Origin of the sequence: Streptomyces sp. NPDC048278 (assembly GCF_040652195.1) — a bacterium.
In the GTDB taxonomy this organism is placed as follows: Bacteria; Actinomycetota; Actinomycetes; order Streptomycetales; family Streptomycetaceae; genus Streptomyces.
The window spans coordinates 1-113,596 of sequence record NZ_JBEZLP010000014.1; the positions used below are offsets into that span (position 1 = coordinate 1).

Consider the following 113,596-nt stretch of genomic DNA (forward strand, 5'->3'; position numbering starts at 1 on the left):
CCACGCCTTCCGGGCCCATGAAACCGATGTGACGCGTCACCAGCCGAGGCTTCTCGTGGCCGACACCCTCGACGATCCAGCCGTCGACCGGTGGAAACGGGGCCCCACGCGCGCGTGCGGTCAGCGGTCGTCAGCCGCTCACGGTCTCCAGCGCCGGGGTCGGCTCGCCTTCGGCCACGAGCCGCGCGGCCCGCCGCCGGCCGGGGATCGCCAGGGCGGCGATCCCGGCGACGGCCACCACAGCCGAGCCGGTGAACAGGGCGGGCTTCAGTCCGTCCACGAAGCTCTGGGCGCTCTCGTAGCCGCCCTGGGCGGAGAAGATGGACGACATGACCGCGACGCCGAGCGCGCCGCCGACCTCGCGCAGCGCGTTGTTGGCACCGGAGGCGATGCCCTGTTCCCTCGGGCGTACGGCGGACATCACCAGGTTGGCGGCCGGGGCGAAGTACAGGGCCATGCCGATGCCGCTGACGATCAGGCCGGGCAGCTGGACGGCGTAGGAGGCGTCGGCGGTGACGACGTAGGCCAGGTAGCCGAGCCCGGCGGCCTGCAGGAAGAGGCCGGCCGCGACGACCGGACGGCCGCCTATGCGGTCGGACAGGATGCCCGCGATCGGCGCGACGATCATCGGCATGCCGGTCCAGGGCAGCATCCTGAGGCCCGCCTCGGTGGGCGAGTAGCCGAGGACGCCCTGCATGTACTGGCTGAGCAGGAAGATCGACCCGAACATCCCGAGGAACATCAGCAGGCTGGCCGCGTTGATCCCGGAGAACGCGCGGGAGCGGAAGAGCCGCATCGGCAGCATGGGGTTCTTGGCGCGGCTGCCGTGCAGGACGAAGCCGATGAGCAGGGCGGCACCGGCGAACAGCCCGGTGAGCACGAGCGGGCTGGTCCAGCCGTCGGCGGGGCCGCGTACCAGGCCGTAGACGATCCCGAAGAGTCCGCCGCTGGCGAGCAGGGTGCCGGGGAGGTCGAGCGGGGCGCCCGTGCCGTGCGACTCGGCGAGGCGGAGGCGGGCCAGCGGCAGCAGGGCGAGGCCGAGCGGCACGTTCAGCCAGAAGATCCAGTGCCAGGACACGTGTTCGGTGAGGCTGCCGCCGATGAGCGGCCCGGAGGCGACCGCGAGCCCGTTGACGGCGCCCCAGATGCCGTACGCCATCCCGCGCCTGGCCTCGGGCACGGCGGCCGTCAGCAGCGTGAGGGTGAGCGGCATCATGACGGCCGCGCCGACGCCCTGCACCGCGCGGGCGGCGATCAGGGAGTCGATGCCGGGCGCCATGGCCGCGGCGGCCGAGGCGCCGGTGAAGACGGTGAGTCCGACGAGGAAGAGCCTGCGCCGGCCGAAGCGGTCGCCCAGGGCGGCGCCGAACATCAGCAGGACGGCGAAGGTGAGCGTGTAGGCGCTCACGGTCCATTCGAGGTCGTCCAGGGCTCCGCCGAGATCCTTGCGGATGGACGGCAGGGCGGTGGTGACGACGAGGTTGTCCAGGGCCGCCATGAATCCGGCGACGCTGGTGATGACGAGCGCCCATCCGGCGCCCCCGCGACGTGCGGTCTCTTGTGACATCGCTCCCCCAGAGCGTGCTCTGTGCCGATCGTCGATCGGACACTGATTAGTTATTGATCACTAATTTTCTGGCCCGTGAAAAAGGGCCCGGACCCGGGACGGCGGACCGCCCCGTCACCCGTCGCTGCACTTGTCCAGCCGCCCCGAGGTACCGGCGTCCGGGTACATCCCCTGCCAGACCCGGTGCTCGGGCGGAAACCCCATGGCCGCATAGGTGTTGATGAGCATGCCTTTGGCCAGGAAGGTCGTCGTGCGGTCGACGTCCGCTCCCGAGATCAGGTGGACGGTGTCCCACAGCCGCTCCCAGCCGGCCCGCACGAGCTCGCCGAACTCGTGCTCGCCCTCCGCCTCGGCCGCAGCGACGGCGATGTACGTCTGCATCTGCATCTGGAGCCGCTCCGGCCGCTCCTGGATCAGCTGCACATACGCGTCACCCATGGCATGCAGGGCCTCTTCGTCCCGCAACCCCTCGGCCGCCTTCTCGAAGAGTTCGCACATCTCGTCGATGCAGCGCAGCGAGGCGACGGCGAAGATCGCCTTCTTGCCCGGGAAGAGCCGGAAGAGATACGGCTGCGAGACCCCGACCCGCTTGGCGATCGCCTCGGTGGAGGTGCCGTAGTAGCCCCTCTGCGCGAACTCCGCGATCGCCGCGCGGATGACGCTCTCGCGCCGCTCCTCTGCGCTCATCCTGACCATGCGAGAAAGTTAGTACTCAATCACTAACTAAGTCAAGGGGGGCCCGGCCGCCGCGTTCCAGGAGCCGCATGCGCGAGCGGGAGGGGCGGGGCCGGCACCGCGCGAGCAAGGCGGCCCCGTACAGGTACACGTAAGGGGCACCCCACCATGGAGGGCGCCCCTTACCGAGTCGACGGGCTCAGCCCAGCCGCACGACCGCCCGTGACATGCCGAGCACCTTCTGCCCGGCGCTCGTCGCCGTCAGGTCGACGCGCACGGTGTTGTCGTCGAGCTTGGCGGCGACCTTGCCGCTGACCTCGATCAGGGCACCCTGGTCGTCGTTCGGGACGACGACCGGCTTGGTGAAGCGGACGCCGTAGTCCACGACCGCACCCGGGTCGCCGGTCCAGTCGGTGACCACACGGATCGCCTCGGCCATGGTGAACATGCCGTGCGCGATGACGTCCGGCAGGCCCACCTCCCTGGCGAACTTCTCGTTCCAGTGGATCGGGTTGAAGTCCCCGGAGGCGCCCGCGTACCGCACCAGCGTGGCGCGGGTCACGGGGAAGGTCTGCGCCGGCAGTTCTGTGCCGACCTCGACGTCCTCGTACGCGATCTTCGACGTCATCGGATCCTCACGCCCCGCCTTCTTCTTCGTCCGCCGCGCGGGACACCAGCTTGGTCAGGGCGCTCACCACGAGCTCGCCGGCCTCGTCGTGGACGTCGCCGCGGATGTCGATGATGTCGTTGCCCGCGAGGGACTTGACGGCCTCGATGGTGGAGGTGACGCTCAGTCGGTCGCCGGCGCGCACCGGGCGCCGGTAGGCGAACTTCTGGTCGCCGTGCACCACCCGGCTGTAGTCCAGGCCGAGCTGCGGGTCCTCGACGACCTGGCCGGCCGCGCGGAAGGTGATCGAGAAGACAAAGGTCGGCGGGGCGATCACATCGGAGTAGCCGAACGCCTTGGCGGCTTCCGGGTCCGTGTACACCGGGTTGGTGTCACCCACCGCCTCGGCGAACTCGCGGATCTTCTCCCGGCCCACCTCGTAGGGCTCGGTGGGTGGGTAGGTCCGTCCCACGAAGGACTGGTCGAGCGCCATTGGCCCGGCACCTCCTGATGTCTGCTGTGCTGCCCCACAAAGTAGCGGGAAAGGCATCGGCCGAAACGCCGTGAGGCCGCCCCCGAGTCGGGGACGGCCTCACGGACGAGCCTGTTTGTTATCGCGTTTCGCGGTGCGCGGTGTGCGCGTTGCAACGCGGGCAGTGCTTCTTCATCTCAAGACGGTCCGGGTTGTTACGCCGGTTCTTCTTGGTGATGTAGTTCCGCTCCTTGCACTCCACGCAGGCCAGCGTGATCTTCGGGCGGACGTCGGTGGCAGCCACGTGAGTGCTCCTAAGACGAACGGATGGACTTGATACAACGCAAGAAAGAGTAGCCGATCGAGGGACCGACCCTGCAATCGGCTACTGTCAGTAGCGGTGACCGGACTTGAACCGGTGACACAGCGATTATGAGCCGCTTGCTCTACCGACTGAGCTACACCGCTTTGATGAGATCGGCCCCCGTCTTGCGACGGGAACCTCTCACACCAGAGCCCCAATACGGAATCGAACCGTAGACCTTCTCCTTACCATGGAGACGCTCTGCCGACTGAGCTATTGGGGCGAGCGATGAAGACATTACACGCTCGGCCGCCGTTCGCCCAAATCCGTTTCCCGCCGCCCTTCCCGGCCCCTTCCGCACGGCTCACGACGGCCTCCCGGGCCCCTTCCGGCACTCCCCACGCGCGCGTACCGAGCCGTTCCCCGCAGGTCCGACGGCTCCGGTACGACTATTGCGCTCCTCCCCGCCCCGCGCGGCTCGCCACCCTAGGCTCGACTCACTCTGCGTGATCTTGAGTCCCATGTCTGGACCGACCCTCATGGAGCGCGATGCCCGACAGCCAGCCGCAGCCGCCCTCGTCGTCGTCCGATCCGCAGGGTTCCCCGGGCCGGCCCGACCCCGCCGCACTCCTGCTGTGCGGGGCACGGCTCACCGACGGCCGGACCGTGGACGTACGGCTGGGCTGCGGACGCATCGAGGCGGTGGGTACGGCAGGCAGTCTGGCGCCGGGCCCCACGCGCACGGGCGGCACGCGCGTGGACCTGACCGGCTACCTCCTGCTCCCCGCCCCGGCCGAACCGCACGCCCACGGCGACACCGCGCTCTCCGCCGAACACGACGGCCCCGTCTCCTACGAACCCGAGGACGTCCAGCGCCGCGCCACCGAGGCGGCCCTGCTGCAACTGGGACACGGTGCGACGGCGGTACGCGCGCACGTGCGCGTGGGCGACGTCCAGGGGCTGGGCGCCCTTGCCGCCGTCCTCCAGGCGCGCCGCTCGCTGCGCGGGCTCGCGGAGCTCACGGCGGTCGCGATGCCGCGCGTGCTCACCGGGATCGCCGGCGCCGACGGGCTCGCCATACTGCGGGACGCCGCGAAGATGGGCGCCTCCGTCGTCGGCGGCTGCCCCGACCTCGACCCCGACCCCACGGGCTACGCGGAGGCGGTCCTGGAGGTGGCCTCCGAACACGGCTGCCCGGTCGACCTGCACACGGACGCCACCGACCCGGCGCGGCTGGCCAGGCTCGCGGCGATGGCCGCCGGCATGCGCCCCGGCGTGATCCTCGGACCGTGCGCCGGGCTCGCGCGCCAGCCCGCCGAGGTGGCCGCACGGGTCGCGGACCAGCTCGCCGCGGCCGGCGTCACCGTGGTGTGCCTGCCCCAGGGCGGCTGCGGTTCCGTCGAGCGCCGCGGCACGGCTCCGGTACGGCTGCTGCGCGCGGCCGGCGTCCGGATCGCCGCCGGCAGCGGCGCCCTGCGCGACCTGTCGAACCCCGTCGGCCGCGGCGACCCCCTGGAGGCCGCCTACCTCCTGGCCTCCCGGCACGGCCTGCGCCCCGAGGACGCCTACGACACCGTGAGCGGCGCCGCCCGCGCCGCCCTCGGACTTCCCGAGGTCCGCGTCGAGGCCGGCTTTCCCGCCGAACTCCTCGCGGTACGCGGCGACCACCTGGCCGGCGCGCTCTCCCTCGCCTACAGCCGGATCGTGGTGCACCGGGGGCGCGTGGTGGCACGCACGAGCGCGGTCCGCGAGTACTGCAACTCGGCGGTGGCGGCGGAACTGGGCCTGCCCCGGCAGGGGCGTGGGGAGTTGTCCTGAGGGGCGCGGGAACGCGGGCGCCGACGCGGGCGCCGACGCGCGGGCCGGGGCGCGGGAGCGCGCGGCGCGGAGCGGGGGCTTCCCTCGGCGCGTTCGAGCCGGACCGGCGCGCCGGGCGGAGCCACCCGGGCGTGTGGGGCGCGTGAAGTCGTGCAGCGGATGCGGGGCTTCGGGCGTACGGTCTGAAACATGCGCATTGTCATCGCTGGTGGTCATGGTCAGATCGCGTTGCGGCTGGAGCGGCTGCTCTCCGCGCGCGGGGACGAGGTCGCGGGGATCATCCGGAGGGCCGAGCAGGCCGACGACCTGCGGGCGGCCGGTGCCGAACCGGTGCTGCTGGACCTGGAGTCGGCGTCGGTCGAGGAGGTCGCGGCGCTCCTGCGAGGGGCGGACGCGGCGGTGTTCGCGGCGGGCGCGGGCCCGGGCAGCGGCACGGCCCGCAAGGAGACGGTGGACAAGGGCGCGGCGGTGTTGTTCGCGGACGCGGCCGTGCGCGCGGGCGTGCGCCGGTTCGTGGTCGTCTCTTCGATGGCCGCGGATCCGGCGCACCGGGGCGACGGCGTCTTCGACGTGTACCTGCGGGCCAAGGGCGAGGCCGACGCGTATGTGTCCCGGCAGAACTCCCTGGACTGGACGATCCTGCGGCCCGGTTCGCTGACGGACGCGCCGGGCACCGGTCTGGTGCGGCTGGAGGCGCACGCGGGCCGGGGCGCGGTCACCCGTGACGACGTGGCCGCCGTACTGGCGGAGTTGGTGGACACCTCGGCGACGGCCGGCCTGACCCTGGAGCTGATCGGCGGGTCGACGCCGGTCTCGGTGGCCGTGAAGTCGGTGGCCGGGAACTGAGTTCTCAGAACAGCGGCAGCTGGCCGGGGAACTCCGGTACGACGTAACCGTCCAACGCGGGTTCCACGGCCCCGATCAGGGCGTGCTGCCGTGAGCCGGAGCAGGAGACCAGTTCCCCGGCCTCGCGTGCCCCGGGCGGGTCGTGCCGCGCGAAACGGCCCGCCACGACGGCGATTTCGCGGCGGCACACCGGGCAGGTTCTGCGTCGGGAGGACATGTGTTCAGTGTGCCCCGGGACGGGGCATCCGTGACGGACCGCTGCCCGGCCGCCGCACCGACGAAGCGCCTCCATGATCTTCATCACGGCCGACTTCCGCCGTCGCCGTCGCCTCCGCGTCCGCGTCCGCGCGGCGCCTTCCGATTCCACGCCAAGCCATACATACGGATACATGACGAAGGGCCCGTGACCTGCTTGGTAGCAGGTCACGGGCCCTTCGTTCCCGTGTGGCGGCGCCAGGATTCGAACCTGGGAAGGCTGAGCCGGCAGATTTACAGTCTGCTCCCTTTGGCCGCTCGGGCACACCGCCGGGGTTTTGTCATCAGATCGAACCGCTTTCCGGCGGTGCTCCCTGGCAACGACGTAAACAATACCCGATCCACAGGGGTGCTCCGCCACCCGATTGATCGCCGCCCGCGGGACGCGGGATGGCTAGGCTGGTGCGGATACGGCCCGGTCCCCACCCCGGGCCCGGCGGTCGCCGTCGCGTGCCGCAACGCATCCCGTCACACCCCCCGATACAAGGAGCCACAGGACATGGCCGACTCCAGTTTCGACATCGTCTCGAAGGTCGAGCGGCAGGAGGTCGACAACGCCCTCAACCAGGCCGCCAAGGAGGTCTCGCAGCGCTACGACTTCAAGGGCGTGGACGCCTCGATCGCCTGGTCCGGCGAGAAGATCCTGATGCAGGCGAACTCCGAGGAACGGGTCAAGGCGATCCTCGACGTCTTCCAGTCGAAGCTGATCAAGCGCGGCATCTCGCTGAAGGCCCTGGACGCCGGTGAGCCGCAGCTCTCCGGCAAGGAGTACAAGATCTTCGCGTCGATCGAGGAGGGCATCTCCCAGGAGAACGCGAAGAAGGTCGCGAAGATCATCCGCGACGAGGGCCCCAAGGGCGTGAAGGCCCAGGTCCAGGGCGACGAACTGCGTGTCAGCTCCAAGAGCCGCGACGACCTCCAGGTCGTGATCGCGCTCCTGAAGGGCCAGGACTTCGACTTCGCGCTCCAGTTCGTGAACTACCGGTAGGCAGCGCCTTCGAAGGACGAGAAGGGCGGGCACCGCGTCGTGCCCGCCCTTCTGGTGCTTCCGGTGCTTCCGGTGTTTCTGGCGCTCCTCGTGCTTTCCGTGCTTTCCGTGCGGCGGCTCCGGCCGAGGGTGGTCAGTCGCGCGAGTTGCCGAACAGGAGGCGGTAGGCGATCAGCAGGACCAGCGAGCCGCCGATCGCCGCCGCCCAGGTCGCGCCGTCGTAGAAGTTCTTGGTGATCGGGTGGTCCAGCCAGCGAGCCGATATCCAGCCGCCGAGGAACGCGCCCACGATGCCGATGAGGGTCGTACCGATGAAGCCGCCCGGGTCGCGTCCCGGCAGCAGGACCTTGGCGATGGCGCCGGCCAACAGTCCCAGGATGATCCAACTGATGATGCCCATGACCTGAACCTGCCCTTCCGTGCCGTGTTCGCACAGCTCCAGCCCTGTGAATTCGGTTCGGGCCGGCTGTGCCAGACGGGTTGCGCCGGACAGGCCGTCCGAGCCGTCCGTATGTGTCCGTAGCGTGTGTGTTCGTGCCTTGTCGATGACGAGGACGCCTGGGCGATACCCCACGGTTGCAGTGATCAGTAGGGTGCGCCGCATGGCTGCCTCTCCTCTTTCCGATCTGCGGCGCACGCTGGGCGTGCACGACGCCGTGATCGTCGGCCTGGGCTCGATGGTCGGGGCCGGAGTCTTCTCCGCGCTGGGCCCCGCGGCCCACGCGGCCGGGTCGGGGCTGCTTCCCGCGCTGGCCGTCGCCGCGCTGGTCGCCTACTGCAACGCCATGTCCTCGGCGCGCCTGGCCGCCCGGTACCCGCAGTCGGGCGGCACCTACGTGTACGGGCGGGAGCGGCTCGGCGCCTTCTGGGGATACCTCGCGGGATGGGCGTTCGTCGTCGGCAAGACGGCGTCCTGCGCCGCGATGGCACTCACCGTGGGCGCGTACGTCTGGCCGGGGCAGGCACACGCGGTGGCGGTCGCCGCCGTGGTGGCGCTGACCGCCGTGAACTACGGCGGCATCCAGAAGTCGGCCTGGCTGACGCGGCTGATCGTGGCGGTGGTGCTGGCGGTCCTCGCTTCCGTGGTGGTCGCGTGCCTGACGTCCGGGGCGGCGGACGCGGGGCGGCTGCACATCGGGCTGTCGGCGGGCACGGGCGGGTTGCTTCAGGCGGCCGGCCTGCTGTTCTTCGCGTTCGCCGGGTACGCGCGGATCGCGACCCTCGGCGAGGAGGTGCGGGACCCGGCGCGCACCGTTCCGCGTGCGATCCCGCTGGCCCTGGGGATCACGCTGGTGGTGTACGCGTGCGTGGCGGTGGCCACGCTCTCCGTGCTGGGCACGGACGAGCTCGGCCGGGCGGCGGCGCCGCTGACCGACGCGGTGCGGGCGGCCGGGGTGCCGGGGCTGGTGCCGGTGGTGCGGGTGGGAGCCGCGGTGGCCGCGCTCGGCTCACTGCTGGCGCTGATCCTGGGGGTGTCGCGGACGTCGCTGGCCATGGCCCGCGACGGTCATCTGCCTCCGGCGCTGGCCGCCGTGCACCCGCGTTTCCGGGTCCCGCACCGCGCGGAGCTGGCCGTCGGGGCGGTGGTCGCCGTGGTGGCGGCGACCGCGGACGTCCGGGGTGCCATCGGTTTCTCCTCCTTCGGTGTGCTGGCGTACTACGCGGTGGCCAACGCCTCGGCATGGACGCTGGATCCCGCGCCGCGTTCGCGGGTGGTTCCGGTGGCGGGACTGCTGGGGTGCGTGATCCTCGCGTTCGCGCTGCCGGCGGCCTCGGTGGTCGCGGGGGCGGCCGTACTGGCGGTGGGTGCGGCGGCGTATGCCGTACGGCGACGGGTGGCGGCCGGGTAGCCACGGTGGCCGCGTCGCCGGGAGCCCCCGTCTGTCAGAAGGCCTGCTCCGGGGCCGTGCGTCTCCGGAAGTCGGCCCAGAGCTCCAGGTCCGTGCCCTCGTCGGTCTCCTCGTACCAGCCCGTGCCCTGCAACCAGACGTGCAGCCAGTCGGTGAGGCTGGGCGCGTCCACGAACCAGGCGCCGTCGGCGCCGTCGGCGTTGGGCTCGTAGAGCAGGACCGTGGCCTGCGGGGCCCGGCAGTCCACGCACGCGTACATGCCACAGCCCCAGTGGGATATGGGCAGGACGCCCTCGGGCCAGGGCCAGTCCGGGTTCTTGCGGCCGTACTCGCGGTTGGTGAGGTACTGGGCGACGGCGGCCGGTTCCCCCGAGGGCGCGGAGTCGAGCAGGGGCAGCAGACCGTACGACGGACCGAAACCCCCGTCGCCCACCCGCTCGTAGAGCGCTGCGAGGAGGGGTGGGAGCGGGAAGCCCAGGGTCTGACCGGCGCGGTCGAGCGTGGCGGCGTCGACGGGCGCGGGGAGCGAAGGCCAGCCCCACGGGCGGGAGTTGCGGGCCTGTGCGGTCACCCGTGTCAGCAACTGCTCGATCTCGGTCATGGCTTCATGATGCAGGCCGTCACCGACAATCGGGCCGGCCTGTGGACAACCTCCGGCCGGCGCGACGACGTCCGGTCAGCGGGTCGCGAACGGCTGGTCCGTGGGGACGATCTCGCGTCCGAGCGGGAGCAGCGAGACCGGGATCAGCTTGAAGTTGGCGATGCCGAACGGAATGCCGATGATCGTCAGGCACATCGCGATGCCGGTGACGATGTGCGCGAGGGCCAGCCACCAGCCCGCGAGGACCAACCACAGCACGTTGCCCACGCAGGAGGGGGCACCCGCGTCGCGGCGCTCCACGGTCGTGTACCCGAAGGGCCACAGGGCGTACACGCCGATACGAAAAGCAGCTATTCCGAATGGAATACCGATGATCGTGATGCAGAGGATCGCGCCGGCCAGCAGGTAGCCGAGGAACAGCCAGAAGCCGCTCAGGACGAGCCAAATGATGTTCAGGATGGTCTTCACTGCGGGCGACCTGCCATCTTCTCTAGCCGGGCGATCCGTTCCGCCATGGGCGGGTGCGTCGAGAACATCTTGGACAGTCCCTGGCCCGGACGGAAGGGGTTCGCGATCATCATGTGGCTCGCGGTCTCGATCCGGGGCTCGGGAGGCAGCGGGAGCTGCTTGGTGCCGGCGTCCAGCTTGCGCAGGGCGCCCGCGAGGGCGAGCGGATCGCCGGTGAGCTGGGCGCCGGAGGCGTCCGCCTCGTACTCCCGGGAACGGCTGATGGCCAGCTGGATGACGGTGGCGGCGAGCGGGCCCAGGATCATGATCAGCAGCAGGCCGAGGAAGCCGGGGCCGTCGTCGTCGTCCGAACGGCCGACCGGGATCAGCCAGGCGAAGTTGACCAGGAACATGATCACCGAGGCGAGGGCGCCGGCGACCGACGAGATGAGGATGTCCCGGTTGTAGACGTGGCTGAGTTCGTGGCCGATGACGCCGCGCAGTTCCCGCTCGTCGAGGATGCGCAGGATGCCTTCCGTGCAGCACACGGCGGCGTTGCGCGGATTACGGCCGGTGGCGAAGGCGTTCGGTGCCTCCGTCGGCGAGATGTAGAGGCGGGGCATGGGCTGGCGGGCCTGGGTGGAGAGGTCGCGGACCATCCGGTACAGGGCCGGGGCCTCGAACTCGCTCACGGGGCGTGCGCGCATCGCGCGTAGCGCCAGCTTGTCGCTGTTCCAGTACGCGTACGCGTTCGTGCCGAGGGCGACGAGGACCGCGACGATCAGACCCGTTCGGCCGAAGAAGCTGCCGATGACGATGATGAGTGCCGACAGTCCCCCGAGGAGAACTGCGGTCCTGAGCCCGTTGTGCCGGCGGTGCACGGTACGCCCTCCAAGTCGTGCGGCAGGGGAACCCTTTGCCTGCGGTGCTGCTGCCTTCCGATCTGCGATGCCACCGGTGTCGTGGTGTCACGTCCAGTGGACCCTTCCGCACTGGTCAACGCCAGGCGACGGCCACTAGTTCCCTTGTGTCCGCTGTGTGCGGGGTGAGCCGTCCGGGTGAGAGCCGTGCCCGGGCGCGCGTGCCGTTCGCACGCGCGCGTGGAGGCCGTCAGAACAGACCGGCGGTGGCGAAGCGGAGTACCAGCTGCGGAGCGCCGGAGAGGACGACGCCGAGGGTGCCGGTGAGGGCGAGCGCGGCCGTGAGAGGGGCGGGCAGGCGGTGCCTGACCGGCTCGCCCTCGGGGGCACGGAACAGGAGGGCCGTCCACTGGAGGTAGTAGTAGAGGGCGATCACGACGTTGACGGCCATGACGACGGCGAGCCAGCCGAGGCCGGCGTCGACGGCCGCCGAGAAGACGGTGACCTTCGCGAACAGGCCGATGACGCCGGGCGGGAGTCCGGCGAGGCACAGCAGGAAGAACGCCAGGAGCAGGGCGGTGAGCGGGTTCCTGGCGTACAGGCCGCGGTAGTCGGAGAGCCGGTTGAGCCGCTCGGTGCGGGCGACGGCGGCGGCCACGGCGAAGGCCCCGAGGTTCACGGCGGCGTACATGAGGGCGTAGGCGACGGTGGAGCCGACGGCCTTGCGGGCGTCGTCGGTGTATCCGGCGGCGGCGATCGGCACCAGCAGGTAGCCGGCCTGGCCCACCGACGACCAGGCGAGCAGCCGTACCGCGCTGTACGCGCGCGTGGCCTGCTGGCGCAGGGCCGCCACGTTGCCGACGGTCATGGTGAGGGCGGCCAGGGCGGCGAGCGCGGGGCCCCAGACGTCGGCGTACGACGGGAAGGCGACGACGGTGACCAGGATCAGGCCGGAGAAGCCGACTGCCTTGCCTACGACCGACAGGTAGGCGGCGATCGGCAGCGGGGCGCCGACGTAGGTGTCGGGGACCCAGAAGTGGAAGGGGACGGCGGCCGTCTTGAACGCGAAACCCACGAGGGTGAGGACGACACCGGTCTGGGCGAGGGTGTGCAGCTGTCCGTCGACGTGCTGGATCCGGTCGGCGACCTGGGTGAGGTAGAGGCTGCCGGTGGTGGCGTACACGAAGCTGATGCCCATGAGGCTGACGGCGGTCGCGGTCACCGAGGACAGGAAGAACTTCAGGGCCGCCTCGGAGGACCGCTTGTCGCCGTGCCGGATGCCGACGAGGGCGAAGGCGGGCAGGGAGGCGACCTCCAGGGCGACGACCAGGGTGGCGAGGTCGCGGGAGGCGGGCAGCAGGGCGGCGCCGGCGGCCGAGGAGAGCAGCAGGAACCAGAACTCGCCCTGGGGGTAGCGGCTCCTGCCGTCCTTGAGGGCGGTGACGGACAGCAGGGCCGTGAGCAGGGCGCCGCCGAGGACGAGGAACTGCACGACCAGGGTGAACCGGTCGGCCGTGTAGCTGCACGCGCGCGTGGTGCCGGTCAGGCAGAAGGTGCTGCGGTCGTGGCCGAGGAGCGGGAGCAGCAGGAGGGCTGCCGCGGCGAGTCCGGCGACCGAGATCCAGCCGAGGAGCGGTTTCCTGGCCTCGGGTACGAACAGGTCGGCGACGAGGACGGCCAGGCCGACGACAGCGGTGAGGGTGGGCGGGGCGATGGCGAGCCAGTCGACGGACTGGACGAGGTTCGCGGCCAGTGGCTGGGCCAGGGCGCTCATCGGGTGCCTCCTGCGAGGAGCTGCTGCACGGCCGGGTCGGTCAGACCGAGCAGGGCCTTCGGCCAGAGCCCGGCGACGACGGTGAGGGCGACGAGCGGGGTCCAGGCCGCGAACTCGTAGCTGCGGACGTCGGCGAGTTTCGGCACTTCCCGTGACGCGGCGCCCATGCAGACGCGGCGGACCACGGCCAGCATGTAGGCGGCCGTCAGCAGGGTGCCGAAGGCGGCGACCGCCATGAAGGTCAGGAAGGCCGGGCGGCTGAGCCCGGCGGCGGGCTCGAAGGCGCCGAACAGGGCCAGCATCTCGCCCCAGAACCCGGCGAGGCCGGGCAGTCCGAGCGAGGCGACGGCGGCGAACGCGAGCAGTCCGCCGAGGCGCGGTGCCCTGCCGTAGAGCGCGGCGCCGGTCTCCTCGGCGAGGGTGTCGAGGTCGGTGGTGCCGGTGCGGTCCTTCAGGCCGCCGACCAGGAAGAACAGCAGGCCCGTGATGAGGCCGTGGGCGATGTTGGCGAACAGGGCGCCGTTGACGCCGGTCGGGGTCATGGTGGCGATGCCGAGCAGGACGAAGCCCATGTGGCCGACGGAGGAGTAGGCGATCAGCCGTTTGAGGTCGCCCCGCGCGCCCCGTCTGGCCAGGTTCAGGCAGGCCAGGGACCCGTAGACGATGCCGACGACCGCGAAGGCGGCGAGGTAGGGCGCGAAGGTGCGGAATCCGTCCGGTGCGACCGGCAGCAGGATCCGGACGAACCCGTAGGTGCCCATCTTCAGCAGGACCCCGGCAAGCAGCACCGAGCCGACGGTCGGCGCGGAGGTGTGGGCGTCCGGCAGCCAGCTGTGCAGGGGCCACATCGGGGTCTTGACCGCGAGCCCGATCCCGATCGCCAGAACGGCGATGACCTGCACGGATGCGGTCAGCGACCGGCCGTTGTCAGTGGCGAGTGCCACCATGTCGAAAGTGCCCGCCTTGATTCCGATCAGGAGCAGGCCGAGCAGCATGACGACGGACCCGAGCAGGGTGAAGAGGATGAACTTCCAGGCGGCCCGGGTCCGTCCCGCGCCGCCCCAGCGGGCGATGAGGAAGTACATCGGGATGAGCACCGTCTCGAAAGCGAGGAAGAACAGCAGCAGGTCGAGGACGGCGAAGCTCGCGAGGGTGCCGGACTCCAGGACGAGCAGCAGGGCGACGAAGGCCTTCGGGGAAGGGCCGGACGGGCCCGCGGGCGGGTTGAAGTACGAGTAGAGCGCGCAGAGGAAGGTCAGCAGCGCGGTCAGGACCACGAGGGGGAGGGAGATGCCGTCGATGCCGAGGTGGATGCGCACGTCGAGTGCGGGGATCCAGCTGATGTCGGTCGTGGCCTGCATCCTCGACGGGTGGTCGTGGTCGAAGCCGAGCGCGAGGACGATCGCGGCGACGAGGATCGCGCCGGTCACGGTCACGCCGTGGCGGAGCACGGCCTGCTCGGGCGACTTCCCTTTCAGCCCGGGCGGGGCGGGCAGCAGGGCGGCGACGGCGCCGAGAAGCGGGCCGACGACGATCAATGCCAGAAGGACTTGCATCACGGACTCGCTGAGATCGATCACGCCTGCTCACGCTCCCGTGGCGACGAGGAGGACGGCGACCGCCAGGACGACGGTGCCGGCGAGCAGCGCGCTCACATAGGTCTGGACGTTGCCGGTCTGGGCGCGCCGTACGGCGGCGCCGAGCAGGCGGGGCAGGGCTCCCGCCCCGCGGACGTAGGTGTCGACGACCTCGCGGTCGAGGAACTGGACGAGGCTCGCGGCGGCCAGCACCGGGCGGACGAACAGCGCGTCGTAGACGGCGTCCAGATGGAAGCCTTCGGCCGCGTGCCGGTGCAGCGGACCGAGCAGCAGCCGGCCGGGGTCCGCCGGGTCGGCTGCGTAGGCCACGTCGCCGAACGCGGGCCGGTGGGCGGCGACAGCCTCGGCCTCGGCCAGTGCGGCGTCGCCCTCCGGGTGGGCGGCGACGGCACCCAGCGGAGCGCGGGCGGCCAGGGTCCTGGTGCGCTGCCAGGCGCCGTAGGTGACGAGTCCGCCGACGAGCGCGAGGCCGGTGCCGAGGACCGAGGTGGTGAGGGTCGGGGTGAGGGCGCGGCCGTCGAACCAGCCGGGCAGCGAGCGGTAGGCGAACCCGCCGAAGGCCAGGGAGGGGAGGGCCAGGACCCACAGCACCACGGTCATGGACAGCGGCTGCCGCCCGTGGTCCGCGGCCTCGGCGCCCCGGCCCCGGAAGGTGAGCAGCCACAGCCGGGTCGCGTAGGCGGCGGTGAGCAGGGCGGTGGCCAGGCCCGCGATCAGGACGATCCAGCCGGCGCTGCCGGGGGCGTGCTCGGTGTGGCCGGTGGCGACGTGCTCGGCGGCGCCGAGGACCGACTCCTTGGAGAAGAACCCGCTGAAGGGAGGGATCGCGGCGAGCGCGAGCAGGGCCACGGTCATCGTCCAGTAGGCGTCCGGGACGCGGTCGCGCAGGCCGGAGGTACGGGACATGACGGCCAGCGAGTTGGTGCCCGCGGCGTGGATGATCACGCCGGCGGCGAGGAACAGCAGCGCCTTGAAGGCGCCGTGGGACAGGAGGTGGAAGACGGCGGCTCCGCGGTCGCCGACGGCGAGGGCGCCGGTCATGTAGCCGAGCTGACCGATCGTCGAGTAGGCGAGGACGCGCTTGATGTCGTCCTGGGCGAGCGCGGCGAGTCCCGAACCGACCATGGTGACGGCGCTCATGGCGGCAAGGACGACCATCACGGCCGAGCTGGCCTCGAAGACCGGGAGGAGACGGGCGACGAAGTAGACACCGGCGGCGACCATCGTCGCGGCGTGGATCAGCGCGGAGACCGGGGTCGGGCCGGCCATCGCGTCGGGGAGCCAGGTGTGCAGCGGGAACTGCGCGGACTTGCCGGCCACGCCGCACAGGAGCAGCAGCCCGACCAGGGTGGGATGGTGCAGCCCGCCGTTCGCGACGGTGCCGAGGACCGTGGTGATGCGGAACGACCCGGCGTCGGTGGCCAGCGCGAACAGGCCGATCAGGAACGGTACGTCGCCGAGTTTGGTGACGAGGAAGGCCTTCATGGAGGCGGCGCGTGCCTCGGGGGTCTCCCAGTAGTGGCCGACCAGGAAGTAGGAGCAGATGCCCATGACCTCCCAGCCGACCAGCAGCACGATCAGGTCGCCGGAGTAGACGACCAGCAGCATCGCGGAGGTGAACAGGGAGACGAGGGCGGCGTACGAGGGGTAGCGCGGGTCGTCGCGGAGGTAGCCGGTCGAGTAGATCTGTACGCAGGTGGCGACGAAGGCGACCAGGACGGCGACGAGGGCGGCGAAGCCGTCGATGTGCAGGGCGAGTTCGATCGGGACCGAGCCGGTGGGAGTGAACTCGGTGTGGGCGTCCACGGCCCGCCCGCCACCCTGGTCGGCGGCGACCGTGCAGGCGAGGGCCAGCGCGCCGAGGGTCGGCAGGACCGCGAGCGGGCGGACGAAACCGGGGGCGGTGCGCCCCAGGAGCAGGCCGGCGGCGGCGCCGAGGAACGGCAGGAGGGGGACGAGGACGGCGAGGGTGGTCGTGGTCACGCGGTGGCCTCAGCCTTCTCGTCGGCCGACCCGTCGGGGGGCGTGCCGGCCGTGGCGTCCTCGTGGCCCTCGGCGGTGTCGCGGAGCCGGTCGATGTCGGAGGTGCCGCGGTTGCGGTAGACGGCGAGGACGATCGCCAGGCCGATGCCGATCTCGGCGGCGGCGATGGCGATGGTGAACAGGGTCAGGGCCTGGCCGGAGTGCAGGGTGTCCCGGGCGGTCTTGCTCAGCCAGACGTCGAAGGCGACGAGGTTGAGATTGACGGCGTTGAGCATCAGCTCGACCGACATCAGGACCAGGATCGCGTTGCGGCGGGCGAGGACGCCGTACAGGCCGGTGCTGAAGAGGAGCGCGGAGAGAACGGCGGGATAGGCGAGGTGCATCAGCGGGCGCCTTCCTGCTCGATCGGGTGAATCCCGGAATCCGTGACCGAAGGGGAACTCTGCGTGACGGTCCGGCCGTTCACAGGGGGCGGGGCCGACTCCGCCTTCGCCTTCCGGGACAGGACGATCGCCCCGACCAGGGCCGCGAGGAGGAGGACGGAGAGGGCCTCGAAGGGCAGCACCCAGTTCTGGAAGAGGCTGGCGCCGGTGACCTTCGTCGAGCCGGCGGCGGCGCCGTCCAGGTCGATCCAGGTGGTGCGGAAGGCGTCCACGACCACCCAGACCAGGGCGCCCGCGGCGGGCACGGCGACGGCCAGCGCCACCCAGCGGTTCCCGGAGTCGGCGTCCGGGGAGCGTCCGATCGGGGCCTTGGTGAGCATCAGACCGAAGAGAAGGAGGACGACGACAGAACCCACATAGATGAGGACCTGCACCCAGGCGATGAACTCGGCGGTGAGCAGGAGGTATTCGACGGCGAGCCCGCCGAGGGCGACCACCAGCCACAGGGCGGCGTGCACCAGCTGGCGGGTGGTGACCGTGACGAGGGCCGCGCCGAAGGTGACCAGGCCGACGAGAAGGAAGGCGATCTCCACGCCGGTCGGGGACAGGAAGCCGTGCGGCGCTTGGGCGAGCGGGCTCACTCCTCCCCCTCCCCCGGTTCAACCCGGTCGGCGGCCCGGGTGGCCGCGAGCTTCTCGGCGGCCTTGCGGGCGGCGGCGATCTCCTTCGGCTCCTCCGCACCGGGGTCGAGGGCGGGCGGGGCCGGGACCGTCCACATCCACTCGCGGAGCTTGTCGCGCTCGTGGGTGAGCTCGCGGATGTCGGTCTCGGCGTACTCGAACTCCGGTGACCAGAACAGGGCGTCGAAAGGACAGACCTCGATGCAGATACCGCAGTACATGCACAGGGAGAAGTCGATGGCGAAGCGGTCCAGGACGTTGCGGCTGCGTTCACGGCCGCCCGGGGCCGCCGCCGGGACGGTCTCCTTGTGGGAGTCGATGTAGATGCACCAGTCGGGGCACTCACGGGCGCAGAGCATGCAGACCGTGCAGTTCTCCTCGAACAGCCCGATCACACCGCGGGTGCGCGGCGGGAGGTCGGGAAGGGTGTCCGGGTACTGCTCGGTGACCGACTTCCGGGTCATCGTGCGCAGGGTGACGGCCAGGCCCTTGGCCAGGCCCGAGCCAGGGATGGGGGCCACTAGGAGATCACCACCTTGACGATGCCGGTGAGGGCGATCTGGGCGAGAGAAAGGGGGACGAGGAGGGTCCAGGAGAACTTCTGCAACTGGTCCTCACGCAGCCGGGGGTAGGTCACGCGGAGCCAGATCACGACGAAGGCGAGGAGCGCCGTCTTCAGCAGGGTCCACAGCCAGCCGAGACCGTCCGCACCCCACGGGCCGTGCCAGCCGCCCAGGAACAGGACGGTGGTCAGGCCGCACAGGACGACGATCCCGGCGTACTCGGCGAGCAGGAACAGGGCGAAGCGCAGGCCGGTGTACTCGGTGTACGCGCCGAAGATGATCTCCGAGTCGGCGACGGGCATGTCGAACGGGGGGCGTTGGAGTTCCGCGAGGCCGGCGATGAAGAAGACCAGGCCGCCGGTGATCTGCCAGGGCAGCCACCACCAGTGGAAGGAGCCGACGATGCCCGGCAGGGAGACGGTACCGGCCGCCATCGCCACGGAGGCGGCGGCGAGCAGCATCGGGAGTTCGTAGGCGAGGAGCTGGGCGGCGGTGCGCAGGCCGCCGAGGAGGGAGAACTTGTTGGCGCTGGCCCACCCGGCCATGAGCGAGCCGAGGACGCCGACGCCCATCACGGCCAGCACGAAGAACACGCCCGCGTCCAGGACCTGGCCGACCGCGCCCTCACCGGGGCCGATCGGGATGGCGAGCAGCACGAGCAGGTACGGGAGGAGGGCCACCGCGGGGGCCAGTTGGAAGACACGGCGGTCCGCGCCGGCCGGGACCACGTCCTCCTTCTGCGCGAACTTCACGCCGTCGGCGATCAGCTGGGCCCAGCCGTGGAAACCACCGGCGTACATCGGACCGAGGCGGCCCTGCATATGGGCCATCACCTTGTGCTCGGTCTGACCGACGATCAGGGGGAAGGTGAGGAAGACGACGAACACGACGACGAGTCGCAGGGCGACGTCCAGAGCGTCGTTCACTGCGGGCCTCCTGGGGGGTCGTCGTGGGGGGCGGGGGGTTCGGGGGCGGTGTCGTCGCGAGCGGTGTCGTCGCTGGGCGGGGCTTCGGGAACGGGCGCGGGAGCGGGGGCCTCGGAAGCCGACGTCTCCGGAGTCGAGGGTTCGGAGGCGGAGTCCTCAGGTGGGGTCGGCTGCGCCGCGGATACAGGCTCCCCCGTCCCCGTCCCCGTCCCCGGCTCCTCGGCTCCGGTCCCGACTCCTTCCGCCGGGTCGGCCGTCGTCTCGCGCGGCTTCCCAGTCTCCGGTTCCTCGAAGGCCGGACGGGCGTGGTGCCACGGCGCGTCCGAGCTGCGGGGGGCTGCGGGGCGGGCCGGAGTGGCCGGCGTTTCTGTCTCCTGTGCACGCTGGGAAGCGGAGCCGCCCGAGGCAGTGCGCGTCCGGCGTGGCCCCCGGGGAGCAGCCGACGGCCCCGCTGCCGGAGTGGCGCCCTCCGCGGCAGCGCCCTCCGCACCGGCGGCGTCCGCGACGGCCCCCTGGGCGGTCTCCTCAGCGGGCGCGTCCTCCGCACCGGAAGCTGGCCGCTGCGAAGCGGACCCCCCGCTCGCGCTCCGTGCGCCACGCGGAGTGGCCGTCGACCCCGCTGCGGTCGCCGCAGCCGCCGCTCCGGACGCCTCAGTCACCTCGGCCCCTTCAGCGCCCTTGGCCCCCTTACCCGCCTCGCTCGCCTCGGTCGCCTGGCTCGTCGAGCCCTCCGCGGCTGTGCGGGAGCGGCGCGCCGGGCGGTCGTCGGCCGCGCGAGGTGGGCGGGGCGGGCGGTCGCCGGTCGCGCGGCTTGGTGCGGTGCGGGCCGGGCGGGCGGGGGCGGCCGGGAGTTGGCCCTTGAGGGGGCCCCACTCGTTCGGGTCGGGGACGCCTGGGGGGAGCATCTGGCGGCGCTTGGGGCCGCCGTGCTCGGACTCGCCGGGTTCCTTGGCGCCGGGCCAGGCCTTGGCGACGCGGGCGGCGAGCACGAAGTCCTTGCGGAGGGGGTGGCCTTCGAAGTTCTCCGGGAGGAGGAGGTGGTCCAGGCCGGGGTGGCCGGTGAAGCGGACGCCGAACATCTCGTGGGTCTCGCGTTCGTGCCAGCGGGCGCCCGCGTAAACGCCGACGGCGGAGGGGAGTTCGGGGGCGGTGTGCGGGACGGTCGTACGCAGGAGCAGGCGGCGGACCGGGGCGAGGGCGACGACGTGGGCACAGACGCGGAAGCCGGTGCCGGGTTCGTCGACCGCGCTCAGCCAGTCGAAGTAGGTGCAGGAGAGCGTCGTACGGGCGCTCTCGAGGGCGGCGAGCCAGGAGGAGGGAGGGACGTCGACCGTGAGGACGTCGTAGGACTCGTCGGCCGTGGCGTCCGTGCCGAAGAGTTCCTCGACGGGGGCCGGCAGCCAGCCGGTCGGGGCTGTCATCGGGCGTCCCCTTCGCCCTCGGCTCCGGCTCCGGTGGGCGCCGGTGGCCGGACCAGGTCGCTCTGGAGCGCGGCGGCGGACGGGCGGGTGGTGCCGTAGCGCTCGCCCAGGGACTCGGCCGCGATCTTCTCCTGGAGTTTGAGGATGCCCTGGAGGAGCGCCTCGGGGCGCGGCGGGCAGCCGGGGACGTAGACGTCGACGGGGATGATCTGGTCGACGCCCTTGGTGACGGAGTAGGAGTCCCAGTAGGGGCCGCCGCAGTTCGAGCAGGCGCCGAAGGAGATGACGTACTTCGGTTCGGGCATCTGCTCGTACAGGCGTTTGACCGCCGGGGCCATCTTGTCCGTGACCGTGCCGGAGACCACCATCAGGTCGGCCTGGCGGGGGCCCGGCGCGAAGGGGATCACGCCGAGTCGGATGAAGTCGTGGCGGGCCATCGACGCGGCGATGAACTCGATCGCGCAGCAGGCGAGGCCGAAGTTGAAGACCCAGAGCGAGTAGCGGCGGCCCCAGTTGAGGACGACCTTCATCGGTTCGGGGGCGAGGCGGGCGAGCGTGCCCAGCCGCTTCGGCTCCGGCAGCGGAACAGGCTCCGACGCGGTGGCGTCCGGCGTCACGTCCATGTCAGGACGCCCTTCTTGTATGCGTACAGCAGGCCGACGGCAAGGAAGCCGAGGAAGACGAACATCTCCACGAGGGTGGTCGCGCCGTAGCCGGGGGCGGCGAAGACCGTCGCCCAGGGGAACAGGAAGATCGAGTCGACGGCGAAGATGACGTAGAGGAAGGCGTAGACGTAGTAGCGGACCTGGGTGTGGGCCCAGCCCTCGCCGACGGGATCGACACCGCACTCGTAGGTGAGGAGTTTCTCGGGGGTGGGGACCACCGGGCGCAGCAGCCGGCCGGCGCCGAAGGCGACGGCGACGAAGACCACGCCGACCAGTGTCAGCAGTCCTACGACCGAGTAGGACGCGAAGTAGTCCACGGCGAGGGCCGCGGTCGGTTCACCGCCCACCGTCTCCCGCATCGCCCGTCCCTCGCTCCCTCGACAGACCACGGACCACAGGCCCGACCGGACCGGTGCCGTGACCTCAGTCAACTCTTGATTCGACGATCTGTACGCACGGGAGTCTAGGCCCTGATAAAGACACGGTAAGCAGGCCGTCACGCGCTGGGACACGGCCGGACACGGCGGGAGAGGGGACCGGGGCCGGCTGGTGGGGTTTTCCCCAGGGCGGCCCGGGCGGCGAACTCCATGGCATCGTGCCACGGCACACGGCACGCTGGCCCGTATGACCGCACCAGCACCCAGATCCCTCAGCATCTCCGACGACGGAGAGGACCGTGAGCGGCTGCCGCCCGTGCGCTTCGCCTTCGACGCTCACACGTGGAAGGAGATCGCCCATCTCCTGCTGAACCTGCCGATGTCGCTGTTCGGCTTCGTCTACGTCGTCACGACGGTGTGGGTGAGCGGTGTCCTGACGCTGACGGTGATCGGCATACCCCTGCTCGCCGCGACCCTGGTGGGCGCCCGGCAGCTGGGGAAGCTGGAGCGGGCACGCGCGCGTGCGCTGCTCGGGGTGCGGGTGGAGGAGCCGACCCCGCTGCCGTGGTCCAGGCGCGGTGCGGGCGCCGGGCGGCTGTGGATGACGTTGAAGGACCCGGTGGGCTGGCGGACGCTGTTGTACGACTTCATCCGGCTGCCGTGGGGTGTCCTCACCTTCTGCGTCACGCTGGTCTCGCTGTTCGTGCTGTGGCCGGTGCTGCCGTTCGTCGCGCGCGGGCTGGCGAACGTGGACCGGGCGATGGTGCGCGGCCTGCTGTCGCCCTCCGACGAGCTGGAGCGCCGTATCGCCGAACTGGAGTCGGACCGCGGAGTGGTCGTCGACACGGCCGCCGCCGACCTGCGGCGCATCGAACGGGATCTGCACGACGGTGCACAGGCCCGGCTGGTCAATCTGGCGATGGGGCTCGGCCTGGCGAAGGAGAAGCTGCTGGAGGATCCCGACGCTGCCGCCACGATGGTCGAGGAGGCGCACGGTGAGGTGAAGCTGGCGCTGCAGGAGCTCAGGGATCTCGCCCGCGGGATCCATCCGGCGGTGCTGACCGACCGGGGGCTGGACGCGGCGCTGTCCTCGGTCGCCTCGCGGTGCACGGTGCCGGTCCAGGTGACCGCCGACCTGCCGTCCAGGCCGGCGCCCGCGATCGAGGGCATCGCCTACTTCACCGTCTCCGAGCTGCTGCAGAACATCAGCAAGCACAGCGGGGCGCGTACCGCCTCGGTGGACGTGTGGCGTACCGACGACCGGCTGCTGATCCAGGTACGGGACGACGGGCGCGGCGGGGCGAGCCTGGACGGCGGCTCGGGGATGCGGGGGCTCGCGGACCGGCTGGGCGCGGTCGACGGCCTGTTCGTCGTCGACTCACCGGCGGGCGGTCCCACGACGGTCACCGCCGAGCTGCCCTGGCGCGACCGGTCGTAGGCCGGCGCAGGGGGCGCAGGGAGCGCAGGGAGCGCAGGGAGTAGCGCGGGGGTGGGGAAAACCCCCCTTCCAAGACGCCGACGGACTCCATGGTTCCGCGACCTGCGAGCGAGCAGGGTGGAGATACGGCAGGACAGGGCTGATGAGGCTGGTAGAGGACGGGACGGAGCCGATGGCCACGGAGTACGGGCACGAGTACCGACACGAGCACGGACACGAGTACGAGTACGGGTCCGGGTACGGGTACGGGTACGGGCAGGACCAGGGACACGGCTTCGGCTCCGAGCCGTACGGCGGGCGTCGGCACCGGGTGCCGGCGGTGTTGCGGGCGCCGTTCGAGGCGCGCAGCTGGCGTGAGTTCGGCTATGTCCTGCTCGGCCTGCCGGTCGGCGTCACGCTGTTCGTGTGGGCCGTGACGATGGTGTCCCTCGGCGTCGGTCTGGTGGTGACCTTCATCGGGATCCCGCTGCTGGCGGTGGCCCTCGCCGGATGCCGCGGCTTCGGGACACTGGAACGGGCACGCGCGCGTGGGCTGCTGAAGCTGGACGTGGCCGACCCCGAGCCGCTGCGGATGCGCAAGCCGGGGTTCTTCGCCTGGGTCGGGGCGGTGCTGAAGAGCGGCACGTCCTGGCGTCATCTGCTCTACGCGGTGCTGCAGTTCCCCTGGTCGGTGTTCTCCTTCGTCGTCGCCCTCAACTTCTGGACGTACGGCTGGGCGCTGCTGACGTACCCGCTGTGGTTCTGGGTGTTCCCGGTGTGGGTCGGGCAGGGCGGGATCCAGCTGTACGGCGACGCGCACCACCACGTCTACCTCGACAACCCGTTCGAGATCACCGTGACCGCGCTGGTCGGACTGGTGTTCACCCTGGCCACGCCGTGGATCGTCCGGGCGCTCACGCTGGTGGACCGGGTGATGGTGAACGGGCTGCTGGGGCCGTCGAAGCTGGCGTCGCGGGTGGTGGAGCTGGAGTCGGACCGGGGGGTCGTGGTGGACACGGCCGCCGCCGACCTGCGGCGGATCGAGCGGGACCTGCACGACGGGGCGCAGGCGCGGCTGGTGGCGCTGGCCATGGATCTGGGGCTGGCGAAGGAGAAGCTGCGGGAGGATCCGCAGGTCGCGGCGCGGATGGTGGACGAGGCGCACGGTGAGGTGAAGACCGCGCTGCAGGAGCTCAGGGACCTGGCCCGCGGGATCCATCCGGCGGTGCTGACCGACCGGGGGCTGGACGCGGCGCTGTCCTCGGTGGCCTCGCGGTGCACGGTGCCGGTGCGGGTGGAGGTCGACCTTTCGGAGCGGCCGGCGGCGGCGATCGAGGGGATCGCGTACTTCACGGTGTCCGAGTTGCTGCAGAACGTCAGCAAGCATGCGCGGGCGCGTGAGGCGGCGGTGGATGTGTGGCGGAGCGAGGACCGGTTGATGCTGCAGGTCGTGGACGACGGGGTGGGGGGTGCGGACACGGCGAGCGGGTCGGGGCTGGCGGGGCTGGCCGAGCGGCTGGACGCGGTCGACGGGATCCTGGTGGTGGACTCGCCGGTGGGCGGGCCCACGCGGGTGACGGCGGAGCTGCCCTGGCGTGGCTGAGGGGGGTTCTCCGTCCCCGTCGCCCCTACCCGTCCCGTCCTTCCAGGGGGTGGGCCCCCTTCGACCGCCCGGTTCGGGGGCTGCCGCCCCCGGGCCCCCGCTTCGGCCTCCGGCCTCGTCCTCAAACGCCGGACGGGCTGAGTTTGGTGCCGGACGGGCTGAGATGTGGTGCCGTACGGGCCGTGCGTCGGTGCCGTACGGGCCGAGTTTTGGTGCGTACGGCCTGGGATGTGGCGCCGACCGGCCTGTTTTCGTTTGACTCCTGTCGTTACCCGCAGGCACTCCGATCCGAATGCTGGAATGCTGGACTTTCCGACAGGGCAGGCATGTACGCCGGACGGGCTGTGGGGGGCCGGGAGATCGTGGAGGACAGGGTGCGGGTGGTCATCGCCGAGGATTCCGTGCTGCTCAGAGAGGGGCTGACCCGGCTGTTGACGGACCGGGGGCATGACGTCGTCGCGGGCGTCGGGGACGCGGAGGCGCTGGTCAAGACCATCGCCGACCTGGATGCACAGGACGCGCTGCCGGACGTGGTCGTCGCGGACGTACGGATGCCGCCGACACACACCGACGAGGGCGTACGGGCCGCCGTACGGCTGCGGAAGGCGCATCCCGGGCTCGGGGTGCTGGTGCTGTCGCAGTACGTGGAGGAGCGGTACGCCACCGAACTGCTGGCCGGTTCCAGCCGGGGCGTGGGGTACCTGCTGAAGGACCGGGTCGCCGACGTGCGGGAGTTCGTGGACGCCGTGGTGCGGGTCGCCGAGGGCGGTACGGCACTCGATCCGGAGGTCGTCGCCCAGTTGCTCGGGCGGAGCCGGAAGCAGGACGTCCTCGCCGGCCTCACCCCGCGGGAGCGGGAGGTGCTGGGGCTGATGGCCGAGGGGCGGACGAACTCGGCGATCGCCCGGCAGCTGGTCGTGAGCGACGGGGCCGTCGAGAAGCACGTCAGCAACATCTTCCTCAAGCTGGGGCTCTCCCAGAGCGACGGTGACCACCGGCGCGTTCTGGCCGTTCTGACGTATCTGAACTCCTGACGGACCGACGGCACCGTGTCGGCACCCGAAGGCGGCCAGGGGGAGGGAAAATCGTGACAAGTCAGGGCGACAGGTCGTCTCAGAACTCCGTCCAGCATGCGAGCGGGCACGGGAAGGCGACCCTAACCGACGTAGGGTTGATTGCGGGATGGTCGGTGGGACGGCCACCCCCGGACAGCCGCCTCGAAGGAGGTCCAGTTCAGTGACCAGCCAGGTCAGCAGGACAACGGAACAGGCCGACGGAACCGTCGTGGGAGAGCAGCGCAAGCCGGGCGGTGTGAAGGCCGTCCGGCGCCTCGATCGGGTGATCATCCGGTTCGCGGGGGACTCGGGTGACGGTATGCAGCTCACCGGTGACCGGTTCACGTCGGAGACCGCGTCCTTCGGCAATGATCTGTCGACCCTGCCGAACTTTCCCGCCGAGATCCGCGCCCCCGCAGGCACACTGCCGGGGGTTTCGTCTTTTCAGCTGCATTTCGCCGACCACGACATCCTCACTCCCGGCGACGCGCCGAACGTGCTGGTCGCGATGAACCCGGCGGCGCTGAAGGCGAACATCGGGGATCTGCCGCGCGGCGCGGAGATCATCGTCAACACGGACGAGTTCACCAAACGGGCGATGCAGAAGGTCGGCTACGACACCTCACCCCTGGAGGACGGTTCGCTCGACGGGTACAGCCTCCATCCGGTGCCGCTGACCACGCTGACCGTGGAGGCGCTGAAGGAGTTCGACCTCAGCCGCAAGGAGGCCGAGCGCAGCAAGAACATGTTCGCGCTCGGCCTTCTGTCATGGATGTACCACCGGCCGACCGAGGGCACGGAGAGGTTCCTCCAGCAGAAGTTCGCCCGCAGTCCCGAGGTCATGAAGGCCAACCTGGCGGCGTTCCGCGCGGGCTGGAACTTCGGCGAGACGACCGAGGACTTCGCCGTCTCCTACGAGATCGCCCCGGCGACGACCGCGTTCCCGGTCGGCACGTACCGGAACATCTCCGGGAACCTGGCGCTGGCCTACGGCCTGGTCACCGCGTCCCGGCAGGCGGAGCTGCCGCTGTTCCTCGGGTCGTACCCGATCACCCCGGCCTCCGACATCCTGCACGAGCTGTCCAAGCACAAGAACTTCGGTGTGCGGACCTTCCAGGCGGAGGACGAGATCGCCGGCATCGGCGCGGCCCTGGGGGCGGCGTTCGGCGGCTCGCTGGCCGTGACGACGACCTCCGGCCCCGGTGTCGCCCTGAAGGCGGAGACGGTGGGGCTCGCGGTCTCGCTGGAGCTGCCGCTGCTGGTCGTCGACATCCAGCGGGGCGGGCCGTCCACGGGGCTGCCGACCAAGACCGAGCAGGCCGACCTGCTGCAGGCGATGTACGGCCGCAACGGCGAGGCGCCGGTCCCGGTGATCGCCCCGCGCACCCCGGCCGACTGCTTCGACGCGGCGCTGGAGGCGGCCCGGATCGCGCTGACGTACCGGACGCCGGTGATGCTGCTCTCCGACGGCTACCTGGCCAACGGCAGCGAGCCCTGGCGGATCCCGGACCTGGAGGAGCTGCCCGACCTGCGGGTGCAGTTCGCGACCGGCCCCAACCACACCCTGGACGACGGCAGCGAGGTCTTCTGGCCGTACAAGCGGGATCCGCAGACCCTGGCCCGGCCGTGGGCGGTCCCGGGCACGCCCGGCCTGGAGCACCGCATCGGCGGCATCGAGAAGCAGGACGGCACGGGCAACATCTCCTACGACCCCGCCAACCACGACTTCATGGTCCGCACCCGGCAGGCCAAGATCGACGGCATCGACGTCCCCGACATCGAGGTGGACGACCCGGACGGGGCGCACACCCTGGTGCTCGGCTGGGGATCGACGTACGGGCCGATCACGGCGGCGGTACGGCGGCTGCGCGCGGCCGGCGAGCCGATCGCGCAGGCACACCTGCGCCACCTCAACCCGTTCCCGAGGAATCTCGGCGCGGTGCTGAAGGGGTACGACAAGGTGGTGATCCCCGAGATGAACCTCGGTCAGCTCGCCACGCTCATCCGGGCGAAGTACCTGGTGGACGCGCATTCGTACAACCAGGTCAACGGCATGCCGTTCAAGGCCGAGCAGCTCGCCACGGCGCTCAAGGAGGCCATCGATGACTGATGCGATCGACGCCACCGACCAGCTGCTCCAGCTCGTGCCGAAGGCCGAGGCCAAGCAGTCCATGAAGGACTTCAAGTCCGACCAGGAGGTGCGCTGGTGCCCGGGCTGCGGTGACTACGCGATCCTCGCCGCCGTCCAGGGGTTCATGCCGGAGCTGGGGCTGGCGAAGGAGAACATCGTCTTCGTCTCGGGCATCGGCTGCTCGTCGCGTTTCCCGTACTACATGAACACGTACGGCATGCACTCCATCCACGGCCGTGCCCCCGCGATCGCGACCGGGCTGGCGACCAGCAGGCGCGACCTGTCGGTGTGGGTGGTGACCGGTGACGGTGACGCGCTGTCCATCGGCGGCAACCACCTCATCCACGCACTGCGCCGCAACGTCAACCTGAAGATCCTCCTCTTCAACAACCGCATCTACGGGTTGACGAAGGGGCAGTACTCACCGACCTCCGAGGTCGGCAAAGTCACCAAGTCGACACCGATGGGCTCGCTGGACGCCCCGTTCAACCCGGTGTCGCTGGCGATCGGCGCGGAGGCGTCCTTCGTCGCCCGCACCATCGACTCCGACCGCAAGCACCTGACCGAGGTGCTGCGCGCGGCTGCCGCCCACCCGGGCACGGCCCTGATCGAGATCTACCAGAACTGCAACATCTTCAACGACGGCGCCTTCGACGCGCTCAAGGACAAGCAGTCGGCCGAGGAGGCGGTGATCCGCCTGGAGCACGGCAAGCCCATCCGCTTCGGCGCGGACAACGCGCGCGGTGTCGTGCGCGACCGGCTCACCGGCGACCTGAAGGTCGTCGACGTGACCGCGGACAACGAGTCCGAGGTCCTCGTCCACGACGCCCACTCCCCCTCCCCCACCACGGCCTTCGCGCTGTCCCGGCTGGCCGACCCGGACACCCTGCACCACACGCCCCTCGGCGTCTTCCGCTCGGTGGAACGGCCCGTCTACGACGTGCAGATGTCCGAGCAGCTGGACACCGCGACCGAGCAGCGCGGCACGGGCGACCTCGCGGCGCTGCTGGCCGGCGGGGACACCTGGACGGTGGTGGGCTGACCCCGCGAAGCCATGAGCGCATGAGTGTGAGCGGGGCCCGGACGACGCGCGTCCGGGCCCCGCCCGCGTCCTCAGGCGCGCTTGGCGTCGTCGTACGCCTCCCTGGCCCGTTCCACGTCCGCCATGCGCCGCTCGGTCCACAGGGCCAGGTCCCGTACCTGCCGGGCGGCCTCGCGGCCGAGGTCGGTGAGGGAGTAGTCGACGCGGGGCGGGATGACGGGCTTGGCGTCGCGGTGGACGAGGCCGTCGCGTTCCAGGGTCTGCAGGGTCTGGGTGAGCATCTTCTCGCTGACCCGGCCGATCGCACGGCGCAGCTCGCTGAAGCGGTGCGGGCGGTCGAGGAGCCGGATCAGGACCAGGACGCCCCAGCGACTGGTGACGTGCTCCAGGACCAGTCGGTACGGGCACATCTCCTCGCCGACGACGTACGTCTCGGCCCTCGGGGCCGATGCTTCGGCTTCGGTCTCGGCTTCGACGACTTCGACTCCGGCTTCGGTTCTGGCTTCGGTTCTGGCTTCGGAGGCACTTACTGGCATGCAAGTACCTTACTTCAAAGTGGGTACTTTCTTCTGGTTAGCGCTCGCCCTAGGGTTAGTGACATCGGAACCCCACAAGGAGATCGCACACCATGAGCATCGTTGTCACCGGAGCCACCGGACACCTCGGCCGTCACGTCGTGACGCAGCTGCTGGACAAGGTCCCGGCCGAGCAGATCACCGCCGTCGTGCGCGACGAGGCCAAGGCCGCCGACTTCGCCGCCGCGGGCGTGACGATCGCCGTCGCGGACTACAACACCCCCGAGACCTTCGACGGCCTCTTCGCCGCCGGCGACAAGGTGCTGCTGATCTCCGGCAACGAGTTCGACAAGGGCCGCCCGGCGCAGCACAAGGTCGTCATCGACGCCGCCAAGGCGGCCGGCGTCGCCCTGCTGGCCTACACCAGCGCCCCCGGCAGCCTGCACGCCTCCCTGGTGGACGACCACCGGGCCACCGAGGAGACGCTGCTCGCCTCCGGCCTGCCGTACACCCTCCTGCGCAACGGCTGGTACCACGAGAACTACACCGAGAACCTCGCCCCCGTCCTCGCCCACGACGCCGTCGTCACGGCCGCCGGCGAGGGCCGGGTGTCCTCGGCCTCCCGCGCCGACTACGCCGCCGCCGCGGTGGCCGTGCTCACCGGCGAGGGCCACGAGAACCAGACGTACGAGCTCGGCGGCGACGTCGCCTGGAGCTTCGCCGAGTACGCGGCCGAGCTCTCGAAGCAGACCGGCAAGGAGATCGCCTACAACTCCGTGCCCGCCGAGGCGATGCAGTCCATCCTGACGGGCGCCGGCGTGCCGGAGATGTTCGCCGCGATCCTGGTCGACGTCGACGCGTCGATCGCCAAGGGCGAGCTGGTCGTCGACTCCGGCGACCTCTCCCGCCTGGCCGGCCGCCCGACCTCCCCGCTCTCCGAGGCGATCACCGCCGCCCTCAAGTAAGCGCACGGAAACCAGTCGCCCCGGCCTGTCATGACCGTATGCCGATACGGCCATGACAGGCCGGGGTGCTCGGCGCTACCTTCGTCCCGGCGTACTGACGAAACTGGGGTGAGGAGGGCCGGTGGCCGACATATCGAAGGGCGAGCGACGGACAGGGCTGGTGAACGGCTTCGCGGCCTACGGGATGTGGGGACTGGTCCCCCTGTTCTGGCCGCTGCTGAAGCCCGCCGGGTCGATGGAGATCCTGGCCCACCGGATGGTGTGGTCCCTCGTCTTCGTCGCCGCCGCACTCGTCTTCGTACGGCGCTGGGCCTGGGCCGGCGAGCTGCTGCGGCAGCCGCGGCGGCTGGCCCTGGTGACGGTCGCCGCCGCCGTGATCACCGTCAACTGGGGCGTCTACATCTGGGCGGTGAATGCCGGGCACGTGGTCGAGGCCTCCCTCGGCTACTTCATCAACCCCCTGGTGACCATCGCCATGGGTGTGCTGCTGCTGAAGGAACGGCTGCGGCCCGCGCAGTGGGCGGCGGTGGGCGTCGGATTCACCGCCGTCGTCGTCCTGGCCGTCGGTTACGGGCAGCCGCCGTGGATCTCCCTCGTCCTCGCTTTCTCCTTCGCCACCTACGGGCTCGTCAAGAAGAAGGTCAACCTCGGCGGCGTCGAGTCACTCGCAGCAGAGACCGCGATCCAGTTCCTGCCGGCGCTCGGCTATCTGCTGTGGCTGGTCGGCCACGGCGAGTCGAGCTTCGTCGACGACGGCGCCGGGCACGCGGCCCTGCTGGCCTCCACGGGCATCGTGACCGCCGTCCCGCTGGTCTGCTTCGGCGCCGCCGCAATCCGCGTCCCCCTCTCCACCCTCGGTCTGCTCCAGTACCTGGCGCCGGTCTTCCAGTTCCTGCTCGGCATCCTCTACTTCCACGAGGCGATGCCCGCCGAGCGCTGGGCCGGCTTCGTCCTGGTCTGGCTCGCCCTCGCCCTGCTCACCTGGGACGCGCTGCGCACCGCCCACCGGACCGCGCGGGCGCTCGCGGCGGCGCCACTACCACGGCCGGCCGCCCCGGTCACGGAGACTCCCGCAAGTCAGGTGTGACGGTCAGAGCCGTCGGCTATAAGTGGGCGGCATGACGCAGACGCCCGCACCCCTGCACTGGAAGCTCGTCGTCGACGCCCGTGACCCGCACGCGCAAGCCGACTTCTGGGCCGCCGCGCTGCACTACGTGGCCGAGGACAACAGCGCGTTCGTGGCCCGGCTGCTGGAACTGGGCGCGCTGCCGGGGGCGGCCACCCTGGAGTACCACGGCCGTCCCGCCTTCCGTGACCTGATCGCCGTACGGCACCCGGACGACCCGTACGACGAGGAGCGCGGGACGGGGCTGGGGCGGCGGCTGCTGTTCCAGCGGGTGCCGGAGACGAAGTCCGGCAAGAACAGGCTCCACATCGACCTGCACGCCGGGGAGGGCGGACGGGCGGACGAGGTGGCGCGCCTGGAGGCGCTGGGCGCGGCCGTGGTACGGCATGTCTCCGAGCCCTCCGGGGCGTGGACCGTGATGGCCGACCCGGAGGGCAACGAGTTCTGCGTGCAGTGACGGCGCCGCTCAGGCGGTCCCGGCCGCTCGGCGGGCGCGTTCGGTGAGGCGGGCCATCCGGGCGCGGGCCGAGTCCAGCTCCTCGGTGTCGTCGGCGGCCGGGCCGCCCTCGGCGGCGAGCTGCGCCCACAGGTCGATCAGCTCGCGGCCCAGGCGCAGTCCGTGCTCGGGGTCGCGCACGGCACGCCAGGCGGTCGCCGCGCTCCGCACGTTCCCGTACGCCGCCTCGCCGTCCCGCGCCTGCCGGCGCTGCCGGGCCAGGTCGAGGGAGAGGTGGAAGGCCCGCAGCGGGTCGCCCGCCAGGTAGGAGATGTACGCGGTCAGCTCGCCCAGGTGCAGCACCTCGGTGTGGTTCTCGCCGAGGACCGCGGCGGCCTTCGCCACGGTGCGCTCCGCGAGCTCGGCCGCCGCCTCGATACGGCCCGTCCGGACGGCCTCGTTGATCCGCGCCACCGGCTCGCTGAGCAACGCGGCCCCTTCCGCCGTCAGCGTCACGGGCTCGTCCCCGAGCACCTCCTCGGCGACCGCGTCGAAGCCGCGGGCGGGGGTGGGGGTGGAGCGGGGGTCCGGATCGGGATCGGGGTCCGGGTCCCGGTCGGCCGGCGGTGCTTCGGGGGCGGCGGTGACGGCCGTCCCCGAAGCACCGGAGGCCGGAGCAGGGGCAAGGGGGCTCATCACGGGCGGCGGGCCGAAGACGCCGGTGGGGGGCCGCACGGTGCCCGGCGCGGGCGGCAGAGCCGACAGGGAGGGCGGCGGTGTCGGCGGGGCAGCGGGCGGCTGCGGCACCGCCTGCACCGCCTGCACCGCCTGCACCGCCTGCACCGCCTGCACCGCCTGCACCGCCTGCACCGCCTGCACCGCCTGCTGCGGGAACGCCGGTGCCGTCGGTGCGGGTTGTTCCTTCGGTTCGGCGGTCTGTTGGGCCAGTCGTACCGGGTCGCCGGTGAAGCTGCTGGAGCCGTCCAGGTTCACCTGGAGGGGAACGACGTAGCCGATGCGGGTGTCGTGGACGGTGGCGAGGACCGGGCGCCCTGTGGTGCGGGCGAGGCGCTGGAGGTGGTTGAGGACCGCCTGCTGGGGTTCCTCACCCGGGCCCGGGAACAGCGGTACGCCGTCCACGGACGCGGTCGCGCCCGCCACCCGGACGTCGACCGGTGCCAGGCGCCCCTCCTGCTGGACTTCCCGCTTCTCCTCGCGGCTGAGTCGGGACATCGGCCCTCATTCCCCCGGCGTCACCATCCGGTCGTACCCAGGTCGTACTCGTGCGTACGATCCAGTGTCTCCGCTCGGCACGACTCGCGCGTCACCGCGACGTCACAGCCTCGCACCAGGAAGGGCGGACCGTGCGGGCCCCGCTAGGCGGTGATGTCCCTCGTGGTGAACCGTGCCCAGGCCGCCGATCCGAACACCGCCGTGTACAGGGCCTGCAGCTCCAGGTTCCTGACCAGGTCGTCCCAGTAGACGGGGTCCCGCATCAGGTCGGCGAAGGACAGCCAGTAGTGGGAGAAGAAGTACGGCTGCAGCGCGTGCAGCTGGGGTATCTGGTCGAGGATCTGGACCGTGATGAGCAGGCCCACGGTGGTCGCCATCGCCGCGATGCCGCTGTTGGTCAGGGTGGACACGAACAGGCCGAGGGCGGCGAGACCGGCCAGCGACGCGGCGACGACCAGAGCGATCAGCAGGGCGCGGCCCAGGCCGTCGGCGAAGGAGATCCGGGTGCCGGAGATCGTGGTCAGGTCGCCGAGCGGGAAGAGGAGCGCGCCGACGGCGAGCGCGGAGGCCGCCACCACCAGGGTCGCGACCAGGCAGAAGGCCATCGTCGTCGCGTACTTGGCGAGCAGGAGGCGAGTGCGTCCCGCCGGTGCGACCAGCAGATAGCGCAGGGTGCCTGCGTCGGCCTCGCCCGCGACCGCGTCCCCGGCGACCACCCCGACGGCCATCGGCAGGAAGAACGGGAGGGTCGCGGCGAGCGCCGTGAACACCAGGAACAGTCCGTTGTTGGTGACCTGGGCGATGAACGCCGGGCCGTCGCCGCCGCCCCGGCCGACCTGCCCGTCGCCCCGCGTCTCGATCCTGACGGCGATCCCGACGAGGATCGGCACCGCCGCCAGCACGCCGAGCAGGGCGAGGGTGCGCCAGCGGCGGAACGTGGTGACGAGTTCGCTGCGCAGCAGGCCGAGGCTCCACAGCGGGTTCGGCCGTACGGCCGCTGTGGCCGTCGTGGAGACGGCGGTCAGGTCAGCCCGCGACATCGAAGCCCTCCCCGGTCAGTGCCACGAACGCGTCCTCCAGCGAGGCCCGTTCCACGGTGAAGCCGCGGACCCGGACGCCGGCCGTGACGAGCGCCGCGTTCACCTCGGCGAGGTCGCGCTCGGGCGGCTCGCCGGTCACCCGGTCCTCGGTGACGACGACGTCCGCGACGCCCTGTTCCTTGAGCACCCGGGCCGCTTCCCCGGGGTCCGGGGTGGTCACCACGAGCCGGCCCCGGGCACCGGCGGCCAGGTCGGCCACCGCGCCCTGGGCGATCAGCCGTCCCTGCGCCATGACGGCCGCGTGGGTGCAGACCTGCTCGATCTCGTCCAGGAGGTGGGAGGAGAGGAACACGGTGGTGCCGTCCCCGGCCAGTTCCCGGACCAGGCTGCGGATCTCCCGCATGCCCTGCGGGTCGAGGCCGTTGGTCGGCTCGTCCAGGACCAGCAGCCTGCGGGGCTGGAGCAGGGCGGCGGCCAGGCCCAGGCGCTGCTTCATGCCGAGGGAGTAGGCCTTCGCCTTCTTCGCCGCGGCGGCCCCGAGGCCCACCCGGTCCAGCGCGGCCTCGACGCGGGCGCGCCGGGTGCGCGGGTCGGCGGCGGGGTCGGCGGCGTCGTAGCGCAGCAGGTTGTCGCGGCCGGAGAGGAAGCCGTACAGCGCCGGGCCCTCGATGAGGGCGCCGACGTGCGGCAGGACGACGCGGGAGGCGCGTGGCATCGGATGGCCGAGGACGCGGGCCGTGCCCGAGGTGGGGGCGATCAGGCCCATCAGCATGCGGATGGTGGTGGTCTTGCCGGAGCCGTTCGGGCCGAGGAAGCCGAAGACGCTGCCCGCGGGGACGGTCAGGTCGAGACCGTCCACGGCGAGCTGTCCGCCGCGGTAGCGCTTGGTGAGGCCGCGGGTGTCGATGGCACCCGCGGCCACCGGCGCGCCCTCCGCCGGGCCACCCGGACCCTTCAGGCGCCCGGAGCCTCCGGAGCCCGCGGAGTCACCGGGATTCTCGGCGCCCCCGGAACCCCCGGGGTCCCCGAAGTCCTCCGGCTCCCGCTCCGCGGCGGACGGTCGGTCCATCGGCTCCCTCGATTCGTCGTGCGGCAGAGAGTGCGGCAGAGGGTACTGACCGCACCCGCGCCGCCCTCTCTGCTACCCCGCGTCGGCGGCCTTCACCAGCGCGGCCTTGTCCACGGCGCCGACGTACACCTTCCCGTCGTCCGTGATCAGGGCGTTGATCAGCCGGGTGGAGAAGACGGTGCCCTTGCCGAACTTGCCGGAGACGGGGTCGCCGAGCGAGCCGAGGAAGCCGCTCAGGTCGCCTCCGGAGGCGGAGCCCGAGGCGGAGCCGCTGGGCACGCCGCCCTTGCTGCCACTGTCCAGGACGGCTATGGAGTTCCAGCCCTTGCCGAGGACGTCGAAGCCGGACTTGTCGAGGCCGTCGGCGGAGCCGTGGCCGGGCGTCCCGGAGGCCTTGCCACCCTTGTCCGACCCGTCGGCCTTGCCGCCCTTGCCGATCTCGCCGGCCTTGTCGCCCTCGGTGACCTTGGCACCCTTGGGCGGGGTGAAGTCGAAGGTGGAGGCAGCCGGCTTCGCGAAGCTGACCTGGGTGTAGCCGGCGTCGACGACGGCCGCGCCGCCGCTCGACGGGGTGAGCGTGAACTTCAGCGGCGTCCCGGTCTTGGCGTCCACCGCGATGCTGATCGCGCCGACCGTCGTACCGGACTGCTTGGGCTTGATGACGAGCCGGTAGGCGTCCCGGCCGGCCACCTGGGCGGTGCCGTCGACCGTGACCGACGTGGTGTCGTCGACCGACTTGAGGACCTCGTCGGCGAAGTCCTTGGGCGTGGCCGGGGTCTCGTGCTGCTCGGCCTTGCCGGAGTCGGCGACGGTGGAGTGGTAGACCTCGTCGGACTTGCTGTCGTAGCCCCACACGTCGGTGCCGTTGTGGATGAGGCTGTACTCGGCGCCGCTCTCCAGCACCGACACCTTCTGCTTCTCGGGGCCGTCGGCGGCCACCCGCAGGGTGTGCGTGCCGGAGGCCAGCTCGGTGAGTTTGCTGGTCGGGTCGGCGGACGAGCCGTCGCCGCTGCCCTGCGTCGCCCCGGACAGCAGGCCGCTCTCCAGACCGCCGAGGTCGGGCAGACCGAGGTCGGTGCTGATCTTCACGGTGCCGGACAGCTGCTGCACGTCCGACTTGGCGATCTTGTCGATGAGTTCCTGCGCGGTGATCTTCGGCAGGTCGGGGTCGCCGGAGTCGGCGAGTGCCGGGACCAGGCCGATGGTGGCCGCGGCCACGCCCACCACCGCGACCGGAACGACGTACCGTGCGGTCTTGCGCCGCCGCTCGGCGCGCAACTCGGCGCGCAGCTCGTCCTCGGCCTGCGCGGCCCCCGTGCTGTCGTCGGATTCGTACGGTGCCATGTGTGCCTTACCTCCGTCGTCGGCGGCGGCCGTCCTCGCAGGTGTCCCACCCTGAGCCGCCATTCTCACCCGAATCGGTGAGTGGTGGTGATTTCCGTGGTTTCCATCTCACCAAATCGGGGGCGGGTAGGCGTCAGACCACGGAGCCAACTCGGCGTACGCCTGCGGTATGACAGAACGGCGAAGGCGCCTTCCCCGACCCGTAGGGGTCGTGCGGTGAAGGCGCCTCCTGGCACGCGATGTGCCTGCGCGGATCACGTGCCGTGTCCGCTCGGTGCTGCACGAATTTGTAGTCCGCCCGGTAGGGGACGCCGACGACGGCGCCCGGGGTGCAGGTGCCGGCCGGGGCGACGCCGCCGACGGTGTCGAGGCGCAGGATCTCGCCGGTGCGGGCGAGCAGCCCGTGCTTCGTGGCGGTACGGGTGGCCTTGAGGTCGATTTCGGGGATGTCGCCGCTGCCGTTGGCCGTCTTGGCCGGGACGGCTCCGGTGACCGCGGTGCCGTCGGGTGCGACCGACTGCGGGGTACCGGAGTTCGGCGCGGTGAAGGAGTGGCGGATGCCGCCGAGCCTGGACTATCCGGCCCGGTGCACCACCGCGTCGCACAGCTCCACCAGCGCCGTCTTCGGGTCGCATTCCGGCAGCGGGCCCAGCGCGGCCCGCGCCTCCTCCGCGTACCGGACCGCGTCCCGGCGGGCCTGCTCCAGCGCCGGATGCGCCCGCAGCGCCGTCAGGGCCTCCGCATGCCGCGCGTCGTCCGTGAGGTCGGAGTCCAGCAGCTCGCACAGGGCGATGTCCTCGGCCAGCCCCAGCCTGGCCGCCCGCTCCCGCAGCCGCAGCACCGGAAGCGTGGGCACCCCCTCGCGGAGGTCCGTCCCCGGGGTCTTGCCGGACTCGCGGGAGTCGGAGGCGATGTCCAGCACGTCGTCGGCGAGCTGGAAGGCGACACCGAGCCGTTCGCCGTACTGGGTGAGGACGTCGACGACCGTCTCGTCGGCACCGGACAGCAGGGCGCCGAAGCGGCAGGAGACCGCGACCAGCGAGCCGGTCTTGCCACTGAGCACGTCGAGGTAGTGCTCGACCGGGTCACGGCCGTCCGACGGGCCTGCCGTCTCCAGGATCTGACCGGTCACCAGCCGCTCGAACGCGAGGGCCTGGACCCGGACCGCCTCGGGGCCGAGGTCGGCGAGGATCTGGGAGGCGCGGGCGAAGAGGAAGTCACCGGTGAGGACGGCGAGCGAATTGCCCCAGCGGGTGTTGGCGCTGTCGACACCGCGCCGCACGGCGGCCTCGTCCATGACGTCGTCGTGGTACAGCGTGGCCAGGTGGGTGAGCTCGACGACGACGGCCGACGGCACGACACCGGGCGCGTACGGGTCGCCGAACTGCGCGGCGAGCATCACCAGCAGCGGACGGAACCGCTTCCCGCCGGCCCGCACGAGGTGCTGCGCGGCCTCCGTGATGAAGGGGACCTCGCTCTTGGTGGCTTCTAGCAAGCCCTCCTCGACAGCCGTCAATCCGGCCTGGACATCGGCTTCCAGAGCCTGGTCCCGCACGCTCAGCCCGAACGGCCCGACGACGGTCACGAGGGGTCTCCTGTCTGCTGGTGTCTACTGGCGATTACACGGTTTGTCGATAGGTCGCTGCCATCACTCAAGTCAGCGTATCCGGTCAGGTTTCGATCACCGATAGCGCCCACGGTTACACCCCGGGCGCTATCGGATCACGACCGTTATGTTTTTGATCAGCTGATACGACCTGACATCCACTGACTTAACAGGAAGTGCGGGTAGTTGTCCCGAACCGGGACCCGGGCCGTGTCCCGGGCTACGTCCCCGGCCATGTCCCGGACCGGACCCCTCACCGGACTCTCCGGGCAACCGCCGCCCGCGAGCGGCCCTGCCTCCCCGGACCGACGTCACCTGCCCGGGGGTACCCGCTCCGCCGCCCGCCCAAGCCGACGGGGATACACGATGCACGAACGGCGGCACCGTGCACCCGCCCGTACACCGTTCCTCCACGAGACCCTGCACGACGACCTCCCCGATCCGCGCCCCCCGACCGCGCGCGTGACGCCCGGGCGCCCACGATGTCAACGACGTGCACTGCAGGGGAGGTTCCGCCCTCACGGTGGACACGCGCACCGGGCGCCGATTACCCGACACCCCCCTCGGTCGACGTGACGAGAATCACGCGCGCAGGCGACACCCCTCCCCCGACATCCGGACTTACCAACCGGCCGTCCCGGCCACCCCGTTGAACCCGACGAGCGCATGCGCGTACCGAAAAACCGACAATACGGACTATTCTCGATAATCGTCTGGATTGATTGCATCCGGGGAGGCAATCCGAACGAATGCGGGCGGGGCGCTATTCCCTCGACCCGGAGAAAAGCCGGATTCCACGAATCCCACATGTCCCAATTTGCCGTTATTGCGGATTCGTGAAGTAGGTCACGTGAGCCCGGGCGTCACAGGGGCCATTAGGGGACCCTTCCTCCCCTTTCCCCGCAAGCCAGTTGAGGGTTGGCAACCGCAAAGGATCAAGTGCCCCATACGGCACAGATCAAGGTCAATCGGCATGTTGTGTGAATCAGCCTCTTGTTCCGGACATGTGCTCTCGCATACGTTCCGCCTCGCCGGGCGGACGCCGAATCCTGCCGCCGCCCGTAGTGACCCATCAACGAGTTCATTCGCATGGCAGGAGCGGGGGACCCAGGTAAGTCGCCGGACCGGGCGGCCGACGTCACAGGACGGACGTCGTTCCGGAACGGCTAGGGGTGAAGTCGCATCGCCTTCGGGCGGTGCGGCCGGGTACTCCCCAGGCCCGAACCCGACAGCTCACCTCGCAGGCGACGGAGAGGAACTTCGCCATGCCTGCTGCCGCTCAGCACCGCCGTACCCGCCGCAACCGCATCGTCCGCACGCTCGCCGTCGTCGGCACCGGTGCCGCCGTCCTCGCCCTGCCGCTCATCGGGGCGACGGCCGCGTCCGCCGCCGGCTCCTCCACCACGACTGCCTCGACGACCCTCGCCGGGTACCCGAACAACCTCGACGGCTGGATCCGCGAGTCGCTCGCGATCATGCGGGAGAAGAACATCCCGGGCACCTACAACGGCATCTACCGCAACGTGATGCGGGAGTCCTCCGGCAACCCGCAGGCCATCAACCTCTGGGACTCCAACGCGGCCAAGGGCATCCCGTCCAAGGGCCTGCTCCAGGTGATCGACCCGACGTTCAAGACCTACCACGTGGACGGCACGTCGTTCGACGTCTACGACCCGGTCGCGAACATCACCGCCGCCTGCAACTACGCAGCCGCGCGGTACGGCTCGATCGACAACGTCCACGGCGCGTACTGACCGACGTCCGTTCGACGACCCTTCGACGTCCTTCGCCGTCCTAGGTCAGTCGAAGAGTCTTTCGAGGACGACGGCGATGCCGTCGTCCTCGTTCGACGTGGTGATCTCGTCGGCCACCGCCCTGAGTTCGGGGTGGGCGTTGGCCATCGCCACCCCGTGGGCCGCCCATTCGAACATCGGGATGTCGTTGGGCATGTCACCGAAGGCGATGGCCTGTTCGGGGCTCAGCCCCAGACGGTCGGCGGCCAGCGCGAGCCCGGTCGCCTTGGTCACCCCGCACGGCTGCAGTTCGACGGTCCCCGGCCCCGACATCGTGACCGTCGCGAGCGATCCGACCACCGAGCGGGCCGTCGTCGTCAGTTCGTCGTCGGACAGGGTGTGGTGGCGCAGCAGCACCTTGCTGATGGGCGCGCACCACAGGTCGTCGCGCCGGGCGACGCGCAGGGCGGGCAGCGTGGGGTGGGGCATCAGGTAGCCCGGCTCGATGAGCGTGAGCCCGTCCACGCCGTCCTGGTCGACCGCCGCGTACACCTGGCCGATCTCGGCCTCGATCTTGCCGAGTGCGGTCTCGGCCAGCTCCCGGTCCAGGGTGACCGACCACAGCAGCCGGTTCGCCCCGGCGTCGTACACCTGCGCGCCCTGACCGCAGACGGCGAGTCCCGTGCAGCCGAGGTCGTCGAGGAGCGGGCGCACTCTCGGGGCAGGACGGCCGGTCACCACGAGGTGGCGGGCACCGGCCCGGCCGGCACGCCCGAGCGCGGCGAGCGACCGTTCCGAGAAGGTGTCGTCGCCGCGCAGCAGCGTGCCGTCCAGGTCGGTGGCGATCAGTGAGTACGGGGAGGGTGCGACCATGATCAGAGAATACGGACAGCGCGGCCCCGGGACTCACTGTGCGTTTCGGCCTCAAGTGGCGCCCGCCGCCTCCGTGATGGGGCCGCTGTCGGTGGCGGGCGTGTTGTTTTCCGGGATGCCCGACGGCTGTGCCTACTTCGTGGCGGCACTGGAGCCGCGGCGGTTGGTGCGCCACAGCTGGTAGAGGTGCTTGGCGCCCGGACGCACGAAGCGGGCGAGCATGGTGACGAACGGCAGCGGATCGTCGCCCGCCAGCCAGGCCAGCTCGGTCCCGCTCGGCCGCTTCGGTGCGTGCGGTGTCGTGTAGCCGCTGCGGCGGTAGGCAAGGAGGGCGGGCAGGTCGATGTTCTCCACCACGTAGCGGTGGCCGGCGCGCTGCTCCCCCTCCGGAACGCGGCGCCCGGTCAGGTCCAGATGCATGGCGCGGACGACGTCCACCCCCGACTCGCTCTCGAAGAGCCGGAACTGGGCGCCCATGCGTGGATTGAAGTCGAGCAGCTTGTACTGCCCGTCCCGGCGGTCGAAGCGCAGGTCGAGATCGATGATGCCGGTGAAGCCGATCTGCTTGATGAAACGCGCGGCCAGGTCGGCGAGTTCCGGGTTGTCGACGACGTACGCGTTCGCGGTCATGCCGGCGTGCGGCGGCCAGGAGCGGACCTTGACTCCCGTGAACAGGGCGCGCGGATTGGAGTCGGCGTCGAAGTAGGCGTGCACGATCCAGTCCTCGGCCTCCTCCCTCGGGAGGTACTCCTGGAGGATGACGCCCGGATGGGTGCCCCAGTCACGGGCGAGGGTGAGCAGCCCCTCCCGGGTGGCGATGCGCGTCGTTCCGTTGACGGCGGGCTGCTTGCGCCGGACGAACGCCTCGCGGTTCTTGGCGACGATCGGGAAGCGGGCCTTCTCCGCGAAGTCGGCGATCTCGTCGTACGAGTCGGGGAAGGCGGCGGCCGGGCTCGGGATGCCGTGCTCCATGCACAGTTCGTGCAGGCCCTGTTTGCTCGCCAGCCGGCGGGGCAGTTCCGCGTCCACGCGCGGGAAGAGGAAACGGCCGCCGAGCGCGTCCTGGTGCTCGGCGATCAGGACCGCGGCCTCCTCGTCGGTGGGGATCAGCACGGTCGGACGGCCGATGCGGCGGCCGATGCGCAGTAATCCCTCGACGAGACGGTCCGGTTCCTCGGCGCCCGTCGTCGGCCATACGAACGCCCGTTTGAGATAACGGGACGAAGCCGCCGGCGTGTACGCGTCCTCCGTGATCGCGTACATGGGAACGCCCAGGCGGCCCAGACTGCGAATCGCGCCGACCCCGCCGTGGTGCAGCGGATAGTCGCCGAACTTGACGATCAGGCCCGGCACGTCACGGTCCGCCTCGAACGGCACGCTGACGGCATTCCTGGCCACGGGTCCCCCCACGTGTCCCCCTCTACGGACCGGATCCACCCCGTCCGTGTCCCCCAAAGGACGCTAAGCCGGAATTACACCCTCCGACAAGGGCTATTAGGACATTGCGAACTCTTTAGACACTGCCACGACAGCCAACTCACCCGTAACGTGTGGCGCGACCACATGGAACGCCGCGCAACGCCATAGTGACGTCGCCACATGGCCAATCCCCGCGCGGCACGGATGAGAGCGAGGCAGTCACCCCATGCCCCCCTTGCCCCCCTTCGAGGTCCCCGAGGGTGATCCCTTCGGCCCGAACAACCTTCCGTATGGCGTGTTCTCGACCTCCGAGAGCACGGAACGGAGGGTCGGCGTCCGCCTCGGCGACCATGTCCTCGACGCCGGCGCCGCGGCCCTCGCCCTCGGCTCCCCGTACGCCACCCTGCTCGCCCGGCCGACCCTCAACCCGCTGCTGGCCGCCGGCCGCACCGCCTGGTCGGACGTGCGGCGCGCCCTGACCGCCTGGGTGACCGTGCCCGCGCACCGCGAGACGCTCGCCCCCCTCCTGCGCCCGCTGGCCGAGGTGACCCTGCACCTCCCCTTCGAGGTCGCCGACTACGTCGACTTCTACGCCTCCGAGAACCACGCCCGCAACGCCGGCCGCATCTTCCGCCCCGACGCCGCCGAACCGCTCACCCCCAACTGGAAGCACCTGCCGATCGGTTACCACGGCCGCGCGGGCACGGTCGTGGTGTCCGGGACGGACGTCGTACGGCCCTCAGGACAGCGGAAGGCGCCCGCGGACCCGGCACCGGTGTTCGGCCCGTCGGCACGGCTGGACATCGAGGCCGAGGTCGGCTTCGTCGTCGGCACGCCCTCGCGGCAGGGCAGCCCGGTGGTCCTGGGCGACTTCCGGGAGCACGTGTTCGGGCTGTGCCTGCTCAACGACTGGTCGGCGCGGGACATCCAGGCCTGGGAGTACGTCCCGCTCGGCCCGTTCCTCGGCAAGTCGTTCGCGACCTCGGTGTCCGCGTGGATCACCCCGCTGGACGCGCTGGAGGAGGCACGAATCGCCCCGCCGCGGCGGACGCACCCGCTGCTGCCGTACCTCGACGACACCACGGAGGAACCCGCCGGCTACGACCTGCGGATGTCGATCGCGATCAACGGCCAGACGGTGTCCGAGCCGCCGTTCTCCACCATGTACTGGACCGCCGCCCAGCAACTCGCCCACCTCACGGTCAACGGCGCCTCCCTGCGCACCGGCGACCTGTACGGCTCCGGCACGGTGAGCGGCGCGGAGCCCGGACAACTCGGGTCGCTGCTGGAGCTGACCTGGAACGGACGCGACCCGCTCGAACTCCCGGACGGGAAGCGGACGTACCTGGAGGACGGCGACGTGGTGACGATGTCGGGATGGGCTCCGGGACCGGGCGGCAGCCGGGTGGGGCTCGGGGAGGTCAGCGGGCGGATCGTGACGGGGTGAGGAGCACGCCGGGCCGGGGAACGGAAGGGCGCGCCCGGATCGTCGTCGTCACCTGACTCGGGACGCCCGGCACCGTCATACTGACGGGACACGCACCATGCGATGCGCCCGCACGCGCACCGTGCGGGGCGTCGGCGCACGCAGCACGTGACGCGCTGGCGCCCGCACCATGTCACGCAACGGCGTATCACCCCCTGCACCACGGATCACCCGCGCACATCTCCGATCAGGAAACGGAGCCCCGGCATGACCGTCTGCCTGCTCCTGCTGACCGTCGTCGCCCTGACGGCCGCGGTGCCTGCGCCGCGCGCCCTGGTGCGGTCCCTGTGGCCGGAGCGGGAACCGGTGGTCGCGCTGTGGGTGTGGCAGTGCCTGGTCGCCACCGTGCTGATGTGCTGCCTGGCCGCGCTGACCCTGGGCGCGGCGGCCGTCTTCCACACCGTGCGCGACCGGGTGTTCGCGCCGGCGCCACCGGCGGTCACCGCCGCGTACGACCTCTCCGTCGCGCCCCTGTGGGCGGTCGCTCTCACGGTGCTGCTGGCGTCCGGGGCCGCGTGGACGACGGCGATGCTGGCGCGCGAACTGGTCGAGGCCCGGCGCCGCCGCGACCGGACCCGCGCACACCTGCGTGAGCGGGCACCCGAACTGCCGGCGGGGCTGCCCGCGGCACGCGGACCGATGCTGGTGCTGGAGGACGAGTACCCGGACGCCTGGTGGATGCCGGGCCATCCGCCGCAGCTGGTCGTGACGACAGGAGCGCTGCACCGCCTCACCGACCACCAGCTCGACGCCGTGCTCACCCACGAACGCGGCCACGCGCGCGCCCATCACGACTGGCTGCTCCACCTGTCCAGCGCCCTGGCCACGGGTTTCCCGCGCGTGCCGCTCTTCTCCCACTTCTGCGACCAGACCCACCGGCTCGTCGAACTCGCCGCGGACGACACGGCGTCCCGCCGCTGCGGCCACCTCACCACCGCACTGGCCCTGATCGAACTGAACCAGCACCGCGGTGTCCTGTCCTGCGCGTCGAGCCGCCGGCTGCTGGGCGAGCGGGTCGACCGCCTGCTGGAGCCGCCACCACGGCTGCTGCGCCGCCAGCGGGCCCTGACGACGACGGTGGCCGCCCTGGTCCCCCTGCTGCCGCTCCTGATCGCGTTCGCACCGGGACTGACGGCACTCGGCTAGCCCCTCCCAACAATTGGGTCGACTCCCGACAGGGGCGCGGAGATAGCCTCGGCACCGTCTTCGTCCGACGGGGGAGAGTCAGGGGGCTGCGGATGCAGGAGCAGGACTGGGTTGTGCAGGCGGGCGAGCTTTTCGAAGCGGCGATGTTCGGCGGGGACACGTCCGCGCTGGACCGTTCCGACGACGTACTGGACGCGGTCGAGGCGCGGCTCTCCCTGGCACGGGGCAAGGTACTGCACGTGCGCTTTCTCGACGACCGCGAAGAGAACAGCCGGGAACTGGCGTTCTTCGAGCATGCGGCCGAGTTGTACCGGCGGCTGGCGGACGCGTCGGGTGAGGCCGACGCGTTGTTCTGGATCGGCTGCTGGCACCAGGTGGTGAAGGGCGAGGGCAGCACCGGCAGACCGTACTTCGAGCAGTCGTACGCGCTGGCGAGCTCCGTCGACGACCGGAGGACGATGTCCTACGCGGTACGCCACCTCGGTTTCGTCGACCGGGACGCGGGCGACTTCGACGGGGCCCGCGAGAAGCTGACCGAGTCGGTGGCGCTGCGCCGGGAGATCGCCTTCAGGCCCGGGGAAGCGGCGGGCCTGGTGGCCCTCGCCTACCTCGCGGCCGAGACCGGCGACCGACCGACGGCACTCCAGCACCTCGACGAGGCCGAGGCGGTCGCCCGGAGCTGCGGGGCCAAGGCGGTCTCGGGGTGGGTCGAAGAGGCCCGCACGGCCATGCGCGCGTAGCCGCCCACGGGCGGGAGACGCCGGTCGCGGCCTCCGGAGCACCGCTTCCTGGTGGCAGATCTTCCCCCGCAACGCGACAAAGAACCAGCTCAGCGGCGCGCCGATCAGAGCCTCAAGTGGCGCAACATTGCCGCAACACTCCCTTCCCTACCTCATCGGTATGGTTCCAGCCATGCCACCCACCGACCGCATCCGAGACCATTCCGGTCAGGGCGCCGCGACCACGGTCGCCGCCCACCGGACGCGTCGCCGGCTGCGTGCGGACCAGGCCCGGCAGCTCGCCGACCTCCTGCGCCACCAGATCCTCACCGGCGCCTTCCCGGACGGCACCCTCCCGCACGAGTCCACCGTCGCCGACGACTACCGCGCCACCCGCAACACCGTCCGCCAGGCCCTGGACCTGCTGCGGGCGGAAGGGCTCGTCGACCGACTGCCCGGCGTGGGCACCGTGGTCGTGGCCCGCAAGTACCCCCACGGCCTTGACCGCCTGATGGGTCTCGCGGAAACCCTCCGCGAACACGGCCAGGTCACCAACGAGGTCCGCACCATGGGACCCTCCGCGGCACCCACGCCCGTCGCCGAACGCCTCCGCGTCCCGCCCGGCGCCGACGTCCTCTACATCGAACGCCTGCGCCGCCTGAACGGGCTCCCCCTCTCGCTCGACCTCACCTACATCCCCCTCGACATCGGCACCGCCCTCCTCGGCGCCGACCTGGAGAACAACGACGTCTTCAGGCTCCTGGAGTCGATCACCGGGCAGCCCCTGGGCCACGCCGAGATCACCCTGGAGGCCGTGAACGCGGACGCCCACTCCGCCGCCGTCCTCCAAGCCCCGCGCGGTGCGGCCGTCCTCATGCTGGAACGGCTCACCCACCTCGCCGACGGCCGCCCCGTCGACCTGGAGTTCATCCGCTTCCGCGGCGACCGCATCACCATGAGCGGCCTCCTGCACCGCTCCCTCTGACCACCCCCTGCCCGACCCGTTTCCCGGAGACAGCCATGCCCTTGGCACCCCAGCGGGCCGACGTGCCCGTGACCATCGACGAGTCGAAGTGCATCGACGGCTGCACCCTCTGCGTGGACATGTGCCCGCTGGACTCCCTCGCCATCGACGAAAGCAACGGCAAGGCCTACATGCACGTCGACGAGTGCTGGTACTGCGGCCCGTGCGCGGCCCGCTGTCCCACCGGAGCCGTGACGGTCAACATGCCCTATCTGCTCCGGTGAGAGGCCCAGAACTCCCATGAAACGCATCGCGACCGCCGCATCCTCAGCCTTCCTCCTGCTGTCCCTCTCCGCCTGCGGCGGCAGCGCCCGGGCCGGAGACGGCAACACGGTCACCGTCACCGTCGGCTACCAGTCCAAGACCATCAACACCGTCACGGCGGGCACCCTGCTGCGTTCCCTCGGCTACTTCGAGCAGCAGCTCAACGCCCTCCACGACGGCCACACCTACAAGGTCGACTGGCAGGACTACGCCACCGGTGCCCCGATCACGGCCCAGATGACGGCCGGGAAGATCGACATCGGGTCGATGGGCGACTTCCCGCTGCTGCTCAACGCGGCCCGCGGCAAACAGCTCGGCCAGCCCACCCGCCTCGTCTCCGTCACGGGCTACAACCTCCGCGGCGGCCTCAACACCGTGGTCACCGCGCCCGACTCCAAGCTCACGTCCTTGACGGACCTGAAGGGCAAGAAGGTCTCGACGAGCATCGGGTCCGCCGCGGACGGCACCCTCGTCCGTGCCCTGCAGCGGGCCGGCATCGACCCGGACAAGGGCATCTCCAAGCTCAACCAGCAGCCTGCCGTGGGCGCTTCGGCGCTGTCGGCGGGCAGCGTGGACGCGCTCTCCCAGTTCGTGGCCTGGCCGGGCCTGCTCGCCTACCAGGGCAAGGCGAAGGCGCTCTACGACGGCGCGCAGCTGAACCTTCCCACCTTCCACGGCGTCACCGCCCGCGAGGACTTCGCCCAGCAGCGGCCTGCCGTGCTGGAGGCCTTCCTCAAGGCCCAGGCGAAGGCCACCGACTACCTCAACGCCCATCCCGTGACGGCTGCCGAGAAGGTCGCCGACGCCACCGGCCTGCCCGCGGAGGTCGTCTACCTCTACAACGGCGCCCATGGCATCGCCACCTTCGACCCCGCCGTCAAGCCCGCGCTCGTCTCCGCGCTGAAGCAGGACGTTTCAGTGCTGAAGGCCGCCAAGCTGACCGGTGACGTCGACGTGGACTCGTTCGTCGACGACCGGTACGCGAAGAAGGCCCTGGGCAGCGCCGACTACGCCAGGCGGCTCGCCGCCGCACCGCCGGCGTCCGTGAGCGAGGTGTGGGCGAAGGGGAGCGAGAAGACGATCAGCTTCGCCTCCCCCGAGGAACTGCTTGCCTACGTCGCCCAGCACGGCGGCGGCATCCGCGCCGCCTACGTCCCCGACACCACCACCCGTACTCCCTGGTTCGCCGACAAGGCGGTGTGGGTGGCCGACGGCGAGGAGTTGCTGCCGTTCGTGACCCAGGCGACGGCGCAGGCGTACGTCGACGCGCACGACGGCGCGCAGGTCGTCGGTTTTGCCGACGCGCTGCGGCGGGCGTCGTGAGCCGGTATGTCCTGCGGGTGGCGTCGCTGGCCGCCGCCCTAGGGCTGTGGCAGTTGCTGACCAGCCTGAAGGTCGATCTGTGGCTGCGCTTCTCGCAGTTCCCGACGGTCGCGGACGTCGCCCGGGCTTTCGCCGACCGGGTCTCCGGCGGCGACTACTGGACGGATCTCACCGACAGCCTCACCCGCATCCTGACCGGTTTCGCTCTGGCGGCCGTGCTGGGTGTGGCGACGGGTGTGCTCGTGGCCCGCTCGCGTGTCGCCGAGGATCTGCTCGGCCCGGTCCTGGAGGTGATCAGGCCGATCCCCGCGATCGCTCTCGTACCCGTCGCGATCCTGCTGTTTCCCTCCAATGAGCAGGGCATCGTCTTCATCACCTGCACCGCCGCCTTCTTCCCGGTGATGGTCTCCACCCGGCACGCCGTGCGTGCCCTCACTCCGGTGTGGGAGGAGGCGGTGTGCACGATGGGCGGCGGCAGGTGGCGGATTCTGGGTTCGGTCGTGCTGCCGGGTGCGTTGCCGGGCATCTTCGGCGGGCTGTCGGTCGGGATCGGTGTTTCGTGGATCTGTGTGATCTCCGCGGAGATGATCTCCGGCCAGTACGGGGTCGGTTACCGCACCTGGCAGGACTACACGGTCGTCAACTACCCGGGGGTGTTCGTCGGGATGGCCACGATCGGTGTGCTCGGCTGGGTCACGTCGACGGCCGTTGAACTCCTCGGCCGGTGGCTGACCCGCTGGCTGCCCCGTACGTCGTACGTCCCCGGTGGCCGACCTCGCGCCGCGGTACCCGCCGTCGTCGCCGCTGCGGTCGCAGTGCAGGCCGACGACGAGTCCCAGAAGCAGTCCGACACCCAGCAGCAGGGCGGCGACAGCGGCCAGGAGGCGCGCGATGAGCACTTCGTCTGAGGTGGCGGCACCGGCGGTCGTTCCGGTGTCGGAGGCCGCACGTGGGGCCCGGCTGGCGTTGGGTGCGGCCGTGCTCGGCCGTCCTGACGCCCCGGTGCTGCACGATGTGTCGCTGGATGTCCGGCCCGGGGAGATCCTCACGGTGGTCGGGCCGTCGGGGTGCGGCAAATCGACGTTGCTGCGGACGTTGGCGGGGCTGCTGTCCCCGCTGGCCGGGTCGGTGTCACAGGACGGCACGGTGTTGACGGGGCCGTCGGCCGACCGGGCGCTGGTCTTCCAGGAGGATGCGTTGCTGCCCTGGCGCACGTTGCGCGGCAATGTCGAACTGCCGCTCGCCATCAAGGGTGTCGCCCGTTCCGAGCGTCGTGCCGCGGCGGAGTCGTGGCTGGGCCGGGTAGGGCTGGCCGCGCAGTCGGGGCAGTTGCCGCACCGGGTGTCCGGTGGGCAGCGCCAGCGGGCGCAGCTGGCCCGTGCGCTGGCCGGTTCGCCGCGTGCCGTGCTGATGGACGAGCCGTTCGGGGCGCTGGACGCCCAGACCCGTGCCGGCATGCAGAACCTGCTGGTGGAGGTGCTGGCCGGCACGGGTGCGACCGTTGTCTTCGTCACCCATGACGTGGACGAGGCGCTGTTCCTCGGTGACCGGGTGGCCCTGCTCGCCGCCGGCCGGGTGGCGTCTGTGCGGGACGTTCCGCGTCCGCGTGAGCGCGGCGCCCTCGACGACCCGGCCCGTGTGGCCCTGCGCCGTACCGTCCTCTCCTCGCTCGGCATCTGAAAGGCATCCCGGTGACCACCCTCGCCTCCACTTCCCTGGAGATTCCCGCCGTCGCCGACGCCGAGGAGCTGACCTGCGACGTCCTTGTCGTCGGCGGCGGCACCGCCGGCACCATGGCCGCTCTGACCGCCGCCGAGCACGGTGCGAACGTGCTGCTCCTGGAGAAGGCCCACGTCCGTCACTCCGGGGCGCTCGCCATGGGCATGGACGGCGTCAACAACGCGGTCGTCCCGGGCCGTGCCGAGCCCGACGACTACGTCGCGGAGATCACCCGTGCCAACGACGGGATCGTCGACCAGTCCACGGTCCGGCAGACGGCGACGCGCGGTTTCGCCATGGTCCAGCGCCTGGAGTCGTACGGGGTCAAGTTCGAGAAGGACGAGCATGGCGCGTACGCGGTCCGCCAGGTGCATCGCTCCGGTTCGTACGTACTGCCGATGCCGGAAGGAAAGGATGTCAAGAAGGTCCTGTACCGGCAGTTGCGGCGTCGTGAGATGCGCGAGCGGATCCGGATCGAGAACCGGGTGATGCCGGTTCGGGTGCTGACGGCGGACGGGCGCGCGGTGGGCGCGGCGGGGTTCAACACCCGTACGGGGGCCTTTGTCACCGTCCGCGCGGGTGCGGTGATTCTCGCGACGGGTGCGGCCGGACGGCTGGGGCTGCCGGCTTCCGGGTACCTGTACGGGACGTACGAGAACCCGACCAATGCCGGTGACGGTTACGCCATGGCCTACCACGCGGGCGCGGAGCTGACCGGGATCGAGTGTTTCCAGATCAATCCCCTGATCAAGGACTACAACGGGCCTGCCTGCGCGTACGTCGCGAATCCGTTCGGGGGTTACCAGGTCAACCGGCACGGTGAGCGGTTCGTCGACTCCGACTACTGGTCGGGACAGATGATGGCGGAGTTCGCCGCCGAGGTGGCCTCGGACCGTGGCCCGGTCTACCTGAAGCTGAGCCACCTTCCCGAGGAGTCGGTCTCCGCTCTGGAATCCATCCTGCACTCCACCGAGCGGCCCACCCGTGGCACGTTCCATTCCGGGCGGGGGCACGACTACCGGACCCATGACGTCGAGATGCACATCTCCGAGATCGGACTGTGCGGCGGGCATTCCGCTTCCGGGGTCCGAGTCGACGACCATGCCCGGACGACCGTCCCCCGGCTGTACGCCGCCGGAGACCTGGCTTGTGTCCCGCACAACTACATGATCGGCGCGTTCGTCTTCGGTGACCTGGCGGGTGCGGACGCCGCCCGGTACTCCGTGTACGAGGGGGAGCTGCCGGCGGGCCAGGTGCGTGAGGCGCACGAGTTGGTCTACCGTCCGCTGCGCAATCCGGACGGCCCACCGCAGCCCCAGGTCGAGTACAAGCTGCGCCGTTTCGTCAACGACTACGTGGCGCCGCCGAAGTCCGGGGCGCGGCTCTCCCTCGCTCTGGAGTCCTTCGAGCGGATGCGGGAGGACATCGCCGCCATGGGTGCCCGCACCGCGCACGAACTGATGCGCTGTGCCGAGGTGAGCTTCATCCGCGACTGTGCGGAGATGGCCGCGCGTGCCTCCCTGGCCCGTACCGAGTCCCGTTGGGGTCTCTACCACGACCGGCTCGATCACCCCGAGCGTGACGACACTTCCTGGTTCCATCATCTCGATCTGCACAAGTCCCCCTCTGGTGCGATGGAGTTCACGGCTCGTCCCGTGGCTCCGTATCTGGTCCCGGTCGAGGAGTTCACCCCGGTCGGCGGTCCGTCCCGGTACATCGGCGAGGTGCGTCCGCTGGACGTGGCCACGGCGGGTGCCCGGGACGTGCCGCCGGTGGCCGCCGGGCCGGTGGCGGCCACCGGCGTGCGGCCGGTGGAGACGGACCGGGCCGAGCCGGTCTCACCCCGTCTTCTCGGGCTCCTCGCCCTCGCCGAGGAGGAGCCCGAACTCGCTGCTCTTGAGCCGTACTTGACCGATCTCGATGCCTCGGTGCGCCGTACCGCCGTCTCGGTGCTCACGGAGACGGCTCCGGCGGGGGTCGGGCCGGTGCTGGCCGGTGTGCTGGCCGATCCCGATCCCGGGGTCCGTGCGGTGGCGGCGGCCTCGCTGCGCGAGCTGGTCGAGACGCTTCCGTCCGATCCGGCGCTGGGTGATGCCCTCGTCGAGGCGCTCGGTGTGAGCGATCCTCTGGTGCGGGCGGCGGGGCTGGACGTGCTGCGGGCGCTGCGCCTGGGTGGCGCCGGTCTGTTCGCCGGTTTCCTGGCCGACTCCGATCCGGCGGTGCGGATCGAGGCGGTGCGGGCCCTGGTCTCGGTGGACGCCGCCGACGCCCTGGCGGGTGCCGTCGCCGACCCGTCCCGTGAGGTGCGGGTGACGGTGGCGAAGGCGCTCGGGACCGTAGGCGCCGCCGGTGCGGCCCCTGCGGAGGGCGGTGTGCTGGAGGCCCTGACCGCGCTCGCCGGCGATGCCGATGTGCTGGTCCGGGGTGCGGCCTACGAGGCCCTGGCGGGCGTCGGCTGTCCGTCGCCCCTGGCCGAGGGCGCCGTGGCCGCGCTGTCCGAACCGGCCTGGCAGGTGCGTGTCGGTGCCGCCAGGGCACTGGGGGCCGCCGACGGTGCCGTGGCGGTGCCGGCCCTCGCGAAGTCTCTCGCCGACCGGAACGCGGACGTCCGTAAGGCTGCCGTGCTCGCCCTGACCCGGCACTCAGGTGTCGAGGAGGCCCACGCGGCTCTGGCCACGGCGACGGCCGACCCGGACGCGGATGTCAGGGCCTATGCGGCGAGGGGGCTGTAGGCGCCTCCCTCGCCGGACCGGCGCCGCGGGTCCTATATCCAGTCCTCCGGTTCCGGCTCCGCGTCCATCTCGGGCCAGTGGTCGTCGTCCCCGGTCTCCGGTGCGGCGGGCGCCGGGGCGGGCGGCGTCTTCAGGGCGGCCAGCGCGCCGAGGACGCCCTCGCCGTAGGTCATGAGCTTCTTCTCGCCGACCCCGCCGATGGTGGCGAGTTCGGCGACGGACTCGGGCCACCGGCCGACGATCTCCCGCAGGGTGGCGTCGTGGAAGATCACGTAGGCGGGTACGCCCTGTTCGCGGGCCTGCTCGGCGCGCCAGGCGCGCAGGGCCTCGAAAGCGGGGAGCAGTTCCTGGGGCAGCTCTGCCACGGCTGCCTTGGCCTTGCCCTTGCCGGAGGAACCCGCGGAGCCGGAGCTTCCGTTCGCTCGCGAGACCGCCGGCTTCTTCGGCTCCTTGCGCAGCGGGACCTCGCGCTCCCGCCGCAGGACCGTCCCGCTGGCCTCGGTGAGCACCAGCGTGCCGTACTCGCCCTCGACCGCGAGCAGTCCCTGGGCGAGCAGCTGCCGGACGACGCCGCGCCATTCGCCTTCGTCGAGGTCGGTGCCGATACCGAAGACGGACAGCTGGTCGTGGTCGAACTGGATGACCTTGGCGGTGCGCTTGCCCAGCAGGATGTCGACGATCTGGACGGCGCCGAACTTCTGCCCGCGTTCGCGCTGGAGTCGTACGACGGTGGAGAGGACCTTCTGGGCGGCGACCGTGCCGTCCCAGGTCTCGGGCGGGGTGAGGCAGGTGTCGCAGTTGCCGCAGCCCGCGGCGTCGGGGTCCTGGCCGAAGTACTTGAGGAGCTGCCCGCGGCGGCACTGGGCGGTCTCGCACAGGGCGAGCATGGAGTCGAGGTGGGCCTGGGCGCGGCGGCGGAAGGCCTCGTCGCCCTCGCCCGACTGGATGAGCTTGCGCTGTTGTATGACGTCGTTGAGGCCGTAGGCCATCCAGGCGGTGGAGGGGAGGCTGTCGCGGCCGGCGCGGCCGGTCTCCTGGTAGTAGCCCTCGACGGACTTGGGCAGGTCGAGGTGGGCGACGAACCGGACGTCGGGTTTGTCGATACCCATGCCGAAGGCGATGGTGGCGACGACGACCAGGCCGTCCTCGCGCAGGAAGCGGGACTGGTGGGCGGCGCGGGTGCCCGCGTCGAGGCCGGCATGGTAGGGCACGGCGTCGACGCCGTTGCGGGACAGGAATTCGGCCGTCGTCTCGACGGACTTGCGGGAGAGGCAGTAGACGATGCCCGCGTCGCCCTCGTGTTCCTGGCGGAGGAAGGTGAGGAGCTGCTTCTTGGGGTCGGCCTTGGGGACGATCCGGTACTGGATGTTGGGCCGGTCGAAGCTGGCCACGAAGTGCCGGGCCGTCGGCATGTGCAGCCGCTCGGTGATCTCCTGGTGGGTGGCGTGGGTGGCGGTGGCCGTGAGCGCGATGCGCGGCACGTCGGGCCAGCGTTCCCCGAGCAGGGAGAGGCTGAGGTAGTCGGGGCGGAAGTCGTGGCCCCACTGGGACACGCAGTGCGCCTCGTCGATGGCGAAGACGGCGATCTTGCCGCGGCCGAGCAGGTCGAGGGTGGAGTCCAGGCGGAGCCGCTCGGGGGCGAGGTAGAGCAGGTCGAGCTCGCCCGCGAGGAACTGCGCTTCGACGACGCGCCGCTCGTCGAAGTCCTGGGTGGAGTTGATGAACCCTGCGTTGACGCCGAGGGCGCGCAGGGCGTCCACCTGGTCCTGCATGAGGGCGATGAGTGGTGAGACCACGATGCCCGTACCCGGTCTGACCAGGGCGGGGATCTGGTAGCACAGTGATTTTCCGCCGCCGGTGGGCATGAGGACGACGGCGTCGCCGCCCGCCACCACATGCTCGATGATCGCTTCCTGCTCGCCCCGGAAGGCGTCGTACCCGAAGACCCGGTGCAGCGTGGCCAGTGCCTCGCTGTCCGCCGGGCCGTGCGCCTGTGGCGCCCCCGGCGTCTCGGTCGTCCCTGGCATCTCGTCGGTCCCGCCCGTCCCGCCCATCGTCGTGTCCCCCGTACGTCGTCCTTCGACCACTGCCTCCACGATAGGGGTCCGGACCGACAGCGCCGGAGTTATCCACAGGCCCGCCGCCCGGGAGAGGGGTTCCGGTGCGGGGTTCCCCCGTCGGGCGGTGTCCTCGGTCCTGTCCTCAGCCCTTTGGCGGTCTCCGCGTGGCGGCCGGGAAGCGGTGCGGGCGATGCTGCACGGGCGGGACCGGGGAGGCCCGCGTCGTACGGAGGCGCCGCGTTCGCGTGCCTCTTCCGCCCCAAGGAGCATCAGGATGTCTCTCAGGTCCCGCACCGCCGGCGCCGCGCTGGCGCTGGCTGTGCCGTTCGCTCTGGCCGCGGTTCCCGCCGACGCGGCTCCCGTGCCCGATCCCGACCCGTTCGCGTGGACGGATCTGACCCCGACGTACACGGCGACGGCGGACTACCAGTACGAGCCGTTCGCGGTCACGGACGGGTACGCCCGCGCCGGGACCGGCACCTGTGACAAGGACGGCCAGGGCGGGCAGGGAGGCGCGGGCTACCACTACGTCAAGGCGTCCGCCGTCGGCAGTCTGGACCCGGCCGAGCCCGCGGGTCTCCTCTACGAGACCGACGCCGACGGCAACCGTGCCCTGGTCGCGGTGGAGTGGATCGTGCGGGCCGGCAGCGGGACCACCGCGCCGGCGTTGTTCGGGCAGCAGTTCCAGCCGGCGACGGTTCCCGGTGTCACGGGGCCGGTGTACACGTTGCGCGCGTGGATCTGGAAGGACAATCCGAGTGGCCTGTTCGCGCCGTGGAACCCCACGGTGACGTGCCCGTAGTCCTGGGTCGCACGCGCGCGTGGGCCCCGGCTCCTGTACGGGAACCGGGGCCCGGGGCCGTGCGGGATGGCTCAGCGCACGAACACTCCGGCCTGGCTCGCCAGGTTCAGGAAGTACTGCGGTGCGACACCGAGCACCAGGGTGACGGCGACGCCGAGGCCGATCGCCGCCATGGTGAGCGGTGACGGCACGGCGACCGTGGGCCCCTCGGGCCTCGGCTCGCTGAAGAACATCAGGACGATCACGCGGATGTAGAAGAACGCGGCGATCGCGGACGAGATCACACCGATCACGACGAGCGGGACCGCTCCGCCCTCGGCCGCCGCCTTGAACACGGCGAACTTCCCGGCGAAGCCGGAGGTCAGCGGGATGCCCGCGAAGGCCAGCAGGAAGACGGCGAAGACGGCTGCCACGAGGGGTGAGCGGCGGCCGAGCCCCGCCCACTTGGACAGGTGGGTGGCCTCGCCGCCCGCGTCGCGCACCAGGGTGACCACGGCGAACGCTCCGATGGTCACGAAGGAGTAGGCGGCCAGGTAGAAGAGGACGGACGACACGCCGTCCTTCGAGGTCGCGATGACACCGGCGAGGATGAATCCGGCGTGTGCGATCGACGAGTAGGCGAGGAGCCGTTTGATGTCGGTCTGGGTGATCGCGACGATCGCGCCGCCCAGCATGGTGATGATCGCGACGCCCCACATGACCGGCCGCCAGTCCCAGCGCATGCCGGGCAGGACGACGTACAGGAGGCGCAGCAGGGCGCCGAAGGCGGCGACCTTGGTGGCGGCGGCCATGAAGCCGGTGACCGGGGTGGGCGCGCCCTGGTAGACGTCGGGTGTCCACATGTGGAAGGGGACGGCGCCGACCTTGAAGAGCAGGCCCATGACGACCATGGCGGTGCCGATGAGGAGCAGCGCGTCGTTGCCCATGGTGTCGGCGAGGGCCGGGTCGACGTTGGTGACGGTGCCGTCGACGACCTGGGCGATGGTGGCATAGGACACCGAGCCGGCGTAGCCGTAGAGCAGGGCGATGCCGAACAGGGTGAACGCGGAGGCGAACGCGCCGAGCAGGAAGTACTTGACGGCGGCTTCCTGTGACATGAGGCGCTTGCGGCGGGCCAGGGCGCACAGCAGGTAGAGCGGGAGGGAGAAGACCTCCAGGGCCACGAAGAGCGTCAGCAGGTCGTTGGCCGAGGGGAACACCAGCATGCCGGCGACGGCGAAGAGCAGGAGCGGGAAGACCTCGGTGGTGGTGAACCCGGCCTTGACGGCGGCCTTCTCGGTGTCGCTGCCGGGGACGGCGGCGGCCTGGGCGGCGAAGGAGTCGACGCGGTTGCCGTGGGCCTCGGGGTCGAGGCGGCGTTCGGCGAAGGTGAACAGGCCGACGAGTCCGGCGAGCAGGATCGTGCCCTGGAGGAACAGGGACGGTCCGTCGACGGCGATGGCGCCCATGGCGGCGATGTGCGCCTTGGTGGTGCCGTATCCGTCGGCGGCCAGGGCGACGACCGCGGCGAACGCGGCGCACAGGGCGACGGCAGAGACGAACACCTGGGCGTAGTAACGGGACTTGCGCGGGACGAACGCCTCGACCAGCACCCCGACGATCGCCGCGCCGACGACGATGAGGGTGGGTGACAGCTGCCCGTACTCGATCTTCGGAGCCGGGATCTTCGAGATCGGCTCGGCTGCGGTTGTCCACAGGCTGTGGACGGCTGCTGCGCTCACTTGGCCGCCTCCACTGCGGGCTTCGGGTCGGTCTTGTGTACGTCCGACATGGTCTGCTTGACCGCCGGGTTGACGATGTCCGTGACGGGCTTCGGATAGACGCCCAGGAAGATCAGCAGGACGATCAGCGGGGCCACCACGAGGAGTTCGCGTGCCTTCAGGTCGGGCATCGTGGCTACTGCCGGTTTCACCGGGCCCGTCATCGTCCGCTGGTAGAGGACGAGGGTGTAGAGCGCGGCGAGGACGATGCCGAAGGTGGCGATGATGCCGATCGCCGGGTAGCGCGTGAACGTGCCGACCAGAACCAGGAACTCGCTCACGAAGGGCGCGAGGCCGGGCAGCGACAGGGTGGCCAGGCTGCCGATCAGGAAGGTGCCGGCGAGGACCGGGGCGACCTTCTGCACGCCGCCGTAGTCGGCGATGAGCCGGGAGCCGCGCCGGGAGATCAGGAAGCCGGCGACCAGCATCAGCGCGGCGGTCGAGATGCCGTGGTTGACCATGTAGAGGGTGGCACCGGACTGGCCCTGGCTGGTCATCGCGAAGATGCCCAGGATGATGAACCCGAAGTGCGAGATGGACGCGTAGGCCACCAGCCGCTTGATGTCGCGCTGTCCGACGGCGAGCAGGGCGCCGTAGATGATGCTGATCACGGCGAGCACCAGGATGGTGGGCGTCGCCCACTTCGACGCCTCCGGGAAGAGCTGGAGGCAGAAGCGGAGCATCGCGAACGTGCCCACCTTGTCGACGACCGCGGTGATGAGGACGGCGACGGGGGCGGTGGACTCCTGCATGGCGTTGGGCAGCCAGGTGTGCAGCGGCCACAGCGGCGCCTTCACCGCGAAGGCGAAGAAGAAGCCGAGGAACAGCCAGCGTTCGGTGCTGGTGGCCATGTGCAGGGTGCCGTTGGCGCGGGCCTGCGCGATCTCCGCGAGGGAGAAGTTCCCGGAGACCGTGTACAGGCCGATCACCGCGGCCAGCATGATCAGGCCGCCGACCAGGTTGTAGAGGAGGAACTTCACCGCGGCGTACGACCGCTGCGTGGACGCGGCCTCCTCGCCCTGGGCGTGGGCGCGGTCCCCGAAGCCGCCGATGAGGAAGTACATCGGGATGAGCATGGCTTCGAAGAAGATGTAGAAGAGGAAGACGTCGGTGGCCTCGAAGGAGATGATCACCATCGCCTCGACGGCCAGGATCAGGGCGAAGAAGCCCTGGGTGGGCCGCCACCGCTTGCTGCCGGTCTCCAGCGGGTCGGCGTCGTGCCAGCCGGCCAGGATGATGAACGGGATCAGCAGGGCGGTCAGGGCGAGCAGGGCGACCGCGATGCCGTCGACGCCCAGTTCGTAGCGGACGCCGAAGTCGCTGATCCAGGCGTGGGATTCGGTGAGCTGGTAGCGGGCACCGCCGGGGTCGAAGCGGACCATGACGATGATCGCCAGGACGAGGGTGGCGAGCGAGACCAGCAGCGCGAGCCATTTCGCGGCGGTGCGCCGGGCGGCCGGTACGGCGGCCGTGGCGACCGCGCCGACGGCCGGGAGGACCGCCGTCGCTGTCAGCAGGGGGAAGGACATCGGTATCAGACCGCCCTCATCAGCAGGGTCGCGGCGACCAGGAGGGCAGCGCCGCCGAACATCGAGACCGCGTACGAGCGCGCGTAGCCGTTCTGCAGTTTGCGCAGCCGGCCGGAGAGCCCGCCGAAGCCCGCCGCCGTGCCGTTGACGACGCCGTCAACCAGCGTGTGGTCGACATATACAAGGGAGCGGGTGAGGTGTTCGCCGCCGCGGACGAGGACGACGTGGTTGAAGTCGTCCTGGAGGAGGTCGCGCCGGGCCGCGCGGGTGAGGAGCGAGCCGCGCGGGGCGACGGCGGGGACGGGACGGCGGCCGTACTGGAGGTAGGCGATGCCGACGCCGATGATCAGGCAGACCATGGTGGCGCCGGTGACGACGCCCGCGCTGATCGGGGAGTCGCCCTCGCTGTGGCCGGTGATCGGCTCCAGCCAGTGCAGGAAGCGGTCGCCGATGCTGAAGAAGCCGCCGGCGAAGACCGAGCCGACCGCCAGGACGATCATCGGGATGGTCATGACCTTCGGCGACTCGTGCGGGTGCGGCTCGTGGCCGTGCTCGTCGGGCTGCCAGCGCTTCTCGCCGAAGAACGTCATCAGCATCACGCGCGTCATGTAGAAGGCGGTGATGGCCGCGCCGACCAGGGCGCAGGTGCCGAGGATCCAGCCCTCGGTGCCGCCCTTGGCGAACGCCGCCTCGATGATCTTGTCCTTGGAGAAGAAGCCGGACAGGCCCGGGAAGCCGATGATGGCGAGGTAGCCGAGGCCGAAGGTGATGAAGGTGACCGGCATGTATGTGCGCAGGCCGCCGTACTTGCGCATGTCGACCTCGTCGTTCATGCCGTGCATGACGGATCCCGCGCCGAGGAAGAGGCCGGCCTTGAAGAAGCCGTGCGTCACCAGGTGCATGATCGCGAAGACGTAGCCGATCGGGCCGAGGCCGGCGGCGAGGACCATGTAGCCGATCTGGGACATGGTCGAGCCGGCGAGGGCCTTCTTGATGTCGTCCTTGGCGCAACCGACGATCGCACCGAAGAGGAGGGTGACGGCGCCGACGACGGTGACGACGAGCTGGGCGTCCGGGGCGGCGTTGAAGATCGCTCCGGAGCGGACGATCAGGTACACGCCCGCGGTCACCATGGTCGCCGCGTGGATGAGGGCGGAGACCGGGGTGGGGCCTTCCATGGCGTCCCCGAGCCAGGACTGCAGCGGGACCTGGGCGGACTTGCCGCAGGCGGCGAGCAGCAGCATGAGGCCGATCGCGGTGAGCCTGCCCTCGGAGGCGTCGGTGGCGTGGCTGAGGACCGGGCCGAAGGCGAAGGTGCCGAACGTCGTGAACATCAGCATGATCGCGATGGACAGGCCCATGTCGCCGACGCGGTTGACGATGAAGGCCTTCTTGGCCGCGGTCGCCGCGCTGGGCTTGTGCTGCCAGAAGCCGATCAGCAGGTAGGAGGCGAGGCCGACGCCCTCCCAGCCGACGTACAGCAGCAGGTAGTTGTCGGCGAGGACGAGCAGCAGCATCGCCGCGAGGAACAGGTTGAGGTAACCGAAGAAGCGACGGCGGCGCTCGTCGTGCTCCATGTACCCGACCGAGTACAGGTGGATGAGGGAGCCGACGCCGGTGATCAGCAGGACGAACGTCATGGACAGCTGGTCGAGGCGGAAGGTGACGTCCGCCTGGAAGCTCTCCACCGGCACCCAGGTGTACAGGTGCTGCATCAGGGTCCGGTGTTCGGGGTCCTTGCCGAGCAGGTCGGCGAAGAGGATGACGCCGAACACGAAGGACGTCGTCGACAGGACGGTGCCGATCCAGTGTCCTACGGCGTCCAGGCGCCGGCCGCCGACCAGGAGGACGGCCGCTCCGAGCAGGGGCGCCGCGATCAGCAGCGCAATCAGGTTCTCCACGATTCAGCGACCCCTTACAGCTTCATCAGGCTGGCGTCGTCGACCGAGGCCGAGTGGCGGGTACGGAACAGCGACACGATGATCGCGAGCCCGACCACGACCTCCGCGGCGGCGACGACCATCGTGAAGAAGGCGATGATCTGGCCGTCGAGATTGCCGTGCATCCGGGAGAAGACGACGAACGCGAGGTTGCAGGCGTTCAGCATGAGCTCGATGCACATGAAGACGACGATCGCGTTCCGTCTGATCAGCACACCGGTGGCGCCGATCGTGAACAACAGGGCGGCGAGGTAGAGGTAGTAGACGGGGTTCACTTCGACGCCTCCTCGCTGCGCTTGAAGTGCGCGGGCTCGACCGGGGTCCGCTCCAGGCGTTCCTCGGAGCGCTGTTCCAGGGCGCGCAGGTCGCCGAGCGCCTCGGCGGACACGTCACGGAGCTGGCCGCGGTCGCGGAGCGTCTTGCTGACGGTGAGCTCGGACGGGGTGCCGTCGGGGAGCAGGCCGGCGATGTCCACGGCGTTGTGCCGGGCGTAGACGCCGGGGGCGGGCAGCGGCGGCAGGTGCTTGCCGTCGCGGACGCGCTGCTCGGACTGCTCGCGCTGGGTCTTGGGGCGTTCGGTGCGCTCCCGGTGGGTGAGCACCATGGCGCCGATGGCGGCGGTGATGAGCAGGGCGCCGGTGATTTCGAAGGCGAAGACGTACTTGGTGAAGATGAGGGCGGCGAGGCCTTCCACGTTGCCGTTGGCGTTGGCCTGGCCGGTGCCTTCGAAGTTCTTCAGGGAGGCGTTGGCGATGCCCGCGAAGAGCAGGACGCCGAAGCCGACCCCGCAGAGAAGGGCCAGCCAGCGCTGGCCCTTGATGGTCTCCTTCAGGGAGTCGGCGGCGGTCACGCCGACCAGCATCACCACGAAGAGGAACAGCATCATGATCGCGCCGGTGTAGACGACGATCTGGACGATGCCGAGGAAGTAGGCGCCGTTGGCGAGGTAGAACACCGCCAGGATGATCATGGTTCCGGCGAGCGAGAGCGCGCTGTGCACGGCCTTCTTCATGAAGACGGTGGACAGGGCGCCGATCACGGCGACGGTGCCGAGGACCCAGAACTGGAAGGCCTCGCCGGTGGAGGTGGCGTAGGCGGCGAGCTGCGGGCTCATGCGTCCACCTCCTGGTCCTGCTCCCCGGGCTGCTCGCCCTTGGAGACGGCCACCTGGCGTACGGTCCCGGGCGCGGCCTCGGTGACCAGGCCCCGGTAGTAGTCCTGCTCGTCGGTGCCCGGGAAGATCGAGTGCGGCGAGTCGACCATGCCCTCTTCGAGGCCGGCGAGGAGCTGTTCCTTGGTGTAGATGAGGTTGGCGCGGCTGCTGTCGGCCAGTTCGAACTCGTTGGTCATCGTCAGCGCGCGCGTGGGGCACGCCTCGATGCACAGGCCGCACAGGATGCAGCGGGCGTAGTTGATCTGGTAGACGCGGCCGTAGCGCTCGCCCGGCGAGTAGCGCTCCTCGTCGGTGTTGTCGGCGCCTTCCACGTAGATGGCGTCGGCGGGGCAGGCCCAGGCGCACAGTTCGCAGCCGACGCACTTCTCCAGGCCGTCCGGATGGCGGTTGAGCTGGTGCCGTCCGTGGAACCGCGGGGCCGTGGTCTTCTTCTGCTCCGGGTACTGCTCGGTCAGCCGCTTCTTGAACATGGCCTTGAAGGTCACGCCGAAGCCGGCCACGGGGTTCTGGAAACCGGGCTTGGTCTCCTTGGGCTCCTCAGCCATCGGACGCCTCCTTTCCATCCGCAGGTCCGTCACTGACAGTGTCCGGCCCGCCACTGACAATCAGCTCCCGCTCCCGGCGAGGGGTGCGCCGGGGCACCGGCGGCAGTTCCTGTCCGGGCAGCGGCGGTACGGGGAAGCCGCCCGCCATCGGGTCGAACGCGACCGGTTCGGCGGTCGGCTGCGCGGCCTCCTTGCCCTTGTCGCGGAACATGTCGACGACGAAGGACAGGACCAGCAGGGTGAGGACTCCGCCGCCGACGTACAGGGCGATGTCGGCGAAGTCGTAGTTCTGGTTGCGCAGGGTCCGTACCGTCGCGACGAGCATCAGCCAGACCACGGAGACCGGGATGAGGACCTTCCAGCCGAGCTTCATCAGCTGGTCGTAGCGCACGCGCGGGAGGGTGCCGCGTACCCAGACGAAGCCGAACAGCAGCAGGACGACCTTGGCGAGGAACCAGAGCATCGGCCACCAGCCGTGGTTGGCGCCCGCCCAGACGGTGCTGATCGGCCAGGGGGCCCGCCAGCCGCCGAGGAACAGGGTGGTCGACACGGCAGAGACCGTCACCATGTTGACGTACTCGGCGAGCATGAACATCGCGAACTTGATCGACGAGTACTCGGTGTTGAAGCCGCCGACCAGGTCGCCCTCGGACTCGGGCATGTCGAACGGGGCGCGGTTGGTCTCGCCGATCATGGTGACGACGTAGAGGACGAACGAGACCGGCAGCAGCAGGATGTACCAGCGGCCCTGCTGCTGGTCGACGATCGTGGACGTCGACATCGACCCGGAGTACAGGAACACGGAGGCGAACGCGGCGCCCATGGCGATCTCGTAGGAGATCATCTGGGCGCAGGAGCGCAGGCCGCCGAGGAGCGGGTAGGTGGAGCCGGAGCTCCAGCCGGCGAGGACGATGCCGTAGATGCCGACGGAGGCGACCGCGAGGATGTAGAGCATCGCGATCGGCAGGTCGGTGAGCTGCATCGTGGTGCGGTGGCCGAAGATGGAGATCTCGTTGTCGGCCGGGCCGAACGGGATGACCGCGATGGCCATGAACGCCGGGATGGCCGCGACGATCGGCGCCAGGATGTAGACGGCCTTGTCGGCGCGTTTGACGACGACGTCTTCCTTGAGCATCAGTTTGATGCCGTCGGCGAGCGACTGGAGCATGCCCCAGGGGCCGTGCCGGTTGGGGCCGACGCGCAGCTGCATCCAGGCGACGACCTTGCGCTCCATGACGATGGAGACCAGCACGGTCACCATCAGGAAGCCGAAGCAGAAGACCGCCTTGATGACGACCAGCCACCAGGGGTCGCGGCCGAACATGGAGAGGTCTTCAGCGGCGAGGTACGGGCTCATGCCTCCACCTCCTTGGGTGCCTCACCGGCGGTGGCCGCCGGGCCGATGCGGACGAGGGAGCCGGGCAGCGCCCCGGTGTCGGAGGCGACGCCGCCGCCGGCCGAGTTCAGCGGGAGCCAGACCACGCGGTCGGGCATCTCGGTGATCCGGAGCGGGAGTTCGACGGTGCCGTTGCCCGCGGTGACGGCGATGAGGCCGCCGTTCTCGACGCCCGCCTCGGCGGCGGTCGCCGCGGACACGCGCGCGTGGGCGGCGTGCCGGGTGCCTGCCAGTGCGTCGTCGCCGTCCTGGAGGACACCCTGGTCGAGGAGGAGCCGGTGCCCGGCGAGCACGGCCTCCCCGGCGGCGGGCCTGGGCAGCGATACCGCCGTCTCCTGGGGTTCGGAGGCCTTGGGTCCGTCCCAGGCGCCGAGCCGGTCCAGTTCCGCCCGCGCGGTGCGCAGGTCGGGCAGGCCGAGGTGGACGTCCATGGCGTCGGCGAGCATGTGCAGCACGCGCGCGTCAGTGGGCGGGAGCGGCCGGGTCATCTGCTCGGGCTTGAGGGCGGCCTCGAAGAGACGTGCCCTGCCTTCCCAGTTGAGGAAGGTGCCGGCCTTCTCGGCGACCGCGGCGACCGGCAGGACGACGTCGGCGTGCTCGGTGACCTCGCTGGGCCGCAGCTCCAGCGAGACCAGGAAGCCGACGGCTTCGAGTGCCGCACGCGCGCGTGCCGGGTCGGGCAGGTCGGCGACCTCGACGCCGGCGACCACCAGGGCGGAGAGTTCGCCGCGGGCGGCGGCCTCGACGATCTGGCCGGTGTCGCGGCCGTAGCGGAGCGGGAGTTCGGAGACGCCCCAGACGGCGGCGACCTCCTCACGCGCGCGTGGGTCGGTGGCCGGACGGCCGCCCGGCAGCAGCGTCGGCAGGGCGCCCGCCTCGATCGCGCCGCGCTCACCGGCCCGGCGCGGGATCCACACCAGCTGGGCGCCGGTGGCGGTGGCGGCCCGTACGGCGGCGGTGAGGCCGCCGGCGACCGCGGCCAGCCGCTCCCCCACGACGATCACCGCGCCGTCGGAGCGCAGTGCCTCGGCGGCCCGGGCACCGGAATCCTCCAGGCCGACGCCGCTCGCGAGCGCGTCCAGCCACTCGGTCTCGGTGCCGGGCGCGGCCGGCAGCAGGGTGCCGCCGGTCTTCTCCAGGCCACGGGTGGCGTAGGTGGCGAGGGAGAAGACCTGCTGCTTGTGCTTGCGCCAGGCCTTGCGCAGCCGCAGGAAGACGCCGGGCGCCTCCTCCTCCGACTCGAACCCGACCAGGAGGACGGCGGGCGCCTTCTCCAGGGAGGTGTGGGTGACGCCCGTGCCGTCCAGGTCACGGCCGCGGCCCGCGATCCGTGCGGCCAGGAAGTCGGCCTCCTCGCTGGTGTGCACGCGCGCGCGGAAGTCGATGTCGTTGGTGTCGAGGGCCACGCGCGCGAACTTGCTGTACGCGTAGGCGTCCTCGACGGTGAGCCGGCCGCCGGTGAGGACGCCGGCCCGGGAGCGGGCGGCGGCCAGGCCCCGGGCGGCGGCTTCGAGGGCCTCCGGCCAGGAGGCGGCTTCGAGGACGCCCTGGGCGTTGCGGACCAGCGGGGTCTCCAGGCGGTCCTTCTGCTGCGTGTACCGGAACGCGAAGCGTCCCTTGTCGCAGATCCACTCCTCGTTGACCTGGGGGTCGTTGGCGGCGAGCCGCCGCATGACCTTGCCGCGCCGGTGGTCGGTGCGGGTGGCGCAGCCGCCCGAGCAGTGCTCGCACACCGACGGCGAGGAGATCAGGTCGAAGGGCCGGGAGCGGAAGCGATACGCCGCCGAGGTCAGCGCGCCGACCGGGCAGATCTGGATGGTGTTCCCGGAGAAGTACGACTCGAACGGGTCGCCCTCGCCGGTGCCGACCTGCTGGAGCGCGCCGCGTTCCAGGAGTTCGATCATCGGGTCGCCGGCGACCTGGTTGGAGAACCGGGTGCAGCGGGCGCACAGCACGCACCGCTCGCGGTCGAGGAGGACCTGCGTGGAGATCGGGACGGGCTTCGCGTAGGTGCGCTTGCGGCCGTCGAAGCGGGACTCGGCGTTGCCGTGCGACATCGCCTGGTTCTGCAGCGGGCACTCGCCGCCCTTGTCGCAGACCGGGCAGTCCAGTGGGTGGTTGATGAGCAGCAGCTCCATCACGCCGTGCTGGGCCTTCTCGGCCACGGGCGAGGTGAGGTGGGTCTTCACCACCATCCCGTCCGTACAGGTGATCGTGCAGGAGGCCATGGGCTTGCGCTGGCCCTCGACCTCGACGATGCACTGGCGGCAGGCGCCGACCGGGTCGAGCAGGGGGTGGTCGCAGAAGCGCGGGATCTCGACGCCGAGCTGCTCGGCGGCGCGGATGACCAGGGTGCCCTTGGGCACGCTGATCTCGATGCCGTCGATCGTCAGCGTGACGAGGTCCTCCGGCGGGACCGCCGCCGTTCCCCCCGAGGAGGGGGAACTCGTGGTCACGGTCATGCGTTCACCTCCGGGCGGTCCGCCCAGGCCGTCGACTTGGCCGGGTCGAAGGGGCAGCCCCGGCCCGTGATGTGCTGTTCGTACTCCTCGCGGAAGTACTTGAGCGAGGAGAAGATCGGGGACGCCGCGCCGTCGCCGAGGGCGCAGAAGGACTTGCCGTTGATGTTGTCGGCGATGTCGTTGAGCTTGTCGAGGTCGGACATCACGCCCTTGCCGTCCTCGATGTCGCGCAGCAGCTGCACGAGCCAGTAGGTGCCTTCGCGGCAGGGGGTGCACTTGCCGCAGGACTCGTGGGCGTAGAACTCGGTCCAGCGGGTGACGGCGCGCACCACACAGGTGGTCTCGTCGAAGCACTGGAGCGCCTTGGTGCCGAGCATGGAACCCGCGGCGCCCACTCCTTCGTAGTCGAGGGGTACGTCGAGGTGCTCGTCGGTGAACATGGGGGTCGAGGAGCCGCCCGGGGTCCAGAACTTCAGGCGGTGGCCGGGCCGCATCCCGCCGCTCATGTCGAGGAGCTGGCGCAGGGTGATGCCGAGCGGTGCCTCGTACTGGCCGGGGCTCGTGACGTGGCCGCTGAGCGAGTAGAGCGTGAAGCCGGGCGACTTCTCGCTCCCCATCGACCTGAACCATTCCTTGCCCTTGTGGAGGATGGCGGGAACCGAGGCGATGGACTCGACGTTGTTCACAACAGTCGGGCAGGCGTAGAGCCCTTCGACAGCCGGGAAGGGGGGACGCAGTCGCGGTTGGCCGCGGCGGCCTTCGAGCGAGTCGAGCAGTGCGGTCTCCTCACCGCAGATGTACGCGCCGGCGCCGGCGTGCACGGTGAGGGTCAGGTCGAGTCCGCTGCCGAGGATGTCCTCGCCGAGGTAGCCGGCCGCGTAGGCCTCGCGCACGGCCTCGTGCAGCCGCCGCAGGACGGGGACGACTTCACCCCGCAGGTAGATGAAGGCATGCGACGACCGGATGGCGTAGCACGCGATCACGATGCCCTCGATGAGGCTGTGCGGGTTGGCGAAGAGGAGCGGGATGTCCTTGCAGGTCCCGGGTTCCGATTCGTCGGCGTTGACAACTAGATAGTGCGGTTTGCCGTCGCCCTGCGGAATGAACTGCCACTTCATCCCGGTGGGGAACCCCGCGCCGCCACGGCCGCGCAGTCCGGACTCCTTGACGTAGGCGATCAGGTCGTCCGGCGTCATGGCGAGCGCCTTGCGGAGACCCTCGTATCCTTCGTGCCTCCGGTAGACGTCGAGCGTCCAGGACCGGTCCTCGTCCCAGAAGGCCGACAGCACGGGTGCGAGCAGCTTCTCGGGACTGGTGTCCTTCAGGTCGGGTGCCACCGTCATCACTCCCCCTCCTCTGCGGACGGTGCTTCCTGGGATCCCTGGGCGCGTGGATGGACCACGCGTGCGGTCTCCCCCTTGGCCAGGCGCAGGCCCACCAGTGAGGCGGGGCCGGCGCTGCCGCTCTCCTCGACGGCTCCGGGCCGTTCGTCGGGGAAGCCGGCCAGGATCCGCGCGGTCTCCTTGAAGGTGCACAGCCGGGCGCCGCGCGTGGGCTCGACGTCCCGGCCCGCGCGCAGGTCGTCGACGAGGCGCTTGGCGCTGGCCGGGGTCTGGTTGTCGAAGAACTCCCAGTTGACCATCACGACGGGCGCGAAGTCGCAGGCCGCGTTGCACTCGATGTGCTCCAGGGTGACCTTGCCGTCGTCGGTGGTCCCGCCGTTGCCGACGCCGAGGTGCTCCTGGAGGGTCTCGAAGATCGCGTCGCCGCCCATGACCGCGCACAGGGTGTTGGTGCAGACGCCCACCTGGTAGTCGCCGGAGGGCCTGCGCCGGTACATGGTGTAGAAGGTGGCGACGGCGGTGACCTCCGCCGTGGTCAGCTCCAGGACGTCCGCGCAGAACTGCATCCCGGTGCGCGTGACGTGCCCTTCCTCCGCCTGCACGAGGTGCAGCAGCGGCAGCAGGGCGGACCGGGAGTCGGGGTAGCGGGCGACGACGTCGCGCGCGTCCGCCTCCAGGCGGGCCCGGACGTCGTCCGGGTAGGCGGGCGCGGGCAGCTCGGGCATGCCCAGGCTGACACCGCGCTCCGAGGAAGAGGTGGTCACCGGTCGACGCCTCCCATCACGGGGTCGATGGACGCCACCGCGACGATGACGTCGGCGACCTGGCCGCCCTCGCACATCGCCGCCATGGCCTGCAGGTTGGTGAAGGACGGGTCGCGGAAGTGGACCCGGTAGGGGCGGGTGCCGCCGTCGGACACGGCGTGCACGCCGAGTTCGCCCTTGGGGGACTCGACGGCCGCGTAGGCCTGGCCGGGCGGGACGCGGAAGCCCTCGGTGACCAGCTTGAAGTGGTGGATCAGGGCCTCCATGGAGGTGCCCATGATCTTCTTGATGTGGTCGAGGGAGTTGCCGAGTCCGTCCGGCCCGAGGGCGAGCTGGGCGGGCCAGGCGATCTTCTTGTCGGCGACCATGACCGGTCCGGGCTGGAGCCGGTCCAGGCACTGCTCGACGATCCCGAGCGACTGGCGCATCTCCTCCAGGCGGACCAGGAAGCGGCCGTAGGCGTCGCAGGTGTCGGCCGTCGGGATCTCGAAGTCGTATGTCTCGTAGCCGCAGTACGGCTGGGCTTTGCGCAGGTCGTGCGGGAGGCCGGCGGAGCGCAGGATCGGGCCGGTGGCGCCGAGGGCCATGCAGCCGGCCAGGTCGAGGTAGCCGATGTCCTGCATGCGGGCCTTGAAGATGGGGTTCCCGGTGGCGAGCTTGTCGTACTCCGGGAGGTTCTTGCGCATCTTCTTCACGAACTCGCGGATCTGGTCGACCGCGCCGGGCGGCAGGTCCTGGGCGAGGCCGCCGGGACGGATGTACGCGTGGTTCATCCGCAGGCCGGTGATGAGCTCGTAGAGATCGAGAATCATTTCACGATCGCGGAAGCCGTAGATCATGATCGTGGTGGCGCCGAGTTCCATGCCGCCGGTGGCGATGCACACCAGGTGGGAGGAGAGCCGGTTCAGCTCCATCAGGAGCACCCGGATGATGTCGGCGCGCTCGCTGATCTGGTCCTCGATGCCGAGGAGTTTCTCGACGGCGAGACAGTAGGCGGTCTCGTTGAAGAAGGACGTCAGGTAGTCCATGCGCGTCACGAACGTGGTGCCCTGCGTCCACGTGCGGAACTCGAGGTTCTTCTCGATGCCGGTGTGGAGGTAGCCGATGCCGCAGCGGGCCTCGGTGACGGTCTCGCCGTCGATCTCCAGGATGAGGCGGAGCACTCCATGGGTGGACGGGTGCTGGGGACCCATGTTGACGACGATGCGTTCGTCGTCGGCGCGGGCCGCGGACTGGACGACCTCGTCCCAGTCGCCACCGGTGACCGTGTACACGGTGCCCTCGGTGGTCTCCCGCGGAGTTGCGTGCTGCGTGCTCATGAGTACGACCTCCGCTGGTCCGGAGCCGGGATCTGGGCGCCCTTGTACTCGACGGGGATGCCGCCGAGCGGGTAGTCCTTGCGCTGCGGATGGCCCTGCCAGTCGTCCGGCATCATGATCCGCGTCAGGGCCGGGTGACCGTCGAAGACGATCCCGAAGAAGTCGTAGGTCTCGCGCTCGTGCCAGTCGTTGGTCGGATAGACGGAGACCAGGGACGGGATGTGCGGGTCGGCGTCCGGGGCGCTGACCTCCAGGCGGATCAGCCGGTTGTGGGTGATCGAGCGCAGGTGGTAGACGGCGTGCAGCTCGCGGCCCTTGTCGTGCAGGTAGTGGACGCCGCTGACGCCGGTGCACAGTTCGAAGCGCAGGGCCGGGTCGTCGCGCAGGGTGCGGGCGACGCGCGGCAGGTGCTCGCGTTCGACGTGGAAGGTGAGCTCGCCGCGGTCGACGACCGTCTTCTCGATGGCGTTGTCCGGGAGCAGTCCCTGTTCCTCCAGGGCGCCCTCCAGCTCGTCGGCGACCTCGTCGAACCAGCCGCCGTAGGGGCGGGTGGCCGGTCCCGGGAGCCGGACCGAGCGGACCAGGCCGCCGTAGCCGGAGGTGTCGCCGCCGTTGTTCGCGCCGAACATGCCGCGCTGGACGCGGATCTCCTCACCGCCCTGGCCGCGCTGGCCGGGGAGGTTGTCGGCGGCCAGGTCCTTCTCCGGGTTGACCCCGTTGTGGCCGTTCGCGTCGCTCACCGCAGCAGCCCCTTCATCTCGATCGTGGGCAGGGCCTTGAGCGCCGCCTCCTCCGCCTCCCGGGCCGCTTCCTTCGCGTTGACGCCGAGCTTGGAGGTCTGGATCTTCTGGTGGAGCTTGAGGATCGCGTCCATCAGCATCTCGGGGCGCGGCGGGCAGCCCGGCAGGTAGATGTCGACGGGGACGATGTGGTCGACGCCCTGGACGATCGCGTAGTTGTTGAACATGCCGCCCGAGGACGCGCAGACGCCCATGGAGATCACCCACTTCGGGTTGGGCATCTGGTCGTAGACCTGCCTGAGCACCGGCGCCATCTTCTGGCTGACCCGGCCGGCCACGATCATGAGGTCGGCCTGGCGGGGTGAGCCGCGGAAGACCTCCATGCCGAAGCGGGCCAGGTCGTAGCGGCCGGCGCCGGTGGTCATCATCTCGATGGCGCAGCACGCGAGGCCGAAGGTGGCGGGGAAGACGGACGCCTTGCGCACCCAGCCCGCGGCCTGCTCGACGGTGGTCAGCAGGAATCCGCTCGGCAGCTTTTCTTCGAGTCCCATGTCTAAAGGCCCCTCAGTCCCATTCCAGGCCGCCGCGCCGCCAGACGTACGCGTAGGCGACGAAGACGGTGAGCACGAAGAGCAGCATCTCCACGAGCCCGAAAACACCCAGGGCGTCGAAGGTGACGGCCCAGGGGTAGAGGAAGACGATCTCGATGTCGAAGACGATGAAGAGCATCGCCGTCAGGTAGTACTTGATCGGGAAACGCCCGCCGCCGGCCGGCGTGGGGGTCGGCTCGATACCGCACTCGTAGGCTTCGAGCTTGGCGCGGTTGTACCGCTTCGGACCGATCAGCGTGGCCATGACCACGGAGAAGATCGCAAAGCCTGCCCCGAGGGCTCCCAGTACGAGGATGGGCGCATAGGCGTTCACCGCTCCTCGCTCCTCTCAGTCGGCACTGACTGGTGGCGGTTCGGATCGGGCTCCCCACCTGCCTCGTCCGTCCCGCGAACCCCGCGCGTCCCGGGCGAAGATCGCGAACATGTGAAGCAGGTCACAAGCCCAACTGCCTCGCATCTTATGCCCGCCGCTCTGTGATCTGCGACACGGGGTATTGCACAAGCTTTGTGATCTCCACCACCTGACGATCGATCATGAAGTCGGATGAGCGGTGATCTTCACACACGAAGCGTTCGCTTGATCACCAGACGTGACATTTTCGACCGTCTCTGCAGACGGGAGGGGGTTTCGAGCGGGCGTCTCTATATCAAGAGGGTTCCCCTGCATGCAAATTCGCGATGGACCGGACGCCTTGATAGTGCGCCGCATTCACACATCAGAGGGAGGCGCGAGGAGTGATGTGGACGCGTGCACGCGTTCACGAACCCGGGACGCGCGAGACGCACCCCCACCGGTAACCGTTCCGTGACCTCCGCCACATCCATGAGAGGCGTCTGAGAACGGGGCTTGGCCAACCATCCAAACCGATGGTAGGCGGGGGGCAATCCGGACGTAACAGCGAAAGAGCGTGATCACGGGCTTGATCACAGGCGTCCGCAATGTCCGTTACGGCGTCAATAAAGAATGACGCGCGAGAGATTCACCGGCTCCATTGAGCAACTGTGGCGCAGCACACGTTTCTTGTAGATATGAAGGAGCCCCTGATACCGGTTGTTCCCATGTCCCACACCGCTCACATACGCAGCCACCGGAAGCCCCGCCGCAGCGCGACGACAAGCATCGCCGTGCGCGCCGGAGTTGCCAGTGGCGTCCTCGGCATGGCAGCGGCGGGCGCGGCCTCGGCGAGTGCCGCCGAACCCGTGACGCAGACGCTCGAACTGCCCACTCTGACGGCCGACCTGGCCACCCAGGTGGCCCAGTCCGCCGACGCCACGCAGCAGGCCGCGGCGAACTACACCCTCCAGGCCGAGCGCGACGCGGCAGCCGCAAATGCCGCGAAGCAGGCCAAGGCGGACCTCGCCGAGGCGAAGCAGAAGGCCGAGGCCAAGAAGAAGAAGGCCGAGGAGGCCCGTAAGGCCGCCGCAGAGCGCGCCACCTCGCGCAGCGCCGAGCGGACCACCCTCAGCGCCTCCGCGGGCTCCAGCGCCTCCACGAGCACGTCCACGAGCAGCTCCACGGCGACCGGTTCGGCCGCCGCGGTGGTCGCCTTCGTGAAGGCCCAGATCGGCGACGCCTACGTCTCCGGCGGCACGGGCCCCAACTCGTGGGACTGCTCGGGTCTCGTCCAGGCCGCCTTCAAGTCGGTCGGCGTCAGCCTGCCGCGCGTCTCCCAGGACCAGTCGACGCAGGGCACCCAGGTCTCGCTGAGCAACCTCCAGCCCGGCGACATCCTCTACTGGGGCAGCGCCGGCAGCGCGTATCACGTGGCGGTGTACGTGGGCGACGGCATGTTCGTCGGCGCGCAGAACCCCTCCAGCGGCGTCGGTGAGCACCCGCTGTCGTACGACCCGCCGACCGGCGCGGTGCGGGTGCTCTGACCGCCTGGGCAACAACCCGGGCAACAAGGACAACTCAGGCATCACGCAAGCACGGTAGGGCCGCAGCCGCTCGGGGGCAGCGGCCCTTCCGGCGTACCCGCGCTGTCGCGGATCACCGTGCCGTCGCGGATCACCGTGCCGCCCTCCCCCGGTTGTCCACAGACCACACGCTGCCACGGGGGTTTTCCACAGGCTCGCCCGTGATCCGGTGACTCCTGGGATGCTCGGTGCAGGCCGCTCGTACGGAGCGGCGGACCCGAGATCCGAGAAGGAGACACCGCGATGCCACGCGTCTTCGTCCAGGGAAACCCCATGGACCACTATCCCCGGCACGCCCCCGAGGCCCGGCGCGGTTCGGTGCGCCGGATCACCGAGACCGGTGAGGACGTCCTGCACAAGCCGTGCCGGGACGTCACCGAGTTCGGCCCCGACCTCGCCGCGCTCGTCGACGACATGTTCCTCACCATGTACATCGCCGAGGGAGCCGGCCTCGCCGCGAACCAAGTCGGGGTCGATCTGCGGCTGTTCGTGTACGACTGCCCCGACGACGACGGTGTCCGGCATGTCGGGCACATCGTCAACCCCGTACTGGAGGCACCGACCCCCGTCGGGCGGCGGCTGCTCGACGACATCGAGGGGTGCCTGTCGGTGCCGGGCGCCGCGGTGGACGTACCGCGGCCGGACCGGGCGGTCGTGCACGGACAGGACAAGGAAGGCAATCCGCTCACCGTGGAGGGAACGGGGTATTTCGCCCGCTGCCTGGCGCACGAGACCGACCATGTGAACGGACGCGTGTATCTCGACCGGCTCTCCAAGCGGGAGCGGAAGGAAGCGCTGCGGCAGATGGCCGACCGACGGGAGGACGTCTACGCCCGCCGGGCCGCCAACATCGAGGCGATCGGCTCCTAGGGAGTCCGCCGGGACCGGTCAGGCCTTCGGGGCCACCTTGCTCAGGCCGTTGATGATGCGGTCCATCGCGTCGCCGCCGGTCGGGTCGGTGAGGTTCGCCAGGAGCTTCAGGGTGAACTTCATCAGCAGCGGGTGGGTCAGGCCGCGCTGGGCGGCGATCTGCATGACCTTCGGGTTGCCGATGAGCTTCACGAAGGCGCGGCCCATCGTGTAGTAGCCGCCGTAGGTGTCCTTGAGGACGCGCGGGTAGCGCTGCAGGGCCAGCTCACGGCCGCTGGGCGTGGCCCGCGCGTGGGCCTGGACGATGACGTCGGCGGCGATCTGGCCGGACTCCATGGCGTAGGCGATGCCCTCGCCGTTGAAGGGGTTCACCAGACCGCCGGCGTCGCCGACCAGGAGCAGGCCGCGGGTGTAGTGCGGCTGGCGGTTGAAGGCCATGGGGAGGGCCGCGCCGCGGATCGGGCCGGTCATGTTCTCCGGGGTGTAGCCCCAGTCCTCGGGCATGGAGGCGCACCAGGCCTTGAGGACCTCGCGCCAGTCCAGTTCCTTGAAGGAGTCGGAGGTGTTCAGGACGCCGAGACCCACGTTGGAGGTGCCGTCGCCCATGCCGAAGATCCAGCCGTAGCCGGGAAGGAGGCGGTCCTGGGGGCCGCGGCGGTCCCAGAGTTCCAGCCAGGACTCCAGGTAGTCGTCCTCGTGCCGGGGGGAGGTGAAGTAGGTCCGGACGGCCACGCCCATCGGGCGGTCCTCGCGACGGTGCAGGCCCATCGCGAGGGAGAGCCGGGTGGAGTTGCCGTCGGCGGCCACCACCAGGGGCGCGTGGAAGGTGACTTCGCGCTTCTCCTCGCCGAGCTTGGCGTGCACGCCGGTGATCCGGCCGGTGCGGTCGTCGACGATCGGGGCGCCGACGTTGCACCGCTCGAACAACCGCGCACCCGCCTTCTGGGCCTGGCGGGCGAGCTGTTCGTCGAAGTCGTCGCGTTTGCGGACCAGGCCGTAGTCGGGGAAGGAGGCGAGATCCGGCCAGTCCAGCTGGAGGCGGGTGCCGCCGCCGATGATGCGCAGGCCCTTGTTGCGCAGCCAGCCGGCCTCCTCGGAGATGTCGACGCCCATGGCCACCAGCTGTTTCACCGCGCGCGGGGTGAGTCCGTCGCCGCACACCTTCTCGCGCGGGAACTCGGTCTTCTCCAGCAGGAGGACGTCGAGGCCGGACTTGGCGAGGTGGTACGCCGTCGTGGAGCCGGCTGGCCCCGCGCCGACGACGATGACATCGGCGGTGTTTTCGGAGAGGGGCTCGGTCACGGCGGGGGCTCCCCAAGGCTCGAAATCTGCGTGCCGACCGGCACTGGACATGGGCAGTCTATTCAGCGGTACTGATCACCCTGCCGAAGGGCTGTCCCTGTGAACCGAGCTCTCCCCGCGGTACGGCTGCACGTCCCCACGCACGAGGACGCGTTCGCCTGGCACCGGGTCTTCGACGACCCGGAGGTCATGGAGTTCCACGGCGGCAGCTCCGCCGAGCTGTCCGTCTACGAGGAGCTCACCGCCCGCCAGCGCCGGCACGACGCCGAGCTCGGGTTCTGCCTGTGGACGATGACCGACGAGGCCGGGCAGGTCATCGGGTTCACCGGGGCCCAGCCGTGGCCGCGGCAGTGGGGTCCCACGGGGGAGATCGAGATCGGCTGGCGGCTCGGGCGGGAGTACTGGGGCAAGGGGTATGCGACGGCGGCGGCGCTGATGACGGTGGAGCGGCTGCGGGCGGCGGGCGTGCCGCAGGTGGTGGCGATGGTGCGGCCGGGCAACGAGCGGTCCGTCGCGGTCACCCGGCGCCTCGGGATGGAGCCGGCCGGGACCTTCCCGCACCCGCGGCTCCCGGAGGAGGCACTCTGCTTCCGGCTCGGCCTGCGGGACGGCGGCACACCCGATCACACATCCGATTACGCATCCGATCACACGCCTGATTACACAGAGTAACGATCTGTTACAGAAAGACACTTGGCGCTTCCGGGCGCCATGCGCCAAGGGTTACCCTTCCAGTACCGCTGGGGGTGACATCTGTGCATATAACACCCAAAACACCCGAAGTGCGTGTGCCACGGCTGGTCGGGATGATGGCCGTGGACGCGCGCGAGACCGCCCGGTCTCAGGGTCTGTTCCTGAACGCGCCGGACCGGCCGGACTTCCATCTCGCGGTCGTCGACTACGTCGTGCGCCAGTTCCCGCAGCCCGGTGCCGAGGTGCCGCGGGACTCGATGGTGTACGTGTGGTTCGACTTCGGTGAGGGCGAGGGCGGCGGGGGCGTGCGCGAGCCACGCATCCCACGGCCGCCCAGGGGCGGACTGCAACGGGAGCTGGACCAGCCCGGGGACGCCTTCGAGGTGAGCAGCCTGTGAGTCGGCGGCCGGGTCCCCGGTCGGGGCTCAGGCCTCCTTGAAGCCCCGGTGCAGGGCGACGATCCCGCCGGTGAGGTTGCGCCAGGCCACCTTCGACCAGCCCGCCGTACGCAGCCGGCCGGCCAGGGCGGGCTGGTCGGGCCAGGCGCGGATGGACTCGGCGAGGTAGACGTAGGCGTCCGGGTTGGAGGAGACCGCGCGGGCGACCGGCGGCAGGGCACGCATCAGGTACTCGGTGTAGACGGTCCGGAAGGGCGCCCAGGTCGGGTGCGAGAACTCGCAGATCACGACCCGTCCGCCGGGCCGTGTCACCCGGTACATCTCGCGCAGGGCCGCGTCGGTGTCCTGGACGTTGCGCAGCCCGAAGGAGATCGTCACGGCGTCGAAGGTGTCGTCGCCGAACGGCAGCCGGGTGGCGTCCCCGGCGGTGAAGGGCATCCAGGCGTTGCGCCGCTTGCCGACCTGGAGCATCCCGAGGGAGAAGTCGCAGGGCACGACGTAGGCGCCGGCCCTGACGAACGGCTGGGAGGAGGTGCCCGTGCCGGCCGCCAGGTCCAGGATCTTCTGCGCGGGGCGCGCGTCGACCGCCCGGGCGACCTCCTTGCGCCACTGCCGGTCCTGGCCGAGCGACAGCACGTCGTTGGTCAGGTCGTACCGTTCCGCCACGTCGTCGAACATCGAGGCGACTTCGTGCGGCTGCTTGTTCAGGGAGGCGCGGGTCACGCTCGCCATTCTTGCAGCACGCCCTCAGGGGACGAGCTTCGGCTTCTTCTTCGCGGCCACGTCCTCCACCCAGCCGCACGCCACGACGAACACCGCGATCAGGATCCAGCCGACGCCGAACATGAACCACTGGCTGTCCAGCGGGAGCCACTTCTCGAACGCGGGCACGTTCCACATCTGGTCGATCAGCGGGACCGCGAGGACCAGCGCGATCTCGTGCCAGAGGTAGATCGTCACCGCGCGCGCGTTGAAGATCGTGACCGTCCGGTCGGCCCTCCTGTACCGGGTCAGCCAGGCGAAGTCGATCTTGAAGTAGGCCTTCGCCCACATCAGCAGCATCACGAACCCGGCCGACCAGAAGGCCTGCGCGAGGGGGTTCTCGTCCAGGTCGTAGGTGCCGAAGTCGGCCTGGTGCGAGAAGGCGTACCAGCCGCCGTAGCCGACGGCGGCGAGCGAGCCGACGACGACCAGGGCCGGCTTCATCCGCTGGAGCACGCCGTCGCGGTGCGCGAAGCCGAGGATCCAGCAGAAGAGGTACGTCGACAGGTCCCACAGGGCGGAGCCGAAGCGGTTGTCGGGGCCGGACCAGACGAAGTTCAGGACCAGGATCGGGGCCAGTGACGCCAGGAGCACCGGGACCGGGGCCTTGCGGAAGATCCACAGCAGGGCCGGGGAGAGGAGGACGAACCAGAGGTAGGTGCGCAGGTACCAGAGGATCTCCCACGCCTGCTCGCCCCACGCGTTGCCCGGCGGGTCGCCGAGCGGGACGACCCAGTAGACGATCTGCCAGCCCGGCATCCAGTCGTGGATCAGCATCGCCAGGACGACGAAGAAGCCCCAGAACCAGAAGGGCGGGAGGAGGCGGCGCAGGCGGCTCTTGACCACCTTGAGCGCGGGGCGCTCCAGGGACTTCGCCATGAGGGTGCCGGCGAGGCCGAACATGATGCCCATGGAGGGGAAGACCATGCCGCACCAGGCCCAGCCGAAGGTGTGGTAGGTGACGACGCGGATGAGGGCGACGGCGCGGAGGGTGTCGAAGTAGCGGTCCCTTGCGGGTTTCTTGGGCTGCGGTTCCGGGTCGGACTCCTCGGTGCCTGTTTCGTCGGTGCCCGGCGCTGTCGGCTGTGCCCACCCGTTCCGCCGTGCGGAACGATTGCCCACAGCGGTGGCGGTGGCGGCGCCAGCGGCAGCGGCAGCGGCAGCGGCAGCGGCAGCAGTTGAGTCCGGTTGCGGCTCCAGCTCCGGCTCCGGCTCCACCAGGGGCAGCGGTGCCGTCTGGTCCGGTGCCGGGGGGTAGGTGTGGTCGGGGTACGGCTGCTGGGTGTACTGCTGCTGGTTGCCGTACGCGCCGTGGTCGTAGCCGTTGTAGCCCTGCTGGTACGGGTTCTGCTGGTACGGGTACTGCTGGTCCCAGGTCATCAGCCGCTCACCCCCGCCGGGGTGCCGACCTCGCCGGTGCGCTTGAGTTTCTGCCAGCGCAGGCGACCGCCGGTGAGGGCGGTGATGCAGGAGTGGATGAGGACGAGGTACATCATCTGGCGGTAGGCCAGTTGCTGCAGCGGCATCATCGCGAGGTAGCGGTACTTCTCCTTGTCGAGGCGGAACGCGTACGCGGCGCAGGCCAGTTGGATGCCGAGGACGGCGAGCCAGGCCAGCAGGGCCGCCTCGAAGTCGACGAAGATCATGGAGTAGACCGTGAACACGTCGATGAGCGGGGCGAAGACCGGGGTGACGATCTGGAAGAGGACGACCAGGGGCATGCCGACGCGCCCGAAGCGGCCCGACGGGCCCTTGTCCGTCAGGGACTTGCGGTGCTTCCAGAGGGCCTGCATGGTGCCGTAGGACCAGCGGTAGCGCTGGGACCACAGCTGCTTCAGCGAACCGGGCGCCTCCGTCCAGGCCTTGGCGTGCTCCTGGTAGACGACCCGCCAGCCGGCGCGGTGCATGGCGATGGTGATGTCGGTGTCCTCGGCGAGGGTGTCCTCGCTCATGCCGCCGACCCCGAGGACCGCCTCGCGGCGGAACGCGCCGATCGCGCCGGGGATGGTGGGCATGCAGCGCAGCAGGTCGTACATGCGCCGGTCGAGATTGAAGCCCATCACGTACTCGATGTGCTGCCAGGCGCCGATGACCGTGTTGCGGTTGCCGACCTTCGCGTTGCCTGCGACCGCGCCGACCTCGGGGTCGGCGAAGGGCTGCACGAGGTGGCGTACCGTCTCCGGCTCGAAGACCGTGTCGCCGTCCATCATCACGACGATGTCGTAACTGGCGTTGCGCACGCCGTTGTTGAGGGCGGCCGGCTTGCCGGCGTTCTCCTGGCGGATGACGCGGACGTTGTGCATGCCGAGCTTGTCGGCGGCGGCGCGGGCGATCTCCGAGGTGCCGTCCGTGGAACCGTCGTCGACGACGATGACCTCGATCGGGTGGGTGCTCTGCGCCAGCGACTCCAGGGTGTTGGCGATGCACTCCTTCTCGTTGTACGCCGGGACGATCACGCTCACCGGCCGGGTGACCGTCGCACCCCAGCTGAACCGGCGTTTGTTGCGCTGTCTGTAGTGGCGGCGGGCGATGAGCAGCATCATCCCGAAGCGGCCCATCACCGCCACGCCGACGACGAACAGCAGCCCGGAGAGGAGCGGCAGGGCCCACTCGGCTATCGCGACCGCCACGATGAGGGCCTTGCCCTCGTAGAGGGTCATGCCGGAGGCCGTGCGGTGGGCGGCCTGGAGGCGGGAGACGGTGGTGGTGCGGGTGCCGGAACCGGTCCCGGTCCCTGTCCCGCCTTCGGGGGCGGTGCCGCCCTCGCCGTTCGGGCCGGTGCCGTTCGGGGCGGTGCCGCCGCCGGGCTGAGAACCCGTGCCGGTGCCGCTGCCGGTGCCGGTACCCGTGCCGGTTCCGGTCACGCCGGCCTCGGTGACCCCGGTGCCGGTCTGGGTGTTCGAGCCGGTGCTGGTGCCTGTGCTGGTGCCGGCGGAGGCGGCCTGCCGGCCCGATGCGGTGTTCCGCTTCTCGATGACACCGCTGACGGTGGTGAAGGTGTAGCCCTTCGCCTTCATCTTCTTGATGTACTGCGGCAGCGCCTTGATCGTCTGCGAGCGCTCGCCGCCGGCGTCGTGGAAGAGGACGGCCGCGCCCTTGCTGCCGCTGGGCGTCGCCCACTTGACGATCTTCGAGACACCCGGCTTCTTCCAGTCGTCGCTGTCGGTGTCGACGAAGACGCTGGTGTAGCCCTCCTTGCCGAGCTTCTTGTAGACCGGCCAGCTGTAGTTGTCGATGGCGTCCGTCTCGGAGGAGTACGGCGCACGGAAGAGGGTCGTGGTGATCCCGGCCGCACCCGCGAGCGCGAGCTGGGTCTGCTGCATCTCGCGGTTGACCCGGGCATCGCTCTGGTACGACAGGTCGACGTGCGTGAAGGTGTGGATGCCGACCTCGTTGCCCTGCTGGACCATCGTCTTCACGATGCTCGGGTAGCGCGACACCATCGAGCCGACCAGGAAGAACGTGGCGGGCACGTCGTACTGCTGGAGGATCTTGAGGACCTGCGGGGTGTAGGTCGGGTTCGGGCCGTCGTCGAAGGTGAGGGCGATGGTCTTGGAGGGGACCGAGACGGTGGTCGCCTGCCCTCCCCGGAAGGTGAGGATCGGGCCGCCGTCGAGGACCTTGTCCGGCACCTTGCTGGAGCTGGCGCCGGTGCGGACCCGCTGGTCGCCGCCGACCTCTGCGCGCAGATAGCCGTCGAGCAGCATCACGCAGGTCAGCGCCAGCAGAAGCAGCAGGGCGAGGATGACACGTGGTTTCTGCAGCGCCGCGGCCCGGCCCGCCGCCCGCTCGATGCGGGAGGGGGCGCGCCTGCGGCCACGTGCGGACGTCGGAGTAGTCATGGGGAGAGGCCTGCGTTCCCGGTCAGTCGGCGGTGGCGGATGCGGAGGCGGACGGGGTGGCGGTCGCCGAGGGCGGTGCCGAGGGGCGACCGCTGGGCACGCCGGCCTGGCGGCCGATGCCGCCCTGCGGGCGCTCGCCGCCGGGGGCGTTGCCGGCGCGCGCGAAGTCGGGGATCAGGGAGTCCGGGGTGAGCGAGGTCCCCCAGCCCATGAAGGCGGCGCCGAGCACTCCGGTGTAGGCGAGGCAGACGACGCCGAGGAGGAGGCCGACGCGCCGCAGCACCTTGGAGCGGCGCCCGGAGGAGTCGACGAAGACGGGCCCCTCGGCAGACCCGTTGCCTTGTTTGCGGCGGCGACCACGCCCCGCGGCGCGGCTTTCGATGGCAGGCTCGGATTGCATTCCACAGACATTAGGGAGTCTTTATGTGACCGCCTTCGGAGTTCTTGTGAGACGCCCATGAGAAACGTCTTATCCTGTCTTTTGGCTGAGAGATTCTGTGAACACCTGCGGTGGCGGCCCGGGGTGGGAAACCACCGGAACACCCCTTTCGCGCTGTACCTTTCACCCCTTTCACGCCCTTCGTTCCATGAAGTTTCTATGTATTGGGCGAACCGTTGAACACCGTGACCGTGTGAGACGTTTTCCTTTCGAATCAGGCTTTGTTTCGAGCCTGAGACACAAATCACGAGAGCGGGTGCATCTTAATGCGGAGTTTCCTCAGGCCGGCTGCTGGGCTTACCTGCCTGTTTGCCATGGCAGTCACGGGGTGCTCCTCGGGCTCCGACGGGACGTCGGACGCGGCGCCCGCACCGTCGAAGAAGCCGTCCGCGTCCGCGAGCACGGCCGACGACTCGGAGGGGTCCGGCACGTCGTTCGCGCCCTATGTCAGCGCGACGGAGGCCGCCGACACGGACGCCGCCGGATCGCCCGCGACGTACAACCTGGCGTTCGTGATCGCCGACGGCAGCACGTGCACGCCGGCCTGGAACGGGACGGAGGCCATCGGCAGCTCGACCGTGAAGTCCCGGATCTCCAAGCTGAAGGAGGACGGTGCGACGGTCCGGGTGTCCTTCGGCGGGGCCTCCGGCAAGGAGCTGGCGACGACGTGCTCCAGCGCGACGAAACTAGCCGCCGCGTACGGCGCCGCGCTGGACGCCGCGGGCTCCACGCAGGCCGACTTCGACATCGAGGGCGACACGCTGACCGACTCCGACTCGGTCGCGCTGCGGTCGGAGGCGATCGCGCTGCTCCAGAAGGAACGGCCGGACCTGGAGGTCTCGTTCACCCTCCCCGTGATGCCGTCGGGGCTCGACTCGGACGGTCTCGCGTTGCTGGAGTCCGCGAACAAGTACGACGTGCAGGTGTCGACGGTCGACATCATGACCATGAACTACGGCGAGTCGTACGACGGGGACATGGGCGACTACGCGGTCACCTCGGCGAAGGCCACGCAGAAGCAGCTGAAGACGGTGTTCGGGCTGTCCGACGCGGGGGCGTGGGGCGGGATGGCGCTGACCTCGATGATCGGGGTGAACGATGTCGACGGGGAGACGTTCACGTTGTCCGACGCGAAGGATGTGCGGGCGTTCGCGGAGGAGGAGGGGGTCGCGTGGGTGTCGATGTGGTCGACGTTCCGGGATGTGCAGTGTGAGAGCGGGACGGATGACGACGACGCTGCGACGAACTGCAGCGGGGTTTCCCAGAGTTCCGGGGCGTTCGGGGAGGCGTTTGCCGGTTGAGTGTCGGCTGCGGGTGGGTGGGGGCTGGTCGCGCCCACGCGGCGGAGCCGCACATTGATACAGCCCCGCGCCCCTGAAGGGGCGCGTTCCTGAAGGGCGTTGAGAAGTCACCTTCGCCTGTGGACAAGGCGGCCCGCGCACACCGTCGCGATGCACTCCCCCGTTTCGTCGAATACCGCCAGGTCGGCCCTCGCGGTTTCGGTGAGGTGGGGGCGAGGGGTGTGGGGCAGTACGAGGACGTCGTTCCGGGCCGCGGCGGCTCGGAGTTCCGGGGAGTCGGTGTGCCGGTCGAGGACGGCGGTCGCGCCCGACTTCAGCACCGCGTGTACGCGTTCCCGCGGCGTCGGGGCATCCGGAAGGGCGTGTTCGTGGACGCGCGCCGGGCCGAGCACCCCGGGCCAGTTCCGCACCCGGGCGCCCGGGAAGCGCTCCAGCAGGTCCGCCCGGATCCCCACCGCGGTGATCCGGTCGCCCTCGACCACGACGGCACCGTCCTCGATGGCGGCACCGTCCCAGTCGCGGCGAACCTCGTCCGCCGCGTGAATCGTCAGCACGGCCGGGTCAGTTGGCGCTGAGCAGCTTCAGTTCGGGGTGGGCCGTGCCGCCCTCGATGGCCGTGGACGAGATGTGGGACATCACGCGCTCGTCGACCGGGTCGTTCGCCGGGTCGTCGTGGACGACGAGGTGTTCGTACGTCGTGGCGCGCTGGGCCGGGACGCGGCCCGCCTTGCGGATCAGGTCGATGATCTCCAGGCGGTTGGAGCGGTGCTTGGCACCGGCCGAGGAGACGACGTTCTCCTCCAGCATGATCGAGCCGAGGTCGTCCGCGCCGTAGTGGAGGGAGAGCTGGCCGACCTCCTTGCCGGTGGTCAGCCAGGAGCCCTGGATGTGGGCGATGTTGTCCATGAAGAGGCGGGCGATGGCGATCATCCGCAGGTACTCGAAGAGCGTGGCCTGCGTGCGGCCCTTCAGGTGGTTGTTCTCGGGCTGGTAGGTGTACGGGATGAAGGCCCGGAAGCCGCCCGTGCGGTCCTGGACGTCCCGGATCATGCGCAGGTGCTCGATGCGCTCGGCGTTGGTCTCGCCGGTGCCCATGAGCATGGTCGAGGTGGACTCGACGCCCAGCTTGTGGGCGGTCTCCATGATCTCCAGCCAGCGCTCGCCGGACTCCTTGAGCGGCGCGATGGCCTTGCGGGGGCGCGCGGGGAGCAGCTCCGCGCCGGCGCCCGCGAAGGAGTCCAGGCCCGCCTCGTGGATACGGGTGACGGCCTCCTCGACGGAGACGCCGGAGATCCGGGCCATGTGCTCGACCTCGGAGGCGCCGAGGGAGTGGATGACCAGCTGCGGGAACGCGTCCTTGATCGCCTTGAAGTGCTTCTCGTAGTACTCGACGCCGTAGTCCGGGTGGTGGCCGCCCTGGAACATGATCTGGGTACCGCCCAGCTCGACCGTCTCCGCGCAGCGGCGCAGGATGTCGTCGAGGTCGCGGGTCCAGCCCTTGGCGGTGTCCTTGGGAGCCGCGTAGAAGGCGCAGAACTTGCACGCCGTGACGCACACGTTCGTGTAGTTGATGTTCCGCTCGATGATGTACGTCGCGATGTGCTCGGTGCCCGCGTACCGGCGGCGGCGCACGGCGTCGGCGGCGGCGCCCAGCGCGTGCAGCGGGGCGTCGCGGTAGAGGTCGAGCGCCTCCTCGGGCGTGATGCGTCCGCCCGCCGCGGCACGGTCGAGGACAGACTGGAGGTCGGCCTTCTCGGTCACCAGGGCTTTCCCTTCGGCAGGGTTCGTGGACGGACTCCGCCAGCCTACGCCAGCCGCTCCGGCAGGTCGGCCTCGGTCCTGCCGAGCACGATCTGGTCGAAGAGGGCGCCGCCGCCGTCGGTGCGCACGCCGAGCTGGGTGATCTTCTTCAGCTTGCCGGTGCTCGCCGCCCACAGGTCCACGCGGACGGTCCGCCAGCCGCCGGCCGGGAACTGGTCGGCGGGGACCGTCATCTGGGTCAGCACGGTGTCGGGGGACGTCCACTTCGAGATTCCCGCGTTCACGCCGAAGTACTGGTCGTCGCGGTCCGCCTGCCAGCTGCCGCCGGGCCCCAGCCGCAGGCCGATCCCGGTGGTCCCTGCGTCGAGCGCCTGCCAGGCGAACTGGAGGTACCGGTACTGGCCCGGGGCGCTCGGGTGCTCCGTGATCTCGAAGTTCCAGTCGTGCATCGTGTCCAGGAAGAAGAGGCCGTGCCGGATCGGGTACTGGGCGTCGGGCAGCGCCACGGGCACCCGCAGGCACCTGTTGCCGGTGTACGCGCCGCCCTCCTGGATGTCGACGATGTGCGGTCCGTCGAGCAGGAGGTCCTCCATGTCGTCCACGCGGTCGTCGAAGAGGACGGCGAGGCCGTTGTTCTCCACCACGTCCCGGTGGGAGGGGCCGAGGACCCTGCCGTGGAAGACCAGTTCGCCGAGCCGTAGGTTGCCGGCCGGCCAGGTGGAGCCGCCGGTGGTGACGAACCGGAAGCGCCCGGAGTGCAGCGGCGGGTCGATGGCGTGGCTGTGCAGGGCCTGGTCGGAGAGGAGCATCGGACCGTCCCGCCAGGCACCGGCCCGGGCGTCCCACCACTGGAGCAGGACGTCCCGCAGCCAGGACTCGGGGTGCGCGGGGTCCTCGGCGATCGTGACGCCGGTCAGCTCCAGCTGGTAGCGGAAGGTGTCCACCGTGAAGAGGAAGCGGTGGTCCGAGCCGGTGGCTCCCATGCCGTTCAGGAGCGTCCGGTTCAGCCACGGGACGGCCGGCGGATCGGCGCTGCCGTCGGTGAGGAGGCCGAAGACCTCGTTCGGGTCCTGGGTCATGCCCCGATCGGGATCGACCGTCGTCATGCCGAGGTAGGCGTGCGTCTGCACCAGGAGGTTCGGGGTCAGCGGGTAGGCCTCGGACCGCGCGTTGCCCCACTCCGCCCGCACCACCGGCACCGGGTCGGGGGCCCGCAGCTTCGGCCGGATGTCGGTCTCCACGGGGACCAGCCGGGTCCGCCAGCGTTCCTCCAGGTCGGCGTCGTAGCGGATCACCGTGCCCATCCAGGTGGCCACCAGCAGGTCGCCCTCGGGCAGCCAGGCCGGCACCGGAAGGGCGCGCAGGTCGGTCGCGGTCAGCAGGGTCCCGTCGCGTTCGAGTACGGAGAGGGTGCCCAGCTCGCTGCCCACGGCGATCCGGGCGGAGTCGGGCGAGACGCGCGGACGGCGCAGGAAGTCGTCCCCGGTGTACGTCCACAGCAGCCCGCCCGCGGTGTCGAAGGCGCGGAGCTGGTTGCCGGTGGTGACGGCGAGGAAGGCGCCGTCGGCCGAGAGGGAGACCTCGCTCGCCGCGGTGGGGAGGGTGTGGGCCAGGGTGCCGTCACGGATCACGAAGACCCGGCCGCCGTCGGCCTCGGACGCGATCACGGCCGTACGCCGGTCAGCGCTGACGGCCGCGGCGCCGAAGGCTCCGCCGAGGCTCCCGCTCTCGGTGGTGGCGAAGGTCCACAGGGTGCGGCCGTCCGCCGCCGAGAGGCCGGTGACGGTGTCGTCGGCGAAGGTGATCAGGGTGTCGTCGTCGAGGGCGAGGAGGCGCAGCGGGGTGCGGCGGTTCCGCTCCCACCAGGGGTGCGTCCACTTCTGCCGCCCGTCCTCGTCCCACACCGCGAGGCCCAGGTCGCCGCAGGAGGCGGTCCACGAACCGCCGGGCGCCACCGCGAAGTTGTTCAGCCCGTAGTCGTAACCCCACTCGCTCTTCGACCAGTCGGTGGCCTTCTTCGGCAGGCCGAACAGGGCGTACCGGCGCTGTGCCCGTCCGGCGGAGTCGAGTTGGTAGAGGTGGTAGCCCTCGGCGGAGCCGACGTCGAAGCCCTGGACGGCGAAGCCGTCGGGGCGGGCGGTGGGGGCGTAGGCGAAGTGGTGGCCGACGCGCTGCCGCCAGCGGGTGCGGCCGGTGGCGAGGTCGAGGCCGTAGACGTTGTGGTCCCAGCCGAAGGCGTTGAGGGCGGCGGTGCGGCCGTCCGCGGCGACCGCGATGTCCCGGACGTGCGGGCCGAACCCGTCCTCGCACGCGGTGGGCAGCGGCTCGTGCAGCAGCGGGACGATCGCGTAGAGCCGGGCCGGTACGGTCCGCAGGTCCGCGGTGAAGACACCGTCGAGCAGCGAGACCGGTGTGCCGGTGAGCACGTCGACGACCTGGTGCAGCAGGGGCAGCCGCACCTTCAGCCTGGCCTGCACGGGCAGTCGTTGGGCACAGAGCAGCCCCACCCGCCAGGCGGTCTCCGGCTCCCAGTCGGGCATGGTGTTGTTGACGGCCCAGATGTACGTGACGTCCCCGGCCGTACGTTCGCTGAGCAGCACCTCGGGGTTGTCGCACTCGGCGACCGGCGGGACGGCGGCCAGCGCCCCGGCGACGGCGGCGCCCTGCGCGAGGAAGGCGCGGCGCAGGCGGTAGTAGGAGGTGTCGTCGCCCTGCCAGGCCGGTTCCTGCTTGAGGTTGACCTGGTCGAAGCCGAAGCCGAGCGGGTGGAAGGCGGTGCGGTACTTGGCGTGGCAGGTGGCGTCGGCGTACACGTTCGCGCGCACCGCCTGGAGCGCCTCGTCCAGTTGCGGGTCCAGGTCGACCTTCTGGCCCACGAGCAGGACGGCCTGGTAGCCGCCCAGCACGTCGGCGGTGGCGTCCTCGGTGAAGACGAAGGACGCGGGGCGGTGGGCGTAGAGGCAGGCGTTGTAGGCGTCGTAGAGGCCGGCGAAGTAGAGACTGGCGAGCCAGCCGCCTTCGTTGGTCTCCAGGCGCAGCATCCGGGTGGAGACGACGATGGCGACCCGGTCGGCGGAGCGGGCGCCCGCGACGGTCGGGGCGAGGCGGGCGATCAGGTCGAACGCGGCGCGCTGGACCGAGGTCTTGCCCGCCCCTCCGGAACGCGGCTCGCCGCGCCGCCAGCCGCTGCCGCCGGTGCGTTCCGCGTAGGCGGCGACCGGTTCGACCTGGCGGACGCCCTCGTCGGGGACCAGGCCGGTGCCGTTCGGGCCGCGCAGCACCTGCTGGAACAGCGTCGGCAGGATCATCCCGCCGGTGCCGTCGTCGTTGGGCAGCTCCGGGTGGCCCCAGACCGGTTTGCCCGGCCGCCGGTAGAAGTCGACCATGTGGGCGGTGGCCAGCATCACCTGGATCTGCTCGCCCTGGTAGTGCAGGTCGACCTCGTCGGCCTCGGCGAACAGCACCGGGGGCACGGTCTGGGGCTGCCGGTAGGGCGGGGTGAGGGCGGTGGTCAGGCCAGGGCCCGGGGCCGCGTCGTCGAGCGCCGTGCGGAACGCCTCCGCCGCGGCCGGCTTCAGCCTGATCGAGCGGTCGGTCACGGTGTCGAGCACGGGCGCCCAGGTGGGATCGCCGCCGGCGATGGCCCGCAGGCGGACGTTGTACTCCGTCCGCTCCGTCTCGTTCTCCGCGGCGGCCACGCCCACCGGGCCGTTCCACCAGTTGGCGCCCCAGGTCCAGCCGCGGAAGGCGGCGTAGGCGGCGAGCCGGTCGGTGGTCGTCGTGAGGTCGTTCACCAGTTTCGGCAGGTCACGGGACTCGTAGTTCTTCGGCCAGTTCAGCGGCAGGTCGGCGTCGTTGACGAGGAGCACCGCCTGTTCCTCGATGCCGTACGCGCCGTAGCCCGCGATGGTCCGGCGGCCCACGTCCTCGAAGACGGCCTTCCGCCAGTGGACGGCGGCCGGTGACTTCTTCAGCCTGCCGACGATCTCGTCGTCGGCCTCGTAGTCGGCGGAGAAGGTGCGGCCCCAGTTCACGCCGAGCCGGTCGACGGCGAGGTTGAGGCCGAGCGCCCGCATCCTGGTCAGGTGGGCCAGGACCAGGTCCGGCACGTCCGCGAAGCGCGGCAGCCGGGCGGTGGCCGGGTCCTTGGGGACCTCGCGGGGGTCGATGGGGAAGCAGGCGTGGTTGGGGGCGTAGATGTCGGAGTACAGGGTGAGATGGAAGTCCGGCCTGGCGACCGGTCCCGGCCCGATCTCCAGGTACTGCGGGGCGACGGTGAAACCGGCCGGCGCGTCCGCGTCGACGGCGTACCGTCCGGGTTCCAGGGCCGCGGTGGTCTCGGGGCCGATGTCCAGCTGGCCGGCGCCCGTGGTGTCCAGGCGGACGGCGTCCCACTCCCGGACCTCGGCCCCCGCCCGGGTCAGCACGACCCGTACGGCGGTCGGCAGCGGCACCCCCGGGGCCGCCCGGGCCGCGATCGCGACGGTGACGGCCTCGCCGCGCCCGTAGTGGAGGCGGTTGAGGTTGACCGGCGGCTTGTCTACGCCGTCGCGGTCCTTGTCGACACGGCAGCTCATCAGGGAGAGCGAGCCCTGCCCGGCGCCTTCCGGGCGGATCTCGACGATGCCGTCGAGGACGTACTCGCAGACGCGTCCGCCGACGTCCGGCGACACCCGCACCTGGTACAGCCCGCGGGCGTCGGCGGGCGGGGTCACCGCGCCGCCGGACAGCGCGAGTTCGGTGAACCCCGGCAGGCCGAGCGGGCGCAGCCAGACCCGGAAGCGCGGCCGGCCGGCCCAGCTGCCCGGGGTGTGGGTGACGGTCAGCGGCACGGGCCGGCCGGCGGTCCACACGTCGGCGTCGTACTGCACGCTCAACCGCTCGTCGTCGGCCGGCACCTGGCCGAGCGCGGTGCCCGTGCCCCGGTCCGCGTCGTACACCTCGACCAGGCAGAACGGGTCGTTGCGCTTGACGTGGTACTTCCTGTCGCGCAGGCGCAGGTGCTGCACCTCGTAGCCGTCGTCGGGCAGTGCGATGGTGCCGGGTGCGTACGCCGTCTGCCCCAGACTCCCGCGCTGGTAGATCCGCAGCTCCTGCCTGCCCCGGCCCTGGACGACCACATGGAGTTCGCCGTCCTCGTCGGTGTCGAAGCCGCCGAAGAGCCCGCCCGAGACCCTGACCTCGTCGGACCAGAGGAACCGCCCGCGCAGATCGGTGGCGCAGAGGACGCCGGACGCGCCGTTCCCCGCCTTCGACCACGCGGTGTAGATGCGGTCGGCGCCCTCCGCCACGCGCAGGCCGACCGCCGTCTTGTTCGAGACGGCTTCCTGCGGCAGTCCGGTGAGGGGGATCTCCTGGCTCAGGGTGGCGTCCGGGTTCAGCCTGAGGACGCGTCGCCGGTGCTGGTCGAGGGCGTAGAACGCGCCGGACCCGGCGGCTTCCAGGCCGGAGGGCGAGGTGTAGCCGAGGGTGTCGTCGGCGGCGAAGTCGTCGCAGTGGCCGAGTTCGGTGAAGTCGGCGTCGTAGAAGACGATCCGGTGGTCGAAGTGGTGCTCCGCGACGGCGATCACCCCGGCCGCGTTGGCCGTGACGGCCAGTGCGGCGGCACCGACCCGGACGAAGCGGCGGGAACCGTCCGCGCCCAGCCGCAGCAGCCGGCCGTCGGGGGTGCCGCCGGTGACCAGGTAGCGGTTGCCGTCCAGGCCGTACCCGAGTTTCAGGTTCGGTACGTCGAAGACGGGGTGGTACCGGGACACGACCTGCTCGATCTTCCGTGCGCCTACGCTCACTGCGGCTCTCCCCCGCTCGCGCCGATCGCGGCTCACCCGCGGTTCATGACGGGCGCGGGTCTGCCTCAGCATCGCGAGGTCCACCGGAAACGCACAATCGCCGCACAGGGCGAGCGGTCGAACCCCCTTGCGTACTACCGGAGTACTACGCCGTGTACGCCCCCACCAGCAGGCCTGCGAACGCCCCCGCGATCAGGAACGGCCCGAACGCGATCGCCGTCTTGCGCCCGGCCCGCCGTACGACGACGAGCGCACCGCCGTACAGGGCGCCGAACAGGAACCCGGCGAAGGTGCCGAGCAGCACGGTGGGCCAGCCGTACCAGCCGAGGACGGCGCCCGTGCCGAGGGCCAGCTTGACGTCGCCGAAGCCCATGCCGGCCGGGTTGACGAGGAAGAGCACGAGGTAGGCGGCGCCGAGGGCGAGGGCCGCGTAGAGGGACGTGAGCCAGTCGCCGGCGTGCTCGGGGAGCAGGGCGGCCACGCCGAGGAGGGCGAGGCTCGCCGCCGCGAGGGGGAGCGTGAGGGGGTCGGGGAGGCGCTGGACGCGGAAGTCGACGACCGCGAGGAGTACGGCGACGGGGGTCAGGAGGAGCCAGACGATCAGCTCCGGGTGGGTGCCGGTGGCGAGGGCGAGCGCTGCGCAGGCGGTGGCCGTGGCGAGGGCCAGGGCGAGGGGGGCGGGTGCGTGGGTGGTTGCGGCTTTGGTGTTCCCACCCGCACCACCCGTGACAGTTTCGTCGTCGAGTGCGGGTGGCCCCTGTGGGGCGTTCTCGCCGTCGGCGGCCTCGGGTTCGTCGGCGGGGGGTCGTGTGGTGGTCGGGCAGGTGGGGCAGGGGGTGCGGCCCAGCCAGCCCCTGATGGGGTGGCCCGCTGGGCACGTCGTTCGCCAGGGCTCGCCCGCCGGGGCCGAGAAGCGGTACGCGGCGCGGGGAAGCAGGGTGCCGGTGGTCGCGCCCCAGAGGGCGGCGGTGGCCGGGAGGGCGAGGTCCAGGATGGTCGTCATCCGGTCGCGGCGGCGCCGTCGCGCCAGGTCGGGAGGAGTTCGTCGAGGAGGGCCTCGGTGCGCGGGGGCAGGCCGCGCGCACCGCTGCGGGCGATCAGGTCGGCGGCGAGGGCGCGCAGCCGGTCCGGGTCGCCGGTGGCGTGCGTGGCGCGCAGCAGCTCGTTCCAGAGGCGCTCGTCCGCCGGGGCGGTCCGCAGAGCCGCGCCGAGTGCCTCGATCGCCTTCTCCGCGCGGTCCTTCTCCAGGTGGAACGCGGACAGCGCGAGACCGATGTCGGCGACGAGCAGCGGGAGCTGGGCGTCGATGATCTCGTGGGTGAGCCAGCGGTAGCGGCCCTCCGCGCGGTCGGCGAGCAGCGGGCCGCGGACCAGGACGAGCGCGTCGGTGAGCAGCCGGCCGCGGACCGCGCGGCTCTCGACGCCCTTGCCCTGGGTGGCCTCGTAGTAGAGGGAGCGCAGCACGTCCAGGTCGGAGACGACGGACTTGGCGAGGGTGAGGCGGCCGGCCGCGTCCGTGCGGAGCCGGGGGCTGCCGTCGGGGTCGGTGCCGAGCCAGCCGCGCAGCCGCTCCAGGAGGGCGTCGCGGACGTCGTCCGTCACGCCCCGCGGCCACAGCGCGGACGACAGCACGCGCGGGTGCACGCCCTCGCGGTGCAGGAGGAGCAGCGCGAGCGCCTCGTGCAGGAGGGGGCTGCGCTCGCCGTCGGGGGTGTCCAGGCCGATGATCTCGTACGGTCCGACGAGCCGCGCGTACACCGCGGGACGGCCCTGCTCGCTGATGTCGACCAGGAACGGCGGGGCGTTGGTGGGTCCGTCGGGGTCGCGCTCGGGGTCGGCCTCCACGAACAGTTCGACGACCGCGCGCTGCTGGACCGCGGGCAGCAGCTGGGCCTGGAGTTCGAGGCCGAGCAGCGGGGCGAGGAGCCTGCCGTCCGGGGTGATCTCCATCGCCCAGGCGGCGCCCGGCAGGTCGTCCCGCTCGCTGCCGACCAGGTAGCCGATGCCCAGCCGGGCGGCGTCGGCGGCGAGTTCGGCGAGGCGTACGGCGTCCTCGGCGGACGGCTGGGTGGCGAGCAGGACGAGGTTCGGTGCCCAGCGGGTGTGCTGGGCGGGCCCGGTCCGGCCGGTGAGGACCGAGTGGTGGTCGGCGGCGCCGAGCGCGCCCCGCCGCTGCCGGGTCTCCGCCTCCATCGTCTCGAACAGCGCGTCCACGTCGTCGAGATGGCGCAGCCGGTTGGGGGCGAGCGGGGTGAGGTCCGCGCCGAAGCCGACGAGGGTGATGGTCATCCGGTCCGACCAGCCGTTGGTGGCGAGTTCGGCGGCGACGGAGGCGAACACGGCGGCCCGGTCGGCCTCTCGGCCGCTCAGCGAGACGATGCCGGGCACGGCCTCCAGGTTGAGCAGCAGCCGCGAGTCGTCCATGGTGCCGAGGCTGACCAGACCCGGGTACGGGGCCGCCGCGTCGGTGTCCTCGTAGCGCTCGGCGTCGGCGCGGGACAGCGTCCAGAAGGTCTGGTCCTGGCCGAGCTGCCAGGGCGCCGGGGGCTTGCCGGCCGGCTGGGCGAGCTGCAGGTGCAGGTCGCCGTGGCTGAGCCAGGCCGCGTAGACGACGGGCAGGGAACGGGACTCGGCGGTGAGGGCGGCGGCGAGTCCGCGGAGCGACCGGTCGAGCAGGCGTACGCCCTCCGGGTCGGCGCCGACCAGCAGCGCGTCCTGGACGTCCTGGGCGTCGCCGGCCGGGATCGGCGGCTCCATGCCGCGACGGCCGCCGACGGCACCGAGCGCCGACTGCCACAGGGCCTGCCGGCGCCGGCGGCCGAGGGCGGCGAGCAGGCCGGCGGCGAGCAGCGGAGCGCCGAGGAGGGCCTCGGAAAGACCGAAGGAGTGGCCGAAGGAGTGGGCGGAGGAGTGGCCGGAGGAGTCGTCACCGGACTCCTGCGCGTGTGTCGCCGGGGTGCCGGCGTCACCGGCGGGGCGCTGGCTGGGCACGGTGATCTGGGCGGTGGCCCCGTCCCCGCCCGCGTGCTGCCCGCCGCCCTGCTCCTGGTGCTGCTGCTGGGCGTGGTCGCCGGTCTGCGCGTAGTCGCCGATCTGCTGCCGGACCTCGGGCGAGACGTGGGCGTCGGGGTTGGCGACGAGTTCGCCGCCGTGCGCGTCGCCGGGCATCTCCATGATCCAGCCGGGGCGGATGAGGCTGGCCTCGGAGAGCCGGGAGCCGTCGGGCTGGACGCGGTCCTTGTTGAGCTCGTAGATCTCCTTGTACCGGCGGCCGTCGCCGAGGTGGCGCTGCGCGATCTCCCACAGGGAGTCGTGGTGGCGGCCCTCGGGCGGCTGGATGCGGTAGTACTTGGTGGCCCCGTGCGTGGCGGTGGAGCCGCCCTGTTCGGCCTGGGCCGCGGCATGGCCGGCCTGCTCGGCGAGGGCGGCGGCGGTGCTCTTCGCCTGCTCCTGCTGCTGGGCGAGGATGCCGGGGGTCGCCTGGGCGGTGGCCACCGTGCCCTTCTGGTTGCCCTCCAGGCTGTGGCCGAGCTGGGAGAGGCCGGGGGTGAAGCTGGCCGCGGTGGCGCCGACCAGCAGCAGCGCGGCCACCAGCTGACGGGCGAGCAGCTGGCTGGGGCCGGCGCCGGGGACCCGGCCGGGCAGGCCGACCCCGGAGAGGGCGGCCTTGACCTCGACCAGCACGCAGGCCGTGAACTGGGCCCAGGCCAGCCACACGATGACCGTCAGGGTGTTCAGGAACACGTCGACGCCGATCGGCTGCGACAGCCAGTCCATGCTGGGCGCGGTGCGCGGCAGGGGCCAGCCGACCGTCACGGCGAGGGCGCCGGGGACGCCCACGACGAGGACGAGCAGCATCACGAAGGCAAGGAACGCCTTGACGACGTCGCCGAACGTACGCCGACGCAACCGCACCGGCTGCGGGGTCCGGTTCCGCGGACCCGACGGACCGGTGCCCGTCGGCCTTCCCGTCGAGCTTGATGTGCTGCGTCGCGCCATGGCGGGTGTCCCGGGGTCGTGTGCGGAAGGAGTGGGCAGGGGGCGCATCGAGCCTGCCGAGGTCCCCTTGACGATCCTATTGACTGGCACCGACAGCGTCGAAGGGGTGGAACTGCCAACCGACGGCCAACCGCGGCCCGATTTCTCCCTGTTCGCCAACCCGTTCCCCATTGGCCGGAGTTACCGCCGCCCGTCCCGTGCACACCTCCTCCACACACCCCGCACAGTCCGTCAGCCGCCGACCCGCAGCGAGGACAGCAGGAAGCGGGTGAGGGCGGAGGTCGGGAAGCTGATCGCCGCCACGCCCTCCTCCGCGCGGAGTTCGACGACCGTGCGGGCGTCGCCGTACGGGCGTACGTGCACGTTGCCGAGTACGGCCGGACCCGCCAGGCCCTCCTCCAGCAGGGCCCGCGCGAAGGTCCAGGTGACCTCCTCGCCGTCCAGGGAGATCCACGGCGGGAAGACGAAGTGCACGGCCTGCGGGTCGGCCGAGGTGTAGCGGAGCGTCGCGGGGACCGCCACCTCCTGCTCGTCGGCGGTGAGCAGGCGGGCGCCGGTGGGCTGTTCGATCGTGATGGGCACGGATCGTCTCCGGGGGTGCGTGGCGGGTCGTCGTACAAGTGAGAGCGCCCGGCCCCGAATTGATTACGCCGGAAACGCAAGGAAGTTGAGTGATATGCGTCACTTCTTGAGGCGCTGGAAACTTTGCTTGAAAGTTTCGTCATCTACGCTGACAAACCTTCTCCCGCCCTGAGCCCGGCAACTGGAGCGTTCCGCCATGCACGACGGTTCCTCTGCAGTGATCAGCACCACCGCCTATGCCCGGATCTACGAGGAACAGCAGCCGCGGCTCGTCGCGTACGCCCGCTCCCTCACCCGCAACGCCTGGGTCGCCGAAGACCTCGTCGCCGAGGCGCACTTCCGGGTCTGGCGGCGGCTGGCCGAGGGCCACGAGATCGACAACGTGTCGGCGTACCTGACGACGACCGTCCGGCACCTCGCGTACGCCGCGAACGGTGCCGCGCGCGAGACGCCCCGCGACCCGCACGAGGACGAGCAGGCCGAGTCCGGCCGGCACGGCGAGGACCCGGCCGAGCAGGTCTCCTCCGTCGACCTGGTCGTCCGCGTCCTGGCCCAGTTGCCCGAACGCTGGGTCAAGGCCCTCTGGCTGGCCGAGGCGGAGGGCCAGCCACTGGCCCAGATCGGGCCGCAGCTGGGCACCAAGGAGGGCGCCACCGCCGTCCTGCTGCACCGCGCCCGGGAGGGGATGCGGCAGGCCTTCCTGCGCACCCAGACCGGCGCCCCGGACGACCCCGCCTGCCAGGTCCACTGGAGCCGGATGCCCGCGTACGTGCGCGGCGCCGCGACGGAACGCCAGTCCGACCGGCTGCTCGCCCACGTGGACACCTGCGCGGACTGCCGGACCCGGCTCGCCGCCCTGATGAGCGCCAACGACCGTCTCCCGGCCCTGGTCGGCCCGGCCCTGCTGGTGTTCGTGGTGGGCGGCACGGCAGGCAAGTTCCTGCTGACCCTGACCGCCGCCGGAGCCTCGGCGGCCGGCCACGCGGGCGGCGGGGCCGGGAGCGGGCTGCTGCACGGCGTACGGCAGGCCACCGGTGTCGCCGGCACCAAGGCGCCGGTGATGGTCGCCGCGGCGGGCGCGATGGCGGCCGGTGCGGCGGCGCTGGTGCTGATACTCGGCCCCGGCCAGTCCGCCTCCGCCCCCGCCCGGACCCCGGTCGCCGACGCCCCGGTGGCGCAGGCACCGGTGGCCGAACAGCCGGTGACCCCGACGGACGCCCCCACCACCCGGCCGGCGGTGACAGAGACGGTACGACCGCAGACCGCGACCAAGGGCGGCCCCACGGCGGTCGCCTCCTCCCCCGAACCCACGACCCCGTCGCCGTCGCCGTCGGGCAGCGACGACAACGGCTCGACGGCCGAACCCGGCGGCAACACCCCGGGGAACGGCGACAGGAGCAGCCCTCCCCCGGCCCCGACGGAGCCGACACCACCCACCGCACCAACGTCCCCGGCCCCACCGACCCCGCCCACCGACCCGACCCCACCCACCGAACCGACCCCGCCCACCGAACCGACCCCGCCCGCCGATCCCACACCCCCGGCGGACCCGACGCCCACAGACCCCCCACCCGTCACGGACCCGGTCACCCCGCCCAGCGAGGACTGCCCACCCCGGCACAAGGGGCGCCCCGAAGGGGCGCGGGGCTGCAATGAATGTGCGGCTACCGCCGCGTGGGCGCGACCAGCCACAACGGCGCCGCAGACGACCACCGGCGCGTAACGGCCCCTCCCAGCGGAGCGCTCCGCGGCTAACCGACCTCGTTCTCCGCCGTAGCCTCCCCGTGCACCACGATCGCGCCCCCGTAGAACATCCCCGTGAAGACCGGCTCGTACGTCAACTGGACCTCGACCTGCACCTGTTGGGCGTCGGCGGCAGTGCAGTGCGTGCCGGCGACGTCGGCGGTGGACATGTCCATCTCGCGGGCGAAGGTCTTCACCCGGGCGTCGCAGTCCTGGAAGTTGATCGGCGCGTCGCCCTGGTTCTCGTACAGCTGCTCAAGGTCGATGTCCTGGGCCGCGTAACGGGCCGCCTGTTCCGCGATGTCGGCGGCCCGTTCGCGCTTGGAGATGGACAGGCCGCCGTCGATGACGAACGCGGACAGGGTGAGGAAGACCAGGGCGAAGATGATGACCGCGCCCGCGCCCGAGCCCCGGTCGTCGAGGCGGAGCCGGCGCGCGGTCCACCAACTGCGCAGCACCGCAAGGCTCATGCCGCCCTCCGGAACGGGTCGAGGGGCGAGGAGAACGTCGAGGACAGGGTCGTCGGGATGTCCAGGCCCAGCATGGCCAGTCCCCGCACCCGGCAACTGACCTCGACGGTGAAGATGCCGCCGGACTCGAAACCCGCGCTGGTCTGGACGACGGAGACCGGCCCCGAGCAGATGTCGGACAGGTCGGCGTCGGCGGCCTTCTGGGCCTCCGACATGGCCGTCGCGTGGTCCTTCTGGATGGACCCGGCGCGGGCCGCGTCCCGTGCGGCGCCGTCGATCGCACCGCGCCCGTCGACGAGTTGGCCGAAGGCGACCAGGACCAGGATGAACATGATCATGACGGGGGCGAGGATGACGACCTCGACGGTCGACAGCCCCCGGTCGTCGTCCAGGGCTTTTTTCTCCACGGCGGACATCTAGTTTGTGTCCTCCACGAACCGCTCCACCGGTCCCGCGGACCGTGCGTGCACCGTCAGGTCCAGGCCCGGGAACACCGTGGGGATGCGGGCCGTGATCTCGACGCCGACCGTGGTCTGCTCCGGCTGGAGCATCTTCACGTCGGGCGACAGGACCAGCTGCGGGCCGAGTTGCCTGATGTAGGAGTCGACCACGTCCTGGGCCTCGCCGCGCCAGGCGCCGGGCTCCGCGTCGGCGGTGGCGCGGGCCTTGCGGGCGCCGGCCTGGGCCGCCGCCTGGGCCACGTGGTCGGCGAAGAAGTACAGCGCGAACTGCACCGTCGCGAAGATCATGAAGAACAGGACGGGGGTGAGGAACACGAACTCGATGGCGGTCATACCCGAGTCGCCGCGCGCTGCCGCCGCCCGGCGGCGTATCCGGCCGCGCAGGCCTCTGCTCGCGTCCGCGGACATCCCCGTCACCCCCGTCACCCCTGTCACCCCCGTCGTGGTCGTGCTCGCCGGCTCAGCAGGTCCCGCTGGCGTTGGCGCCCTTGATGCAGTTGCCGACCTTGTTGGCGCCGTCGCTGAGCGCGGCGTTGATGATCGCGGCCACCACGCCGACGATCGCCACGACGACCGCGGAGATGATGACCCACTCGACGGCGGAGGCACCGCGGTCGAGTTCGCCGGAGCGGGCGCGCTGCACCCGGCCCTGGAGGAAGGTGACCAGGAAGTCCATGGCCGGGATCCCGGTGCTGAAGTTCCGTGTGTTCATGATGTCTTGTCCTCTCGAAACAGCAGTTGGCGAAGGTTCTCGATTCAGCTCGGGTCAGCTCACACCTGGAACACCCGCATCGCCGCCGGGAAGATCAGGAAAACCAGGAAGCCGGCGCACAGCAGCAGCTGGGCGACGAGCATCGACTGGGACTTCTCGCCCGCGCTGCCCTCGATCTCGGCGAGTTCGCGGTGGCGCATGGTCTCGGCGCGGGAGGCGAGGGACTCGCGGACCTTGGCGCCGTCGTCCGCGACCAGGGCGAGGGAGGCGGAGAGGTCCTTGAGCTCCTCCACGCCGAGTTCCTCGCCGAGCGCGCCCAGCGCCTGCCACTGGCTGACGCCGGTGATGCGGGCGTCGGAGAGTGCGTTGCGGATGCGCTGGTTGGCCCAGCCGTCGGAGACCTCGGCCGCCGCCATCAGGGCCTCGGGCAGGCCGCGACCGCCGGCGAGGCTCATCGACACCAGGTCGAGGTACGCCCCGATCACGCGCCTGAGGTCCCGGCGCTTCTCGGCCGCGTCCCGTCGTACCTCCAGGTCGGGCAGGAAGAAGAACAGGGCCGCGCAGGCCAGGGCCAGCCAGACCGGGATGACCGGGTTGTGGCCGAAGCCCATCGTGTAGACGACGGCGAACAGGAAAGGACCGAAGATCAGGCCGGCCGCGGCGAGCAGCACCTTGGTGGCAAGGAACCTCTCCCAGCTGCGGTCGAGGACGGCGAGGTCGGCCCGGAGCGAGCGCTGTTCCCAGCCCTGCTGCCGGTAGAACTCGGCGACGCGCTCGCCGACCTCGGCGCGCAGTGTGCCGAGCCGGCCGGTGTCCTGGGTCTGCCGCGCCGACTCGTAGGCCGCGCCGCGGGCCCGCATCGCGTCGATCCGGGCGACCTGGGCGACCGCGCTGCGCCTGGACGGCAGCAGGGCGCGGATGAGGACGTAGACGCCGAGCCCCAGGGTCACGCCGACGACGATCGGCATCGTGAGGTTCACCGGCGTACTCCATCCTCGGTGGGCAGCGTCTGCTGACCGACCGGACCGGGCTGACCGGGCTGCCCCGGCTGGCCGGGAGCGGTGCGGGGCGGCCGTACGAACTGCACGGAGGACTGGTCGCGGACCAGGAACCGCTCCGGGGTCTCGATGGTGGACAGCTTGCGCAGCCACCAGAAGCCGAGCGCGAACAGCCCGCAGACCAGGGCGAGGACCAGCTGGCCGACGGCGGTGCCGTACGGCGAGACGAAGTCGCGGTTGAAGACGGCGAGGCCGAGGACGAACGCGACCGACACGGCGACGACGATCTGCACCGAGCGCCGGGTGGACGCCCGCTGGGCCATCACCCGCTGGCGCATGTCCACTTCCTCTCGCGACGACTTGGCCAGCGCGCCAAGGACCTGGCGCAGACCGGGGCCGCGGAGGCGGGCGTTGAGGATGAGGGCGGCGACGATGATGTCGGCGGAGGCGTCGTCGATCTCGTCGGCGAGGTGCTGGAGCGCGTCGGGCAGCGGGGTGCGGGCGCGCAGCCGGTCGACGAGGGCGTCGAGGTGCGGTCGCAGGATCGGTGCCGCGGCCCGGGCGGAGGCCGGGATGGCCTGTTCCAGGCCGACCGCGCCGGCGATGGTGTCGCGCAGCGACTCGGTCCAGGAGGCGAGGGCCTCCACCCGCTTCATCGCGGCCCGCTCCTCGGCGGCGCCGCCGAACAGCTTGTCCCAGAAGAAGACGAGGACGCCGGCGGCGATGCCGGCCACCGCCCAGCGGGTCAGCAGCAGCACGACCAGGCCGATGATGGCGGCGAGGGAGCCGCGTCGGCCGGCGAACCGGATGAGCTCGGCGGCCCGTTCGTTCGCCTTCTGCTTCTCGTGCTCGGGCTTGGCGGGCAGGCCGCGGATCGCCAGGACCAGCAGCGCGAGTCCGCCGCCGACGGCGACACCGCAGCCGAGGGCGTAGAGGACCGGGGTGGAGAAGAGCCCGCCCATGGAGCCCAGGGAGGCGAAGGGGTTGAGGTTCATGTCATGTCACCCCCACGCCCCGTGCGGCTGGTAGCCGTAGGCCATCAGGTCCTCCAGGCAGGCTATGGGCGCGTGCGGGACGATGCGGCCGTCGGGGGCCTCCGCGAACACCTCGCTGGACAGCACCCTGCCGTCCACGCCGTTGACCTCGCGGACCGAGGTGACCATGCGCTGGAGACGGCCGCCGGTCTGGTAGTTGTTGCGCCGCTGGATGAAGACGACGAAGTTCACCGCGCCCGCGATCAGCATCTGGCTGGCCTCGATGGGCAGCCGTTCGGAGGCCTGGAGCGCGTAGGTCGAGATGCGGTTGAAGACCTCGCTGGAGCTGTTGGCGTGGATCGTGGAGAGCGACCCGTCGTTGCCCTGCGACATCGCGTTGAGCATGGTGACGATCTCGTCGCCGAGGACCTCGCCGACGATGACCCGGGAGGGGTTCATGCGCAGGGAGCGCCGGACCAGCTCCGCCATGCTGATGGTGCCCTGCCCCTCGGAGTTGGGCAGCCGTTCCTCGAACGCCACCACGTTGGGATGCAGATCGTGGAAGGTGTCGAGCCCCAGCTCCAGGGCTCGCTCCACGGTGATGAGCCGCTCGTGCGGTGGAATCTCGTTGGCGAGCGCGCGCAGCAGGGTCGTCTTGCCGGCGTTCGTCGCCCCCGCGATCATGATGTTCTTGCGGGCGCGGACGGCGCAGGCCATGAAGTGCGCCACCTCGGGCGTGAGCGTCCCGTTCCCCACCAGGTCGGAGATGAAGACCTTGCCCATGCGGGCGCGGCGGATGGAGAGCGCGGGCCGCCGGGTGACGTCCATGACGGCGGAGAGCCGGGAGCCGTCGGGCAGCCGCAGGTCGAGCTGCGGGTTGGCGGAGTCGAAGGGCCGCGACGACAGACCGGAGTAGGCGCCGAGCACCTGGATCAGCTCGACGAGCTCCTCGTCGGTCTCCGCGACGGGATCCCCGACGGCCTCGCGCCCGTCGCTGAACCCGACGAAGACCTGGTCGCACCCGTTGATGTCGATGTTCTCGACGTCCGGGTCGTCGAGCAGCGGCTGTAGCCGCCCCACGCCGAACAGTGCCGCGTGCACGGCGGCGGCGTACTGCTCCTCGGTCTCCGCGTCCAGCGGGGTGCGCCCGGCGTTGATCTCCGCGCGGGCGTACTCCTCCAGGATCTGGGCTATGACCGCGCGGGCGTACTGCCGTTCGTCCTCGGTGGACATCGGCGTCACGCCGGACGTCTGGTCCTGGCGGCGCTGCTCGGCGATCCGGTCGCCTGCGTCCTGCCGGAACCGCTTGACCAGCTGGTGGTCGACAGCCGTCATCGGCCTGCCCCCGCGTGGGGCGCCTGCGGCGGTACGGACGCCGGTACGGTCCAGGCGGCGCCGTACTGCTGGTGGAGGTCGGCGGTGACCTTGCGGGCCGAGCGGATGAGCAGGGACTTGTCGAGGCGCCCGCGCTTGCGGCCGGCCAACTGGTCGGCGCCGGCCGGGTCGTCGGCGATGGTGCCCACGACACGGGCGCCGGTCTGGGCGTGCACGAGCATGTCGTTGACCTGGTTGACCAGCTTGCCGGCGCCGGACGGGTCGGCGACCAGGATCACCCCGATCAGCGGGGTGGCGAGGGCGGCGGCACCGCGCGGGCCGCCGTGCAGCTTCTGCGCGAGGGCGGCGGCCCGGTCCCGGACCCGGGCGAGCGCCTCGGGCTCGGTCCGTGAGACCAGCAGGACGAGCGCCGCGTGCGGGAACATCTCCACGGCCGGGGTGTCGCCGCTGATCCGTCCGCAGTCGGCGATGACGTCGGCCGGGGCGTTCGGGGAGTCGGCGAGCGAGGCGAAGGAGTGCCCGAGCGTGGGCCACAGCCCGGCGAGCCCGGCCGCGTGCTCGGCTATCCCGAGCCCCACGAGCACTTCGAGCCCGCCGCTCAACGGCTGTACGTGGTCCCAGAGTTGGTCCGGTACGAGGCCTCGTCGCGCCGTGGCGGCGATGGACAGCATGCCGGTGTTCGGGTTCAGCGGGCCGCCGTGCGCGGCGGCACTGCGGTAGACCAGGTCGCCGCCGGCCGGGTCGGCCTCGGCGAGCAGGACCCGACGCGGCCAGACCGCGGCCAGCGCGACGGCCGCGGTGGTGACGCCGGGGGAACCCTTGTCGGCGGCGATTGCGATGAGCGCCATGGGGTGGGGGCCGCCTTCTAGTTGCCGGTGCCGGTGCCGGGTACAAGGACGAGGGCGACCTCGCCGTTGGACGCGGCGTCCGCCAGTTCGGCCGCCTTGTCGCTGTCGACGGTGAGCGTGATGGCGTAGTTGGTGCTGCTGACGAGGTCCGAGCTGTTCTTGCCCGGGACGGCGGTGACCTTGGCGTCGCCGATGATCAGCGTGTCTGCGCCACCGGAGGAGGACGAACCGCCGGACGACGAACCGCCGGAGGACGAGGAGCCGGTGACGCGGTAGGCGGCGACGGTGTCACCGATCTCGATACCGGACGGGTACTGGCCCTCCTTGAGCGACAGGCCGACGCTCGACTTGCCGGCCGGAAGCCTGCTGCCGCTGCCGAACATCTCGCCGACGGCGACGGCACCGGCCGGGATGGTGCTGACGGCCTTCAGCTTCTTCAGGTCCTCCAGCTGGGACCACCTGACGTAGTGGATGCCGGCGTCGTCGGCGACCATCACGGAGGTCACGTTGCTCCCGGTCACGGACGAGCCGGCCGGGATCTGCTGCGTGATCTTTATGACCTCGATGCGCTTGCCGGCCTGCAGGACGAGGGTCGTCGCCCCCAGCGCGCCGAGCAGGATCAGCAGTACCGCGAGCGCGGCCAGAGCGGGCTTGCGTTCCCGCGGGGCGGTGGGAAGCCGGTCACCGACCGAAGGCTGAGCCGGTCCGGCGGAACGACCGGCGCCCGCCCCCGTACGCTCTTGGATCTTCACGCAACCGCTCCCCGTTACAGCCAAGACAGTGTCTGTCAAGAACTCTGAAAACCTGTCGACGCTCGTCACCGCACCGACCGGCACAGCGAAAGCGGACACTCCACACCAATCACCCCGATCCGGCCAAATACTCGGCCGCGGGGTGAGTGTCAAGCGCTCGCACCGTATCAGCCGCACATAAGCCCCTCAAGGCGCGGCCGGACTCCTTGACCTCACTGAAATCGTCGTTGCGATCTGCAACGGCGGTGGTCTGTGCGGCGGTTGGGACTCTGGCCACATCAAGGGACGCCGGAGTGTGCGCCGGTGAATCCTCCCCGCCCTGATCGCGGCCGGTCCGGGCCCGACGCCGTCACCGCGCGCCCATGAGGCCTGCACGAAGTGCTCACTGCGGCGCCCGGTTTCGGACGGCGTCCCGACTAGGATCACGGATCACCCGGCCGGGCGAGGGGTTTCGCCGCCGTGAACGACCGTGAGGACGGCAGACCGTGACGGTGCCCCAGCGCCACTCCTGGCAACCCCCGGAGGGCGAGGAGCTCGTGGCGCGCGCCCCGGTGTCCTTCGCGACCGGCGCGGCGGACCGGGTCCGGGGCCGGCGCTGGTTCCGCGACGCCGAACGACACGACATACAGGCCGAGTTGCCGGGCTGGCCGGCCGGTCCGGCCTACCGGCTCAAGTCGAGGATCGGCTTCGTGGTGCGAGTCGTCCTCGGCGGCGTGTTCCTCCTCGGCGTCCTGGCCGTGGCCGTGATCTTCGACGCCAACGTGCCCTCAGGCGGCGGCTCCCGCGGCTCCGGCTCGCTGGGCAGGAGCGAGGACCCGGAGAACGAGGAGACGGACTTCCCGGTGCTGTGGGCCGCCCCCGGCACGATCGCCCGTACCCTCCCCTGGGAACTCGACCCGGCCCGCCGCCCCGACACGGACGTCACGTACCTGGTCCTGACCGACCGTCGCCTGCTGGTCCTCGGCGGACTCCAGGATCCCAGGGACCCCTGGGAGGAAGTCCTGTGGGAGACGGACCTGAGCACGGTGGCCGCGGTCGAGCGGCGTCCGTACTCCGTCGGCGGACGTGACTTCCGGGTCGTGTTCACCGACGACTCCTGGTGCCGCCTGACGTCCCTGGAGGGCCAGGGCCTGGTCGGCCGCCTGACCGCGGACCGCCCTTCCGACTAGGCCGTGACCCGTACGGTGCGCGCCAGTTCGTCGGTCAGCTCGCAGAGGGCGTCCGTGTGGGCCGGTGTCTGCCAGGAGGTGAGCAGGACGAGTCCCCAGGTCTCGTCGGCGCGGATGCCGTACGCGCACGTCTCCGTGATCGTCCCCAGCCCGTCCCGGCCGACGTCCCGGACGTACGCGTGCCGGACGCGCACCGCGGGCCCGGCGGGCAGGGTGCGGAGCTCGGCCTCGGGCGGCCGGTAGGAGTCGGCGGTGGGGGCGGCGAGAAAGCGCCGCAGGAGGTCGACGGTCAGGGTCGGGTACGTGTCGTCGGCGACCAGCGCCGACAACTCGATCCGGGCGAGCTCCCCGAGCCGCGGCTCCGGCACGTACGACAGCGCGGTGACCGGTCCGCGCCCGCGGGAGTCGGCGGCGGCCTCGCGGAGTTCGGCGGCGAGGGCGTCGAGCAGCTTCGGGTCGCCGTCGTCCGGGCCGACGAGCCGCCGGGCGGCCTCCCCCGCCCAGGCGCCCGGCTCGACGGACGTGCGCACGGGCAGCGCGACGGCGTACTCCGGCGTCCGCAGGCGAACGGTGGCGGCGGCGAACTCGGGCATCAGGCCATCCATTGCAGGGTGCGGGCGACGGAGTCGAACAGCGTGACCAGGGCCTCCACCAGCGGCTCCAGCGGCGGTGCCGTCGGCGTCGAGAAGGAGAGCAACAGCCGCTGCCCGCTGTTCGGGACGGCGAGGTAGACGTCCAGGTGGGCGACGGCGAGCCTGTTGCCGTCGGGGTCGTCCACGGCGGGCCGGCGGAGGTAGCGGTGGCGTACGGCGGGGCCGGCGGGGAGGTCGACGAGGGTGACGTCCCCGACGCCCGTGTCGCCGACGCCCGCGTCACCGGCGTCGGTGCGGAGGGCGAGGGAGCGGGCGATGTCGCCGAGGTCGCCGGGTTCGGTGCCGGGCGCCGGCCGCAGCACCGTCACGACCAGACCGGCGGAGACGGGGACCTGGCCGAGGACCTGGTCGACGACGTACATCTCCACGCCGCCGTTGGCCTGCGCGGCCTCGGCCTGCGCCCGCATCCGCTCCGCCAGCGCGGCCTCCAGCTGCGGGGTGGCGTGCGTCCGCCGCAGCCTGCGCTTGACCAGCTTGTCGATGCGGTGGGTCCAGCGCTCCGGACCGTCCAGCACGATCCGCTCCCAGCCGTCGGGGACGGCCAGGCGGTAGTCGGAAGGGGGCGGCGGCGCGACGGCGGCTGCCGCGACAGGGGCAGCCGCAGGGGCAGCGGCAGCGGCAGCGGCAGCGGCAGGAGTTTCGGTGCGGTCCGTCATACGTCCGTTCCGCCCGCCCGGCCGTCCGGCTCGCCCGGTCCGGCGTCCGGCTCGCCCGGTCGGCCGCGCCGCTCGTTGGACCGGCTCAGCACGGCGGCGGCCAGGGGCGCGAGGACGAGGACGGCGGCGGCACCGAGGCAGCCGTACGCGGCGGCGATCCCGCCGAGGGCGGACTTGCCGCCGAGAACCGGCCGGTAGTGGTCCGACGGGTCGACCACCGCAAGGGTCTTGGCACCGACCTGGGTCTCGTCCGTGCACCGCTTGTCGTTCTCGAACACCCTGCGGACGGTGCCGTCCGGGAGCGTCACCCGGCAGTACGTGACACGCACGCCGTGCGACGCCTGCTCGTGCAACGGCTTCGCGTAGGTGACCGTGGTCTCCTGCCCGCGCAGGTGCAGGTACCACTCGTCGGCGGCGTACGAGCCCACCCAGACCAGCGCGACATAGGCGACCGCGACGAGGCCGCAGGCCACCAGCCCCCCGAGGGACCTGCGCGTCCTGAACCCCGCCCAGGCCACGGCCACACCGCAGACCGCGCCGACGAAGAGCGCCGAGGAGTTGAGGACGTACGTGGACAGCAGGCACAGGACCACGCCGACGACGGCGACCAGGAGCAGCCGGATCCACGGCCACACCGCTCTGCCCTCGTCGGCGCCCCGGTCACCGTCGAAATCCCACCGGCTGGAGGGGCGGGAGTGCTCCGCCAGGATGTGCCGCACGGCCGGCTCGCCGCCCTTCTCCAGGGCGATCTCGCGCAGGCGCGACAGGCCGAGCCCCTTCTCCTCCAGTTCGCGCTGTCTGCTTCTCGGAAGCCGGGCGAACTGCTCGTCGACGGTCTGACCGTCTCCAGGTGCCACTTTCCTCGTTCTCTCCTCGCCCCTGCGGGCCTCGCCATGATCCGGTACGGGTACGAGTACCGGTACGGGTACCGGCGGACGCGTTTCAGCCGCCGGCGACCTTCCAGTTCCAGTTGTAGAAGGGAATGCCGTTCGCCCCGACGGGGGCGATGTGCTTGATGCCGTCGAACTGGTTGCGTTCGACGGAGGTCGGTTCCCAGCCCGCCACGGGCGCCAGGTTCACGATGCCCGCGCCCAGCGGCAGCACCTGGCTCGCGGCGTACAGGCCGCCGGCCGACCATGCCTTGCCCTTGAACACCGAGTCGGACAGACCCCGCCACCTGGGAAGGTTCTCGGTGAGGATCGAGTCCTCGGCTCCTCGCTCGGCGACGGCCGTACGGATGTCGCCGAAGTACGCCTTGAAGTTGACGGACTCCTTGACGATCGACTTCATCCTGGGCAGGACGCTGTCCGGCCCCTTCGCCAGGGCTTCGGCGATCTTCCCCGCCCTGACCCCCGAGTTCGCCTGGGCGATCTCGCCCGCCAGCTTCTCGCCCACGCCCAGCCCGCGCAGGTTCAGGAACTCCCTGAGCGCCGACGATCCCCGGGCGGCCGTGGCCGCCTCCTTGAAGGTCGTCCCGAGGACCCGGCCGGCCCCGAACGACAGCACGCCGACCACGTCGATGGCGACGTCCAGCCAGGTGCCCTTGCCGTCCAGTGCGGAGACGGTGTCGCAGACGAGGGCGACCACGGAGGCGATCAGAGCCAGCGCCCCGAGCACCTCGCCGAGGATGGGGACCCAGCTCAGGCACAGGGCGAGGAGGCAGAGCACTCCGGCGATCGCTCCCGCCCAGTGGCCGACGGTGGCGACCCAGTCCTCCCAGTCGTCCCACCAGTGGTGCTCGGGATCCTTCAGCCCGTCGCCGTCGACGGCGTCCCGTATCGCCTTGGCCGCGTACCCGGCCTGCGTGTCCCGGTAGTCGAGCGCGGCCCGGAGCTCCCGCTTCGCGGCGTCGAGGTCCCCGTCCGAGGCCTCCTTCTGCCGCTTCAGCTTCTGTTTGTCCGGGTGGTTGTCGTCACCGGACGGATGCTGATCGATCTGCTTCTGGTAGTTACTGCTGTCGGCGTCAGCAGCCGCAGCTTTCTTCAGCGCGGCCCGCACCCGGTTCTGCGCGTGGTTGAGCGCGGTGGCCCAGTTCTCCCGCACGGTGTCGGCGATGGGCTCGTACGGCACGGAGGACCCGAGCGCCGCGCCCGCCGCCGCGTACCGCTGATGCGACTGGCTCAGCAGCTTGACGGTGTCGCCGGTCTTCGCGGTGAACGCCTTCCCGGCGTCCGAGTCCCACCCGTTCCCGTCGACGAGGTTGTTCAGCTTGCCGGCCTGTTCCTCGATCAGCCGGGCGGTGTCGGAGATCCGCTTCCCGAGCCGGGCGACCTCGTAGGGGTCCCCCGGCGTGAACTCCTTGTCGTCGTACCGGGCCGTCTGCCAGTCGACGCCGGCGAAGTCGTGATCGCTCACTTGTCCCCCGGCTGAGCCTTGACCAGCGCGTCGGCAAGATGCTGGTCGATGCCGTCGTAGGCCTTCGCCGCCTCGCCCGCGGTCTTCCCGAGGAACTCCAGCCCGTCGCAGAGCTGTTTGCGCTTCTTCTTCCAGTCGTCCGCGAAGTCACCGAGTGCGTCAGCCACCTCGCCGGACCCGATCTCGGAGCCGTACGAATCGACGAGATCCTTCGCATGTTCAAAGTTGGACTTCAACTTCGCGACGGATCTGCTGATCTCCCGCAACTCACTCGTGGACACCTTGACGTGGTCCGCCACCGCTACCCCCGTGAACACCTGCCTACCGACCGCCCCGCGAGACGCAGAGAGCCAGGGTCACTGTGTGTCGAGGGTTTTGGGGGCTACAACCAATGGACCGCAAAGGGAGCCCAAAGGACGAGCGACGTCCACGCCAGGCCGACGCAACCTCCACAAGGTCCACGCGCCCACTCCGGGACGGCACCACAGCACGCCACCACCACGGGCCGACCCCCTCTGGCGAACGCCCCGTTCATCCACAATCACCGTATTTACAGCGAAGTTCGCGGTGGCGAAACCCGGGACCTCGCGGATACCGTTTGCAGGCTTGCCGAATTTCATTCTCACGGGGGAGTCCACAGTGAAGCGCCGCACCATGCCCGTTGCCGCCGCGCTCGCCGCGACCGCAGCTCTGCTGCTCACGGCATGCGGAGGCGGGGACGACAGCGCCAAGGACAAGAACGACAAGATCACGGGGGCCGGTACGGAAGCATCACCTTCTCCGTCCCCCTCACCCTCCGCCTCGGCGGACAAGAACGCGCCGACGTTCGCGTTTCCGTCGGACATCGACACGACCGTGGAGCGTAAGTCGACCGGGGATGCCACGAAGGACGCCATTCTGCGGGACGTCTCCTACTCGGCACAGGCCCGGCTCGAAGCCTTCGCCAAGGGCCAGGGCCAGACGGCCAACATGAACCGCTACTTCGCCGCATCGGCCCTTTCGTACTGGACCCAGCGAGTTGCGACGGTCAGAAAAGACGGCCTCACGGTCACTGGCCACTACCGCTTCTTCAACTTCGAGGTCACGGACGTAGCAAGCGCCAAGACGGCTGCCGTCCGTTACTGCGAGGACCAGAGCAAGGGCTACAGCAAGGAAGTCAAGACCGGCAAAGTGCTGCGTACCAAGCCGAGCAACGACGACTTCATCTTCTACACGCTTCAGGCCGCGAAAGACTCACACGGTGACTGGCAGGTGACCGAGCAGAACTGGAAGAAGGCGGACTCCGCGTGCGTACAGGGCTGAGGTCGCAGACTGCTCGTCCGCTTCTGGGGACGCTCGTTGCGGCGACTCTCGTTGTGTCCGTCGGGACGCTGTCTCCCGCCTACGCGGGGGACGGTCAGGTCGACGGCAAGGGCGGCGGCACCCGGACTGATCAACCGCCCGCAGGCTCCGGCACCGGCACCGGTTCCGGTCCGGATTCCGGCGCCGACTCGGGCGCCGGCTCCATCGGCGCCCACATCCGCATCAACCGGAAGACGACCGGCTCAGCCGCTTCCACGTCGAAGGCCACATCCTCGAACGCCGACTGGAAGCCCCCCGTCTGCTGGTACGAGCCGATGTACACGCCGGACGAGTACGAGGACTTCATCGACTCCTCGTACAAGGGCGCCCGGGAACCGGCCGCGAGCTACGCGAAGAAGCGTGCCGACGAGGACTACCACAAGGGCGACGAGGGTTTGTGGTGGCAGGTGCAGTTCCGCAACGACGACTACACCGACGCCTGTCCCGTGACCCCTGCCAACTGGGAGATCTGGGTCCCGCCCGCCCAGCCGAAGGCGGACCCCGACCAACTGACCCCGGAGATCCTCTCCGAACTCGCGTACAACTCGACGAGGTTGCCGAAGCCGCCCGTGGTCCTGAGCCCGACCCCGGACCGGCTCAAGGTGAACCTCGGCACGCGCGTGAAGCTGGACGGCGACTTCGACCGGGTGTGGACAACGGCCGACATCGACTACAAGGGCGTCGAGATGGCCGCGACGACCGTCGCGACTCCCGTGGCCCTGAGGGTCGACGCGGGCACGTCGGACGCCGATCCGCAGACCTGCACGTACGACCTGGTGAAGGGCGACAACGGCTACACGGTCGACAGCAAGGACGCGGCCTGCAACGTCACCTACCTCCACTCGTCCGGGACCGGCACCTACCCCTTCAAGGCGTCGATCACCTGGAAGGTGACGTGGACGGACTCGGCCGACCCGGACGGGCCCGCACGGCAGCCGGGCCTGCCCGACGGCCTGTCCACCTACGAGCAGAACGTGACCGTGAAGGAAATCCAGGCGGTCAACCGCTGATGAGACACGGGCGGCCCACGGGGCACCGGCTCCGGGCCGCCCCAGGAGACGGAATCCGACATGAGTGACCTGCGCCTCGAAGACACGATCTTCCAGGACCTGAAGAAGACCTTCTCGTCCATCAGCGACCGCATGGAGACCACCCGCCGCACGCTCCGCAGCGCGGACGCCTCGGCCGTAGGCGAGAAGCAACTCATCGAAGACGTACAGGACTTCGCCGACGACTGGGGCTACGGCATCAAGCAGCTCGGCAAACACACCCAGGGCGCCGTGAAGATGATCAACAAGATCGGGGAGACCTTCGGCAAGCTCGACCTGGACCTGGCCGAGTCCCTCAAGGCCCCGAAGCAGAAGGGCAAGTGACGTGGCTGGGCAACGGCCTGCCTTCCCCCACATAGGCTGGGACCCCACGCCGGGCAGCGTGGAGGACACCCGCGACCTGGCCAAGCAGCTCGGCAAGCTGGCCGGCGAACTGGGCACAGCGCTCGGAGAGCTGGAGCGCATCGAGACCGGTGCCTGGAAGGGCAGGACCGCGATCGCTTTCAGCGACTACGTCGGCCAGGACGTCACCCCGCTCATCCGCAAGAGCCACGAGTCCTTCGACAAGGCCTCGCGGGCCCTGCACCGCTGGGCAGGCGACCTCCAGGACTTCCAGGACCGGGCGGACCGGCTGGAGAAGAGCGCCGGGGAAAAACTCGACGCCAAGGCCGACGCCCAGGCCAAGGCCGGCAGCGACGGCAGCATGGAACTCGGCAAGGCGTCCAGCGCGGTGGACGGGGTCATCCAGAAGGTCCACGAACTGGAGGCGGACTACCGGGCAGCCGCCCGCCAGATCAGCAAGGAACTGGACAAGGCCGGCGACATCGCACCCGACGAGCCCGGCTTCTGGGACAAACTCGGCAAGGGCATCGAGAACGCCTGGGACGCCACCGGCGACTGGATCAAGGACCACGCCGACCTGATCAAGATGATCGGCGACGTGCTCAGTGACGTCACCGCGGTCCTGGGAATGCTGGCCATCGTCACGCTCCCCTTCCCGCCTCTCGCCGCCGTCTTCGGTGCAGCCGCGCTCATCGGCAGCGGACTCGCCCTGGCGGCCCACGGCATTGCCATGGCCGCCGGAGCCGACGTGAGCTGGATGACTCTCGGTACCGATGCCCTGGGGCTGATGCCGGGCATCGGCATGTTCGGCAAGGGCGTCAAGGTGGTCGGTGGAACCGCCCGAGCAGCCAGAGCCGCGGCGGTGGCCAAGACCGGCCTGCTGGGGAAGGGATTCGAGGCCACCGAACTCGGCACCTCACGCGTTCTGATGGCCTTCGGGAAGGGGTCGAAGGACGTCTCCGGCGGAATCGGCAAGGCCGGGATCGTGAAGATCGGCGGCTCGTCCGACTTCGTCTACGAGGTGTCGCACGCGACCAGCGGTCTGCAGTCACGCATGGGTGGCCTTGTCAGTGCCGGCTACCACCAGGGGCAATGGCTCGGTTCCAAAGGCATCAACACGTTCACCAAATTCAGCGTGGATCCCGCGAGCGGCCTCGGCAGAGCCATCGACGGCAGCCTCAAGATCGCGCCCAAGGCCGGGGCGCACATCAAGGACGCCGTGTCCGACGACGACTAGCCGACGGCCAACCGACGAGTCCGCAGTTCTACGGTCTCGTCCTGGCGGAGTGGCAGAGTGCATCACGGACATGAAAACGGCCGGTCATCGCAGAGGAAGTGCTTGGGGAAATGAACATCTGGCAGCCCGATCCCGGAGAGACGCTCCTCTCCCGTGCCCCCGTGACGTTCGCGACGGGAGCAGCGGCACGGGTCAAAGGCATGCGCTGGTTCCGTGACACCCACCGCGGCGACATCCAGCACGAGCTGACGGGCTGGCCCGAGGGGCCCTCTTTCACACCTCGTTCGGCAGGCGACGTAGCGGCCCGGAAGTCCGTCAAGGGAGCCGCGATGGCCGTGAGCGCGGGCGTCATGGCTTTTCTCAGTTCTGCTGGTGGAAACGTCGCCACCCCGTCCCGCTCGGGTGGCTCCGACACCCCGGAGGATGCGTCGAACGAGGTCGAGGACTTCCCGGTCGTATGGGCAGGCCCAGGCGGCATCGCCCGCACCCTGCCCTGGCAGCTGGACCCCAGCCGCTTCGACCAGAAGCACCATCGCACCCATGCGGTCGTGACCGACCGCAGACTGGTCATCGTGCAGCTCCCCTTCGACAAGAAGAACCTGCAGGCGATCGACGACGAGGTTCTCTGGGAGTGTCCACGAAGCGACATCAACCGGGTAGAACTCAAGGACTTCAAGGACGGTGACGATTTCACCGTCACGTTCGCGGACGGCTCGTGGTGCAGGCTCACCTGTAACTGGCGGAGAAAGCTGACGCGATACCTCGTGGACGCACCGGAGTTGGTCCTCCTGGATTCTCTCGGTCCGCAGCAGCGGGCGGCCGTCTCGGAATTCGCGACAAAATCCGGTATGCCGAGTTCGGCATCACCCATCGTCAGCCGCAATACCTGCGGCCACTACGGGGTGGACATCCTGCTGCCGAGTCGGTTCACCAGTGCCTTCGGAGCTTCGGAGGTGAGCTTCCTCATGGACTCCGAAGGCCGGGAGGTCGGCGTCGACGAATATCACCCAGAGGACCTCTGAAACCCGCACCTGACCACTCCTGGAACGGCTCCCAACCCCATGACCCCATCCCATGAAGTGACGACGCCACCCGTCCCGCAGTCCACCCCCGCAGAACCTCCGCCGATCTGGTTCCTGGCTCCCGAGGGATTCTTCGCGCTCCCTCTCGCGGCCAGTCCGGAGGAACGGGCGGCGCGTGCCCACTCGTTCGTGCGCGAGCTCTACTCCCGCGGTGACGACAGCGTGTGGGAACCGGCTGCCCCGTACTTCACCGCGATAGCCGAGCTCATGGCGGACACCGGCGTCTCCTACGCCGCGATGGGCCTCTTCTCCACTGTCGCGGAATCCGAGTCTCCGGACGGGACCCCGGCCCGACACGACCTCACCGAGGGTGCCGCGCAGTGTGCTTTCACCCTGGCCGCGGTACCCACCGACCAGGTCGACACCGATACCGACACGGTGGCTCAGGGGATTCTCGCGACCTTGTCCAGGGATCCGTACGACGACGTCGAACGGCTCGACCTGCCGTGTGGTCCGGCGGTCTCCTGTATCACCTGGCGCCAGTTTCCGCTCGGCCCGGACCTGACCGAGAGCGGCGAGGCCACCGACCTCGTCACCGCACAGATCCAGGTCCATGTGCCCTTTCCCACCGGCCCCTTCACCGCTGTATTCACTCTGTTCACGGCATCCGTGGATCACTGGGCCCGCTTCGTCGACCTG

General features: G+C 70.8%; 105 protein-coding genes, 3 tRNA genes and 1 riboswitch (1 of these 109 cut by a window edge). Of the genes, 36 read left to right on the forward strand and 72 right to left on the reverse strand.

What is annotated here, in order from left to right; all coding sequences use genetic code 11:
* Positions 1-130 precede the first annotated feature (130 nt).
* From AB0D74_RS24205 to AB0D74_RS24235, 7 genes are all read right to left on the reverse strand, one after another.
* Positions 131-1,567 (reverse strand): DHA2 family efflux MFS transporter permease subunit, encoded by a 1,437-nt coding sequence (locus AB0D74_RS24205; protein WP_362590587.1) that lies wholly within the window; start codon positions 1,565-1,567, stop codon positions 131-133.
* Positions 1,568-1,681: 114 nt separating this feature from the next.
* Entirely contained in the window at positions 1,682-2,263 is a 582-nt protein-coding gene (locus AB0D74_RS24210) for a helix-turn-helix domain-containing protein (RefSeq protein WP_362590590.1), read from the reverse strand.
* A gap of 178 nt (positions 2,264-2,441) precedes the next feature.
* Positions 2,442-2,870 carry a MaoC family dehydratase gene (locus AB0D74_RS24215; RefSeq protein WP_362590593.1) on the reverse strand — a complete coding sequence of 143 codons (429 nt, stop codon included), beginning with the start codon at positions 2,868-2,870 and terminating at the stop codon, positions 2,442-2,444.
* Between the two features lie 7 nt (positions 2,871-2,877).
* Entirely contained in the window at positions 2,878-3,342 is a 465-nt protein-coding gene (locus tag AB0D74_RS24220; protein ID WP_362590596.1) for a MaoC family dehydratase N-terminal domain-containing protein, read from the reverse strand.
* 118 nt (positions 3,343-3,460) lie between these two features.
* The gene (gene rpmG, locus AB0D74_RS24225) at positions 3,461-3,625 is read right to left on the reverse strand and encodes a 50S ribosomal protein L33 (protein WP_003948671.1); all 165 of its coding nucleotides are present in this window, start codon (positions 3,623-3,625) and stop codon (positions 3,461-3,463) included.
* Between the two features lie 91 nt (positions 3,626-3,716).
* Positions 3,717-3,789: transfer RNA gene (locus AB0D74_RS24230), tRNA-Met, on the reverse strand.
* Positions 3,790-3,835: 46 nt separating this feature from the next.
* A tRNA-Thr gene (locus AB0D74_RS24235) sits at positions 3,836-3,908 on the reverse strand.
* Between the two features lie 266 nt (positions 3,909-4,174).
* Between AB0D74_RS24235 and AB0D74_RS24240 the strand changes: the two genes are divergently transcribed.
* The gene (locus AB0D74_RS24240; RefSeq protein ID WP_362590599.1) at positions 4,175-5,443 is read left to right on the forward strand and encodes a hydrolase; all 1,269 of its coding nucleotides are present in this window, start codon (positions 4,175-4,177) and stop codon (positions 5,441-5,443) included.
* Between the two features lie 189 nt (positions 5,444-5,632).
* On the forward strand, positions 5,633-6,289 hold the full coding sequence (locus AB0D74_RS24245; RefSeq protein ID WP_362590602.1) for an SDR family oxidoreductase: 657 nt from the start codon (positions 5,633-5,635) through the stop codon (positions 6,287-6,289).
* A gap of 4 nt (positions 6,290-6,293) precedes the next feature.
* On the opposite strand, the gene AB0D74_RS24250 is transcribed toward AB0D74_RS24245, so the two are convergent.
* Positions 6,294-6,506, reverse strand: coding sequence for a hypothetical protein (locus AB0D74_RS24250; RefSeq protein WP_362590605.1), 213 nt, complete (start codon positions 6,504-6,506; stop codon positions 6,294-6,296).
* Positions 6,507-6,734: 228 nt separating this feature from the next.
* A tRNA-Tyr gene (locus AB0D74_RS24255) sits at positions 6,735-6,816 on the reverse strand.
* Positions 6,817-7,043: 227 nt separating this feature from the next.
* On the opposite strand from AB0D74_RS24255, the gene AB0D74_RS24260 reads away from it, so the two are divergent.
* A complete protein-coding gene (locus AB0D74_RS24260) occupies positions 7,044-7,532 on the forward strand; it encodes a YajQ family cyclic di-GMP-binding protein (RefSeq protein WP_089099493.1) in 489 nt (162 codons plus the stop codon).
* A gap of 133 nt (positions 7,533-7,665) precedes the next feature.
* Here the strand turns inward: AB0D74_RS24260 and AB0D74_RS24265 are convergent, their stop codons facing one another.
* Complete coding sequence (locus AB0D74_RS24265) at positions 7,666-7,932, reverse strand: GlsB/YeaQ/YmgE family stress response membrane protein (RefSeq protein ID WP_362590608.1); 267 nt, start codon at positions 7,930-7,932, stop codon at positions 7,666-7,668.
* 202 nt (positions 7,933-8,134) lie between these two features.
* On the opposite strand from AB0D74_RS24265, the gene AB0D74_RS24270 reads away from it, so the two are divergent.
* On the forward strand, positions 8,135-9,382 hold the full coding sequence (locus AB0D74_RS24270; RefSeq protein ID WP_362590611.1) for an amino acid permease: 1,248 nt from the start codon (positions 8,135-8,137) through the stop codon (positions 9,380-9,382).
* Between the two features lie 34 nt (positions 9,383-9,416).
* Here AB0D74_RS24270 and AB0D74_RS24275 read toward each other — a convergent pair whose 3' ends face one another.
* From AB0D74_RS24275 to AB0D74_RS24335, 13 genes are all read right to left on the reverse strand, one after another.
* The gene (locus AB0D74_RS24275) at positions 9,417-9,983 is read right to left on the reverse strand and encodes an SMI1/KNR4 family protein (protein ID WP_362590614.1); all 567 of its coding nucleotides are present in this window, start codon (positions 9,981-9,983) and stop codon (positions 9,417-9,419) included.
* A gap of 75 nt (positions 9,984-10,058) precedes the next feature.
* Positions 10,059-10,451 (reverse strand): YccF domain-containing protein, encoded by a 393-nt coding sequence (locus tag AB0D74_RS24280; protein ID WP_362590617.1) that lies wholly within the window; start codon positions 10,449-10,451, stop codon positions 10,059-10,061.
* Positions 10,448-11,311: a zinc metalloprotease HtpX gene (gene htpX, locus AB0D74_RS24285; protein ID WP_362590620.1), complete on the reverse strand. Its 864-nt coding sequence runs from the start codon at positions 11,309-11,311 to the stop codon at positions 10,448-10,450. The genes AB0D74_RS24280 and htpX overlap by 4 nt, the downstream gene beginning before the upstream one ends.
* A gap of 229 nt (positions 11,312-11,540) precedes the next feature.
* The gene (locus tag AB0D74_RS24290; RefSeq protein WP_362590624.1) at positions 11,541-13,064 is read right to left on the reverse strand and encodes an NADH-quinone oxidoreductase subunit N; all 1,524 of its coding nucleotides are present in this window, start codon (positions 13,062-13,064) and stop codon (positions 11,541-11,543) included.
* Positions 13,061-14,644: an NADH-quinone oxidoreductase subunit M gene (locus AB0D74_RS24295; RefSeq protein WP_362590627.1), complete on the reverse strand. Its 1,584-nt coding sequence runs from the start codon at positions 14,642-14,644 to the stop codon at positions 13,061-13,063. The genes AB0D74_RS24290 and AB0D74_RS24295 overlap by 4 nt, the downstream gene beginning before the upstream one ends.
* A 6-nt stretch (positions 14,645-14,650) precedes the next feature.
* Positions 14,651-16,645, reverse strand: a complete 1,995-nt coding sequence (locus AB0D74_RS24300; RefSeq protein WP_362590630.1) for an NADH-quinone oxidoreductase subunit L — start codon at positions 16,643-16,645, stop codon at positions 14,651-14,653.
* Complete coding sequence (gene nuoK, locus AB0D74_RS24305; RefSeq protein WP_362590633.1) at positions 16,642-17,028, reverse strand: NADH-quinone oxidoreductase subunit NuoK; 387 nt, start codon at positions 17,026-17,028, stop codon at positions 16,642-16,644. The genes AB0D74_RS24300 and nuoK (AB0D74_RS24305) overlap by 4 nt, the downstream gene beginning before the upstream one ends.
* Complete coding sequence (locus tag AB0D74_RS24310) at positions 17,028-17,669, reverse strand: NADH-quinone oxidoreductase subunit J (protein WP_362590636.1); 642 nt, start codon at positions 17,667-17,669, stop codon at positions 17,028-17,030. The genes nuoK (AB0D74_RS24305) and AB0D74_RS24310 overlap by 1 nt, the downstream gene beginning before the upstream one ends.
* Positions 17,666-18,229 (reverse strand): NADH-quinone oxidoreductase subunit I, encoded by a 564-nt coding sequence (locus AB0D74_RS24315; protein ID WP_362590639.1) that lies wholly within the window; start codon positions 18,227-18,229, stop codon positions 17,666-17,668. The genes AB0D74_RS24310 and AB0D74_RS24315 overlap by 4 nt, the downstream gene beginning before the upstream one ends.
* Positions 18,229-19,197, reverse strand: coding sequence for a complex I subunit 1 family protein (locus AB0D74_RS24320; protein ID WP_362590642.1), 969 nt, complete (start codon positions 19,195-19,197; stop codon positions 18,229-18,231). Before AB0D74_RS24320 ends, AB0D74_RS24315 begins: the two co-directional genes overlap by 1 nt.
* Positions 19,194-20,618, reverse strand: a complete 1,425-nt coding sequence (locus tag AB0D74_RS24325) for an NADH-quinone oxidoreductase subunit C (protein WP_362590644.1) — start codon at positions 20,616-20,618, stop codon at positions 19,194-19,196. The genes AB0D74_RS24320 and AB0D74_RS24325 overlap by 4 nt, the downstream gene beginning before the upstream one ends.
* Positions 20,615-21,241 (reverse strand): NADH-quinone oxidoreductase subunit B family protein, encoded by a 627-nt coding sequence (locus AB0D74_RS24330; protein WP_362590647.1) that lies wholly within the window; start codon positions 21,239-21,241, stop codon positions 20,615-20,617. The genes AB0D74_RS24325 and AB0D74_RS24330 overlap by 4 nt, the downstream gene beginning before the upstream one ends.
* Positions 21,232-21,642, reverse strand: a complete 411-nt coding sequence (locus AB0D74_RS24335; RefSeq protein WP_362590650.1) for an NADH-quinone oxidoreductase subunit A — start codon at positions 21,640-21,642, stop codon at positions 21,232-21,234. The genes AB0D74_RS24330 and AB0D74_RS24335 overlap by 10 nt, the downstream gene beginning before the upstream one ends.
* Positions 21,643-21,907: 265 nt before the next feature.
* Between AB0D74_RS24335 and AB0D74_RS24340 the strand changes: the two genes are divergently transcribed.
* The 5 genes from AB0D74_RS24340 (at position 21,908) to AB0D74_RS24360 (ending at position 28,908) form a co-directional block, all read left to right on the forward strand.
* Positions 21,908-23,098 (forward strand): sensor domain-containing protein, encoded by a 1,191-nt coding sequence (locus AB0D74_RS24340; RefSeq protein ID WP_362590652.1) that lies wholly within the window; start codon positions 21,908-21,910, stop codon positions 23,096-23,098.
* 172 nt (positions 23,099-23,270) lie between these two features.
* Complete coding sequence (locus AB0D74_RS24345; protein ID WP_362591190.1) at positions 23,271-24,680, forward strand: sensor domain-containing protein; 1,410 nt, start codon at positions 23,271-23,273, stop codon at positions 24,678-24,680.
* Positions 24,681-25,006: 326 nt separating this feature from the next.
* On the forward strand, positions 25,007-25,714 hold the full coding sequence (locus tag AB0D74_RS24350) for a response regulator transcription factor (protein WP_362590655.1): 708 nt from the start codon (positions 25,007-25,009) through the stop codon (positions 25,712-25,714).
* A gap of 202 nt (positions 25,715-25,916) precedes the next feature.
* On the forward strand, positions 25,917-27,845 hold the full coding sequence (locus tag AB0D74_RS24355; RefSeq protein WP_362590658.1) for a 2-oxoacid:acceptor oxidoreductase subunit alpha: 1,929 nt from the start codon (positions 25,917-25,919) through the stop codon (positions 27,843-27,845).
* Complete coding sequence (locus AB0D74_RS24360; RefSeq protein ID WP_362590660.1) at positions 27,838-28,908, forward strand: 2-oxoacid:ferredoxin oxidoreductase subunit beta; 1,071 nt, start codon at positions 27,838-27,840, stop codon at positions 28,906-28,908. The genes AB0D74_RS24355 and AB0D74_RS24360 overlap by 8 nt, the downstream gene beginning before the upstream one ends.
* A 71-nt stretch (positions 28,909-28,979) precedes the next feature.
* Here AB0D74_RS24360 and AB0D74_RS24365 read toward each other — a convergent pair whose 3' ends face one another.
* A complete protein-coding gene (locus AB0D74_RS24365; RefSeq protein WP_362591193.1) occupies positions 28,980-29,318 on the reverse strand; it encodes a helix-turn-helix domain-containing protein in 339 nt (112 codons plus the stop codon).
* Positions 29,319-29,536: 218 nt separating this feature from the next.
* On the opposite strand from AB0D74_RS24365, the gene AB0D74_RS24370 reads away from it, so the two are divergent.
* From AB0D74_RS24370 to AB0D74_RS24380, 3 genes are all read left to right on the forward strand, one after another.
* Positions 29,537-30,388, forward strand: coding sequence for an SDR family oxidoreductase (locus AB0D74_RS24370; RefSeq protein ID WP_362590663.1), 852 nt, complete (start codon positions 29,537-29,539; stop codon positions 30,386-30,388).
* A gap of 121 nt (positions 30,389-30,509) precedes the next feature.
* Complete coding sequence (gene rarD / locus AB0D74_RS24375) at positions 30,510-31,475, forward strand: EamA family transporter RarD (protein ID WP_362590667.1); 966 nt, start codon at positions 30,510-30,512, stop codon at positions 31,473-31,475.
* 31 nt (positions 31,476-31,506) lie between these two features.
* Positions 31,507-31,971 (forward strand): VOC family protein, encoded by a 465-nt coding sequence (locus AB0D74_RS24380; RefSeq protein WP_362590670.1) that lies wholly within the window; start codon positions 31,507-31,509, stop codon positions 31,969-31,971.
* A 9-nt stretch (positions 31,972-31,980) separates the two neighbouring features.
* Here AB0D74_RS24380 and AB0D74_RS24385 read toward each other — a convergent pair whose 3' ends face one another.
* The 6 genes from AB0D74_RS24385 to AB0D74_RS24410 all read right to left on the reverse strand — a co-directional run bounded on the left by AB0D74_RS24385 (position 31,981) and on the right by AB0D74_RS24410 (position 38,221).
* Positions 31,981-33,183, reverse strand: a complete 1,203-nt coding sequence (locus AB0D74_RS24385) for a tetratricopeptide repeat protein (protein ID WP_362590673.1) — start codon at positions 33,181-33,183, stop codon at positions 31,981-31,983.
* Between the two features lie 143 nt (positions 33,184-33,326).
* Entirely contained in the window at positions 33,327-34,223 is an 897-nt protein-coding gene (locus tag AB0D74_RS24390; RefSeq protein ID WP_362590675.1) for an ABC transporter permease, read from the reverse strand.
* Positions 34,210-35,292: an ABC transporter ATP-binding protein gene (locus tag AB0D74_RS24395; protein ID WP_362590678.1), complete on the reverse strand. Its 1,083-nt coding sequence runs from the start codon at positions 35,290-35,292 to the stop codon at positions 34,210-34,212. The genes AB0D74_RS24390 and AB0D74_RS24395 overlap by 14 nt, the downstream gene beginning before the upstream one ends.
* A 72-nt stretch (positions 35,293-35,364) precedes the next feature.
* Positions 35,365-36,636, reverse strand: coding sequence for a DUF2092 domain-containing protein (locus tag AB0D74_RS24400; RefSeq protein ID WP_362590681.1), 1,272 nt, complete (start codon positions 36,634-36,636; stop codon positions 35,365-35,367).
* Between the two features lie 133 nt (positions 36,637-36,769).
* Entirely contained in the window at positions 36,770-37,195 is a 426-nt protein-coding gene (locus AB0D74_RS24405) for a DUF3455 domain-containing protein (RefSeq protein WP_362591196.1), read from the reverse strand.
* A 15-nt stretch (positions 37,196-37,210) separates the two neighbouring features.
* Positions 37,211-38,221 carry a polyprenyl synthetase family protein gene (locus AB0D74_RS24410; protein WP_362590684.1) on the reverse strand — a complete coding sequence of 337 codons (1,011 nt, stop codon included), beginning with the start codon at positions 38,219-38,221 and terminating at the stop codon, positions 37,211-37,213.
* A gap of 1,084 nt (positions 38,222-39,305) precedes the next feature.
* Positions 39,306-39,502: riboswitch (cyclic di-AMP (ydaO/yuaA leader) on the forward strand.
* A 5-nt stretch (positions 39,503-39,507) separates the two neighbouring features.
* On the opposite strand from AB0D74_RS24410, the gene AB0D74_RS24415 reads away from it, so the two are divergent.
* Positions 39,508-39,996, forward strand: coding sequence for a transglycosylase SLT domain-containing protein (locus AB0D74_RS24415; RefSeq protein WP_362590687.1), 489 nt, complete (start codon positions 39,508-39,510; stop codon positions 39,994-39,996).
* A 45-nt stretch (positions 39,997-40,041) separates the two neighbouring features.
* Here AB0D74_RS24415 and AB0D74_RS24420 read toward each other — a convergent pair whose 3' ends face one another.
* On the reverse strand, positions 40,042-40,848 hold the full coding sequence (locus tag AB0D74_RS24420; RefSeq protein ID WP_362590690.1) for an HAD family hydrolase: 807 nt from the start codon (positions 40,846-40,848) through the stop codon (positions 40,042-40,044).
* Positions 40,849-40,980: 132 nt separating this feature from the next.
* Positions 40,981-42,246, reverse strand: a complete 1,266-nt coding sequence (locus AB0D74_RS24425) for an ATP-grasp domain-containing protein (RefSeq protein WP_362590693.1) — start codon at positions 42,244-42,246, stop codon at positions 40,981-40,983.
* A 256-nt stretch (positions 42,247-42,502) separates the two neighbouring features.
* Between AB0D74_RS24425 and fahA the strand changes: the two genes are divergently transcribed.
* The 9 genes from fahA to AB0D74_RS24470 all read left to right on the forward strand — a co-directional run bounded on the left by fahA (position 42,503) and on the right by AB0D74_RS24470 (position 52,680).
* Positions 42,503-43,714, forward strand: a complete 1,212-nt coding sequence (gene fahA / locus AB0D74_RS24430; RefSeq protein ID WP_362591199.1) for a fumarylacetoacetase — start codon at positions 42,503-42,505, stop codon at positions 43,712-43,714.
* Between the two features lie 246 nt (positions 43,715-43,960).
* The gene (locus tag AB0D74_RS24435) at positions 43,961-44,899 is read left to right on the forward strand and encodes a M56 family metallopeptidase (RefSeq protein WP_362590696.1); all 939 of its coding nucleotides are present in this window, start codon (positions 43,961-43,963) and stop codon (positions 44,897-44,899) included.
* A gap of 92 nt (positions 44,900-44,991) precedes the next feature.
* Positions 44,992-45,639 (forward strand): tetratricopeptide repeat protein, encoded by a 648-nt coding sequence (locus AB0D74_RS24440; RefSeq protein ID WP_362590699.1) that lies wholly within the window; start codon positions 44,992-44,994, stop codon positions 45,637-45,639.
* Between the two features lie 172 nt (positions 45,640-45,811).
* Positions 45,812-46,603, forward strand: coding sequence for a GntR family transcriptional regulator (locus AB0D74_RS24445; RefSeq protein WP_362590702.1), 792 nt, complete (start codon positions 45,812-45,814; stop codon positions 46,601-46,603).
* Positions 46,604-46,638: 35 nt separating this feature from the next.
* Entirely contained in the window at positions 46,639-46,866 is a 228-nt protein-coding gene (locus AB0D74_RS24450; RefSeq protein WP_010986276.1) for a ferredoxin family protein, read from the forward strand.
* Between the two features lie 16 nt (positions 46,867-46,882).
* Positions 46,883-48,229 carry an ABC transporter substrate-binding protein gene (locus AB0D74_RS24455; protein WP_362590705.1) on the forward strand — a complete coding sequence of 449 codons (1,347 nt, stop codon included), beginning with the start codon at positions 46,883-46,885 and terminating at the stop codon, positions 48,227-48,229.
* Positions 48,226-49,137 carry an ABC transporter permease gene (locus tag AB0D74_RS24460; RefSeq protein ID WP_362590708.1) on the forward strand — a complete coding sequence of 304 codons (912 nt, stop codon included), beginning with the start codon at positions 48,226-48,228 and terminating at the stop codon, positions 49,135-49,137. Before AB0D74_RS24455 ends, AB0D74_RS24460 begins: the two co-directional genes overlap by 4 nt.
* Entirely contained in the window at positions 49,121-49,909 is a 789-nt protein-coding gene (locus AB0D74_RS24465; RefSeq protein ID WP_362590711.1) for an ABC transporter ATP-binding protein, read from the forward strand. The genes AB0D74_RS24460 and AB0D74_RS24465 overlap by 17 nt, the downstream gene beginning before the upstream one ends.
* Before the next feature lie 11 nt (positions 49,910-49,920).
* On the forward strand, positions 49,921-52,680 hold the full coding sequence (locus tag AB0D74_RS24470; RefSeq protein ID WP_362590714.1) for a fumarate reductase/succinate dehydrogenase flavoprotein subunit: 2,760 nt from the start codon (positions 49,921-49,923) through the stop codon (positions 52,678-52,680).
* A gap of 32 nt (positions 52,681-52,712) precedes the next feature.
* Here AB0D74_RS24470 and recQ read toward each other — a convergent pair whose 3' ends face one another.
* A complete protein-coding gene (gene recQ, locus AB0D74_RS24475) occupies positions 52,713-54,707 on the reverse strand; it encodes a DNA helicase RecQ (protein ID WP_362591202.1) in 1,995 nt (664 codons plus the stop codon).
* Between the two features lie 307 nt (positions 54,708-55,014).
* On the opposite strand from recQ, the gene AB0D74_RS24480 reads away from it, so the two are divergent.
* A complete protein-coding gene (locus AB0D74_RS24480) occupies positions 55,015-55,542 on the forward strand; it encodes a hypothetical protein (RefSeq protein ID WP_362590717.1) in 528 nt (175 codons plus the stop codon).
* Positions 55,543-55,613: 71 nt separating this feature from the next.
* On the opposite strand, the gene nuoN is transcribed toward AB0D74_RS24480, so the two are convergent.
* From nuoN to AB0D74_RS24550, 14 genes are read right to left on the reverse strand one after another with little or no spacing between them, the layout of a single operon-like run.
* On the reverse strand, positions 55,614-57,263 hold the full coding sequence (nuoN, locus tag AB0D74_RS24485) for an NADH-quinone oxidoreductase subunit NuoN (protein ID WP_362590720.1): 1,650 nt from the start codon (positions 57,261-57,263) through the stop codon (positions 55,614-55,616).
* Positions 57,260-58,831 (reverse strand): NADH-quinone oxidoreductase subunit M, encoded by a 1,572-nt coding sequence (locus tag AB0D74_RS24490; protein WP_362590723.1) that lies wholly within the window; start codon positions 58,829-58,831, stop codon positions 57,260-57,262. The genes nuoN and AB0D74_RS24490 overlap by 4 nt, the downstream gene beginning before the upstream one ends.
* Before the next feature lie 5 nt (positions 58,832-58,836).
* Complete coding sequence (nuoL, locus tag AB0D74_RS24495) at positions 58,837-60,732, reverse strand: NADH-quinone oxidoreductase subunit L (RefSeq protein WP_362590726.1); 1,896 nt, start codon at positions 60,730-60,732, stop codon at positions 58,837-58,839.
* 14 nt (positions 60,733-60,746) lie between these two features.
* A complete protein-coding gene (nuoK, locus tag AB0D74_RS24500) occupies positions 60,747-61,046 on the reverse strand; it encodes an NADH-quinone oxidoreductase subunit NuoK (protein ID WP_046726439.1) in 300 nt (99 codons plus the stop codon).
* The gene (locus tag AB0D74_RS24505; protein ID WP_362590728.1) at positions 61,043-61,885 is read right to left on the reverse strand and encodes an NADH-quinone oxidoreductase subunit J; all 843 of its coding nucleotides are present in this window, start codon (positions 61,883-61,885) and stop codon (positions 61,043-61,045) included. Before AB0D74_RS24505 ends, nuoK (AB0D74_RS24500) begins: the two co-directional genes overlap by 4 nt.
* On the reverse strand, positions 61,882-62,490 hold the full coding sequence (nuoI, locus tag AB0D74_RS24510; RefSeq protein ID WP_362590731.1) for an NADH-quinone oxidoreductase subunit NuoI: 609 nt from the start codon (positions 62,488-62,490) through the stop codon (positions 61,882-61,884). Before nuoI ends, AB0D74_RS24505 begins: the two co-directional genes overlap by 4 nt.
* Positions 62,483-63,847 carry an NADH-quinone oxidoreductase subunit NuoH gene (nuoH, locus tag AB0D74_RS24515; RefSeq protein ID WP_362590734.1) on the reverse strand — a complete coding sequence of 455 codons (1,365 nt, stop codon included), beginning with the start codon at positions 63,845-63,847 and terminating at the stop codon, positions 62,483-62,485. Before nuoH ends, nuoI begins: the two co-directional genes overlap by 8 nt.
* Positions 63,844-66,348, reverse strand: coding sequence for an NADH-quinone oxidoreductase subunit G (locus tag AB0D74_RS24520; protein ID WP_362590737.1), 2,505 nt, complete (start codon positions 66,346-66,348; stop codon positions 63,844-63,846). Before AB0D74_RS24520 ends, nuoH begins: the two co-directional genes overlap by 4 nt.
* Positions 66,345-67,694 (reverse strand): NADH-quinone oxidoreductase subunit NuoF, encoded by a 1,350-nt coding sequence (nuoF, locus tag AB0D74_RS24525; protein WP_362590740.1) that lies wholly within the window; start codon positions 67,692-67,694, stop codon positions 66,345-66,347. Before nuoF ends, AB0D74_RS24520 begins: the two co-directional genes overlap by 4 nt.
* Positions 67,691-68,455, reverse strand: coding sequence for an NADH-quinone oxidoreductase subunit NuoE (nuoE, locus tag AB0D74_RS24530; protein ID WP_362590742.1), 765 nt, complete (start codon positions 68,453-68,455; stop codon positions 67,691-67,693). Before nuoE ends, nuoF begins: the two co-directional genes overlap by 4 nt.
* Positions 68,452-69,774 carry an NADH-quinone oxidoreductase subunit D gene (locus AB0D74_RS24535; RefSeq protein WP_362590745.1) on the reverse strand — a complete coding sequence of 441 codons (1,323 nt, stop codon included), beginning with the start codon at positions 69,772-69,774 and terminating at the stop codon, positions 68,452-68,454. Before AB0D74_RS24535 ends, nuoE begins: the two co-directional genes overlap by 4 nt.
* Positions 69,771-70,514 carry an NADH-quinone oxidoreductase subunit C gene (locus tag AB0D74_RS24540; RefSeq protein ID WP_362590748.1) on the reverse strand — a complete coding sequence of 248 codons (744 nt, stop codon included), beginning with the start codon at positions 70,512-70,514 and terminating at the stop codon, positions 69,771-69,773. Before AB0D74_RS24540 ends, AB0D74_RS24535 begins: the two co-directional genes overlap by 4 nt.
* Positions 70,511-71,065, reverse strand: coding sequence for an NADH-quinone oxidoreductase subunit B (locus AB0D74_RS24545; protein ID WP_053654534.1), 555 nt, complete (start codon positions 71,063-71,065; stop codon positions 70,511-70,513). The genes AB0D74_RS24540 and AB0D74_RS24545 overlap by 4 nt, the downstream gene beginning before the upstream one ends.
* Before the next feature lie 13 nt (positions 71,066-71,078).
* On the reverse strand, positions 71,079-71,438 hold the full coding sequence (locus AB0D74_RS24550; protein WP_007383963.1) for an NADH-quinone oxidoreductase subunit A: 360 nt from the start codon (positions 71,436-71,438) through the stop codon (positions 71,079-71,081).
* 746 nt (positions 71,439-72,184) lie between these two features.
* Here AB0D74_RS24550 and AB0D74_RS24555 point away from each other — a divergent pair.
* Positions 72,185-73,003: a C40 family peptidase gene (locus AB0D74_RS24555; RefSeq protein WP_362590753.1), complete on the forward strand. Its 819-nt coding sequence runs from the start codon at positions 72,185-72,187 to the stop codon at positions 73,001-73,003.
* 282 nt (positions 73,004-73,285) lie between these two features.
* On the forward strand, positions 73,286-73,912 hold the full coding sequence (gene def, locus AB0D74_RS24560; RefSeq protein ID WP_362590756.1) for a peptide deformylase: 627 nt from the start codon (positions 73,286-73,288) through the stop codon (positions 73,910-73,912).
* 18 nt (positions 73,913-73,930) lie between these two features.
* Here the strand turns inward: def and AB0D74_RS24565 are convergent, their stop codons facing one another.
* Entirely contained in the window at positions 73,931-75,214 is a 1,284-nt protein-coding gene (locus AB0D74_RS24565; RefSeq protein ID WP_362590759.1) for a geranylgeranyl reductase family protein, read from the reverse strand.
* Positions 75,215-75,313: 99 nt separating this feature from the next.
* Here AB0D74_RS24565 and AB0D74_RS24570 point away from each other — a divergent pair, with 99 nt between their 5' ends.
* Positions 75,314-75,886 carry a GNAT family N-acetyltransferase gene (locus AB0D74_RS24570; protein WP_362590762.1) on the forward strand — a complete coding sequence of 191 codons (573 nt, stop codon included), beginning with the start codon at positions 75,314-75,316 and terminating at the stop codon, positions 75,884-75,886.
* Positions 75,887-75,996: 110 nt separating this feature from the next.
* Positions 75,997-76,305, forward strand: coding sequence for a PASTA domain-containing protein (locus AB0D74_RS24575; RefSeq protein ID WP_362590765.1), 309 nt, complete (start codon positions 75,997-75,999; stop codon positions 76,303-76,305).
* Between the two features lie 27 nt (positions 76,306-76,332).
* Here the strand turns inward: AB0D74_RS24575 and AB0D74_RS24580 are convergent, their stop codons facing one another.
* The 4 genes from AB0D74_RS24580 to AB0D74_RS24595 are packed head-to-tail and all read right to left on the reverse strand — an operon-like array spanning position 76,333 to position 81,309.
* Positions 76,333-77,028, reverse strand: a complete 696-nt coding sequence (locus tag AB0D74_RS24580; protein WP_362590768.1) for a demethylmenaquinone methyltransferase — start codon at positions 77,026-77,028, stop codon at positions 76,333-76,335.
* A gap of 24 nt (positions 77,029-77,052) precedes the next feature.
* On the reverse strand, positions 77,053-78,447 hold the full coding sequence (locus AB0D74_RS24585) for an acyltransferase (protein WP_362590771.1): 1,395 nt from the start codon (positions 78,445-78,447) through the stop codon (positions 77,053-77,055).
* Positions 78,447-80,909: a bifunctional polysaccharide deacetylase/glycosyltransferase family 2 protein gene (locus AB0D74_RS24590; protein ID WP_362590774.1), complete on the reverse strand. Its 2,463-nt coding sequence runs from the start codon at positions 80,907-80,909 to the stop codon at positions 78,447-78,449. The genes AB0D74_RS24585 and AB0D74_RS24590 overlap by 1 nt, the downstream gene beginning before the upstream one ends.
* 22 nt (positions 80,910-80,931) lie before the next feature.
* Entirely contained in the window at positions 80,932-81,309 is a 378-nt protein-coding gene (locus AB0D74_RS24595) for a hypothetical protein (protein ID WP_362590776.1), read from the reverse strand.
* 305 nt (positions 81,310-81,614) lie between these two features.
* Here AB0D74_RS24595 and AB0D74_RS24600 point away from each other — a divergent pair, with 305 nt between their 5' ends.
* A complete protein-coding gene (locus tag AB0D74_RS24600) occupies positions 81,615-82,649 on the forward strand; it encodes a chitinase (RefSeq protein ID WP_362590779.1) in 1,035 nt (344 codons plus the stop codon).
* A gap of 107 nt (positions 82,650-82,756) precedes the next feature.
* Here the strand turns inward: AB0D74_RS24600 and AB0D74_RS24605 are convergent, their stop codons facing one another.
* The 6 genes from AB0D74_RS24605 to AB0D74_RS24630 all read right to left on the reverse strand — a co-directional run bounded on the left by AB0D74_RS24605 (position 82,757) and on the right by AB0D74_RS24630 (position 94,780).
* Complete coding sequence (locus AB0D74_RS24605) at positions 82,757-83,203, reverse strand: hypothetical protein (protein WP_362590782.1); 447 nt, start codon at positions 83,201-83,203, stop codon at positions 82,757-82,759.
* A 7-nt stretch (positions 83,204-83,210) separates the two neighbouring features.
* Positions 83,211-84,410: a cyclic dehypoxanthinyl futalosine synthase gene (gene mqnC / locus AB0D74_RS24610; protein ID WP_362590785.1), complete on the reverse strand. Its 1,200-nt coding sequence runs from the start codon at positions 84,408-84,410 to the stop codon at positions 83,211-83,213.
* Between the two features lie 44 nt (positions 84,411-84,454).
* Positions 84,455-90,199 (reverse strand): PQQ-binding-like beta-propeller repeat protein, encoded by a 5,745-nt coding sequence (locus AB0D74_RS24615; protein ID WP_362590788.1) that lies wholly within the window; start codon positions 90,197-90,199, stop codon positions 84,455-84,457.
* A 145-nt stretch (positions 90,200-90,344) separates the two neighbouring features.
* Complete coding sequence (locus tag AB0D74_RS24620; RefSeq protein ID WP_362590791.1) at positions 90,345-91,202, reverse strand: prepilin peptidase; 858 nt, start codon at positions 91,200-91,202, stop codon at positions 90,345-90,347.
* The gene (locus tag AB0D74_RS24625) at positions 91,199-94,198 is read right to left on the reverse strand and encodes a BTAD domain-containing putative transcriptional regulator (RefSeq protein ID WP_362590794.1); all 3,000 of its coding nucleotides are present in this window, start codon (positions 94,196-94,198) and stop codon (positions 91,199-91,201) included. The genes AB0D74_RS24620 and AB0D74_RS24625 overlap by 4 nt, the downstream gene beginning before the upstream one ends.
* Positions 94,199-94,429: 231 nt before the next feature.
* The gene (locus tag AB0D74_RS24630) at positions 94,430-94,780 is read right to left on the reverse strand and encodes an SsgA family sporulation/cell division regulator (protein ID WP_362590797.1); all 351 of its coding nucleotides are present in this window, start codon (positions 94,778-94,780) and stop codon (positions 94,430-94,432) included.
* Between the two features lie 196 nt (positions 94,781-94,976).
* Here AB0D74_RS24630 and AB0D74_RS24635 point away from each other — a divergent pair, with 196 nt between their 5' ends.
* The gene (locus tag AB0D74_RS24635; protein WP_362590800.1) at positions 94,977-96,503 is read left to right on the forward strand and encodes a sigma-70 family RNA polymerase sigma factor; all 1,527 of its coding nucleotides are present in this window, start codon (positions 94,977-94,979) and stop codon (positions 96,501-96,503) included.
* 28 nt (positions 96,504-96,531) lie between these two features.
* On the opposite strand, the gene AB0D74_RS24640 is transcribed toward AB0D74_RS24635, so the two are convergent.
* From AB0D74_RS24640 to AB0D74_RS24680, 9 genes are read right to left on the reverse strand one after another with little or no spacing between them, the layout of a single operon-like run.
* A complete protein-coding gene (locus AB0D74_RS24640) occupies positions 96,532-96,993 on the reverse strand; it encodes a pilus assembly protein TadG-related protein (RefSeq protein WP_362590803.1) in 462 nt (153 codons plus the stop codon).
* On the reverse strand, positions 96,990-97,409 hold the full coding sequence (locus tag AB0D74_RS24645; protein WP_362590806.1) for a TadE/TadG family type IV pilus assembly protein: 420 nt from the start codon (positions 97,407-97,409) through the stop codon (positions 96,990-96,992). The genes AB0D74_RS24640 and AB0D74_RS24645 overlap by 4 nt, the downstream gene beginning before the upstream one ends.
* A complete protein-coding gene (locus AB0D74_RS24650; protein WP_362590809.1) occupies positions 97,410-97,862 on the reverse strand; it encodes a TadE family protein in 453 nt (150 codons plus the stop codon). It lies immediately after the preceding gene.
* A 52-nt stretch (positions 97,863-97,914) separates the two neighbouring features.
* Positions 97,915-98,166 carry a hypothetical protein gene (locus AB0D74_RS24655; protein ID WP_362590812.1) on the reverse strand — a complete coding sequence of 84 codons (252 nt, stop codon included), beginning with the start codon at positions 98,164-98,166 and terminating at the stop codon, positions 97,915-97,917.
* A gap of 59 nt (positions 98,167-98,225) precedes the next feature.
* Entirely contained in the window at positions 98,226-99,146 is a 921-nt protein-coding gene (locus AB0D74_RS24660) for a type II secretion system F family protein (RefSeq protein WP_362590815.1), read from the reverse strand.
* Complete coding sequence (locus AB0D74_RS24665) at positions 99,143-100,159, reverse strand: type II secretion system F family protein (RefSeq protein ID WP_362590818.1); 1,017 nt, start codon at positions 100,157-100,159, stop codon at positions 99,143-99,145. The genes AB0D74_RS24660 and AB0D74_RS24665 overlap by 4 nt, the downstream gene beginning before the upstream one ends.
* A 6-nt stretch (positions 100,160-100,165) precedes the next feature.
* The gene (locus AB0D74_RS24670; RefSeq protein WP_362590820.1) at positions 100,166-101,473 is read right to left on the reverse strand and encodes an ATPase, T2SS/T4P/T4SS family; all 1,308 of its coding nucleotides are present in this window, start codon (positions 101,471-101,473) and stop codon (positions 100,166-100,168) included.
* A complete protein-coding gene (locus AB0D74_RS24675; RefSeq protein WP_362590823.1) occupies positions 101,470-102,321 on the reverse strand; it encodes a hypothetical protein in 852 nt (283 codons plus the stop codon). Before AB0D74_RS24675 ends, AB0D74_RS24670 begins: the two co-directional genes overlap by 4 nt.
* A 17-nt stretch (positions 102,322-102,338) precedes the next feature.
* A complete protein-coding gene (locus tag AB0D74_RS24680; protein ID WP_362590826.1) occupies positions 102,339-103,073 on the reverse strand; it encodes a hypothetical protein in 735 nt (244 codons plus the stop codon).
* 485 nt (positions 103,074-103,558) lie between these two features.
* Between AB0D74_RS24680 and AB0D74_RS24685 the strand changes: the two genes are divergently transcribed.
* Entirely contained in the window at positions 103,559-104,242 is a 684-nt protein-coding gene (locus AB0D74_RS24685) for a hypothetical protein (RefSeq protein ID WP_362590828.1), read from the forward strand.
* Here AB0D74_RS24685 and AB0D74_RS24690 read toward each other — a convergent pair.
* From AB0D74_RS24690 to AB0D74_RS24710, 5 genes are all read right to left on the reverse strand, one after another.
* The gene (locus tag AB0D74_RS24690; protein ID WP_362590831.1) at positions 104,239-104,835 is read right to left on the reverse strand and encodes a hypothetical protein; all 597 of its coding nucleotides are present in this window, start codon (positions 104,833-104,835) and stop codon (positions 104,239-104,241) included. The genes AB0D74_RS24685 and AB0D74_RS24690 overlap by 4 nt on opposite strands.
* Complete coding sequence (locus tag AB0D74_RS24695; protein WP_362590834.1) at positions 104,835-105,551, reverse strand: hypothetical protein; 717 nt, start codon at positions 105,549-105,551, stop codon at positions 104,835-104,837. The genes AB0D74_RS24690 and AB0D74_RS24695 overlap by 1 nt, the downstream gene beginning before the upstream one ends.
* Entirely contained in the window at positions 105,548-106,408 is an 861-nt protein-coding gene (locus AB0D74_RS24700; RefSeq protein WP_362590837.1) for a hypothetical protein, read from the reverse strand. The genes AB0D74_RS24695 and AB0D74_RS24700 overlap by 4 nt, the downstream gene beginning before the upstream one ends.
* Before the next feature lie 85 nt (positions 106,409-106,493).
* Complete coding sequence (locus AB0D74_RS24705) at positions 106,494-107,906, reverse strand: hypothetical protein (protein ID WP_362590840.1); 1,413 nt, start codon at positions 107,904-107,906, stop codon at positions 106,494-106,496.
* Positions 107,903-108,205 carry a type VII secretion target gene (locus AB0D74_RS24710; RefSeq protein ID WP_294008471.1) on the reverse strand — a complete coding sequence of 101 codons (303 nt, stop codon included), beginning with the start codon at positions 108,203-108,205 and terminating at the stop codon, positions 107,903-107,905. Before AB0D74_RS24710 ends, AB0D74_RS24705 begins: the two co-directional genes overlap by 4 nt.
* Positions 108,206-108,545: 340 nt before the next feature.
* Here AB0D74_RS24710 and AB0D74_RS24715 point away from each other — a divergent pair, with 340 nt between their 5' ends.
* The 6 genes from AB0D74_RS24715 to AB0D74_RS24740 all read left to right on the forward strand — a co-directional run.
* Positions 108,546-109,208, forward strand: a complete 663-nt coding sequence (locus AB0D74_RS24715) for a hypothetical protein (protein ID WP_362590844.1) — start codon at positions 108,546-108,548, stop codon at positions 109,206-109,208.
* 53 nt (positions 109,209-109,261) lie between these two features.
* Positions 109,262-110,257 carry a hypothetical protein gene (locus tag AB0D74_RS24720; RefSeq protein WP_362590847.1) on the forward strand — a complete coding sequence of 332 codons (996 nt, stop codon included), beginning with the start codon at positions 109,262-109,264 and terminating at the stop codon, positions 110,255-110,257.
* Between the two features lie 60 nt (positions 110,258-110,317).
* Complete coding sequence (locus tag AB0D74_RS24725) at positions 110,318-110,620, forward strand: hypothetical protein (protein ID WP_362590850.1); 303 nt, start codon at positions 110,318-110,320, stop codon at positions 110,618-110,620.
* Position 110,621: 1 nt separating this feature from the next.
* The gene (locus tag AB0D74_RS24730; RefSeq protein WP_362590853.1) at positions 110,622-111,875 is read left to right on the forward strand and encodes an enoyl-CoA hydratase/isomerase family protein; all 1,254 of its coding nucleotides are present in this window, start codon (positions 110,622-110,624) and stop codon (positions 111,873-111,875) included.
* A gap of 110 nt (positions 111,876-111,985) precedes the next feature.
* Positions 111,986-112,897: a hypothetical protein gene (locus AB0D74_RS24735; RefSeq protein WP_362590856.1), complete on the forward strand. Its 912-nt coding sequence runs from the start codon at positions 111,986-111,988 to the stop codon at positions 112,895-112,897.
* Between the two features lie 267 nt (positions 112,898-113,164).
* Positions 113,165-113,596: the 5' portion of a hypothetical protein gene (locus AB0D74_RS24740; RefSeq protein WP_362590859.1), read on the forward strand. Its footprint extends 72 nt past the window's final position; 432 of the gene's 504 nt are visible here — the first part of the coding sequence; the start codon lies at positions 113,165-113,167; its stop codon lies off the right edge, out of view.

Coding starts and splice junctions, on each gene's coding strand:
- AB0D74_RS24650 (WP_362590809.1), bottom strand. CDS start 97,862: ATGTCCGCGGACGCGAGCAGAGGCCTGCGCGGCCGGATACGCCGCCGG.
- AB0D74_RS24240 (WP_362590599.1), top strand. CDS start 4,175: ATGCCCGACAGCCAGCCGCAGCCGCCCTCGTCGTCGTCCGATCCGCAG.
- AB0D74_RS24205 (WP_362590587.1), bottom strand. CDS start 1,567: ATGTCACAAGAGACCGCACGTCGCGGGGGCGCCGGATGGGCGCTCGTC.
- AB0D74_RS24245 (WP_362590602.1), top strand. CDS start 5,633: ATGCGCATTGTCATCGCTGGTGGTCATGGTCAGATCGCGTTGCGGCTG.
- AB0D74_RS24390 (WP_362590675.1), bottom strand. CDS start 34,223: ATGTCGCGGGCTGACCTGACCGCCGTCTCCACGACGGCCACAGCGGCC.
- AB0D74_RS24665 (WP_362590818.1), bottom strand. CDS start 100,159: ATGAACCTCAACCCCTTCGCCTCCCTGGGCTCCATGGGCGGGCTCTTC.
- AB0D74_RS24640 (WP_362590803.1), bottom strand. CDS start 96,993: ATGAGCCTTGCGGTGCTGCGCAGTTGGTGGACCGCGCGCCGGCTCCGC.
- AB0D74_RS24395 (WP_362590678.1), bottom strand. CDS start 35,292: ATGGACCGACCGTCCGCCGCGGAGCGGGAGCCGGAGGACTTCGGGGAC.
- AB0D74_RS24265 (WP_362590608.1), bottom strand. CDS start 7,932: ATGGGCATCATCAGTTGGATCATCCTGGGACTGTTGGCCGGCGCCATC.
- AB0D74_RS24520 (WP_362590737.1), bottom strand. CDS start 66,348: ATGACCGTGACCACGAGTTCCCCCTCCTCGGGGGGAACGGCGGCGGTC.
- AB0D74_RS24585 (WP_362590771.1), bottom strand. CDS start 78,447: ATGACCTGGGACCAGCAGTACCCGTACCAGCAGAACCCGTACCAGCAG.
- AB0D74_RS24400 (WP_362590681.1), bottom strand. CDS start 36,636: ATGGCACCGTACGAATCCGACGACAGCACGGGGGCCGCGCAGGCCGAG.
- AB0D74_RS24370 (WP_362590663.1), top strand. CDS start 29,537: ATGAGCATCGTTGTCACCGGAGCCACCGGACACCTCGGCCGTCACGTC.
- AB0D74_RS24555 (WP_362590753.1), top strand. CDS start 72,185: ATGTCCCACACCGCTCACATACGCAGCCACCGGAAGCCCCGCCGCAGC.
- AB0D74_RS24490 (WP_362590723.1), bottom strand. CDS start 58,831: ATGTCCTTCCCCCTGCTGACAGCGACGGCGGTCCTCCCGGCCGTCGGC.
- AB0D74_RS24220 (WP_362590596.1), bottom strand. CDS start 3,342: ATGGCGCTCGACCAGTCCTTCGTGGGACGGACCTACCCACCCACCGAG.
- recQ (WP_362591202.1), bottom strand. CDS start 54,707: ATGCCAGGGACGACCGAGACGCCGGGGGCGCCACAGGCGCACGGCCCG.
- AB0D74_RS24675 (WP_362590823.1), bottom strand. CDS start 102,321: ATGGCGCTCATCGCAATCGCCGCCGACAAGGGTTCCCCCGGCGTCACC.
- nuoI (WP_362590731.1), bottom strand. CDS start 62,490: ATGGCTGAGGAGCCCAAGGAGACCAAGCCCGGTTTCCAGAACCCCGTG.
- AB0D74_RS24480 (WP_362590717.1), top strand. CDS start 55,015: ATGTCTCTCAGGTCCCGCACCGCCGGCGCCGCGCTGGCGCTGGCTGTG.
- AB0D74_RS24345 (WP_362591190.1), top strand. CDS start 23,271: ATGGCCACGGAGTACGGGCACGAGTACCGACACGAGCACGGACACGAG.
- def (WP_362590756.1), top strand. CDS start 73,286: ATGCCACGCGTCTTCGTCCAGGGAAACCCCATGGACCACTATCCCCGG.
- AB0D74_RS24360 (WP_362590660.1), top strand. CDS start 27,838: ATGACTGATGCGATCGACGCCACCGACCAGCTGCTCCAGCTCGTGCCG.
- AB0D74_RS24215 (WP_362590593.1), bottom strand. CDS start 2,870: ATGACGTCGAAGATCGCGTACGAGGACGTCGAGGTCGGCACAGAACTG.
- AB0D74_RS24450 (WP_010986276.1), top strand. CDS start 46,639: ATGCCCTTGGCACCCCAGCGGGCCGACGTGCCCGTGACCATCGACGAG.
- AB0D74_RS24445 (WP_362590702.1), top strand. CDS start 45,812: ATGCCACCCACCGACCGCATCCGAGACCATTCCGGTCAGGGCGCCGCG.
- AB0D74_RS24420 (WP_362590690.1), bottom strand. CDS start 40,848: ATGGTCGCACCCTCCCCGTACTCACTGATCGCCACCGACCTGGACGGC.
- AB0D74_RS24735 (WP_362590856.1), top strand. CDS start 111,986: ATGAACATCTGGCAGCCCGATCCCGGAGAGACGCTCCTCTCCCGTGCC.
- AB0D74_RS24455 (WP_362590705.1), top strand. CDS start 46,883: ATGAAACGCATCGCGACCGCCGCATCCTCAGCCTTCCTCCTGCTGTCC.
- AB0D74_RS24625 (WP_362590794.1), bottom strand. CDS start 94,198: ATGGCGCGACGCAGCACATCAAGCTCGACGGGAAGGCCGACGGGCACC.
- AB0D74_RS24670 (WP_362590820.1), bottom strand. CDS start 101,473: ATGACGGCTGTCGACCACCAGCTGGTCAAGCGGTTCCGGCAGGACGCA.
- AB0D74_RS24435 (WP_362590696.1), top strand. CDS start 43,961: ATGACCGTCTGCCTGCTCCTGCTGACCGTCGTCGCCCTGACGGCCGCG.
- AB0D74_RS24690 (WP_362590831.1), bottom strand. CDS start 104,835: ATGCCCGAGTTCGCCGCCGCCACCGTTCGCCTGCGGACGCCGGAGTAC.
- AB0D74_RS24600 (WP_362590779.1), top strand. CDS start 81,615: ATGCGGAGTTTCCTCAGGCCGGCTGCTGGGCTTACCTGCCTGTTTGCC.
- AB0D74_RS24725 (WP_362590850.1), top strand. CDS start 110,318: ATGAGTGACCTGCGCCTCGAAGACACGATCTTCCAGGACCTGAAGAAG.
- AB0D74_RS24590 (WP_362590774.1), bottom strand. CDS start 80,909: ATGACTACTCCGACGTCCGCACGTGGCCGCAGGCGCGCCCCCTCCCGC.
- AB0D74_RS24270 (WP_362590611.1), top strand. CDS start 8,135: ATGGCTGCCTCTCCTCTTTCCGATCTGCGGCGCACGCTGGGCGTGCAC.
- AB0D74_RS24415 (WP_362590687.1), top strand. CDS start 39,508: ATGCCTGCTGCCGCTCAGCACCGCCGTACCCGCCGCAACCGCATCGTC.
- AB0D74_RS24695 (WP_362590834.1), bottom strand. CDS start 105,551: ATGACGGACCGCACCGAAACTCCTGCCGCTGCCGCTGCCGCTGCCGCT.
- AB0D74_RS24330 (WP_362590647.1), bottom strand. CDS start 21,241: ATGGACGTGACGCCGGACGCCACCGCGTCGGAGCCTGTTCCGCTGCCG.
- AB0D74_RS24250 (WP_362590605.1), bottom strand. CDS start 6,506: ATGTCCTCCCGACGCAGAACCTGCCCGGTGTGCCGCCGCGAAATCGCC.
- nuoK (WP_362590633.1), bottom strand. CDS start 17,028: ATGCACCTCGCCTATCCCGCCGTTCTCTCCGCGCTCCTCTTCAGCACC.
- AB0D74_RS24440 (WP_362590699.1), top strand. CDS start 44,992: ATGCAGGAGCAGGACTGGGTTGTGCAGGCGGGCGAGCTTTTCGAAGCG.
- AB0D74_RS24505 (WP_362590728.1), bottom strand. CDS start 61,885: ATGAGCCCGCAGCTCGCCGCCTACGCCACCTCCACCGGCGAGGCCTTC.
- AB0D74_RS24340 (WP_362590652.1), top strand. CDS start 21,908: ATGACCGCACCAGCACCCAGATCCCTCAGCATCTCCGACGACGGAGAG.
- AB0D74_RS24260 (WP_089099493.1), top strand. CDS start 7,044: ATGGCCGACTCCAGTTTCGACATCGTCTCGAAGGTCGAGCGGCAGGAG.
- AB0D74_RS24350 (WP_362590655.1), top strand. CDS start 25,007: ATGTACGCCGGACGGGCTGTGGGGGGCCGGGAGATCGTGGAGGACAGG.
- nuoH (WP_362590734.1), bottom strand. CDS start 63,847: ATGAGCCCGTACCTCGCCGCTGAAGACCTCTCCATGTTCGGCCGCGAC.
- AB0D74_RS24365 (WP_362591193.1), bottom strand. CDS start 29,318: ATGTGCCCGTACCGACTGGTCCTGGAGCACGTCACCAGTCGCTGGGGC.
- AB0D74_RS24635 (WP_362590800.1), top strand. CDS start 94,977: ATGCACGACGGTTCCTCTGCAGTGATCAGCACCACCGCCTATGCCCGG.
- AB0D74_RS24465 (WP_362590711.1), top strand. CDS start 49,121: ATGAGCACTTCGTCTGAGGTGGCGGCACCGGCGGTCGTTCCGGTGTCG.
- AB0D74_RS24210 (WP_362590590.1), bottom strand. CDS start 2,263: ATGGTCAGGATGAGCGCAGAGGAGCGGCGCGAGAGCGTCATCCGCGCG.
- AB0D74_RS24620 (WP_362590791.1), bottom strand. CDS start 91,202: ATGACGACCATCCTGGACCTCGCCCTCCCGGCCACCGCCGCCCTCTGG.
- AB0D74_RS24290 (WP_362590624.1), bottom strand. CDS start 13,064: ATGAGCGCCCTGGCCCAGCCACTGGCCGCGAACCTCGTCCAGTCCGTC.
- AB0D74_RS24385 (WP_362590673.1), bottom strand. CDS start 33,183: ATGTCCCGACTCAGCCGCGAGGAGAAGCGGGAAGTCCAGCAGGAGGGG.
- AB0D74_RS24645 (WP_362590806.1), bottom strand. CDS start 97,409: ATGTCCGCCGTGGAGAAAAAAGCCCTGGACGACGACCGGGGGCTGTCG.
- AB0D74_RS24335 (WP_362590650.1), bottom strand. CDS start 21,642: ATGCGGGAGACGGTGGGCGGTGAACCGACCGCGGCCCTCGCCGTGGAC.
- AB0D74_RS24595 (WP_362590776.1), bottom strand. CDS start 81,309: ATGCAATCCGAGCCTGCCATCGAAAGCCGCGCCGCGGGGCGTGGTCGC.
- AB0D74_RS24655 (WP_362590812.1), bottom strand. CDS start 98,166: ATGAACACACGGAACTTCAGCACCGGGATCCCGGCCATGGACTTCCTG.
- AB0D74_RS24380 (WP_362590670.1), top strand. CDS start 31,507: ATGACGCAGACGCCCGCACCCCTGCACTGGAAGCTCGTCGTCGACGCC.
- AB0D74_RS24545 (WP_053654534.1), bottom strand. CDS start 71,065: ATGGGACTCGAAGAAAAGCTGCCGAGCGGATTCCTGCTGACCACCGTC.
- AB0D74_RS24275 (WP_362590614.1), bottom strand. CDS start 9,983: ATGACCGAGATCGAGCAGTTGCTGACACGGGTGACCGCACAGGCCCGC.
- AB0D74_RS24325 (WP_362590644.1), bottom strand. CDS start 20,618: ATGACAGCCCCGACCGGCTGGCTGCCGGCCCCCGTCGAGGAACTCTTC.
- AB0D74_RS24535 (WP_362590745.1), bottom strand. CDS start 69,774: ATGAGCACGCAGCACGCAACTCCGCGGGAGACCACCGAGGGCACCGTG.